A 113,442-nucleotide genomic window follows, 5' to 3' on the forward strand; every position below is an offset into this window, starting at 1 on the left:
AGTTCGTTGGCCGCCAGGCCGAGGAAGTAGCTGGGACGGCCGAGCGGGCGCGAGAACGGCACCGGCCGCAGCGCGAACAGCGTCCCCAGCGCGGTGAGCACCACAGGGAACAGATAACCGACGGGCACCGGACCTCCAGAACAGGGCAGGCTTCTGCACTGCCTTCGAGCGCGCCCACATCTGGGACGATATGCGCCCCAGCCTCCCCGACCCGCCCGCGTCGCATCAACGACGGATCCGGTAACGTCTCTTAACCCTGGGCTAAAGAATCCGGAGGCCCGCCCATCGAGATGCGAGAGATCGAGATCTTCCTGACGCTGGCCGAGGAGCTGCACTTCAGCCGGACGGCCGAGCTGCTGGGCATCAGCCCGGCGCGCGTCAGCCAATCGATCAAGAAGCAGGAGCGGCGCATCGGCGCGCCGCTGTTCGACCGCACCACCCGGGCCGTCCGCCTCTCCCCGCTCGGCGAGCAGCTGCACCAGTCGCTCAAGGGCGGCTACCGGCAGATCGTGCAGGGGATCTCGACGGCCCAGGCCACCGCCCGCGGCACCGCGGGAACACTGACCCTCGGCACCCTCGGCCCGTACTCCGTGCTGATCAAGGACGTTCTCGACCTGTTCCTGGCCCGCCACCCGAACGCCCGCCTCCAGCACCGCGAGATCCAGCCGGCGTCTCCGCTGGACCTGCTCGAGGCGGGCGATCTGGACGTGGCCTACCTGTGGCTGCCGATCCGCGATCCCGGACTGACCGTCAGCCCGACCCCGCACACGTCCCAGGTGCTGCTGATGGTCTCCGCCGACCACCCCTACGCGGAACAAGGCACCATCTGCCTTGAGGATCTCGGCGACTGCACCGTGGTCGAAGGCCAGTCGATCCCCTCCTACATGGAGGAGGTCTTCAACCCCGCGCACACCCCGTCCGGCCGTCCCGTCCGCCGCGGGCCCAAGGTCACCACGTGGCAGGAGACGCTCAGCGTGGTCTCCTCGGGCCAGGCCACCGCCGGCGTCACCACCGAGCTGGCCGACTTCTACTCGTGGCCCAGCCTGGCCTTCGTCCCGATCCGGGACGCCCCCCTCTGCCAGTGGTCCTTCGTGTGGCGCACTGCGAGCGAGACTCCGCTCATCCGCGCGTTCGCCAGAGCGGCCGCCGACACCCGGCAGCGGGGTTGAGCGCGCGGAGTCCGCGGACCCGCCGCCGGGCGTCCGGGCTCATCCGACGACGGAGTCGCAGCTCCCCGCGGCTTCGCTGAACCGGGCGTCGATGAGGTCCGCGGAGTCGAGCGGCTTGTCGTACTCCAGCTCGCCGCGCTTGAGCGCGAACGCCTGCAGGTCGTCCGCGAACTTCTCCGTCCCCTCCATGGAGAACGACGGGGTGAAGGCGAGGAGGGCCGACTTCTCGATCGTGGACTTGTCGACCTCCTCGGCGGACGCGAGCAGGCGCACCGTCTCGGCGTCCTTCCGGTAGTCGCCGTCGAGGTACTTCGTCGTGACCTTGCTGAGCACCTGGGTGAACTTGACGGCGACCTCGGGCCGGTCGAGGAGCGTCCGGCCGGCCATGATGGCGGTCCCGGTCACGCCCGGCGCGTAGCCGGCGATCGGGACGAGGTCGGGGTTCTTGGCGGCCTCGACCTCGAGGGGAGCGGAGATCCAGGCGGCCTTGACGGCGCCGTTCGCGAGTCCGTTCAGCGCGTCGGGGCCGACCAGCGGCGGGGAGAGCTTGACGTCCTTGAGGCCCAGCCCCACCTTGCCCAGGGCGTTGTCGAGGATCAGGCCGCTCACGCCGGAGCCGCCGGTGGGGGTGCTGACGTCGGCGCCCTTGAGCTTGGAGAGGTCGGGGGCGGTGGCGCTGCCGACGACGTCCTTGCGGGACCAGTAGCCGGGCACCGGGGTGCCGACCGGGATCTCCTGCTGCTTGTCCATCGGCAGGATCCAGCGGACGTCGACCCCGTCGTTCAGGGTGTTGAAGTGGGACGTGCTCAGCGAGGTCATCTGCGCGTCGAGCTTGCCGCGGGCGACCAGCGGCAGCGACTCGGCGCTCGGGATCTTCTCGATCTCGACGTCGATGCCGGCCTTGTCGAACGCCCCGGTCTCGATCCCGAGCAGGAGCGGCGCGAACACGGCGAGCGGCGAGCTCATGCCGATCTTGATCGTGCCCTTGGTGTCCGCGGTCGGGCAGATCGCCGTCCCCGTCTTCTTGTCCGCCGCGCTGTCGCCGCCCTGGGGGCCGGCGCAGGCGGCCAGGGCGCCCGACATCACCAGCAGCGCGGCAGTGGCGGCGGTCACCGAACGCGCAGGAACTCGACGCATCGTGGCCCATCTCCTTGCTCATCGATCATTTCTTTCAGTGGAATTTTATTCCACTGTGTGCAATCCTGTGACCGCGATCACTGGTCTGTCAAGGCCCGTTCCGACATTCGGCCGCATCCACCTGGGAGGAGACCCCCCGTGAGCGACGCCCACGACACCGCGCCCTCGGCCGCCGCCGCCGACGCACGCGAGGCACCCGAAGTGCTCGCCGAGGACCGGGGCGGCGTCCTCGTCATCACCCTCAACCGGCCGAAGGCGAAGAACGCCATGACGCTCACCATGGCGCGGCTCATCGCGGCCGCCCTCGACCGGCTCGACCGCGAACCGGCCCTGCGCCTCGCCGTGATCACCGGCAGCGGGGGCAGCTTCTGCGCGGGCATGGACCTCAAGGGCTTCCTCCGCGGCGAGCGGCCGAGCATCCCGGGACGCGGCTTCGGCGGAGTCACGGCGGCGCCGCCCCGCAAGCCGCTCATCGCCGCGGTGGAGGGCTGGGCGCTGGCCGGCGGCTTCGAACTCGTGCTCGCCTGCGACCTGGTCGTCGCGGCGACGACGGCGCGGTTCGGCATCCCCGAGGTGAAGCGCGGCCTGGTCGCCGCGGCCGGCGGCCTGCACCGCCTGCCGGACCGGCTGCCCGAGGTCGCCGCCATGGAGCTGGCGCTGACCGGCGACCCGGTGGGCGCCGAGCGGCTGCACGCCCTCGGCCTGGTCAACAGGCTGACGGACGAGGGAGGAGCGCTCGGCGCCGCCCTCGCCCTCGCCCGGACGATCGCCGCCAACGGACCGCTGGCGGTCGCCGCGAGCAAACGGATCATCGTCGAGTCCCGCGCCTGGCCCCGCGCCGAGCGGTTCGCCCGCCAGCAGCCGTACGTCGACGAGGTGTTCGCGTCCAGCGACGCGCGGGAAGGCGCGCGCGCCTTCACCGAGAAGCGGCCGGCCGACTGGACCGGCGGCTGACGCCCCGATCTAGGCTGCTGACGTGGAGCTCCACCAGCTGCGGGCCTTCCTGAGCGTCCGCGACACCGGCAGCGCGACGGCCGCCGCCGCGCGGCTCGGCGTCCGGCAGTCGACGGTGTCGGCCGCGGTCCGCGCCCTGGAGCAGGAGCTCGCGGCGCAGCTGTTCCACCGCGTCGGACGCGGCATGTCGCTGACGCCGGCGGGCCACGCCCTGGTCGGCCCGGCACGCCGGATCCTGCGCGGCTGCGAGCAGGCCGGGGAGGCCCTGGCCGCGGCCGGCCAGGGCGGCCGGCTGGAGCTCGCGGCCCTGTCGACCGTGGTCAGCGGCCCGTTCTCGGCGCTCGTCTCGGCCTGGCTCGGCGCCGCGCCGGGACGAGCGGTCCGGGTGCACGACCTCGACCGCGAGGATGCGATCGCCGAGGTCCTGACCGGAGGCACCGCGGAGATCGTCTGCACCCGGCTGCCCGTCCCCCCGCCGGTGGACGACGCGCTGGCGGTGCTGCCGATCGGCTCGTGGGGGTGGCAGGTCGCCTTCCCGCCGCGGTCCGGGGCCGTCCCGGAGGGAGCGGTGACGATGGACGAGCTGTCCGGCGTGCCGACCGTGCTCGTCGCGGCGGGCCGCAACTCGGCCCTGGAGCGCGCCACGGCGCGAACTCCCCTGTGGGCCGCCGTGGTCGCCGACCAGCGCGAGGCCCGCACCTCGCTGATGCTGGCCGGGGTGGGCGCCACCATCGTCGGCCCCCGGCTCGCCGTGGACGCGGCGGCGGCCGGCGCGCACGTCCGGCCGCTGGACCCGCCGTTCACCCAGTCGGTCGGGCTGGTCTTCGACCCGGCCCGCCTCTCACCGGTCGCCCGGGGGTTCGTCGCCGCCGCGGGCGAGCTCGACGAGGGCCGCGCCGGCGGGTGACAGCGCCTGCTCGCGCCAGACCAGGTGGGCGTCCCGCCACAGCGGCGGGTCGAGCGAGCGGAGCGAGGCCCAGGGCAGGACGGCCCTCGCCGTGTCCCGGCCGACGAACGCCGCGACCGTGCCGCCTCTGACCAGCTCCCACAGCATCGCGCGGTGGGCGCACTGGGCCCGGACCCGGCCCGCCATCGACGCCACGGCCGTCGCGGCGGCGCTCGCGGAGTCGAGGTCCGACGGAACGACCCCGAGGTCGAGGCCGGCGACCCGTGCCCGCGCGACCGGCTCCGCCAGCCCCGCGGCGAACTCCGGACTCGCCATCAGCACGATCTCCTCGGCGCCGAGGTCGCGGCTGCCCCACCCGGCGTCCGGGGGCATGGCGTCGACCACGCCCAGCTCGGCCTCGCCGGAGCGCACCAGGCCGAACGCCCCGACCGCTGTGCTCGCGTCCCGGATGTGGACCTCGAGCCCGGGATGCCGCCCGCGGAGCGCCGCGACGAGCGGGGTCAGCGGGTGCACCGCGAGCGTGGTCGACGTCGCGACGACCAGCCGTCCGACCTCGAGGCCGGCCACCTGCCGGACCCGTTCCCCGGCGGCGTCGGCCTCGGCGATCACCTGGCGCGCCAGGGCGGCCAGCCGCGCCCCGTCTGGCGTGGGCACGGCACGCCGCCCGGACCGGTCGAACAGCCGGACGCCGAGCTCGCCCTCCAGCCCGCGCATCGCCAGGGAGAGCGACGGCTGGCTCACGAACAACGCCCGCGCGGCCCGGGTCATGCCGCCCTCGTCGACGACCGCCACGAAGTAGCGCAACGTCCGGAGGTCCATGCCCGCACCCTAGCCGGACATAGGAATCGCCGATGGGACCTGCGAAAAAGAGGTCTTTGCGCAGATGCCTCCCGCGGCACGAGAGTGGGACGCGAGACACCCGTACGGCGCCACGCGCTCGCAGAACACCGGAGCACCCATGACCGAACGCCACGTCACCGTCGAGCGGCAGGGCCGCGTCGGCCTGGTCTTCCTGGACCGCCCGGACCGCCGCAACTCCTACACCCCGCTGATGGCCCTCCAGCTCCAGGAGGCGCTGGTCGCCTTCGACGCCGACCCCGAGGTGTCGGTGGTCGTGGTGAGCGGGCGCGGGAAGCACTTCGGCGTCGGCGCGGACCTCGACATGAACTGGCGCGACGAGAAGACCCACGGCGTCGAGACCCTGACCGAGCCGGAGAAGGCGCCCTGGAACCTGAGCACGCCGATCATCGCGGCCATCAACGGCGACGCCATCGGCGTGAGCCTCACCTGGGCGATGCAGGCCGACATCCGCGTCGTGGCCGACTCGGCCCGCCTGGCCTTCTCGTTCAACCGGGTCGGCATCATGCCCGACCGCGGCTCGACCTGGCTCCTCCCCCGGCTGGCGGGCTTCGGCGTCGCGATGGACCTGCTGCTGACCGGCCGCACGATCGACGGCGCCGAGTTCGAGCGCCGCGGCCTGGCGACCCGCCTCGCCGCACCCGAGGACGTGCTCAAGGTCGCCGTCGAGATCGCGACCGACATGGCCGAGCACTGCGCGCCGGTGTCGATGACCGCGACCAAGCGGCTCATGTACGAGTTCCTGGAGTCGACCGACCGGGTCGCGGCCTACAACCGCGAGCGCCGCGTCCTGACGTGGATCCGCACCTGCGGCGAGACCCTGCGCGGCATCGCGGCCTTCAAGGAGAGGCGCGCGCCCGAGTGGGGCACCACCAAGCACACCCGCGTCCCGGCCGAGCTCCGATGACGCCGGCCGTGACCGACCCGTCCGGTATGCGGGTCCCCGACCTGCGCCCCCTGCTCTCCCCCGCCACGGTCGCCGTCATCGGCGGCACGTCGCGGGAGACCGGCCTCGGCGCCCGCACCCTGCGGCACCTGCGCGAGGCGCGGTTCGGCGGCGAGGTGCTGACGCCCGACCCGCGGAACGGCCTCGACCGGGACGTGGACGTCGCGCTGCTGTGCGTGCCGGCCGCGGCCGTCCAGGAGGTCCTCGACCGGATCGACGGGCGTGCCGCGTTCGCGGTCGTGTTCGCCTCGGGCTTCGAGGAGACCGGCGGCGGCCCGCTGACCACGAACCGGGGCACCGTCGTCCTCGGCCCGAACACCGTCGGGCTCTACCACGCGCCCGACCGCGCGGTGCTGACCTTCGCCCAGGCCTTCGACAGCCTCGTCGACTGCCGGCACGGGAGCGGCGCCTTCCTCGTCTCCCAGAGCGGCGCCTTCGGCGCCCGCGTCGTCACGGCGGCCGCCCGGTACGGCTTCCACCTCGACGGCTTCATCGGCAGCGGCAACGAGGTCCACCTGGACGCCTGCACCCTGGCCCGCGGCGTCCTCGCCGCGGCCGGGCCCCGGGTCCTGATGCTCTACCTGGAGGGGATCCGCGACGCGGGCGCGCTGCACGCCCTGCTGGACGACGCGAGGCGCCGCGGCGTGCCCGTCGTGTGCCTGCTCGGCGGCCTCTCCGAGGCCGGCTCCACCGCGGCCGCCTCCCACACCGCGGCGGTGAGCGCGGACACCGCGGTGACCCGCGAGCTGTTCGAGGCGTACGGCGCCGCGCTCGTCGGCTCCGACCGCGAACTCGTGCTCGCCGGGCTGGGCCTCTCCCTGCTGGGCCGCGCGGCCGGGCGCCGCGCCGGCATCGTGACGGGCTCCGGCGGAGCCGGCGTCGTCGCCGCCGACCTGCTCAGCGGCGCCGGCCTGGACGTCCCCGTCCTCAGCGCCGGCCTCAGGGAGCGCCTGATGGCGCACCTGCCGGACATCGCGTCTCCGCGCAACCCCGTCGACGTGACGGCGCAGGCGATCGGCGACGACACGACGCTCGAGAAGGTCTGCACGACGCTGCGCGAGAGCGGCGAGGTCGATCTCGTCGTCGTGATCGGCCGGGAGAACCAGGCCGCCGCCGCGGGCGCGCACGCCGGCGCCGCGCCGCCCACGGTCGTCGCCACGCTCGACCGGGAACCGGCCGGCGTCAGACCGCGCATCGAGGCCGGCGAGGTCGTCCTCCCCGACCTCGACTCGGCGTGCCGGGTCCTCGCGGCCTGCGCGCCGCCGAGGTCGAGCGCCGGCGCCGCCTTCCGGACGGTCGCCGCCGGCCCCGGCTCCCTCGGCTCCGACCCGACCGCCTCCGACAGCCTCCGGCTCGTCGCCGGCGCCGGTGTGGAGACGGCCGGCTGGGGCGCCGCGACCACGGTCGCCGAGGTGCTGGCCCGGGGCGGGGAACTCGGCTGGCCGGTCGTCCTCAAGTCCGACGTGGCGGCCGGCGTCCACAAGGCGCGCGCCGGCGGGGTCCGGCTCGACGTCACCGCGGACACCGCCCGCGAGGCCGCCGCCGAACTCCTCGCGAGCGGCGTCCCGCTCATCGTGGCGCGGCAGCTCCGCGCGTCGATGGAGCTGTTCGCGGGCGTCCGGCGCGACCCCCAGTGGGGGCTGGTCGTCTCGGCGGGCCTCGGCGGCGCCCACGTCGAGCTGCTGGACCGCACGGTCGCCATGCCGGCGGCCCTCGGAGCCGAGCACTTCGCCCGGCGGCTCGCGGCGGAGCTGTTCGACCGCGTGCCGGGACGGTACGACGGCCTGGCGGCGGGCCTCGCCGCGGCGGCGTTCGCCCTCGCCGGCCTCGCCGGCCGCACCGGCGCCGCGCTCGTCGAGTGCAACCCGCTCGGGGTCGTCGGCGGCCGGATCGTCGCCCTCGACGCCAGGGTCGTGCGATGAGCGCCGCGCTGCGGCTCGATGAGCTGCTGCGGCGGGTGCTGCCCGCGCGCTGGACCGAGCTGGTCGACGGCGGCGACCGCGACGGCCTGGCCGACCACCTCGCCGGCCTCGACCCCGCCCTGACCGCCGGCCTCGTCCGCACCGTCGCGGCCGACGGCTGGCTCGTCCCGGAGTGGCCGACGCGCCTCGGCGGGCGGGCGCTGCCCCCCGACGAGGCGGTCGACGTCCGCCGCACCCTCGCCCGCTGGCGGGTCGGCACGGTGGAGAGCGCCATCGGCACCGGCTGGGTGGGGCCCGCGATCCTCGCCTTCGCGAGCGACGACGTCGCCGCCGAGCTGCTCCCCCCGATCGCCCGCAACGAGGTGCTCTGGTGCCAGCTCTTCAGCGAGCCTGAGGCCGGTTCCGACCTGGCCTCCGTCCGGACCCGCGCCCGCCGCGACGGCGACCGGTGGCGCCTCACGGGCCGCAAGATCTGGACCAGCCGCGCCGACCGGGCCGGCCGGGGCCTCGCGGTCGCGCGCACCGACGCCGACGTGCCCAAGCACGCCGGCCTGACCTGCTTCCTCGTGGACCTCTCGGCGCCCGGCGTCCAGGTCCGGCCGATCCTCCAGATGACCGGTGACGCGGAGTTCTTCGAGGTCGCCCTCGACAACGTCGCGGTGCCCGACCGGTACCGCCTCGGCGAGCCCGGCCAGGGCTGGGAGGTCGTGCGCACCGTGCTGCAGCTCGAACGCGTGGCCGGCTCGGGGGCGGGCGCCGCCACCCCCGGCTCCGTCGTCGGCCGCACCGTCGACGAACTCGTCGCCGAACGACTGCCGGGGGCCGGTCCCGTCGAGGCGGACGCGATCGTGCGGCTGTACGTCGAGTCCCAGGCGATCGCGCTGAACAACCGGCGCAACGCCCTCCACCGTTCGGCGGGACTGCCTCCGGTGGCGAACGGCACGCCGTACAACAAGGTCTTGCAGGCCGAGCACACCAAGCGCCTCCAGCGCGGCGTCCTCGGCGGCGGCGGCCTCGGCGCGGTCGCCCACACACCCGGCGACCGCGCCCGCTCGTACGACGCATGGGCCTTCCTGCGCGTGCAGCCGAAGACCATCGCCGGCGGCACCTCGGAAGTGCTCCGCGACCAGATCGCCGAGCGCGCCCTCGGCATGCCGCGCGGAGCGGACCCGAGCAAGAGCGTCACCTGGCGCGAGTTCACCGGCTCCCAGGGAGGGAACGCATGAGGCCGACGTCCACCGAGCAGACGGACTTCGCCGGGAGCGTCGGCGCGCTGCTGCGCAAGCGCGACCCGCTGGAGGGGATGCGCCGGGAGCCGGGGCCCCGGAGGTTCGACGCGGCGCTCTGGTCCGAGCTGGTGGCCAACGGCCTCCTGGAGCCGGGCGAAACGGGTGACGTGGTCACCGCGTGCCTGGTCGCCGAGGCCCTGGGCCGGGCCGCCGCCCCCCTGCCGTTCCTGAGCGCCTCGGTCGCGGGCGCCCTCGTCGCGGCGGGCGGCGGCGAGGTCGCCGGCCTGGCCACGTACGGGCTGCTGGCCGGGGACGGCACCTGGTCCGCCCCCGCGCTCGAGATGCGCGACGGCGTGGTCCACGGCATCCTTCCGTTCGTGCCGGACGCCGACATCGCCGACGTCGTCGTGGCGGCCGTGCGGACGCCGGAGGGGCGCCGGCTCGCGCTGGTCCGGACGAGCGACACCGCCGTCGAGCCGCTGGAGAACCTCGACGCCACCCAGCCGCTCGCCCGGGTGGTCTGCCGGGCCTCCCCCGCCTCCGTGCTGCCGGCCGGCGGCGACGCGCTGGCCGCCGCGATCGGCGAGGCGCGACTGCTCGCGCTGGCCCTGCACGGCGCGACGCTGCTGGGCCTGGCGGCCTGGCTGCTCGACGCCACCGTCGAGTACGCCGGCCGGCGCGTCCAGTTCGGGCTGCCGATCGCCGCCCGGCAGGCCGTCAAGCACCGGTGCGCGAACATGCTGATCCAGGTCGAGTCCATGCGCTCGATGGTGCTCGAACTGGCCGACGCCCTCGAGACCGGCGCGGCCGACCGGGCCCTCGTCGCCGCGACCGCGATGGCCTGGACGACGGAGGCGGCCGAGGAGGTCGCCGCCGGCGCCCTCCAGCTGCACGGCGGCATCGGCTTCACCTGGGAGCACGACCTCCACCACTACTTCAAGCGCTGCACCGTCGGGGCCCTGCTGCTGGGCGCGTCCGGCCACCACCGCGCGCAGGTCGCGGCCGCGCTCACCGCCTGACCTGCAATTCAATTCGACTGAGTAAAACCTTGGTAGGCTCCAGTGGAACTGTCCCGGAGATTCAGGAGGCCGAGCGGTGGCCGAGGGTTCGATCACACGGACGCTGCGGGTGCTGGAGGCGGTCTGCGACCACGGGCCGCAGACCCTCAAGGTGCTCAGCGAGCGCACCGAGCTGGCGCCGCCGACGCTGCTGCGGATCCTGCGCCTGATGGCGGACGAGGGCTACGTCGTGCAGCAGGCCGACCGCACCTGGCGCGGGACGATGCTCGTCTGGCGGCTCGGCTGCGCCGTCAACACCTCGGTCGGCCTCTTAGCCATCTCCCGTGAGCACACCGACCGGCTGACCGCCGATCTGGACGAGACCGCGGTCTACGCCGTCTACGAGCAGGGCGCGGTGACCTACGCGGCCCACTCGGAGCCGATCAAGCCGGTCCGGGCGCACGTGCGCCTCGGCCAGCGCTACCGGCTCCTCGCGGTCACCACCGGCCAGGCCGTGCTGGCGCAGCTCGACGGGCCGTCCGTCGAGCGGGCCCTCGCCGAGCAGGCCGCGAGCGGCGACCCCCGCGACCCCGGGCAGGTCGAGGCCATGCTGGCCGAGATCCGGCGGCGCGGCTACGCGGCCGGCCCCGGGGTGCGCTGGCCCGACCTGTGGGGGTGCGCCGCGCCCGTCTTCGACGCCACCGGGGACGTCGTCGGCGCCCTCGGCGTGTCCATCCCGACCGCGCGCGCCGAGGAGATCAGCGACCAGGTCGCCGAGGGCGTGCTGCGGGAGGCGGACGCCATGAGCACCCGCCTCGGCCGGCCGGCCGTCCTCCGGGAGGTCTGACCGGGCCGCGGGCGAAGCCCCTGCCGAGCCGTCCTCGGACCGCGCGGCAGGGGCCTTCCCATGGGGCCGTTCTTCGAGTCAGGTCAGCTGGAGCGTCCGGGCGATGATGCCCTTCATCACCTCGCTGGTCCCGCCGTAGATGCGGGCGACCCGCGCGTCGGCGTACATCCGGCAGATGTCCTGCTCCCAGACGTAGCCGTAGCCGCCGTGCATCTGGAGGCAGGCGTCGGCCACACGGCCGTGGAGCTCGGTGCAGAACAGCTTGACCTGCGCCGCCGCCGCCGGGGCGAGCTCGCGGCGCTCGTGCCGGGCCATGGCCTGGTCGAGCAGCGCCTGGCCCGCCGCGATCTGGGTCGCCTGCTCGGCGAGGACGAACTTCGTGTTCTGGAACCCGCCGAGCGGCCGGCCGAACACCTCCCGGTCGCGGACGTAGTCGCAGGTCAGGTCCAGCGCCGCCACGGCCTGGGCCTGCGAGTTGACCGCGATGGACAGCCGCTCCTGGGCCAGGTGGGACGACAGGTGGCCGAACGCCCGCCCCTCCTCGCCGAGCACGTTGGCCGCGGGCACCCGCACGTCGTCGAAGAAGAGCTCGGTCGTGTCCTGCGCCCTGAGGCCGAGCTTGTCGAGCCCGGCGCCGCGGGTGAAGCCCGGCTGCCCCGCCTCCACCACGACGATGGTCAGCCCGGCACGGCGGTCGTCCGCGGACGACGACGACCGGGCGACCACCAGGACCAGGTCCGACTGCGCGCCGCCGGTGATGAAGGTCTTCGCGCCGTTGAGGATCCAGTCGGACCCGTCGCGGCGCAGCGTCGTGCGCATGCCGGCCAGGTCGGAACCCGCGGCCGGCTCGGTCATGGCGATCGACGTCATCAGCTCGCCGCTCGCCATCCCCGGGAGCCAGCGGCGCTTCTGCTCCTCGGTCGCGAGGGACAGCACGTACGGCGTGACCACGTCGGTGTGGACGCGCAGGGAGCCGAGGGTCACCCGCTCGTAGGCGACCTGCTCGGTCACGACGCAGTTGAACAGGAAGCCGTCCTGGCCGCCGCCGCCGTACTCCTCCGGGATCTGCAGGCCGGCCAGGCCGAGCCTTCCGGCGGCCCGGTAGACGTCCCGGGCCACCATCCCCGCGGCCTCGAACTCGGCGACGCGGGGCGCCACGTCCGAACGCAGGAAGGCGGCGACCATGTCGCCGAAGTCGCGGTGCTCGGCGCCGTAGACCGCGCGGTCCAGCTGGGGTCGCAGGGGCACGTCACTTCCTCCGCTGGCTGCCGCTGACGCCGAGCACCTGGGCGCCGAGCACGTTGCGCATCACCTCGGGCGTCCCGCCGCCCATCGCGAGGCCGCGCCCGTCGCGGAAGTAGCGCTCCACCGGCCAGCGGCGCGAGTAGCCGCGTGCGCCGTGGACGCCGATGGCCGTGTTGGTGACCCGCTGCACCATCTCGCTGCTGTGGAGCTTGGCCATGAGGGTCTCCGTCTGGTCCGGGAACCCCCCGGACCCGCTGCGCGCGGCCCGCCACACCAGCATCCGCGAGACGTGCACGTCCAGCGCCATGTCGGCCGTCTTCCACTGGAGTCCCTGGAAGTCCGCGAGCGGGCGGCCGAACTGGCGGCGGGCGTTGAGGTGGCCGACGCTCGCGTCGAGGGCGGCCTGCCCGAGACCCGTGCACATGGCGGCGTTGCCGCAGCGCTCGGGGTTGAACTGGTTGACGAGGATGCCGGTGCCCCTCTTGGAGCGCTCCTCGGGCATGACGAGGACGTCCTCCGGGCCGATGCGCACGTTGTCGAAGTGCACCAGGCACTCGGCGACGCCCCGGATCCCCATCTTCGGGTCGACGTGGAACTCGCCCATCCCGTCGGGCCGCCCGGTGAGCACCACGGCGCCGATGCCGTAGGGGCCGGCGGTCCCGGCCAGGCGGGCGAACACGATGATGGTGTCGGCGACGTGGCCGCCGGTGATCCAGCACTTGGTGCCGCTCAGCAGGAACCCGTCGCCGTCCGGGGTCAGGGTGGCCCGGAGGTCGGTGCCGGCGCTGCCGGCGCCCGGCTCGCTCATGGCGATCGCGAAGTGGTTCGTGCCGTCCGCCACGCCGGGCAGCAGCCGGTTCTTCATCTCCTCGGTGCCGAGCACGTTGATGGCGCGCCACGGGCCGTTCAGGAACGGCTGGACCGACATCGCGGTGCTCAGGCAGGCGCGCGCCAGCTCCTCGACCACGATGCACCCCTCGAGGAGGGTCTCGCCCCGGCCGCCGTACTGCTCCGGGATCGTGAGCCCGACCAGCCCGGTCTCCAGGACGGCCTCGAACGTCTTGCGCGGGAACTCCTCGGTCTCGTCCCAGTGGCCGGCCATGGGGCGGAGCTCGCGGACGGCCACCTCGCGGGCCAGTTCCCGGATCTCGCGCTGACGCGGCGTGAGCTCCGCCCACATCCCGTCGTAGGTCGGCTCCGGGTCGAGCGTCGCCGGGTCCCAGACGTCGCGGGCGGCGTCGAACATCGGCTCCTGCGCTGACAGGCCGTCCCCTGTCGGGAGGTCGGCTGCGGGTGTCGTGGCGTCGACGCTCATGGAGGGTTGCCTTTCAGAGGGAGCGGGCGAGGACTCGGCCGGCGTCATCGGGGGGCCATCCGGATGGCCCCGTCGAGCCGGATCGTCTCGCCGTTGAGCATGGGGTTGGCGATGATGTGGGCGGCCAGGGAGGCGAACTCCGCGGCGTCGCCCAGGCGGGCCGGGTGCGGGATCGAGGCGGCCAGGCGGTCCCGGACCTCCTCCGGCACGCGGGAGAGGATCGGGGTGTCGAACAGGCCCGGTGCGATCGTGTTGACGCGGACGTGGTTGCGGGCCAGGTCGCGGGCGGCGACGAGGGTCATGCCGACCACGCCCGCTTTCGAGGCGGCGTACGGCAGCTGCCCGATCTGCCCCTCCCAGGCGGCGACCGAGGCGGTGAGCACGCACACGCCGCGCTCGCCGTCGGGCAGGTCGCCGAGGGCGACCATCGCCGCGGCAGCGTGGCGCAGCACGTTGAAGGTCCCGATCAGGTTGGTCTGGACCACTTCCTGGAACCGCTCCATGGAGCCCGGCGCGCCGTCCTTCTCGACGACCCGGACGGGCCCGCCCCGGCCCGCGCAGTGCACGAGCGCGCGGAGCTCACCGAGTTCGGTGGCCGCCCGCACCGCCGCGTCCACCTGGTCGGAGTCGGTCACGTCGGCCGCGGCGAACCGCACCCGCCCCTCGGCGTCCGCGCCGAGGTCCTTGGCGACGAGCTCGCCGTCACTGCCCTCCAGGTCGAGGAGGACGACGTGCGCTCCCGCGGTGACCAGCTGCTTCGCGGTCGCCCGGCCCAGGCCGGACGCCGCTCCGGTGACGAGTGCCGCCTTGCCCCGGATGTCCATTCGTTGTGCCCTTCGTGTCGTCGGTGGCGCGCACCGTCAGGCGATCCGCTCGAGGACGGTCGCGTTCGCGAGGCCGCCGGCCTCGCACATGGTCTGGAGGCCGCGGGCGCCGCGGGTCTGCTCCAGGTGGTTGAGAAGGGTGACGAAGATGCGGCATCCGCTCGCGCCGAGCGGATGGCCGAGCGCGATCGCACCGCCGCGCGGGTTCAGCCGGGCGGGGTCGGCTCCGAACTCCTTGGCCCAGGCGAGCGGGACGGAGGCGAACGCCTCGTTGACCTCGAAGGCGTCGAAGTCGTCCAGCCCGAGGCCGGTGCGCTCCAGGACCCGCCGGGTCGCCGGGATGGGGCCGGTCAGCATCATCTCGGGGTCGTCGCCGACGACGGACGAGCCGGTGATCCGCGCCCGCGGGGTGAGGCCGAGCCGCTCGGCCTTCTCCTCGCTCATCAGCAGCACGGCCGCCGACCCGTCGGTGAGCTGGGAGCTGTTCCCGGCGGTGACCGACCAGGTGCGGCCCGGCAGGAGGTCGGCGTAGTCGTCGGACTCGAAGACGGCCTTGAGCCCGGCGAGGGCCTCGACCGTGGTGGTCGGGCGGATGGTCTCGTCGGCGGTCACCTTCGCGCCGCCGGGAAGGGTGACCGGGACGATCTCGCCGTCGAAGCCGCCGGACTCGGCGGTGGCCCGCGCCCGCTGGTGGGAGGCCGCCGAGAGCCGGTCCTGCTCCTCGCGGGTGATGCCCCACGTCTCGGCGACCCGCTCGGCCGCGACGCCCTGCGGGACCAGGCGGAAGCGCTCGGCGACGCCGGGGCCCCAGGGGTCCTGCTCGATCCGGGCGGTCCCCATCGGGACGCGGCTCATCGACTCGACGCCCGCGGCGATGACGACGTCGTGCATGCCCGTCGCGATGCCCTGGGCGGCGAACTCGATCGCCTGCTGCCCGGAGCCGCACTTGCGCTCGACGGTCGTGGACGGGACGTGGACGGGGAACCCGGCGGAGAGCCAGGCCATCCGGCCGGGCGTCGCGGACTGCTCCCCGGCCTGGCTGACGCAGCCGACGATGACGTCACCGACGATGCCCGGGTCGATGGACGTCCGCGAGACGAGGTGGGTGAGGGTCTGGGCGAGGAGCTCGACGGGGTGGAGGCCGCTCAGCGCGCCCCCCGGCCTGCCCTTGCCCATCGGGGTGCGGCACCCGTCGACGATGACGACCCTGCGGAGTTCGGCCATGGTTCACGCCTCCCGCCGGCCGGCGGCGGCCCCGCGCGCCGGACGCTGGTCGAAGGAGCGCCCGAGCAGTTCGGAGGCGATGCGGGTGCGCTGGATGTTGGGGGTGCCGCCGGCGAGCGCCCAGCCGTGCGCGTCCCTGTGCATCCGCTCCAGGCCGTACTCCTCGGAATAGCCGTTCGCGCCGTGCAGCATCATCGCCATGTCGGTGACCCGCTTGGCCATCTCGTTGGCGGCGCACTTGGCGAGCGAGACGTGCAGGGTGCTCGGGGCGCCGGCGTCCAGCCCGGCCACCGCGCGGTCGCGGAGCAGGCGCACCGACTCGACCTCCAGGAGCATGTCCGCGAGGGTGACCTGGACCGCCTGGAACTCCGCGATGGGCCGGCCGAACTGCTCGCGCTCCCGGACGTAGGCGATGGTCTTGTCCAGGGCGGCCTGCCCCAGGGCGAGGCTCATCGTGGTGTTGCCCAGCCGTTCGATGGAGAACATCGAGAAGAGGTCGCGGAAGCCGTCGGGCGGCCGGGCGACGATGTTCTCGACCGGGACCTCCACGTCGTCGAGGATCACGTCCGCGGACGGCAGGCCCCGGAAGCCCATCAGGCGCTCACGGGCCCCGAACGAGACGCCCTCGCGGTCGGCCTCGACGATCACGGCCCCGATGCCCTTGGCGCCCGGGACGTCGTCCATCCGGCAGTAGACGAGGTAGCGGTCGGCGTCCCCGCCGTTGGAGATCCAGCGCTTCAGGCCGCGCACCACGACGGTGTCGCCCTTGATCTCCGCGCGGGTGACCATGTCGGTGGCGGCCGATCCGGCGTCCGGCTCGGAGATGCCGATGGCGATCGCGTTGTCGCCGCTGATCACCCCGGGCAGGAACCGCCGCCGCTGGTCCTCGGTGCCGAGCCGCACCAGGTGCTGCGCCGGCCCGACGTTGGCCTCGAAGACCTGGAAGGCCGCGGGCGGCCATACCTTCGCCAGCTCCTCGACCACGGCCAGGGCCTCGGCGAACGTGCCTCCGGCGCCTCCGTACTCCTCGGGGAGGGCGATGCCCAGCCATCCGAGGGACCCCAGGTAGCGCCGTTCGTCATGGGTGATGGCGGTCCGGTCGCGGTCCCACCGCTCGGCATGGGGCGCGTAGCGCTTCTCCGCGACCTGGCGGGCGATCTCGCGCAGTTCGGACACGTCGGTCGGCGGGGCGGCGGGGCCCGGATCGGTGGCCCGCGGCTCGAATGTTGTGGTCATGCGCTGTGCTGCTTTCCCGTCTGCGGGAGCGCAGGGCCGTCCCGGCGCTCGTCGCCGAGCGCCGGCCGGTCCCGCGTGGTGGATGGGTTGGGTGCCGCGCCGGTGGCGCGGGTCAGCGGCTCTGGGCGTATTCGCTGTCCGCCCAGCGCGTCATGCGGGAGCCGAGAGAGCCGACCAGTCCGCTGAACAGGACGCCGACGATCGAGATGGTCACGACGCCGACGTACATCCGGTCGGGGACGAAGACCTGCCAGGCGTGCCAGGTGTAGTAGCCGAGCCCCTCGTGGGCGTTGACGAACTCGACGGCGATGACCAGCAGCATGGAGATGCCGGAGGCGAGTTTGAGGCTGGAGACGATCTGCGGCGTGATCGCCGGGACGATCACCCAGCGGAACCGCCGGCCGGGCGACAGCCCGTAGGACCGCGCGACCTCGTGGAACGCGGTGGGGATCATCATCGCGGCCGACAGGGTCGTGAAGGCGACGATGTAGAAGGTGCCGAGGGAGATGAAGACGAGCTTCGGCATCTCGCCGAGCCCGAAGAGGAGCAGGAACAGCGGCAGCAGCGCGAGCTTCGGAATGACGTAGAGCGCGCGGATGACGGGTTCGAGCATCCAGCGCAGCACCTTCACCTGGCTCATCAGGAGGCCGATGAGCACTCCGGCCAGCGATCCGACGACGTAGCCGACCAGCAGCCGGACGATGGTGATCCTGAGCTCGGACCAGAGCAGCCCGCTCCGCAGGTCCTCCTGCGCCTTCGTCGCCACCGCGCTCGGCTGGCTGAAGAAGCGGGCGTCGATCCAGCCCGACCGGGCCGAGACCTCCCAGGCGACGAGCACGCCGATGGGGATCACGAGGCCGAGCACGAGGCGCAGGACGCCGTCGCGCCTCGCCTGGGACGCCGCCGACCGCTGCTTGGGGTCGGGGCGGCGCTCGACCCAGCCGCCCTCGTTCCGGGAGACGCCCCGGTCCACCTGCACGGTCATCGGACGGCCTCCTCCATCGTCTCGACGTCGCCCTTGAGGTCGGCCCAGAGGTCCTCCTCGAGCCGCCCGAACTCCGGGTCCTTCCTCAGCTCCGCCGACCGCGGGCGCGCGAACGGGACGTCGACGACGCGGCGTACGCGCCCCGGACGGGCCGACATCAGGGCGATCCGGTCGGAGAGGAGGATCGCCTCGTCGAGGTTGTGGGTGACGAAGAAGACCGTGTGGTTGTGCTCGCGGACGATGGCGAGGAGCTCCTCCTGGAGCACTTTGCGCAGCTGCGCGTCGAGCGCGGCGAAGGGCTCGTCCATCAGCAGGATCTCCGGCTCGACGACGAACGCGCGCGCCAGCGCGACGCGCTGCTTCATGCCGCCGGACAGGTTGCCCGGAAGGACCTTCTCGAACCCGGCGAGGCCGACCCGCTCGATCCACTCCTGCGAGCGGCGGCGCGCCTCGGCGCGGTCCACGCCGGCGGCGTCGAGCCCCAGCCGCACGTTCGCCTCGACCGTGCGCCAGGGGAAGATCGAGTACTCCTGGAACACCGGGGCGACGAGCGGCCTGTCCCGGCGCTCGTGGTGGATCCGGACGACTCCGTCCGTGGGCTTCTGCAGACCGGCCAGCACCCGCAGCAGCGTCGACTTCCCGCACCCCGACGGCCCGGCGACCGAGAGGAACTCGCCGCGCCCGACGGTCAGGTGGACGTCGTCCAGGGCGGCGACGTCCGCGCGGCCGCGACGCCGATACCGGTACGACACCCCTTCGACGCGGATCTTGTCAGCGATCGGCGCAACGTCGCCCGCCGGGGGCAACTCGGAGCGCACGGCCTCAGTCATCGGGCCCCTCTCAGCATCGTCACGACTCGACTGATTCTATTGAGTGAAATTGAATTTCCCTGGTATGAATCATCTGTCTGTTTCGGTGCCCTGTCAAGGGTCACACCCCCGACGGAGAGGAACGCCCATGCGCCTGTGCGCCAACTGGCTCCCGCTTTCCCCCGACCTGACCCGGGAGGTGGCCGCCCGGTGCGAGGCGGCCGGCCTGTGGGGCATCGGGATCGGCGACTCCCCCAACTACGGAGAGCTCTACTCCGCCTGCACCGACGCGCTCGGCGCGACGTCCTCGCTGGTCGTGAGCACCAGCGTGACCAACCCCGTGACCCGGCACTGGTCGGTGCACGCCGGCGCCGTGCGCGCCCTGGCCGCCGCCCACCCCGGCCGGTTCCGCCTGGGGTTCGGCCGAGGCGACTCGGCCGTGCGCACCTTCGGCCTCCGGCCCGCGTCCCTGGCCGACCTCGAGAGCTTCGGGCGCTCGGTGGCGGACGCCGCGCGGGCGGCGGGCGTCGACCCCTTCCTGCTGGTCGCGGCCAGCGGTCCCGCGACCGCGCGCGTCGCCGGGCGCGTGGCCGACGGCGTCATCGCCGGCGTCGGCGCGGACCCCGTCGCGCTCCGCACGATCCGCGGGCGCGCGCAGGCCGCCCGCGGCGCCGCCGCGCCCCTGGAGGTCTGGGCATCGGTGCGGATCGCCATCGGACGGGACGGCGCCGAGGTCCGCGACCTGCGGCGCCGCCTCGTCCCGCGCGCGGTGAGCGCGTCGCACTTCGCCTTCGCGTCGACCTTCGAGGGCAAGAACGTGCCCCCGGAGTACGCCGGCGTCCTGGCCGAGCGCTATGCGTCCTACGACTACGGCTCGCACGGCCGCTCCGGTGCGACCTCGAACGCGGCGATGTTCGCCGACCGGCCCGACATCGAGGACTACCTGCTCGACCGCTTCGCCGTCGTGGGACGCGCGGACGCCTGCCGGGCCCGGCTGGAGGAGCTCTCGGCGCACGTCGACGGCGTCTACCTGTCACTGCTCTTCGAGGACGCGCTGCCCCAGATCGACCGGATCGGAGCGATGCTCGCATAGGCGAAGCGGTGCTCGCATAGGCGCAGTGACACCCCTGGGTTCGGCGGCAGGTCTTGGTCGGCGGACGCCACGGCCCCCTTGAATGACCCTGTGAAGCAGGAGAGCAGTCCCGGCGACGAGGTCCGACTCGCCTTCGAGGGTTCCGTGGCCACCATCACGATCGACCGCCCGGCCGTCCGCAACGCGATGGACAGGGACGGCTGGGCCGTCCTCGCCGACCACCTGGGGGCGGTCGGCCGGTCCGAGGCGCGCGTGCTGGTCCTCACCGGAGCTGGCGGCCACTTCTGCGCGGGCGCCGACACCTCGGCGGGGCGGCGCACCGACCTCCATCCCCTGGACCGCCTCGGCCACGTCACCGCACCGCTGGTCGCGCTGCAGGAGCTGCCGCTCCCCGTCGTGGCGAAGGTCGACGGTCCCGCCGTGGGCGCCGGCCTGAGCCTGGCGCTGGCGGCCGACCTCGTCGTGGCCACGACCCGGTCCCGGTTCGGGACCGCGTTCGCGCGCCGCGGGCTCTCGCTCGACACCGGATCGTCGTGGCTGCTGCCCCGGGTCGTCGGCCTGCAGACGGCCAAGCGGCTCGCCTACCTGGCCGAGACGCTCGACGCCCGGGAGGCCCACCGGCTCGGCCTGGTGACCTGGCTCGTCCCGCCCGGCGAGGCCGACCCGTTCACCGCCGACCTGGCGCTGCGCCTCGCCGCGGCCCCGCCCGTCGCCGTACGGCTCGACAAGGAACTGCTCAACCACTCCCACGAGCGGTCGTTCCGGGAGGCCGTCGCGGCCGAGAACGTCGCCCAGGCGGTCAACATGGGGACCGACTCCCCCACCGCCCGGGAGGCGTTCGCCCGGGGCGAGCGTCCCGCCTTCACCGGCCGCTGGCGCGGCTGACCCCGGCCCCGAGCAACCAAGGAGACATGCGATGCAGGCGTCGATCTACCGCGAGGAGCACGAGGACTTCCGGCGGTCGGTGCGGGCCTTCCTCGAGAAGGAGGTCGTCCCCCACTTCCCCGGCTGGGAGTCGGACGGCTGCGTCCCGCACGAGGTCTACCAGAAGCTGGGGGACCTCGGCATGCTCGGCCTCCGCGTGCCCGAGGAGTACGGCGGAGGCGGCGAGGACGGCTTCCTCTACTCGTCGGTGTGGTCGGAGGAGTGCAGCAGGGCGGGCGTCTCGCTCGGCGGCGCGGCGACGCACATGAACCTCGTCATCCCCTACATCCTCCGCCAGGGGACCGAGGAGCAGAAGCGGCGCTGGCTGCCCGACATGGTCGCGGGACGGCGGATGGGCGCCATCGCGATGACCGAGCCGGGCACCGGCTCCGACCTCGCGGGCATCCGCACGGCGGCGCGGCTCGACGGCGGCCACTGGATGCTGTCCGGCGGCAAGACGTTCATCACCGGCGGCATCAACGCCGACCTGGTGGTCGTGGTGGCGCGCACCAGCGAGCACACCGACCGGAGGGTGGGCCTCTCCCTCCTCGTCGTCGACGCCAACAGCGAGGGCTTCGGCCGGGGGCGGAACCTGGAGAAGATCGGGCTCAAGGCCACCGACACGGCCGAGCTGTTCTTCGACGACGTCGCCGTCCCGGCGGGCGACCTCCTCGGCGAGGAGGGGCGGGCCTTCCGCTACCTCGCGCACAACCTCGTGCAGGAGCGGCTCGGCATCGCCCTCGGCTCCCAGGTCTCGGCCGAGAAGGCGCTGCGGATCACGGTCGCCTACGTCAAGGACCGCACGGCGTTCGGGCGGCCCGTGTCGTCCTTCCAGAACACGAAGTTCGAGCTCGCCTCCTGCCACGTGGAGGTGACCGCCGGGCGCGCCCTGCTCGACCAGGCCATGCGGGCGCACGAGGCCGGCGAGCTCACCGCCGCCGAGGCGTCCACGGTCAAGGTCTACTGCACCGAGACGCAGAACCGGGTGATCGACCGGTGCCTGCAGCTGCACGGCGGGTACGGGTTCATGCGGGAGTACGAGATCGCCCGGATGTACACCGACTCGCGCGTCTCCCGGATCTACGGTGGCACCAACGAGGTCCAGCGCGTCATCATCGGCAAAGCGCTGGGATTGTAAGAGCGGACGGGGGGTCGGCCATCGAGCTGCAGCAGCTCCGCTACTTCGTCGCGGTCGCCGAGGCGCGGAGCATCAGCGGCGCGGGGACGGCGCTCGACGTGACCCAGTCGACCGTCTCCCAGGCGGTGCACGCGCTGGAGAAGGAGCTCGGCGCCGTCCTGTTCCACCGGACCGGGCGCGGCATGACGCTGACCTCGGCCGGGCACGGCCTGCTCGGTCCGGCGCGCAGGATCCTGCGCGAGACCCGGCAGGCCGAGGCCGCGGTCTCGGCCGAGCCGCGCCGCTGCGCGCCGAGGCTCGACATCGCGGTCCTGCCGCCGGCGCTCAACGGCCCGCTGTCCGAGGTCCTCGCGGCGTTCCTCCGGTCGAACCCCGAGACGGCCGTGCGCGTCCACGAGCTCGGCTCGGAGCAGGAGGCCGTCGACGTGCTCGCCTCCGGGACGGCGGAGGTCGTCGCGACGCGCCTCCCGCTCGACGCCGGACGCGCCGGCGACCGGCTCGCGACGCTGCCGCTCGGCGCGTACGACGTCTACGTCGCCCACCCCCCGGATTCCGGGGAGGGACCGGCCGCCGGCCATGAGCCGCCGATCGGCGTCGGCGAGCTGCACGACGTGCCGCTCGTCCTGATGCCGCCGCGTCCCACCCTGTCCGTCAGCATGGAGGCGGTGATCGAGGAGAGCGGGCCGCACCTCGTCCGGCGGGCGGTCGTCGGGCAGGAGGAGACCCGCACCGCGTGGATGCTGGAGGGCATCGCGGCGACCTTGCTCGGTTCACGGCGGGCGGCGGAGGCGGCACGGCGCGGAGCACGCCTGACCCCGCTGCGCGGGGTCGCCGGCCTCACGGTCGGCCTGGCGTGGGATCCCCGGACGACGTCGCCGGTGGCGCGCCTTCTCGTGGCCGCCGCGTACGCGGCGGCAACGCGATCTCCAGCAGCGCCCGGGCCGCCGGGGTCGCCCGCTCCGGGCGGCGGACCAGCCCGACCCGGCGGAACACCGGCGGATCCAGGGACCTGAGCTCCGCGTCCGGGAGGAGCCGCTCGGCGACGGCGCGCGACACGAAGGTGACCAGGACGTCCTGGCCCACGAGCTCCCACAGCAGCCGGCGCTGCGCAACCGCGGCTCCCCGAGGATCTCGGCCATGGTCCGCTCGCTGGCCGTCCGGCCGCCGGGCGCCCGCGCGAGCGCGCCCGACGGCAGGCCCGCAACGTGCGCGCGCGGCAACGGGTCCGGAAGCCCCGCGGCCAGGCCGGGGCCCGCCGCGATGACCAGCTCCTCCCGCGCCAGCTCGACGGTCTCGAGGGCGGCCTTGTGGACCGGGAGCTCGACCAGCCCGATCTCGGCCGCGCCCTCCGCGACCTCGGCCAGCACGGCCGGGACCGGTCCGGGCTCGGAGACATGCACCCGCAGGCCTGGATGGGCGTCCAGCAGGCGCCCGACCCAGGGGCCGAGCGGATGGATCGCCAGGGTGGAGGCCGCCGCGACGGTGAGGCGTCCGGCGTCGAGCCGCGCCACCCGGCCGACCCGGTCCCGCGCCTCCTCGACCTCGGCGAGGACGGACCGGGCCCGGACCTCGAGTTCGCGGCCGGCGTCGGTGAGCCGGAGGCCCCGCCCGACGCGCTCGAACAGGGCGACCCCGAGACGCTGCTCGAGCGTGCGCAGCGCCTGCGAGACCGACGGCTGCGCGACGTACAGCGCCTCCGCGGCGCGGGTGACGCCGCCGTGGTCGATGATCGCCACGAAGAAACGGAGCAGCCGCAGGTCCACGGCCGCACGGTAGTACAGGCACCCGCTGGTACAGGCACCCGGTGGTACCGGCACCCGGCCGCGCCGCGAAGGACCCATAGGCCCCGGCGATCGCGGCGACCGGGATCAGGTCTTTGCCACCGGTCGCCGCGGGCCGACAGAGTGCGGCCATGAGCGTCCCGCCCGGCGGGACGGCCTCCCCGGCCCCCGCAGGCCGGTGACCGCCCACGACTCCGCAGGTGCCGCGTCCCGGCACGGCGGCGAGAGGACCGCGCCCCGATGACCACTCCGCTCTCCACCGACGGATCCTGCTCCGGCCGGGTCGCCGTCGTGACCGGCGCCGGCCGCGGCCTCGGCGCCGAGTACGCCCGCCGCCTCGCCCGCGCGGGCGCCGCCGTCGTCGTGAACGACCTGGGCGTCGGCCTCGACGGCGCGGCCGACGGCACGACGCCCGCCGACGAGGTGGTCGCCGGGATCCGCGCGGCCGGCGGACGGGCCGTCGCCAGCGGCCACGACGTCTCGTCCTGGGAGGGCGCCGGGCGGCTCGTCGGGCTGGCCGTCGACGCCTTCGGCGACCTCGACATCCTGGTCAACAACGCCGGGGTGCTGCGCGACCGGACGATCGCCCGCATGACGGAGGCCGAGTGGGACTCGGTGATCCAGGTGCACCTCAAGGGCGCCTTCGCCACCACCCACCACGCCGCGAACCACTGGCGCGCGCGCCACGGCGAGCACCCCGGGCGCGTCGGCCGCCTGATCAACACGACCTCCGTCTCCGGCCTCTTCGGCAACGCGGGCCAGGCCAACTACTCGGCCGCCAAGGCCGGCGTCGCCGCCATGACGATCGTCGCGTCCCTCGAACTGGGCCGCTACGGCGTCACCGCGAACTGCGTCTCGCCGGGGGCCGCGACCCGGATGACCGCCGCGCTCGGCGGCGACCCCGGCGACCCGGCCCGCTCCCCCGGCTTCCCCGCCGCGGTGGTCGAGTGGCTCGCGTCGCGCCGCTCCGACGGCGTGACCGGCCGGGTGTTCCTGACCTCCGGCAAGCGCCTGTCGGTGGCCGAGGGCTGGCAGCACGGCGCCCCCGCCGTGCCGAGCGAGGACCTCGACGAGCTGGACGCGACGCTGCGCGGCCTCCTGGCGGCGGCTCGGCCCAACGCCGGCATGCGGGGCTGAGCCGATGCTCGACCGCACTTCGGTGGGCGCCCGCTCGGCGCCGCACACCCGGGCGTGGACGCCGGACGACGCGCTCCTCTACTCGCTGGCGCTGGGCGCAGGCCCCGACCAGCTCGACCTCGTCACCGAGAACTCCGAGGGCGTGGCCCAGCGGATGCCGCCGACGTACGCCGCGCTGCTCGCCGGCGGCAGCAAGCCGCTTCGCGGCCGGCTCGGCGGCTGGCCCGCCCACGCCGCCGTCCACGGCGCGCAGCGGATCGACCTCCCCGGCCCGCTGCCCGTCGCCGGCGAGGCCGAGGTCGTCTCGACCGTGGCGCGCATCACCGACAAGGGCTCCGGGGCGCTGCTGGAGATCGAGGCCACCGGCACGGACCGCGCCACGGGGACCGAGATGTTCTCCGCCGTGACGTCGCTCTTCCTGCGCGGCCAGGGCTGGGGCGAGCCGGAGCGCGGCACGGAGGGCGACCCGGTGCCGGACCGCGGACCCGACCTCGTCGCCGAGACGCCGACGGACCCGGCCCAGGCCCTCCTCTACCGCCTGTGCGGCGACCGCAATCCCCTGCACAGCGACCCCGCGTTCGCGATGCGCGCCGGATTCGGGAAGCCGATCCTGCACGGGCTCTGCACCTGGGGCGTCACCGCCCGGGTCCTGCTCCGGGAGCTGGAGGCGGCCGGTCACGCCGACCCGCTCGGCCGGGTGGCGTCGTACTCCGGGCGGTTCCGCGCACCGGTCACCCCGGGCGACAGGCTCACGGTCCGCGCCTGGCAGACCGGGGAGGCCGCCTGGGCGCACACGACCTCGGTCGGCGGGCGCACCGTCGTCGACCGCGGCGAACTGGTGCTGCGCCCGCGGGCGGCCCGATGAGCGGCGAGCCCAAACCGGTCCCGCGGCCGACACCCGAGACGCGGCCCTACTGGGAGGCGACCCGGCGGCGCGAGCTGGTCCGCCACCGCTGCGACGGCTGCGGCGCCGGCACCCAGCACCCGCGGGCGGTCTGCGCCTGCGGTTCGACGGCCCTGACCTGGACCCCCTGCTCCGGGCGCGGCCGGCTGTCGTCCTACGTCGTGGTGCACCGGCCCGAGCCGGCCTTCGCCGACGAGGCCCCCTTCGTCCTGGCCATCGTGGAGCTTGAGGAAGGCGTCCGGATGACCACCCGCGTCGTGGACGTGCCCGCCGACCCGGCCGCCCTCCCCCTCGGCATGGACCTTGAGCTCCGCTGGCTCGAACGCGGGGACGTGAACCTGCCGGTGTTCGCACCGGCAGCACCGGCCCGACCGGCTCGACCGGCCCGACCGGCTCGACCGGCCCGACCGGAGGGAGCGTGATGGGCGCGATCATCATCGGCGCGGCGGAGACCGACGTGCTCGGCCGCAACCCGGGCCAGTCCGTGCTGGGGCTGAACGTCGAGGGCGGCCTGCGAGCGCTCGCCGACGCGGACCTGGAGCCGGGCCAGATCGACGGCGTCGCCGGCGCCTACTCCCCGCACGGCGTCGCCCACGCGCTCGGGATCTCGCCACGCTGGATCGACTCCACCAATGTCGGCGGCTGCTCCTTCCTGATGCACGTCCGCCACGCCGCGGCGGCGATCGCCGCGGGGCACGCCACCCGGGTGCTGGTCACCCACGGCGAGTCCGGCCGGTCGCGGACCGGCGCCGTGCCGCGGCCCCGGGACCCGCAGTCGTGGACCGGGCAGTTCGAGGAGCCCTACGGCGCCCGGCCGCCGTACACCCGTTTCACCCTCCCCGCCCTGCGCTACCTCCACGGCGTCGGTCTCGACGAGACGGCCCTCGCGCAGGTCGTCGTCGCACAGCGCCGCTGGTCCTCACGGGTACCGCGGGCCGGGCGGCGGGACCTGATGACCGTCGGCGACGTGCTGGCGGCGCCGGCCCTCGCGTGGCCGTTCACCGTCCCGATGATCTGCATGCTGACCGACGGCGGCGGCGGACTCGTCGTCACCGCGTCCGAGCACGCCACGGCCGGGCAGCTCCGGCGGGCCGTGAAGGTGCTCGGCACCGGGGAGGGTTCCGATCCCCTGCTGGTGGCCCAGGCGCCCGACCCCGCCGGCGACTCCGCGGCCCGGCGCGCCGCCCGCGACGCCTTCGCGGAGGCGCGGATCGGGCGGTCCGAGATCGGCCACGCCATGGTGTACGACGCGTTCGCGCACCTGCCGCTGATCGGGCTCGAGTGCCTCGGGCTGGCGCCGGCGGGCGGGGCGGCCGAGATGGTCGCCGCGGGCGAGACGTCTCCGGGCGGCTCCCTCCCGCTCAACACCAACGGAGGCGGCCTGGCCTACACCCACACCGGGATGTACGGCATGTTCGCCATCCAGGAGTCCGTCCGCCAGCTGCGCCACGAGGCCGCGGCCCAGGTGCCCGGCGTGAGCACGAGCGCCGTCCTCGGGTACGGCGGGATGTTCACGGCTTCGTCCGTCCTCGTCCTCGCGCGCGACTGAAGAACACTACGGGAGGCCCATGGTGCGCAGCTTCTACGAGTACGCGGGCAGCGACCCGACACGGGTCGCCGTCGTCGACACCGACGGCCGGCGGGTCGGCTACGGCGAGATGCGGGACGACGCCAACCGGATCGGCAACTTCCTCTGGGACCGCGGACTCGCCCCCGGGGACACCGTCGCCTGCCTGCTGCCGAACTCCTACCAGTTGATGGCGGTGGTCCGCGGCGCGGCGCAGCTCCCGCTCCACCTCACCCCCGTCAACTGGCACCTGACGGCGCCGGAGATCGCCTATGTACTGCGGGACTCCGGGGCGAAGGTCCTCTTCACCGCGGATCCGTTCGCCGGGCTCGCCGAGCGGGCCGCCGCGGAGGCCGGCCTGCCGGCCGAGGCGGTCGTCGTCCTCGCGGTCGCGCCGGAGGGCTGCGCGGCGCGCCTGACCGGCCCCGTCGCCGCGGCGGCCGCGACGCCCCCGCGCGACCAGGCGGCCGGGAACCGGATGCTCTACACCTCCGGCACGACCGGCCGCCCCAAGGGCGTGCGGCGTCCGCTGCGCGGGATCAGCCCGGCCGAGGCCGCCGGCGCCGCCCTGGCCCGGGCCCGCCGCTACGGCGCGGACCACGAGGACGGCGTGTTCCTCGGGCTGGCCCCGATGTACCACGCCTCGCCGCTCGCCTACGCCGACCAGGCGCTCGACGTCGGTCACCGGGTGGTGCTGCTGGATCGGTGGAACCGCGAGCGGGTGCTCGACGCGATCGCCGAGCACGGCGTGACGTGGCTCTACCTCGTCCCGCTGATGATGCAGGAGCTCGTCGCCCTGCCCGAGGACGAGCGCGCCGCGCTCCGGGTGGGGAGCATCCGGTCCATCGTGCACACCGCCGCGCCGTGCCCGCCGCACGTCAAGCAGGCCATGATCGACTGGCTCGGGCCCGTGCTGGTCGAACTCTACGGCGGCACCGAGGGGGCGGCCACGGTGATCACGTCGGAGGAGTGGCTCACCCATGTCGGCAGCGTCGGGCGCCCGCTGCCCCACGTGAGCCTGCGGATCCTGGACGAGGACCGCAACGAGGTGCCGGCCGGCCAGGTGGGTACCGTGTACTTCAAGAACGAGGAGCTCGCGTTCGTCTACCTCGGCGACCCCGAGAAGACGGCCGCGTCCCGCCTGGACGGGCACGTCACGCTCGGCGACCTCGGCCGGCTCGACGAGGACGGCTACCTCTACCTCTCGGACCGGTCGGCCGACCTGATCATCAGCGGGGGCGTGAACATCTATCCGGCGGAGATCGAGCACGCGCTGCTGGAGCTCCCGGGGGTGGCCGACGCGTGCGTCGTCGGACGGCCGGACGAGAAGTGGGGCGAGAGCGTGCACGCGGTCGTGGTCGTCGACCGCTCCGGCACCCGCGACGAGGTCGCCGCGTCGCTGGACGCCGAACTCCGCGCCCGCATCGCCGGCTACAAGATCCCCCGCAGTTGGGCGTTCACGGAGGCGCTTCCGCGGTCGGCGGCGGGGAAGCTGCTGCGCCGTGAGGTACGGGAGGGCGTCGCGCCGCCCGCGCGGTGAACGAGCGGCGCGAACTGGACCTTTGCTGGAAGCGGCGTCCCCGGGCCTCGTCTTGTGGCACCGGTCACGCGGCGATAGATTTCATTCAGTAAAGGCTGGTTCGACTGAATAGAACGATCACGAGGAAGGTGTCCGTGCGCGCACTGGTCTGGGACGGAACAGGTCTCCACGTCGACTCGACCATCGAGGTCCGCCCGCCGGGCCCGGGCGAGGTCGCCGTCGACATCGCCATGGCCGGCCTGTGCCACAGCGACGTCAGCCCGATGGAGGGCCGCATCCCCCAGCCCACGCCGGTCATCCTCGGCCACGAGGCCGTCGGCACGGTCGCCGCGGCGGGCCCCGGCGCCGACGTGCCCGTGGGGCGGCGGGTCGTGCTCACCGTCCTGCGCCGGTGCGGCGAGTGCCGGCGCTGCCGCGAGGGCCGGCCGGCCCTCTGCGCCGCGTCCACCCGGCCCGTCGCCAGCCCGTTCTCCCGCGACGGCGGCGTCGTGCACCAGTTCGTCAAGGTCGGCGCCTTCGCCGAGCGGATCGTGGTGGCCCGGGAGCAGGTCATCGCGATGCCCGCGGAGATCTCCGACCCGGTCGCCGCCATGCTCGGGTGCGCCACGGTCACCGCGTTCGGCGCCGTGGAGGACCGCGCCCGGCTCCGGGCCGGCGAGTCCGTGCTCGTCACCGGCGCAGGCGGGATCGGCCTGAACGCGGTCCTCGCCGCCGGGGCGGCCGGCGCGGAGCGCATCGTGGTCGTCGACCGCAACCCGGCGAAGGAGAAGATCGCCCGCACGTGCGGGGCGACCGACTTCCTCGTTCCAGGCGACCCGGCGGAGACCGCCCCGGCCGTGCGGGCGCTCGTGCCGGGCGGGGTGGACGCCGCGTTCGAGTGCACGGGCCATACCGGAGTCCTCAACGCCGCGGTCAAGTCCCTCGCGGGGGGCGGACGGGTCGTCGTGCTCGGGCTGCCGCCGACCGGCGGGACCCTCGGCCTCGAGGTGCGCGACCTCTTCCACGACAAGTCGCTGCTCGGCTGCCGCATGGGCTCGGTCGACCCGCACCGCAAGCTCCCCGACCTCGCCCAGCGCGTCCTCCGCGGCGAACTCGACCTGACCCCGCTCGTCTCGGCGGTCGTGCCCCTGGAGGGCGCGGCGCAGCTCGTCGACGACCTCCGCGACGGCCGCATCGACCGCGGCTTCCTCCGATTCGGGAGCACCTCGTGACCACGACCGTCCACCACCACTCGATCGCCGGTGACACGCTGAGCGGCTCCGCGGCGTACGACGTCACCGACCCCTACACCGAGCGGGTCATCGCCGCGGTCGCCGACGGCGGCCGCACCGCGGCCGACGCCGCCGTCGCCGCGGCCGCCGGCGCGCGCGACGCCTGGGCCGCGACCCCGGTCGAGACCCGCCGCCGCGTGCTCGGCCGCGCCGGCGAACTGCTCGAAGCCCGGCGCGGCGAACTCGTCGACCTGGCCATCTCCGACACGGGCGCCCGCCGCGCCGTCGCCGAGCAGACCCAGGTGGACGCGGCGCTGGCCCGGCTCCGGCACTGGTCCACCCTGCCGGCCGACCTGCTCACCGTCCCGGCGGAGCCCGTGGCGTCCGGCCTCGCGGGAACGGTGACGCGCACGCCCGTCGGCGTGGTCGGCTGCATCAGCCCCTACAACTTCCCGCTGCTCGCGATGGTCGCGAAGGTCGCGCCCGCCCTGTTCGCCGGCAACACCGTGGTGATGAAGCCCGCCCCGCAGGACCCGCTGCTCGTCATCGCGCTCACCGAGGCGCTCAACGAGGCGCTGCGGGCCGAGGGCGCGCCGGCGGGCGCGGTCAACCTGGTGACGGGCGCGGGCGCCGAGCCCGGCGCCGCGCTGGTCGACCACCCCGGGGTCGGTGCGATCAGCTTCACCGGCAGCACGGCGGTCGGCACCGAGATCTACCGGTCGGCGGCGCCCGGCATGAAGCGGCTCCTCCTCGAACTCGGCGGCAAGGGCGCGCTCGTCGTGCGGGCCGACGCCGACCTCGACGCCGTCGTCGCCGGCGCGACGCGGGCGTGGACGGTCCACTCCGGGCAGATCTGCGTGACGCCCGCCCGCGTCATCGTGGACGCCTCGCTGCACGACGAGGTCGTCGGGCGGCTGCGCACCGCGCTGGGCGGCCTCGTGCACGGCGACCCGCGCGACCCCGCGACGACGACCGTCCCGCTGATCAGCGAGGTCCAGCGCGACCGCGTCGCCGCGCTGGTGGCGGGCGCCCGCGCCGAGGGCGGGACGGTGCACACCGCGGCGGGCGTCCCGGACCGCGGCTACTTCCACCCCGCCACCCTCGTGACGGGCGTCGGCCCGGAGACGGCGGTCATGCAGGAGGAGGCGTTCGGCCCGGTCGTCTGCGTCACCCCGGTGTCCTCGGACGACGAAGCCGTCGCCGTCGCCAACTCGACGCGCTACGGGCTGACCGACCAGGTCTACTCGCGCGACCTCGACGCGGCGCACCGCGTGGCCGCCCGGCTGGCCGCCGCACAGGTCGGCATCAACACCTGCGCCCGGCGGGGGGACCTCCCCTTCGGCGGCACCAGGTCCAGCGGCCTCGGGCGCAGCGGCGGCGCCTACGCGCTCGACTCGTACACCGAACTCCGCGCGACGGTGCGTCCGGCCGGCTGACGGCTCGCTCGGCTGCCTCGGATGACGGCCGTCGCGGTCGGGACGTCCGCGGGCCCCCGACGCGGCGGAGCCGATGTCGGGCCGCACCGTGCTGTTCTAGACGGTCGAGCGTACGCCCTCGCCGTCGTCCACCAGGGCTCGTGATCCGCCGGCGCGTCGCGGGATCCGTCTACGGCGCCGCGCTCGCCGGGTCGCTGGGGTGACGCGTCAGCGGCACCGTCTCCATGGTGAGCCAGTCGGCCAGCGGAAGCGATCGCAGCATCTCCGCGATCCGCGCGGCTCCGGCGGCCTGGAAGAGGCCCAGGTTGCGCCCCCGGCCCGGCAGCGTCCACAGGCGGGCCAGGTGCCCTTCGGCGGCCAGTTCGCGGGCGCGGACGGCCTCACGGGCGAACGCCTCGTCGCGGGCCGCCGCGCTCGCGGTGTCCGGCACGCCGAGGACGAAGGTGACCAGGTACTCCCCGCCGTCGGCGGCGAGCGGCACCTCGCCGGGCCCGGGGTCGTTGGGGTGCGGGCCGAGCGCGGTGACCTCGTCGGTCCGCCAGACGCGCAGCGGCATGGCGGCGAGCGTCCGCTCGAGGTCGCCGGGGCCGGCGGCGGTGAACAGCCCGAGGGTGCGCCATTCGCCCGGCCCCAGCGGCGGACGCCACAGGCGCGCCACCCGCCCCTGCTCGGCCAGCCGCCGGGTGTTCGCGGCCTCCCGGGCCCGCATGCCGTCCACGTCGTGCGACGGCGTCCCGTCCGGCACCCGCGTGGTCATCGTCACCAGGTACTCGCGCCGCATGTCCCGCCCCCTCGTTCGCCGACGGGACCAGTGTCGGCCGGACGGGCGGCCGCTCGCACCCGTGGTCCTCCCTGGTCCTCGCGGACCAGTGGGGCTTCCCGGCTCGCCCGGGGCGCCCGCCGGGAAGGCATGGGGGTGTCGGGAACTCCGTACGAGCGCTGGGAGGCGCGGGTCATGGACATGAAACTCGAAGTGGTCGTCGTGCCGGTCTCGGACGTCGACCGCGCCAAGGACTTCTACACGGGGCTGGGCTGGCGGCTGGACGCCGACGTCGCCACCGGGAAGGACTTCCGGGTGGTGCAGGTGACTCCGCCCGGCTCGCCGGCGTCGGTCATCTTCGGAACGTCGGTCACCGCCCAGGCGCCGGGCACGGCTGAGGGACTGCACCTGATCGTGAACGACATCGACGCCGCGCGCAAGGAGCTGGAGCGGCTCGGCGCCGAGCCGGGCGAGGTGTTCCACGACGCCGGCGGCGTCTTCCACCACGCGGGCGCGGAAGCCCGGGTGCCGGGGCCGGCCCCGCAGCGCGGCAGCTACGGCTCGTTCCTGTCCTTCGGCGACCCGGACGGCAACGGCTGGGTCCTGCAAGAGATCACCACCCGGCTCCCCGGACGGCTGGACCCGGCGGTCACCGCGTTCTCGTCCACCGCCGACCTGGCGGCCGCGCTGCGCCGCGCCGCGGACGCGCACGGCGCGCACGAGGCGCGCACCGGCGCCGAGGACCCGGACTGGCCGGGCTGGTACGCCGACTACATGGTGCGCGAGCAGGCGGGCGCCGAACTGCCGACGTGACCGGGTCCGCCGGGACCCGCCGGGTCGACGGCCACAGGCCGGGCTACGGCGGCGGGCCGGGGTCGGCGTGGGCCAGGCCCGTCCGGTAGGCGATGACGACGAGTTGCGCCCGGTCGCGGGCCTCCAGTTTCATCATGGCGCGCTGCACGTGGGCGCGGACGGTGAAGGGGCTGAGGAACATCCGCTCGGCGATCTCCTGGTTGGACAGGCCGGTCGCGACCAGGGCCACCATCTCGCGTTCGCGCGGGGTGAGCGCGGCGAGCTCCTCGGGGCGGTGCGGCGGGGCGTCGTCGTCCGGTGTGGCCAGGAAACGGGCGACCAGGGAGCGGGTCGCGGCAGGGGACAGAAGGGTGTCGCCGTCGGCGACCGTGCGCACGGCGCCCAGCAGGTCCGCGGCCCCGATGCCCTTGCCGATGAAGCCGCTGGCCCCCGCGCGCAGCGCCTGGGCGACGTACTCGTCGGTCTCGTACGTGGTGAGGATCAGGATGCGGGTGGCGCGCAGCTCCGGGTCCGCGCAGATCTCCGACGTGGCGGTGAGGCCGTCCACCTCGGGCATCCGGATGTCCATGATCACCACGTCCGGGGACAGCTCCCGGGTGAGTTCCACGGCCTCCCTGCCGTCGGCGGCCTCGCCGACCACGGTGATGTCGTCGGCGGTGTCGAGCAGCATCCGGAAGGCGCCGCGCAGCAGGGCCTGGTCGTCGGCGAGCAGCACCCGGACCGTCACGGCGCGCCCCCGGCCTCTCCGCCGGGCGTCCGGCCCTCGGCGGCCACCGCTCCGCCGGTCTCCCGCGCCGCGTCCTTGGCGGGCGGGAAGGGCAGCTCGGCCGAGACGAGGAAGCCGCCCTCCGGCCGCCTGCCCGCGGAGAGGCGCCCCCCGACGGCGGCGGCGCGCTCCCGCATGCCGATCAGGCCGTAACCGGGCGGACGATCCTGCGCCTGGGACGCTGCGGCCGGGGACGGCGCGGCCGACGCGGTACGGGCGCCCCCTCCGTCGTCGGCGACGGTGATGGTCACGCGGTCGCGGTTCCAGGTGAGGCCCACCCGGGCGCTACCGGTGCCGGCATGCTTGGTCACGTTGGTCAGAGCCTCCTGGACGATGCGGTACGCGGTGAGGTCCACCCCCGGCGGCAGCGGCCTGGACGCGCCCTCCCGCTGCACCGAGACCTCCAGGCCCGCGCGGCGGAAGGACTCCAGGAGCGTGGGCAGCCGGGACAGCCCCGGCGCCGGTTCGGCGGGCGCGGCCGCGTCCCCGGACTGCCGCAGCAGACCGACCGTGGCCCGCAGTTCGTCGAGCGCGTCGCCGGTGGTCTCGACGAGCTCCCCCAGGCTCTTGCGGGTCTGCTCCGGGCGGGAGTCGAAGAGGTGGGCGGCGACCGTGGCCTGCGCGTTGGCCAGGGTGATCTGGTGGGCGACGAGGTCGTGGAGTTCCCGGGCGATGCGCAGCCGCTCCTCGGCCACTCTGCGGCGCGCCTCGAGGTCCCGGCTCTCCTCGGCCCGCTGGGCCCGCTCCTCCACCGCCGCGAGGTAGGCCCGCCGGTTCTGCGTCGAGTGGCCGAGCACGCCCGCGATCAGGGGGAACGCCGCCACCGCCGCCATCCTGCTCGCGTCCTTCCACGAGAAGTCCCCGAACAGGGGGGTGGACGCGACCAGCAGCGCCGCGGACGTGAGCGACACCGCGGTCACCGTGCGCCGCTCGGTCCGCACGGCGAGCGTGTAGGCGGTGATCACGGCGGGGGCCACGATGAGCGGGGTCATCAGCAGGCCCAGGGGCGCCACCAGCACGCCGCACGCGGTCGTGGCCGCCATGGCGGCCAGGGGCGCCCGGTGCCGCAGCGGCAGCACGGCGCAGGACGCCACGGCGATGAAGTAGGCGGCGGCGGGCGGCGGCGACAGCGTGTCGTCGACCCGCATCACGCCCCCGAGCAGGCAGAGCGCGAACGCGATCGCCGTGATCGCCGCCTCCCGCCACATGCCGCGCGGTCGCGGCCCGCCGCCGCCCGTGTTCGTCATGGCCGGATCAGCGCCCGCCGCCGTGGAGCAGCGGCACCGCCGCGTCCGGCTCGGTCGCGGAGGCCGGGACGGGCCCGCTCAGCCGCTCCCCCTCGATGTCCACATTCGGCAGCACACGGTTCAGGATACGAGGCAGCCACCAGGCCCGATGACCGAGCAGGGCCAGGACCGCGGGGACGATCGCCATCCGGACGACGAACGCGTCGAAGGCGACGGCGGCGGCCAGGCCGACCCCCATCGTCTGGATGGTCGGGCTGCTCATCCCGATGAATCCGGCGAACACGCTGATCATGATGATCGCCGCCGCGGCCACCACGCGTCCGCTGTGCCGGAAGCCCACGACGATCGCCTCGCCGGGGGACGCGCCGCGGACGTGGGCCTCGCGCATCCGGCTGAGGAGGAAGACCTCGTAGTCCATGGCGAGGCCGAACACGATCCCGATGATGAGGATCGGCATCAGCGACATGACCGGTCCGGTCTGCTCGATGCCGATCAGGTCCGCCGCCCAGCCCCACTGGAAGACGGCGACGAGGACGCCGAAGGCGGCGCCCACCGACAGCAGGAAGCCGAGCGCGGCCTTGACCGGGACCAGGATCGAGCGGAAGACCACCATCAGCAGGAGCACCGCCAGGCCGATGACCACGGTCAGATAGGGGACGAGGGCGTCGGACATGGCTTCGGAGATGTCGATGTTCATCGCGGTGGCGCCGGTCACGAGGACGGCTGCGCCCGTGCCGGCCTCGACGCCGGAGACCGCGCCCCGGAGCTCGTGCACCAGGTCCTTGGTCTCGCCGCTGTTCGGCGCGGTCCGCGGGACGGCGGTGAGGACGGCCGTGTCCCCGGCCTGGTTGAGAACCGGGTCACCGACCGACGCGATCCCGTCCACGCCCCGTACGGTCTCGACGACCCGGTCCGCGGCGGCCCGGGTGTCCGCGGACTCCGACATGTCCACCACCACGGTCAACGGGCCGTTGAAGCCGGGGCCGAAGCCTTCCGACAGCAGGTCGTAGGCACGGCGCTCGGTGGTCTCCACCGACTTGGACTCGTCTCCGGGCAGGCCGAGTTCGAGTTTCAGGGCCGGCAGGGCGACGGCGCCGAGACCGATTCCGGCGACCAGCAGCACGGCCAGCGGCCGGCGCAGCACGAACCGCGCCCAGCGGGCGCCGAGCCCGGCCCGGCCGGCGGCGGCCGGCGGTCGCTCGGCTCCCGGACGGGCGGCCCTGCGGACGGCGCGGGACAGGATCCGCCGTCCCGCGAAGCCGAGCAGCGCGGGGACCAGGGTCAGCGCGACGAGCACCGCGAGCGCCACGGCGCCCGCGCCGCCCATGCCCATCTTGGTGAGTTCGGGGATTCCGACGACCCCCAGCCCGACCAGGGCGATGAAGACGGTCGCGCCGGCGAAGACGACGGCGGATCCGGCGGTGCCCACCGCCCGGCCGGCGGCCTCCTGCGGAGCGCTGCCCCGGGCGAGCTCGTCGCGGAACCGGGAGGTGATGAAGAGCGCGTAGTCGATGCCGACCGCCAGCCCCAGCATCAGGGAGAGGATGGCGACGGTGGACGTCAGGCCCAGCGGTACGGCCAGCGCGGAGACGAGGCCGAAGGCGATGGCCACGCCCACGAAGGCGGTCAGCAGCGACAGTCCGGCCGCGACCAGCGATCCCAGGGCGACGACCAGCACCACCGCGGCCACCGCCACGCCGATGATCTCCGTGGTCCCGCCCGGCGCCTCCTCCGATTCCAGGGCCGAGCCGCCGATCTCCACGGTCAGCCCCGCGTCCCGGGCCTGGCCCGCGGCGTCCTGAAGGGCGGTCTTCGTGGCGTCGGTGAGGTCGACTGCGTCCGCGCTATAGCCGATCGTCGAGTAGGCGATGGTGCCGTCCTCGCTGACGGCGCCGGTCTCGTAGGGGTCGGTGGCCGACGCGACCTGGCCGCCGTCCAGCGAGCCGAGGGCGTCCTGGACGGCCGCCTTGTTCCCCGCGGCCGTCACCCGCTGCCCGTCCGGGGCCTGGAACACCAGGCGGGCCTCGGCCCCCTGGGAGTTGCTCTGCGGGAAGCGCTCGTCCAGCAGGTCGAACGCCTTCTGCGACTCGGTGCCGGGCATGGAGAGGTCCTCCTCCTGCCCGGCCGGCGCCATGGCGGCGGCGACCCCGGCCAGCACCAGGGCGCCCAGCCAGAGACCGAGCACGAGCCGGCGCCGCCGGAAGGCCCACCGTCCGATCCGGTAGAGAAATGTCGCCATCTTGTTGATCACTCCAGATGATGCCGGGAAAGGGGAAATGCGCGGAAACTCGCGCGTCTCCAACACTCCCCGCCGGCGCCCCGCCGGGCATCGTCCCCCGCCACCGTCTCCACCTGGTGCGCCCGGACGAGCCGCTCACGCGTCCTAGTGCGTACGCACCAGGCCGACGTCCCCGAGCATCTTCGGCGCGCGGGACCCTTTTTGCGGTTCGCGGCGGCTGAACGAGCGGGTCGGCGCGAGCCCCCAGCACGTCGTCCCGATTGTCGGACCGGTACGCGATGCTGTCTCCCGGCCGAAGAAACCGAGATACGGGGGACCGGATGGACGAGCGCGCGTGGTGGGAGCTGATCGAGGGGGCGCGGGCCCTGGCCGGCGACCGCGCCGACGACCGCGACTTCCCCGACGACCCGCTGGTCCCGATCCTGACCGACCGCCTGGCCGAGCTGGACGGCCCCCGGATCATCGACTTCGACGTCCGGCTGACGCGCGTGACCGACTCGGCCTACCGGCGTCCGCTCTGGAACGCCGCCTACCTCGTCGAGGGCGGCTGCGGCGACGACGGCTTCATGGACTTCCGCGCCGGGCTCGTCCTGCTGGGACGCGAGGTGTTCACCCGTGCCGTCGCCGACCCCGACTCGCTCGCGGCCCTGCCGACGGTGGCCCGGATGAGCCGCGAGGAAGGCGGCTGGATCGGCTGCGAGGCCCTGCACTACGCGCCCATGGACGCCTACCACCGCGTCATGGGCGAGACGGCGTCGTTCGACACGGCGATGGAGACCGCGGTGCGCTCGATGCGGCGCCCCGAGACACCCGCGGGCGCGGACTGGGACGTCGAGGACGACGACGAGACCAGGCGGCACCTCCCCCGCTTGGCGGCACTCTTCCTGTGAGCCGCGCCGCCACGAACCTTGAGAAAGGGGGCGTTCGGCGCCCTTCGGGCCCTATCCCTGCGAGTCCCCTTTCTGCGCTCCGCCGGGGCCGCCGGGGCGCGTGCCCGAGAGATGCTCTTGGACGACGGTACGGGCGCGTGACAGCAGGTCAGCGGCGCGCGGATAGTCGGTGAGCTGCTCCAGGAGCAGGTCCAGTACCGGCAGGAGGAACTGCGCGGGCACGTCGCGAGCGGTCAGGATGTCGGCGGTCCACGTCATGAACGCGGTGAACAGTTCGGGGTCGTCCAGGTACAGGGCCGTGCCGAAGAACTCGACGATGTGGGAGATGTCCTCGGCCGTCCGGTTCCGCTGTTCATCGGTGTAGCCCGCCATCGCCGGGATCCGCGACCGCAACCCGCTCAGCACGTGCCGGACCAGCTGGGGAGTCGTCCGTGTGACGTGGGCGTAGGTCCGGTCGGCCAGGTGCGGCAGGTCGTCGGCGACCCGGTGGGGACGCGGCTCGGGCAGCGGGCCGCGCGCCAGCCGGTCGGCGGCGGCGCGGGCGTCGGGCGCCCACGCGTCCGCGCCCAGCAGGGCGGCGTAGCGGCCGTCGGGACCGTAGGCGGCGCCGCCGACCATGACCGGGGTGCCGGTCGACTGGCAGGCGGTGATGGCCGCGTGCGCGGCCGGGAGCCGGGTGGCGATCGAGGACGACAGCGCCACCGCGGCGGGGCCGGTCTCGTGCAGATGGGAGATCAGATGCGGGGTCGGCACCTGGGCGCCGAGGTAGTCGACCCGCCAGCCGCGCAGCCGCAGCACCTCGGCCAGGAGCCGGGCCGGCAGGGCGTGCCACTCGCCGTCGATGCAGGCCACCGCGATGCGGCCGGGCCGCTCCGCGGCCCGCGCCCGCCGCCGGACGGCCGGGTGGTGCGCGACGGCGCCGATCACGCGCTCGTTGACGGCGGTGGCGCTGTGCTCCTGCGCGACGGTGATCCGGTTGGCCGCCCACTCGCGCCCCACCCGGGCCTGGAGGGGGGCGATGACGTCCAGCAGCAGGTCCTCGGGGTCCATGCCGTCGTCCAGGGCCGCCATCACGATGTCGGTGGCGGCGAACTCGTCCCCGGTGGTGACGGCCTCCCAGAGCCCGTCCGTCTGGACGCCCGTCCTCCCCTTCGCGGCGGACGGCCGAGCCGAGCGGGTCATGCGGCGCCCCCTTCCGGTTCCCGGGCCGCCCTGTCCGCGCCGGCCCGGACGCGTCCCGGCGCGGTGATCGCGATCACCGCCATGTCGTCGCGCCGGCCGGCCCCGACCCATTCGGCGGCGAGCATGTGCACCCGCTCCACCAGCGCCTCCGGGGGCATGCCGCCGCATCCGCCCAGCTCGGCGCGCAGCCGCTCGTCACCGAACATCTCGTCGCCGAGCGGCCCGCCGACGGCCTCGGTGATGCCGTCGGTGTACAGCAGGCAGGTGTCCCCGGCGTCGAGCGTCACCTCGGCGGTCGTCGAGTCGATGTCGTCGAGCACGCCGATCAGCGAGCCGCCGGTCCGGGCCGCCTCGACCGCCCCGCCGACCCGGACGACCAGAGGGGGAGCGTGACCGGCGCTGGTGAGCCGCATCCGCACCTGCGCGCCCCGGCGGCGCGCCGAGGCCAGCACCAGCGTGACGAACCTCGTCGAGTCGCCGTGCAGCAGCGCGCCGTTGAGCAGTTCCAGGAGGCGCCGGTGGTCGTCCGCCATCGGCAGCAGGGCCCGCAGCGTGGTGCGGATCTTCCCGGTCAGGACCGCGGCCTCCAGGCCCTTGCCGCACACGTCCCCCAGCACCACCAGGGACTCGGCCTCCGCATCGGCCGTGCCGGCGGGGAAGACGTCGTAGAAGTCGCCTCCGACCTGGTCCTCGGCGCGGGACGGCCGGTACCGCGCCGCCAGCTCCACCTCGTCCAGTTCGTGCGTGCTGGGCGGCAGCAGGTCGCGCATCAGGGTCGCGGTGATGGCCGCCTGCTCGGCGTAGAGGCGTGCGGCCGACAGCGTCGCGCCGGCCCGGCCGGCGAAGAGGCGGACGGTCAGCTCCTCCTCCCCCGCCGGGACCGCGTCCCGGCCCGCCCGGCTCAGCAGCACCAGTGCCCCGGCCGGGACGCCATGGCCGGGCAGCGCGACGACCACGATCGCGGCCGGCGTTCCCCGCGCCGGGCGCGTGAGCCAGGCGGGCGCGGTGCGCGGATCGATCCGGCGCGGGGGCACCGGAGGGAAGCCCCGCAGCGCGTCGGCCAGGCCCTCGACCTCGGCCGGGTCGATGAGCAGCACCCGGTGGTCGACCGTCCCGCCGGGCCCGCAGTAGGCGACGGGATGGCCCCGCGCGGAACGCGGGGCGATCACCACGGCCGCGTCGGCCAGGTGCCGGGCGGCCAGCCGCGCGGTCACCTCCATGCACCGCTCCAGGTTGAGCGACGCCGGCAGCTCCTCGGACGTCTCGATCAGGAACGCCATGCGCTCCCGCTCGGTGACATCGACCAGCCACCAGACCGTCTCCGGGTTCGCCGGGCCCCTGCTCCCGTTCTCCGGCACCGGATGCGCCTCGACCACGCGGTCGCCGATCCGCCCGCGGGCGAACGCACCCGCGGGCCGCCCTCCGGCGTCCGTCCCTCCCAGGCCGCCCCGATCGTCGATCGACCGCTGGGCGTCGGCCAGCCATTCCGGGACGGCGGCGGACGCCGATCCACCCGGCGGGACGCCCAGCAGCAGCCGCGCCGCGTCGTTGGCCCGGTCGATGCCCCCGGACGGGGCGACGGTCAGAACCGCACACGGAGCGAAGCGCAGCACCGGATCGAGCACGTCCCGCGCCCTGCCTTCGCCTTGAGTCGGTTCCGTCACGCCATGGCCTCCGAAGAGATAGTTCTTCCTGACTCCGAATGCCCCGCTGACCTCAACCGGAACACTCCGCGCACGACGGCCCTCCGGACGGGCCGCGGAACGCCCCACCGCTTCCTCGCCACAGAACCCGCAGGAATCGGTCAACGCTTATGGCGCGCGGCGCCGGGTAGGGCCCTGACCAGGGGTAATCATGATCAAGTCGCTGCACGGGCGGGGCGGGAGCGTCTGCCTGGTGACGGGCGCCAGCGGCTATATCGGCGGCCGGCTCGTGCCCGCGCTGCTGGACGCCGGCTACCGGGTGCGCTGCATGGCCCGCTCGGCCCGGCGGCTGCGCGACCATCCGTGGGCCGATCGTGTGGAGATCGCGGAGGCCGACGCCACCGACCCCGAATCCACGCGGCGCGCCCTGCACGGGGTGGACGTCGCCTACTACTTGATCCATGCGATCGGCGCCGCGGGCGGTTTCGCCGAGACCGACCGGCGGGCGGCCCGCACCTTCGGCGGCGCGGCGCGGGACTCCGGGGTCGGCCGGCTGGTCTATCTCGGCGGGATGGACCCCGAGGAAGACCTGTCGCCGCATCTGCGCTCGCGCGCCGAGGTCGGCGAGATCCTGCTCCGCAGCGGGGTGCCGACGGCGTGGCTGCGCGCCGCGGTGATCATCGGGTCGGGCTCGGCGTCGTTCGAGATGCTGCGCTACCTCACCGAGCGGCTGCCGGTGATGGTCACGCCGCGGTGGGTGCACTCGCGCATCCAGCCGATCGCGATCCAGGACGTGCTGCACTACCTGGTCGGCGCCGCCGCCCTGCCCGCCGAGGTGAACCGCGGGTTCGACATCGGCGGACCCGACGTGCTCACCTACGTCGGCATGATGCACCGCTACGCCGCCGTCGCCGGGCTCCGGCACCGGATCGTCGTGCCGGTTCCGGTGCTGAGCCCGCGGTTGTCGAGCTTGTGGGTGGGGGCCATCACGCCCGTCCCCGGCTCCCTCGCGCGCCCGCTCGTCGAGTCGCTGCGCAACGAGGTGGTCTGCGCCGAGCACGACATCGACGGGTACATCCCACCGCCGTCCGCCGGACCGGTCGGTTTCGACCGCGCGGTGGCGTTGGCGCTGCGCCGGGTGCGCGACGCCGACGTCGCCACGCGCTGGTCGTCGGCCGGCACCCCGGGCGCGCCCGGCGACCCGCTGCCCACCGACCCGGACTGGGCGGGCGGCAGCCTCTACACCGACGAGCGCGCCTGCCGGTCCGGCGCGCCGGCGGAGAAGGCGTGGGAGGTGATCGAGGGGATCGGCGGGGAGCACGGCTGGTACTCCTTCCCGGTCGCCTGGCGGATCCGCGGCGTCCTGGACCGGCTGGTGGGCGGCGTCGGGCTGCGGCGCGGCCGCCGCGACCCGGACCGCCTGCGCGTCGGGGAGGCCGTGGACTTCTGGCGGGTGGAGGAGATCGAGCCGGGCCGGCTGCTGCGGTTGCGGGCGGAGATGCGGCTTCCCGGGCTCGCCTGGCTGGAGTTCGGCGTGCGGCGGGACGGTTCCGGCGCGCTCGTCACGCAGCGGGCGCTGTTCCACCCGAGGGGCCTGGCCGGTCACGCGTACTGGTGGGCGTTCCGGCCGTTCCACGGACGGATCTTCGGGGGCATGTGCCGGGGCATCGCCCGCGCGGCCGAGCAGGAGGTTCCGTCTGGGGCGCGCGCGCCGGCCCGCCTGCCGTAGAACGGTCCGGGCGCGGGTCGCGTCCCGCCGCGCGGAGCGGGAAGGCCGGAGGTTTCCGGCGGGCGCCCGGGATGGGAAGCTCGTGCGGGACCCCCGCCCCTCGTCGAGGGACACGCGGCGCCGCGCGGAATGGAGATCGGCCAGTGAAGCTCGATGTGCAACTGGACGGACGGCCGGACGAGGCGGCAGAGCGCGCCCGCACGCTGATCGCCGCCGGAGTGGACGGCCTGTTCACGTTCGAGGGCCCGCACGACGTGTTCCTGCCGCTGAGCGTCGCGGCCGGCTCGTCGGACGTGCCGCCGACCGACCTGATGACCAACGTCGCGATCGCGCTCCCGCGCAGCCCGATGCACCTGGCCAACACGGCCTATGACCTGCAACTGCTGAGCAAGGGGCGGTTCCGGCTCGGGCTGGGCTCGCAGATCAGGCCGCACATCGAGAACCGCTACGGCTCGACCTGGAGCAGGCCGGCGGCCCGGATGCGCGAGACCGTGCTCGCGGTGAAGGCCATCCTGAACTCCTGGCAGGACGGCGCCCGGCTCGACTTCCGCGGCGAGTTCACCAAGCACACCCTGATGCCCGCGGCGTTCGTCCCCGGCCCCAACCCGTACGGCGTGCCGCCGGTCCTGCTCGGCGCGCTGGGCCCGGTGATGACCCGGACCGCGGCCGAGGTCGCCGACGGGCTGCTGGTGATGCCGTTCCACAGCCGCCGGCATTTCCGCGAGCGCACGCTCCCGGCCGTGGCCGAGGGCCTGAAGCTGGCGGACCGCGAGCGGATCGACCTGTACCCGCAGGCGATCGTCGCGACGGGCGGCTCCCCAGCCGAGATCGAGGCCGCCGCCTTCGGTGTGAAGGGGCTGCTGGCGTTCTACGGCTCGACTCCGGCGTACAGGCCCGTCCTGGACATCGAGGGCTGGGGCGACCTGCAACCCGAGTTGAACGCGCTGTCGAAGACCGGCGACATCATGCGGATGATCGGCCTGATCGACGACACGATGATGCGGACCCTGGCGGTCGTCGGGACACCGGCCGAGTGCGCCGCGGAGATCAAGAGCCGGTTCGGTGACGTGGCCGAGCGCATCTGCGCCTACTTCCCCGGCTCGACCCATCCGCCGGAGACGATCGCCGCCCTCGCCGCCGAACTGCGGGGAACGGCGGAGCCGGCCGCGTGACCCGCGCACCCGGTCCGGGCTCGGCCTTCGGGCGGGCCGGAGGCCGTCAGGGCGCCGCCCCGTAGTCCGCTGGCCGCACGCCGTCGAGGAGGATGCGGGCCGTCTTGTCGACCCAGTCCGGCGTGAGGCCGTCGGGGCCCCTGGTCAGCGTCGCGGCGAGCGCGGAGCCGATGACCATCTCCAGGATCACGAGGGCGTCGACCTCGGCGTCGAGTTCACCGCTCTCGACGGCCGCGGCGAGGGTGGCGTCGAGTCCGCGCCATCCCCCGGCGGAGAACCGCTCCAGAAGGCGCCGGTGGACGACCGGGTCGGTCGCGGCTTCGGCTATCAGCCCGGGCACGGCGAGCCGGGCCAGGGGGGTGGTCAGGAGTTCCGCGGTCCGCCGCACCAGTTCGCGCAGGTCTGCGGCGAACGAGCCCGTCCGGGGCGCGCCGGCGGTGACGCCGTCCCGGAAGACCGCCTCGTGGACGAGGTGGGCCTTGCCGGGCCAGCGCCGGTAGACCGCGGGCCGGGACGTGCCCGCGCGGTCGGCGATGGCGGCCACGGTCAGATCGGCGTAGCCGACCTCCGCCAGCAGCTCGGCGGCGGCGCTTAGGACGGCGTCGTCGATGCGGGCGTCACGGGGTCTTCCGGTGGGGTTGCTCATTTCCGAGCACAGTGTAACGTAACTGCCGTGCAGCAGCCCGGGAGCGAGCTCGTCGAGTTGTCGGACGTCATCGACGCGAGGTACGGCGGCAAGGCCCTCGGCCTCGCGCGGCTCGCCGCCGCCGGATTCCCGGTGCCGGCCGCGTTCGTCATCGCGAACGCCGACGCCGACGCCCTCCCCGCCGGGCTCGGAGCGCGCTACGCCCGGCTGGCCGGCCCGGACAGGGCGGTCGCGGTGCGCTCCTCCGCCTCGGGCGAGGACGGCGCCGAGAACTCCTTCGCCGGCCAGTACGAGTCGGTCCTGGGCGTGGACGGCTACGACGGGCTCCTCGCCGCGATCCGGCATTGCACCGCGTCCGCGTCCTCGGAGCGCGCGACCGCCTACCGGGCGGCCGCCGGGACCTCCGGCGCGATGCACCTCGTCGTCCAGGAGATGGTCGACGCGCGCGCCGCCGGCGTCGTGTTCACCGCGGATCCGGCGAGCGGCCGGCGCGACCTGTGCGTGGTCGACGCGGTTCCCGGCCTGGGCGAGTCGCTGGTCGGCGGCTCCGCGAGCTCCGACCACTACGAGGTCGACCGCGCCGGGCGGATCGCGGACCGCCGGGCCGCGCCGCGTCCGGCACTCGCCGACGACGAGGTAGCGGCGGTCGCGGCCGGCGCCCGGGCCGCGGAGGCGCGGTGGGGCGCACCCCTGGACCTCGAATGGGCGATCGACCGGACCGGCGGGATCCGCTGGCTCCAGGCGCGGCCGATCACCACCCTGCCCGGGGCCCTGGACGAGATGGACAGCGCGGTGGCCGGCGACGACCACGTCTACACCCGGTGCAACATCGGCGAGATGATGCCCGGCGCCTTCTGCCCCCTCACGGCGTCCGTCAGCGGGCAGGCGATCGAGTACGCGATGCAGACGGTCCAGGTCGTCGCCGGATTCCAGGACTCCTACCGGGAGGACCGCTGGCTGCAACTCGGCTACTTCTCCGGCCACCTGTTCCTCAACATGACCGAGGGCACGGCCCTGAGCTCGGGGATCCTGGGCAACTCGCTGGAGCAGTACTCGCTCTCGATCGCGGGCCGGGTCGTGGACGAGCTGGTCCCGAAGCCGCCGAAGCCGTTCGCCCGGCGCCTCGTCAACACCGTCCGGCTGACGGCGTTCGCGCTCTCGGCGGGACGGGCGATCCGCCGCCTGGACCGCGGCCTGGCGCGCTTCGAGGCGCCGTCCGCGGCGGAGCCGGCGGCGCTGCTCACCGAGCTCGACGCCGCGGTCGGGCTCTACAACGCGGCCGCGCTCGCCCACGTCCGCTCCTCCGCGCGCTCCGCCGTCGCCGCCAACGTGCTGGAGCAGGCGGTGGTGCGCGAAGCGGTCCGCGCCGGCCGGAGCGAGGACGAGGGCCGGTCCCGGGCCGCCGCGCTGATGGCCGGCGCCGCGAACGTCGAGAGCGCCGTCATGCTGGAGCAGCTGGACGACGTGGTCGGCCGGCTGGCCGCGGACGCGGCGGAGGCCGAGGCGTTCCTCGGCGCGGACGCCGCCGAGGCCGTGGCCCGGCTGACCGGAGCCGGCGGGCCCACCGGTGCGGCGTTCGACGCGTTCCTGCGGCGCCACGGCCACCGGGGCTACCGGGAGCTGTGCATGCGCGACCCGTCGTGGGGGGACGACCCCGGAGGTCTCGGCACGATCATGCAGGCCATGCTGCGGGCGCGCCTCCTCACCGGCGGCGCCGTCCGGGCGGACCCGTCGCCGCGGGAGGGCGCCTCCCGGGCGGTGCGGGCGATGGCGCGCCTCGCGCGGGCCGGGGCGCGCGGACGCGAGGCCACCAAGTCGCGGATGGTCCTGGTCGCGCACCGGCTCGGCCGCGGCTACCGCCTGCTGGGCGAGCGGCTGGCCGAAGCGGGGCGGCTGCCCGACGCCGACCTGGTGTTCTTCTTCGACCGGTCCGAGCTGCCGGCCCTCCTGGACGCCGGCCGCGCCGGGGACCTGGTCGGCCGCGCCGAGGCGCGCCGGGCGGCGCTCCCCTTCCAGGCCCGGCTCGAGTTCCCGGACGTCAGCGTCGGCAAGCCCGTCCCGATCCGGCCGGAGCCCCCGGAGGGGACCGGGGACGGCGTGATCGTCGGCCGTCCCGCGTGCGGCGGCGCCGTCGAGGGGACCGTCCGGGTCGCGGCCACGATCGCGGAGGCCCGGGAACTGCGGCCCGGTGAGGTCCTGGTCGCGCCCGTCACCGACGTCGGCTGGACCCCCTACTTCACCCTGATCGCGGCGCTCGTCACCGACATCGGCAGCTCGGTGTCCCATGGCGCCGTCGTCGCCCGCGAGTACGGCCTGCCCTGCGTGGTCAACACCCAGGGCGCCACCCGCGTGCTCCGCACCGGCGACCGGGTCCGGGTCGACGGCGACCGCGGAACCGTGACGCTGCTAGAGGGCGGCGGAGCAGAAGGGGGCGTCCCCGCGTAGGCGCGCCGCCTTCAGGAGGGCGGCGGGCATCAGGGTTCCGGCGGCCGTGCCCGCCCGCTCACGCGGGTCCAGGGCCACGTGATCAGGGCCCAGCCGAGCAGGATGATCACGGCTTCGACCAGGACGTACCACGGCCAGGGCCCCAGCAGATCCAGGATCGAGGGCGTGCCGGGCTTCTTGTTGAGGTACCCGTAGTTCGTCCCGGCGATCGCGTTGAAGAGGGACGTGGCGACGGCCCACGCCACGGTGGCGGCGACCGCGAAGCGGTAGTCGCGCCAGTCCGGGCGCATGCCGAGGCCCCAGGTCAGGTACACCGCCGCCCACACGATCATCAGGTGCATCCCGAAGAAGCCCAGGTAGTCGATGCCGGGGTAGTCCGCGCCGTTCAGCGCCGGCGTGACCAGGCCCTGCACCGACAGGGTGAGGCCCCAGTAGTACGTCAGCGCGAACCAGCGCCGGCCGAGGGTCCACAGCGCGCCGACCGCCGCGGGCCACGCCAGGTCGCACAGCTGCAGCGGCAGCGACCCGCCGACGCGCCACTGTCCGGGCAGCAGCGCGTTCACCTGGGTGCCGACCATCACGTACACGACGGCCAGCGCGTACGCCCTGCCGAAGCCCCTCGCCCGCTCGGTGAAGCCGGCGCCCGACCCGGGGCGCTGCGCGCGGCCGATGAGCACGAGCCCGGCGCAGCCGACGGCGAACATGCCGAGCGCCGCCCAGTGCGACGGCCCGAACGCGACGAACTCACCGGCCACGGTGCGCGACATCCGGTGATGCTAACCCGCCCGCCGTCCGTCGGGCGCGTCCCCGCCCCACCGGCGGCGCGGGCTCATCCCCAGGGCCGCGGACGAACCACGCCGGACGTCCCCCGGCCGTCCGCCCCGTGATCGCACTCCGCCTGTGGGTAGGCAGGCCGGAGGGCCAGGTCACCAGGGAGGCACGATGGACGACGCCCGAGAGGAGGAGTACCACGGGCTGGCGCGGGAGCTGTTCGACCCCGCGCCCGTCGGCGTGGCCGTGACCCAGGGGCGGGACCACCGCCTGACCTACGCCAACGCCGCCTTCCGCGCCTACTTCGGCGAGCGTCCGCTCGGGCGGCCGATCCGGGAGGTGTTCGACGACCTCCTGCAACGGGACTACTTCGAGCTGCTCGACCGCGTGGTGGCCAGCGGGGAGCCGGTCACCTTCGCCGACGTCCCGGTGCACCTGTCCTATCCGGGCGCCGGCCGCCGGGAGCGCTTCTTCTCCCTCAGCCTCTCCAAGATCTCCGCGGCCGAGCCGGGCCTTCTCCTGGTCACCGTGGACGTCACCGAGCAGGTCACCGCGGCCCTGCGGGCCGACCGCGCGGCCGAGGACCACCGCCGGGCCCTGCACAGGTTCCAGAGCCTGATCCGGGTGAGCGCGGAGATCGTATGGGTGACGGATCCGGCGGGCGCGCCCATCGAGCCGAGCCCGGGCTGGGAGCGGGTGACCGGGCAGCAGTGGGACGAGTTCCGCGGCGAGGGCTGGCTGCGGGCCCTGCACCCCGAGGACCGCGAGCCGACACGGCGGTCGTGGCGGCGGGCGCGGCTGCGGGCCGACCCGTGGCACGCGGTCTACCGGCTCCGCACGGTGCACGGCGGCTACCGGCACTTCGAGGTCCATTCCGCCCCGGTGTACGAGAACGGCGCCGTGATCGAATGGGTCGGGACCTGCACCGACATCGAGCGGCGCTGGCAGCGGGAACGCCGCCGCGAACTGCTGGGCCGCGCCGCCGCCGCGGCCGCCGAGCACACCGGGCTGCGGGAGATGCTCGGCGCACTGGCGGACGTGCTCGTCCCGGCGCTCGCCGACGGCTGCGGCGTGCACCTGCTGCCCGCCTTCACCGATCGCCAGGACGGCGCTCCGGTCGTCGCCGAGCGTGTCGCCACCGCCGCGAGGGAGGGCCTGCCGAGGCAGCCCCCCTTCGGCGAGGAGCGGTTCGGGGCCCGCAGCGGGTTCACCCGGACGGTCGAGCGGCGCCGCCCGCTGCATCTCACGTTCGCTCCCGGGGAGCCGCCGCGGGACGCGGTGCCCGAGGGCACCAGGGACTGGCTCGCCAGGGCCGGCGCGAACAGCGTCGTCCTGCTGCCGGTGACCGTGGACGGGACGGTGGCGGCGGTGGTGACCGCCGCGGCCTGCGCCGACCGCGAGCCGATCAGCCGCGACGACGTCGCCCTGATGGGGCAGATGTTCGAGCACACGCACGACGCGCTGAGCAGCGCCGTCCAGTACCACCGCACCCACCGGGTCGCCATCGCCCTCCAGCACAGCCTGCTCGCCGAGCCGCCCGAGGTGCCCGGCCACGAGATCGTCGCACGGTACCTGCCGAGCCCCGCCACCGCCGAGGTCGGCGGCGACTGGTACGACTCGTTCGTGCTCCCGGACGGGGCCCTCATGCTCGCCATCGGTGACGTGGCGGGCCACGACCTGGCGGCCGCGGTCGCGATGAGCCAGCTCAGGAACATCCTGCGGGGACTGATCGTCGACCGCCGGGAGCCGCCCGGGGAGATCCTGCGGCGGCTGAACCTGGCGATGGACATCCTGACGCCGGCCGGCACGGCCACCTGCGCCCTGGTCCGCGTCGACCGGTCCGGGCCCGGCGGGGCGCGGCTCACCTACGCCCTGGCCGGGCACCCGCCGCCGATCCTGATCGCCCCCGGCGGCGCGTGCCGCATGCTGGAGGACGCCGTCAACCCGATGCTGGGCCTCGGCCTGCTGGCCGACGAGCCCTACCGCAGCGCGACCCTGCCGCTGCCGCCCGGCCACACGCTGCTCCTGTACACCGACGGCCTGATCGAACGCCCCGGCGAGGACCTGGAGCGAGGCTTCGAGCGCCTCCGCGACCGTGCCCGCCTGCTCGTCCGCAGGCCGCTGCCGGACTTCTGCGAGACGCTGCTCGGCAGCCTCCCGACCACCGACACCGACGACATCGCCGTGATCGCGCTCCGCACGCGGGCGCCCTCGTAGACAGGTGCGCTTCCGCGTCCCGGCGTGCGGCCCTAGGAGGGGTTCTGCCGGCGCACCATCTCGGAGATCCAGACGGGCGCGTACGGGGACGTGCAGTTCGGCGGTGTCGGGTAGTCCTTGAGCACCTCCAGGCGCTCACCGATGCCGATCGCACGGTCGCGGTGCCCGGCGTGGTCGATCCCGATCTGGGCCAGGCAGTGGTTCATCGCCCACTGCAGGCGGTCGGGGGCGCCCTTCATCTCCGCCTCGATGACGTCGAGCAGACCCGTGAGGTCGAGCCCCTCGGGCCGCTTCGCCACGCGTTCGGTGGTCAGCGCCCATCCGGCGCTCGCGACCACCGGATCCGGGTCGGCGGACCATGCCCGGCGCAGCTCCTCGGAGTGCGGGTTCTTCTTCACCACGTAGTTCACGAGCCAGTCGTGCACCTTGGGCGTGCGCGCCTGGCGGAGCATGGCGTCCAGCTCGTCGCGCTCGAACGCCTTCGGGCGGCAGATCAGGAGTGCCAGGAGTCGCGCCGCCGTGTCGCCGGTCTCCCAGAGCCGGCACGCGAGTTCCTGCTGCGTCTTGAGCCGCTTCGCGACCGCGCGCAGCCTGCCGAGGTTCACCCCGTGGTCGTCACCGTGCCTCTCGTTCACCGCGCGGATCTTCGGGTCGTCGAGCGCGGCCAGCTCGGCCATCACCTCGGCCACCGTCGTCTCGGTAGGTGTCGTCCCGGCCACTCCAGCCTCCCGTCCGCCGCGTGCGCGATCCAGCCTACGACGCGGCCCTGCCCGCCGGGCCGGATGCGCGTGGAGGGACCTCGGGCCCCCCGGCGGCCGCCCGGCGCGCTCCTCAGCGGGTCACGGCCCGGTGATAGGCCCTGTCGCTCTTGAGGAGGTTGCGGTGGGTGTCGTCGGCGGTGACGGCGCCGCCGTCCAGGACGAGGACGCGGTCGGCGGCGTCCAGGAGGGCCGGGCTGCTGGTGAGCACGATGGTGGTGCGGCCGCGGCGCAGTCCGGCGATGCCCCGCGCGATGAGCTGCTCGGTGACGGCGTCGACGGCGGTCGTCGGGTCGTGCAGGACGAGGACGGGGGCGTCGGCGGCGAGCGCGCGGGCCAGGGACAGCCGCTGGCGCTGCCCGCCGGAGAGGTTCGCGCCGCGGTCGCGGACGCCGTAGTCGAGCCCTTCGCTGTGGAGGGCGACGACGTCGGTCAGCATGGACGCCTCGACGGCCTCGCCGACGAGCGGGCCCGTGCCCGCCGGGTCGATGTTGCTGCGGAGGGTGCCCGCGAAGATCTCCGCGTGGGACGGGTCCACCAGCATGTGCGCGCGGGCCGCCTCGATCGACAGGTCCGCGGTGTCCCGCCCGCCGACCCGGATCACGCCCTCGTACGCGGCGGGCGGGACGCCGCCGGCGAGGAGCGACATGAGGTCTCCGGCCGCGTGCGGCTGGTAGGCGGCGATCGCCGCGAACTCGCCGGCGGGCACCTGGAACTCCAGCCCGTCCAGTGATCCGTACCGGACGCCGCGGACCTCGACGCCGCCCGCGGCCGGCCGTTCCGTGCCCGGGGCCAGCACCGGCGGCGCGGCCAGCAGCAGCGCCATCCGCTCGGCCGACGCGCGCGCGATCATCACGTACTTCGGCATCTCCGAGAACAGCTTGAGCGGTTCCATGATGAACTGCGCCAGCCCCACGGCCATGACGAGCTCCCCCGTGGTGATCCGGCCCTGGAACGCGAGGTGCCCCGCCAGCAGGGTCACGGCGGTGGCGAGGATCGCGTTGAGGGCGAGCGCCGCGCCCGCGTAGGCGCCGTTCGCCTTGGCGACGGTGACGGCCTGGTCCCGCGCCTCCGTGCTGACCTCGCGGTAGGACCGGAACGCCGCGTGGTTGCCGCCGAAGCCGTGCAGGGGGCGCAGTCCCGCGATCAGGTCGGCGACCTTCGCGCCGGCCCGCGCCACCCGGGCCTGCTGCTCGCGGGTGCCGGAGCCGATCCGCCTGGACAGCACGCTCAGGACCGCCAGGACCACGACGGTGCCGACGATCACCAGCAGGCCGAGCCCGACGCTCGCCGTGCCGAGCGCGACCGCCGCGATCAGCACCGCGACCAGCGAGCTGATCAGCAGCGGCACCACCTCGATGATGTCGGCGGTCTGGTCGGCGTCCTCGGTGGCGATGGTCAGCACCTCGCCGGACTTGAGGTCGGCGTCGCGGGCGACCGGCTGGAGCGCGCAGGCCGCGACCCGCACCCGCCAGCGGTGCGCCTCGGTCGTGTTGGCCTTCTGCAGGATGCGCATCCCGAACCGCCACGAGAACGACACGGTGGTGATGATGACGGCGAGCGCGGCGATCGACAGGCCGAGCGCGCCGAGGCTCCGGTCCCGCATCGTGTGCTCGACGATCAGGCCGAGCGCGATGGGGAAGGCGGTCTCCCCCGCCTGGTACATGCCCATGAGGACGGTGCCGGACGCCATGGCGCCGGCGTTGCGGCGCAGCGCCGTCCGGAGGATCGCGGACCCCGTGCGGGGCCCGCGGCGATCAGAGGTCGTCATCGTCCGCTCAGCCGCCCGCCCGCCAGGCCCGCCACAGCCGCGCGTACCGGCCGCCCAGGTCCACCAGTTCCTCGTGCGTTCCCTGCTCCACCACGCGCCCCGCGTCCAGCACCGCGATCCGGTCGGCCGCCGTCGCCTGCGTCAGCCGGTGCGCCACGAACAGCGTGGTGCGGCCCCGGCAGGCGGCGAGGACGGCGCGTTCCAGTTCGGCGGCGCCCTGGCTGCCCGCCTCCGCGGTCGACTCGTCCAGCACCACGACCGGCGCCCGGCTCAGCACCAGCCGGGCCAGGGCGACCTGGGTGGCCTTGGTGACGTCCAGGCGCTCGCCGCCCTCGCCGACCGAGGTGGCGAGGCCGCCGGGCAGGGCGTCGACCCAGGTGGCCGCGCCCACCGTGCGCAGGGCGTCCGCGAGTTCGGCGTCGGACGCCTCCGGCGCGGCCAGCCGCAGGTCGTCGGCGAGCGTGCCGGAGAACACGTGCGTCTCCTGCGTCAGGATGCACACCAGGGCGCGCGCCCCGGCCTCGTCCAGGCCGGCGAGGTCGGTCGGCCCGATGCGGACCGATCCGGCCTCCGGCGTGCCGATGCCCGCGATCAGCGCGGCCAGGGTCGTCTTGCCCGCGCCGGTCGCCCCGACCAGCGCGAGGGAGCGGCCGGCCGGGATCGCCAGGTCGACGTCCCGGAGGACGGGCTCCTCGGCGCCGGGGTAGCGGAACGTCAGGCCCTCGACGGTCACCGGGTACGCCGCGGCGTCCGCCCGCGCGGCCGTGCCTCCGACCAGCCGGTCCTCGGCGTCCTCGCCGAGCACCCCGACGAGCCGGGTCAGGCTCGCGCCCGACTTCTGCGCCTCGTCGAAGGTGAACATGATGGAGCCCAGCGGGTTGAACAGGCGGTGGAACAGCAGCGGCGCCGCCGCCACCTCGCCCAGGCTGGCGGCGCCGGCCTCCAGCAGCGCGTACCCCACGACGATGATCAGGACGAGCCCGATGAACTCGGCGCGGTTCTCCCGGCCGACGAACCGGCCGAAGAGGCGGAACACCTCGATGCCGAGGTCGCGCACCCGCCACGACTCCCGGGTGACCTTCGCGCGGAAGGCGTCCTCCAGCCGGTACGCCCGGACCGTGCCGATCCCGTCCAGGCCGCTGATCAGCTCCTGCGCCCGGTCGGCCTGCGCCACCCGCTGCCGCCGGTAGAGCGGCGCGGACCGCGGCAGGTACCAGCGCAGGGCCAGCGCGTAGGCGGGCAGCGCGCCGGCGCCCGCGAGGCCGAGCCGCCAGTCGAGGCCGAACATGCCGGCGGTGGCGATGGCGACCAGCACGCCCGCCGAGAAGATCGTGGGGACGGCGGTCCGGACGCCCTTCGACAGGACGGCGACGTCGTCGCCGACCCGGGAGAGCACGTCGCCGCGGCCGGCCTGCTCGATCCGCGCGCTCGGCATCCCCAGCACCGCCCGGACGGCGCCCTCCCGCAGCCGGGCCAGCAGGTCCGCGCCGAGCCGCCCGACCAGGTACGTCGACGCCGCGGTGGCCGCGGCGCCGAGCGGCGCGGCGGCGACCATGAGGGCCCCGACCGTGAGCAGGACCGACTCCGGCCCGCCGCCGGCCACCCCGTCGACCACGCGGCCGAGCAGGAGGACCGGCAGCACCTGGAGCGCCGCTCCGGCCACCGTGGTGAGCACGGTGGCGAGGGTCAGCGCGGGCGTCTCGCGGCAGTGCGCCGCGACCCATCGGGCGGCCTCGCGCCCGGTCGCCGTGCGCAGGGCGGCCGGGGCGGGGCGCGTGGCGGTGGTGCTCACACCGCCTAGCCGACCGACTTGACGATCTCGTCGATCGCGTACGGCAGGGACAGCAGGGTGCCCTGGGACACGGCCGCGCCGATCGCCGGGCCCTCGCTGTCCAGCAGGTAGGACACCTTCCCGTTCTTGACGGCGGGGAGGTTGCCGAACAGCTCGAACTTCTTCAGCGCCTCCTGGTCGGCCTTGTCGTTGATGACGAAGATGCGGTCGACGTCGATGAGGTCGATGCGCTCGGGCGACAGCACGGTGAAGAACTTGCCGTCCGCGATCTTGTCGATCCCGGTGGCGCCCTTGAAGCCGATGCCCGACACGAGGCGTCCGCGGACGTCGGTGGTGGTGAACGGCGCGACCGAGTTCTTGTACCAGGACAGGACGACGGCGGTCTGGTCCGCGAACTCCGGGTGCGCCTTGCGGGCGGCGTCGAGCTTGCCCTGGATGTCCTGGACCATCTTCGCGCCCTCGGCCTCCTTGCCCAGGGCCTTGGCGATGTGGACGGCGTTGTCCTGCCACGGCGCGCTGAAGGGCTCCTTCTCGGCCTTGGTGCGGCCCACCGTCGGGGCGATCTTGGTGAGCTTGTCGTAGGCGGCCTGGTCGATCTCGGAGTAGACCGCGATGATCAGATCCGGCCGCAGCGCGGCGATCTTCTCGAAGTTCGGCCCGGAGTCGCCGTTGTTCATGACGACCTCGGGACGCGTGGCGCCCCACTCGTCCTTCGTCCAGGGCCACTGGGTGTTGATGTCGGGGGTCGTGCCCGGCGGGTTCGGGTACTGGTCGACCATGCCGACCGGCTTGGTGCCGAGCGCGAGGACGGTCTGGTCGTCGGTGTAGCCGACGGAGACGACCCGCTGCGGGGCCTTGGTGATCTCCGTGGACCCGAACGCGTGCTCGACGGTGACCGGGAACACGCCGCCCGCGGCGGCCGGGGCGCCGCCGTCCGCGTCGTCGCCGGAGTCGGAGCCGCAGCCCGTGAGGAGTCCCGCGCCGAGGATCGCGGCGGACAGGATCGCCGTCCACCGTCGCCGGGATCTCGTACGTGTCTTCGAAAGGAGGGGCATGCGAAATCCTCGTTTTTGTGCTGTCCGCTACGGCCGCCGATAAGGGCGGGGTTACCTTAGCACGCTAAATAAGGCAAGGCTAACCTAACTATCCGTCGCCGCCCGCGGACAGTCCGGGCCGGACGTGGGCGCGGCCGATCGGCACGATCAGCGGCCGGTCCCCCACCGGGTCGTCGATGACCTCGGCGCGCAGCCCGAACGCCTCGTCCAGCAGCTCGGCGGTGATCACCTCGCGGGGGTGCCCCTGCGCCAGGATCGACCCCGCCCGCATCACGATGAGGTTGTCGCTGTAGCGCGTGGCCAGGTTGAGGTCGTGCAGCACCATGACGACGGTGCGCCCCGACTCGTGCAGGTCGTCCACCAGGTCCAGGACGTCGATCGCGTACGCCAGGTCCAGGTAGGTGGTCGGCTCGTCCAGCAGGAGCAGGTCGGTGCCCTGGGCGAGGATCATCGAGATCCACACGCGCTGGCGCTGCCCGCCGGACAGCGCGTCGACCGGGCGGCCCGCCAGGTCCGAGACGCCGGTCATGGCGAGGGCGCGCTCCACGACGTCGGCGTCGTCCGACGACCACTGCCGCAGCCAGCCCTGGTGGGGGTGGCGGCCCCGGGCGACCAGGTCGGCCACCGTCAGCCCCTCCGGCGCGACCGGCGCCTGCGGGAGCAGGCCGAGCTTCCTCGCCACGTGCCTGGTCTTGAGCCCGGCGATGTCGGCGCCGTCCAGCACGACCGTGCCCCGGTCCGGCTTGAGCAGCCGGGACAGGGTCCGCAGCAGGGTCGACTTCCCGCAGCCGTTGGGGCCGATGATCGTGGTGATCACCCCCGGCGGGATCGCCACGTCGAGGCCGTCGATGACCGTCCGGCCCCCGTACCCGACCGCGATCCCCCGGGCGGCGAGCCGCGCGGCGCCGCCCGCGGTTTCGGTACCGGTCCCCTGCCGGACGGCCTCAAGATCCACTTTTCTCCGCCTCACTATGCCGCCGCCTGTCGGAGGTTCGCTCGCACCAGCAGATAGACGAGGAAGGGGCCGCCGATCGCGGCGGTGACCACGCCGACCGGGAGGGTGACCGGCAGCGCCGTGCGCGCCACCACGTCCGCGCCGATCAGCAGCAGCGCGCCCACCAGGCCGGAGGCCGCGAGCGGCGGCGTCGACCACCTCGCCAGGCGCATCGCCGCCTGCGGCGCCACCAGCGCGACGAACGGCACCGGGCCCGCCGCGCTCACCGCCGCCCCGGCCAGCAGCACCGCGCACAGCAGCATGACCGCGCGCACCGCCGAGTACCGGACGCCCAGTCCCGCGGCGACCTCGTCGCCGAAGTGCATGGGCCTGAACTGGAACGCGGCGCCCGCCGCCACGGCCAGCAGGACGAGCGTGCACCCGATCGCCGGCCCGACCTCGTCCCACGACCGGCCGTCCAGCGAGCCGACCAGCCACGCCTGGGCGCGGGCCACGTCCGTGATGTCGGCCGTGACCAGCACCCACGTCGTGATCGCCTGCATCACCGCGCTCACCGAGATGCCGATGAGGATGAGCCGGAAGCCGTCGATCCCCCGCCGCCACGCCAGCAGGTACACGAGCAGGCCCGTGCCGAGCCCGCCCGCGAGCGCCGCCGCGGGCACGCCCACGGAGCCGGCGATCGCCGCGGTGGCGCCGCCGGACACCGTCAGCAGGATCACCGCGACCGCGCCGGCGCCCTGGGTGATCCCGAGGACGTCCGGGCTGGCCAGCGGGTTGCGCGCGATGGACTGCGTGATCGCTCCCGACGTGCCGAGCGCGATGCCCACGACGAGCCCGGCGAGCGCGCGGGGCAGCCGCAGATCCATGATCACGAACTTGTCGACCCGCTCGCCGCGGCCGGCGAGGGTGGCGATCACCCGGGGCAGCGGGATGGGGAAGTCCCCGGCGCCGATGGACAGGCAGAAGACCAGGAAGGTCGCCGCCGCCAGCAGCAGCGTGACGAGGACGAGCCAGGGGCGCCACACGAACGACATCCGGCCGAGCCGCACGCCCTGCGGCACCGGCCGCTTGGTGTCCGTCGCGCTCATGCGCCCCTGAGCCTTCCGCGCCACACCAGGGCCGCGAAGAAGGGGGCGCCGACGAGGGCGACGACGATGCCGGCGTCCAGCTCGCCCGGCCGCACGACGACGCGGCCCACGATGTCGCAGACGAGGAGGACGAGGGCGCCGAGCAGCCCCGCGTACGGCACCAGCCAGCGGTAGTCGGGCCCGGTCAGGTGCCGGGCCACGTGGGCGACCATCAGCCCGAGGAACGCGATGGGCCCGCACGCGGCGGTCGCCGCGCCGGCCAGCAGGGTGATGGCGACGATCCCGGCGGTCCGGCTCAGCGCGATGTTCACCCCGAGGGCCCGCGCCACGTCGTCGCCCAGGTTGAGCAGGTTGACGGCGGGCAGCGTGATCACCGTCAGGACCAGCCCGGCCGCGATGAACGCCGTCACCGGCCAGATGACGCGGAACCCGACGCCCGCCACCGTGCCCGCGTTCCAGAACCGCAGCGCGTTCAGCGACTGCTGGTCCGACAGCGCGACCGCCGTGGTCATCGCCGCCAGGAACACGGTGACGCCCTGCCCGGCCAGGGCGAGCGTCAGCGGGTTGCCGGCCCCGCGCCCGATGCTCGCGAGGCCGAACACGACGGCGCCGGCGGCCGCCGCGCCGAGGAAGGCGAACCAGACGTACTGGAACGGGTTGGTGAACCCGAAGAGCGCGATCGCCGACACCACGGCGAAGGAGGCGCCGGAGTTGACCCCGAGCAGGCCGGTGTCGGCGATCGGGTTGCGCGTGCAGCCCTGGATCAGCGCCCCGCCGATCCCGAGCGCCGCACCCGCCACGATCGCGAGCACCGTCCGGGGCATCCGGACGGTCTGCACGATGAGCCGGATCTCGGTGAGCCGCTGGTCGGAGTCCGGCGCCGCGAACAGGCCGTCCCAGACCTCACCGGGGCTCAGCGCCCGCGCGCCGACGGCCAGCGACCCCGCCGCGGCGGCCGCGAGGACCGCGACGAGCGCGGCCAGCCCGGCGATCCGCCGCCCGCGCGCCGCCGCGACCCCGGATGCGACACCGGTCCCCGGACGCCGCTGCGTGACCGCGCTCATCCGCGTCGGTCGAGTCCGGCCAGCATCACTTGTCCTCCGAAATCGCCCTTGATAAGGCGAGCCTAACCTAAATCGGAAGCAAGTGATCACCCTCCCCGGTCTTCGGGGACGTGCCGGCTCGGGCGCCGCGGGCCTCGGCCGCCGAGACCCGGGCCCCGGTCTACGGCCGCACGGCGGTGCGGCGGGCGCGGGCCAGGGCCAGCCCGCCGAGGGCGGTGGCGACCAGGCCCGCCAGCAGGGCGACGAAGGCCCCGCCCAGCCCGTTGCCGGTGCCTAGACCGCCGTCGGCCGTGGCCGCGACCAGCCCGCCGAGGGCCATGCCGAGCACCCCGGCCGCCACGGCCGCGCCGCCGCCGAGCCGCCCGGACCCGGTGCCGAGGCGGCCGGCGGGACGGGCCAGGGCCAGCCCCGCCACGATCACGCCGGCCAGCCCGAGCAGGGCGGCCGCGATGGCCCCGAGGCGTCCGGCGCTCAGGTCGTAGACGTCGGCGGCGGTCGGCCGGCCCGCGTCGTGCGCGGCCGCCGGCGAGGCGAACGCGAGCACCCCGAGCAGAACGGCCGCGGACACGGCGGACATGCGGCGGACCGGCGCCGGGGCTCCTGAAAGGCTCATGGCCCTCTCCTCTTGCCTAAGTCTCGAGCAAAGCTCTGAACCCTTCCGATCATGTCGCCGGGCGGCGCGCCGGTCGTCCGGCGGACGCGGACACTTCGCGCTGCCGCCGATGGCGCATACGGCTGCCGCGGGCGCAGCAGCCGGCCCCTGAGTACTGCGTGCGCGGTAGCCGGCGGCCGTTTCACGCCGCGCCTTTCACGCCGGCGCCGGAGGAGTCGACGACGTCCGCGGCGAAGAGGTCCTCCAGGGGCCTCATGTTCCCTTCCTGGGCGGCGTCCAGAAAGGCGGACAGGAAGCGCCGGTGCTCGTCGGGGGCGACCGGCACGCGCCGGACGGCGTTCAGGTGCCTGCGGGCGCGGCTCACCGATTGGCGGACATTGGCCGGGCTGAGCTGGACGATCTCGGCGATCCGCTCGTAGGGGTAGACGAAGGCCTCGCGGAGGACGTAGGCGGCCCGCTGGGCCGGGGTGAGCCTCTCCAGGAGGAGCAGCAGGGCCTGTTCGAGCGCCTCGCCGCGCTCGGCGCCGGCGGCCGGGTCGGCGGCGGTGTCGACGGGCTCGGGCAGGCGGCGGCCGAGGCAGGTCTCGCGGCGGACCCGCGCGGACTGCGCCGCGTTGATGGACAGCCGCGTCGTGATCAGGGCCAGGAACGCCGCCGGGTTGGCGATGGACGAGCGTTCGCTGCCCTGCCAGCGCAGCCAGGTCTCCTGGACGATGTCCTCGGCCTCCGCCGGGCTGCGGAGCATCCGGTAGGCGATGCCGAAGAGCCGCGGGCGCACTCCCACGAAGGTGCAGGCGGCCTGCTCCAGGGAACTCGCCTGGTCCTGCACGTCAAGAACAATGCTCATTTCGACCTTCGATGCTGCTCACTGCCGACCGAACCTGTTTCCGGTCGGCGAACGTTATGCATTCACCTTCTCCCGGCAGCCGAGATATGACATGACACGAACACATGAGATCGGTGAGCAAGCAGGCAGGACGACTCTCTCGACCTTTATCGGAAGGCACGCCGAAAGGTCGGAGCCGTTCCGGGGAGAACGGTTCCGACCTTGCTGCCGGGGCTTGCTAGACGGCACCTCTGTCCAGGTACGCGCGCGCCAATTCGACACGCGAATTCACGCCGATCTTCCGGAAGATGTGCATGACGTGCGTGCCCACCGTGGCGGGTGACAGGAAGAGCTCCTCGGCGACCTGGCGGTTGGTCGCTCCCCCGGCGACGAGCGAGGCGACCCGCCGCTCGGCGGGGGTGAGCGCGTTCCGGGGAACCGGCTCCTCCGCGCGGCGGGCCCCGCCCGCGGCGGACGCCTCGATCACCGTCAGCGCGGCCTCGGCCTCCGTGCGCGCCTCCGCCGGCCGTCCGGCGGCCAGGAGCAGCCGGGCGCGGGCGGCCAGCCAGAGGCCCAGGCCCTGGACGCCGCCGGGCCGCCGCGCCGCCGCGGAGCCCTCCGCCGTCTCGCGGATGGCCTCGCGGACGGCGTCGTCCCGGAACGTGAGGGGGTCGGTGGGACGGACGAGGCCGGCGTCGACGGCCTCCTGGACGGCCGCCACCAGTTCGGCGATGGTGTGGCCGCTGAGGTCGGCGAGCCGGCCGGCGTCCAGGTCGCGGCCGAGCACCGCCGCGATCCCGAGCACCTCGCGGGTGAGCGGCGACAGGTGGTCCAGCAGGCGCTGCGCGCCGTCCGGCAGCCGGTCGAGGCGGACCACGCGGGCGCCCGCTTCGGCGAGGCCGGCGACGGTCGCCCGCACGTCGGGGTCGGCCGACCCGGCGCGGACGGTGACCAGCCAGAGGACCGGGTGCGAGGACAGCCGGGCGGGGAGGGTGCGCAACGCGAGGAGCGTCCCCGCGTCGCACCACTGGAGGTCGTCGATGACGATGAGCAGCGGCTCGTCCAGCGCCGCCCGGCGCAACTGGTCCACCAGCGCCTGGAACGGCCAGAAGAGCTGCTCCGCCGACTCCGCCAGCGTGCGCAGGAGGCCCGCGTCGACCACGGGCCGCGCGTCGGAGCCCAGCGTCCGCAGCAGCGCGCCGCACGGGACGCCCTGCTCGCCGCGCTCCCCCGCCCCGCTGAGGACGCGCACCGGGAGGTCCGCCGCGATGGCCAGGGCCCCCCGCGCGAGGCGGCTCCTGCCCGCCCCCGGGACCCCCTCGACGAGGACGACGCCCCCGTGTCCCTCGGACAACCGCGAGATCCGTCCGGCGATGCCGGCGACCTCGGCGTCGCGCCCGTGCGGCGCCGGGCCGCCGGCCGTGTCGAGCGGCGCCAGCGGCGCGCGCCCCGCGCCGGCGCGCCGCCTCCGCTTCGTCTCCTGCACTGCCATGCCCCCTCCGTCCGGCCCGCCGGCGGACGTCCATCGCCGGTACATCACACTCTGACCGGGCAGGGGCGGCGGTCGCATCAGGGAGACCCTGGCCCGGGTCCCTAGGGACGCGCCCGGGGTCCCCTGGGGACGGGCCCGGGGCCCCTGGGGACCGCGCGGCGCGCGCTATCGGGCTTCGTGCGCCAGGACGCGGCGGGCCAGGTCCACCCGGGAGCTGATGTCCCATTTGGTGAAGATGTGCCGCAGGTGGGTGTTGACCGTGTGCCGCGACAGGAACAGCTGCTCGGCGACCTGCCGGTTGGTGGCTCCCCGCGCCACCAGCAGCGCCACCTTGACCTCCGCCGCCGTCAGCCCCCACCGCCCCTCCTCCGCGCCGCCGCCGGAGCGGTGCGCCCGCACCCCGAGCCGGCGCAGCCGCCGCCGGACGCGGGCCGCGTCGCGCGCGGCGCCCGACTCCTCGTACAGGCCGAGCGCGGTTTCGAGGAGGCCCCGCGCGGCGGGGTCGCCGTACGCGCCGAGGGCGCGGCCCGCGTCCTCGGCCGCCGACGCGTGCACCAGCGGCCGCCCGGCGCCCTCCAGGAGCTTGGCGGCGTGCAGCAGGAGGTCGGGGTCGTCGTCGGCGATCCCGCGCGCCTGGGCCGCGACGCCCCGCAGGAGGGGGGATCCGGGGTCGGACGCCGCGGCGCGGCCGGCGGCGGCGGACGCGAGGCCGGGGAGTCCCGCGCGGAGCGCGAGGCGCGCGAGGACGGCGTGGTCGGCCGGGTCGGGCGGGACCACCGGCGGCAGGCCCGGGGCGTCCGCGCCCGCCCAGGCCCCCGGGATCAGCTCGGCGGCGCGGGCGGTGTCGCCCAGGGCGTCGGCCGCCAGCGCGGCCAGCCAGGCGCCGGCCCGGCGTACCTCGGGCGCGGCGGCGTCCATCATCCGCGCGCCGTCGGCGGCGCAGCGGCGGAGGCCCTCCGGGTCCTCCAGGTGCACCGCCGCGCGGCCGAGCGCGTAGCGGGCCACGGCGCCGGCGAGATCGCCCGAGGCCGGGTCGCCGGCCACGGCGAGGGCGGCGTCGGCCACCGCCGTCCCGCCCCGGGCCGGGCGGACGTCCACCGCCCGGCGCAGCAGGCCGCGCCGCACCGCCGCGGGGAGGTCCGCGCAGATCGCCTGCCGGACCAGGTCGTGCCGGAAGCTCAGGCGGGCGCCCGTCGCGCACAGGATCCCGGTCGCGACCGTCTCGTCCCGCACGGCGGCGATCTCGTCGGCCGGGGCCCCGGTCAGCTCGCCCAGCTCTTCGGCGCTGAAGGCCCGGTCGAGCACCGAGGCGACCTGGAGGCTCCGCCGGGCGGACGGCGACAGCCAGTCCAGCCTGCGGCGGACCAGGGCGCACAGCCGGCGCGGGACCGGCTCACCGGCGCCGTCCGCCGACGCGATGCCGTCCCGGACCGTGACGAGTCCCTCCTCCCGCATGCCCTGGAGCAGCTCGATGACGAGCCGCGGCGCGCCCTGCGCGCGGCGCGCAGCGCGCAGCACGGCGTCGTCGGGCTCGGCGTGGAGCACGTCGGCGGCCAGCGCGGCGACGGCGGGGTCCGCCATCGGGCCGAGGACGATCCGGTGCCCGGCGCGTACCGCCGCCGGCTCCCGCGGCCACGTCGCCAGCACCCACAGGAGCGGACGGCCGGCCAGGTCGTCCTGAAGCTCCGCCAGCGCCGCGAGCGTCACCGGATCGCACCACTGGACGTCGTCGACGCAGACCAGGAGCGGCCCCTGCCCGGCGCTCCGCGCCAGCCCGTCGCGGATCTCCTCCAGCGTCCGGCCGGCCGTGTCCGGGGCGGGCGGGGCCGCGGGTCCGGTGCCCAGCGCCTCCAGCAGCGGCCCGTAGGGGATCCCGCGGAACGCGGTGGACCCGAACCGGCAGGACAGCCCCATGGCGAGCGCCCGCGTGCGGGTCTCCGCGAGCAGCCGCGTCCGTCCCGAGCCCGGCGGTCCCTCGACCGCCAGGACCCCGCCCTCTCCCCCGGCCAGCGCGGCGAGCCGCTCCGCGAGCAGTGCCGTCTCGGGCTCGCGGCCGCGCAGCGGAAGGCCCCCGGCCGTGCCGCCGTGCGGCGCCGGGGCGCGCCCCGTGCCGCCGCATCGCCTCCGGACCATCTCCTCGACCGCCATGACCCCTCCGTTCGCCCTGCCGGCGGACGTCCACCGCCGCTACGGCAGACTCTGGCCGGACGGGCGGGCGGGTCGCATCAGGGAGTCCCTGGCCCGGGCCCCTAGGGACGGGCCCCTAGGCACGGGCCCCTAGGCACGGGCCCGGTCTCCCCGGGGATCGCGGGTCATCGCCCCGGACGGCGGCCGGTCCGGGCGGAGGGCGGTTCGATCAGGTCGTCCATCGCGCAGTCGAGGACGTCGAGCAGCGCCATCAGCGTGCGCAGGTTCAGCCGCTCCGGCTTGTCGACCACGAGCCGGTACACCTGGCTCGGCGACAGGTCGACGCCGCGGGCGGCCAGCAGCGGACGCAGCGCCGCGGTGGTGGACATGCCCCGGTCGGCCATGACCTCCCGCAGGCGCCACCGGTAGTCCAGATCGGCCATCGTCCGTCAGTCCCTTCCCTTTCCGGCCGTGCGGAGAGGTGCTCCGGACACGGCTGCGAGCGCATGCGGGACAGGTTCACCGGTCCGCGCCGCGCTCGCATCCGTGACGTCCCCAGCCTGACCGCCTCGCCCGGGACGCCGGGGACGGGCGGCGGCCCGGTCAGTGCCGCCGGTGGGCGGCGGCGCCCGCGATGGAGGCGGCCACGGCGGCGGGCTCGGACACGGCGACCGCGTGCGACGCGCCCGCGATCCCGCGGGTCTCCAGCGACGCCGCCCGCTCGGCCATGAACCGGACCGCCTCGGCCGGGATGTTGCGGTCGAGCTCGCCGTAGACGAACCAGGACGGCTTGGTGCGCCAGGGCACCTCGTCGACGTTCAGCCCGTCGGTGAGCGCCCGCTCGGTCACCGGCCGCTGGGTCGCGGCCATCAGGGCGGCCTCGCCGGCGTCCAGGTCGGCGCAGAACTGCTGGTGGTACTTGCCGCCGGCGATCCGGAACTCGTTGCCGCCGGAGGAGACCGGGTAGGCCTCCAGCGCGGCGCCCAGGGTGCTGCCCTCGAACTTGCCGGACAGCTGCAGCGCGCTCTCGCCGTCGTCGGGGGCGAAGCCGGCGACGTAGACCAGGGAGTGGACGGCCGGGTTGCCGGCCGCCGCCTGGGTGATGACCATGCCGCCGTAGGAGTGGCCGACGAGGACGACGGGCCCGCCGATGCCGCCGATCACGTCGCGCACGTAGGCGGCGTCCTCCGGCAGGCTGCGCAGCGGGTTGGCCGCGGCGACGGCGCGGAGCCCGCGGCCGTGCAGGAGGCCGATGACGCGGTTCCAGCTCGCCGACTCGGCGAAGGCGCCGTGGACCAGGACGACGACGGGCTGTTCGGCGGTGCTCATGAACTCAGCCTTCCGGTGTGCAGGACGTACTTGAGGACTCCGGCCGCCTGGGCGGTGGCGGCCCGCACCGCGCGGGTCTCGCTGAGCGGGTTGAGCATCATGAAGTCGTGGAGCGTGCCGTTGTAGCGGACGCTGGTGGTGGGGACGCCCGCCTCGGTGAGGCGGCGCGCGTACGCCTCGCCCTCGTCGCGCAGCACGTCGTTCTCGTCCACGATCACGAACGCGGGCGGCAGGCCGGCCAGCTCGTCGAGTGTGGCGCGCAGCGGCGAGGCGGTGATCTCGGCGCGCGCGGCGGGGTCGGTGGTGTAGGCGTCCCAGAACCAGGCCATCGCCTTCGCGGTCAGGTACGGGCCGTCGGCGAACTCGCGGTAGCTGGCGGTGTCCTGCCCGGCGTCGGTCACCGGGTAGTACAGCGACTGGTGGACGAACCGCACGTCGCCGCGCCGCTTGGCCATGATCGCCAGCGCGGCGGTCATGTTGCCGCCGACCGAGTCGCCCGCGACGGCGAGGCGGGACGCGTCCAGCCCCTCGTCCGCGCCGTGCTCGGTGATCCACCGGGCGGTCGCGTAACCCTGCTCGATCGCGACCGGGTAGCGGGCCTCGGGCGAGCGGTCGTACTCGACGAAGACGACGGCGGCGTCCGCCGCGGTGGCGAGTTCGCGGACGAGCCGGTCGTGGGTGCCCGCGTTGCCGAGGACCCACCCGCCGCCGTGCATGTAGAGGACGACCGGCAGCGGACCGGTCGTCCCGGCGGGCTTGACGATCCGCACCCGCACGTCGCCGGCCTCGGCCGGCACGGTGCGCCAGTCGTCCGCCACCTCGGGCATGGCGACCGGGGCGGCCTGGATGTCGTCCAGCACCTTGCGGGCGCCTTCGGTTCCCAGCTCGTACAGGAACGGGGGTTTCGCGGTGGCGTCGGCGAGCTCCTGCGCCGCCGGTTCCAGGACGGGTCCGCTCATGGCGTTCTCCTCTCATCGTGGGGTTTCGCGACCCGTGGGGTTTCGCGACCCCGTGGGGTTTCGCGACCCCGTGGGTTTCGTGACCCCGTGGGGTTCAGTGGTCGGCCGCGATGCCGGCGCGCCGGTCGCGGTCCGGTCGCCAGCTAAGACAGGGCGTCCCGCCGGTCTGTGACAGCTCCGGCGCGCGGATCTCGTCCCGGGCGAGCATGAGCAGGCCGGAGATCTGGCTCCACCCGACCAGGTCCATCAGCCTGGCCAGGTGGGGGGCGACCGAGCGCAGCACGAGCCGCCGGCCCTGGAGTTCCAGCCGGCAGGCGGCGGCGGCCAGGGCGCGGAGCCCGCCGACATCGATGAAGCCCAGCCTCTCCACGTCGACCCACACGTCCCCGGAGCTGCGGTCGAGCACGCTGGACAGCGCGGCGGCGAAGGTGTCGAGCGTGCTGAGGTCGACCTCGCCGTCCACGGCCAGGTGCGGCGGCTCGAAGGTGCCGTCCAGCCGCAGCAGCGCGCTGCGCACCCGCACGCCCGCGCGGGGTGGCGCGGGATCCGGATCGTCCTGGTGTGGGGACCGGCCCGTGCCGGCGATCACCGGACCGGACGTGTCCGCGACGGCCTGCTCGGTCATGTCGTCTCCTTGTGGGTACGCGGGAGTCGGTGGTTCCTGCGCCCCGCTAAGACCGGGCGGCCCGGCGGTCTGTGACAGCCCGGAGCCCCCCGGGCGCGGCCGTGACCTGGGCTCTCTTGACTAAGGCTCCATCGTTATGCAGAATTCTCCTCATGTTCGGTCAATCTTCCACAAACTCGGGCAGCGGCCGTGCTGGCGCCTGAGCGGCACCGCCTGATCCGCGAGGCGCTGCGGGACCGGTCCGTGGTCAGGACCGAGGAGCTCGCCGGCCTGCTCGGCGTGTCGGCCGAGACGGTCCGGCGCGACCTGGTCGCGCTGGAGCGGCGCGGGTCGCTGGTCCGGGTGCACGGCGGCGCGACCACCCTCATCGGCGGCTCGGGCGAGGAGGCGCCGTTCGCCGAGCGCGCCGGCGCCGACCGGGACGCCAAGGCCGCCATCGGCCGCGCGGCCGCCGGACTGGTGCGGCCCGGCCAGACCGTGATCATCGACGTCGGCACCACGGCGCTGGAGGCGGCCAGGGCGCTGCCCGAGGACCACCACGGCGTCGTCGCCACGTGCTCCCTGCTGGCGGCCGCGGAACTGGCCGGCCGGCCGCGGGTCGAGGTGCTGGTGGCGGGCGGCCGGCTGCGGCCCGGCGACCTGGCCTGCTCGGGCGCCGGCACCGCGCGGTTCTTCGCCGACCTGAACGCGGACGTGGCGTTCCTCGGCTCCGGCGGGGTGGACGTCGCCGCGGGCCTGACCGACTACCACCTGGACGAGGTCGCGACCCGCCGCGTGATGATCGCCAACACCGTGCGCTCGTACGTGCTCGCCGACGCGCGCAAGCTCGGCCGCGTCGCCGTCCACCGGGTGTGCGGGCTGGACGACTTCGACGGGCTGATCACCGACGAGACGCCGTCCCCGGCGCTGCGCGAGGCCCTGGAGGACTCCGGCGGCCTCATCGTGGCGCCCGGGTGAGTACAAGACGGCCGGGCGGCGCTGCCACGTCGCCCGGCCCGATCGCCAATCCCTCATGAAACGCGCAAGGAGACGATCAATGGCCGATTCTTCCACGCCGCCCCGCGGCGCGGCGCCGGGTCCGCCGGCCGGGAACGCGTCCGGTGACGGCCTCTCGGAGTTCGGCTACGCGCAGGAGGTCAAGCGCGAGCTGGGCTGGTACGCCTCCTTCGCGGTGGCGTTCGGGTTCGTGTCCATCGCGACCGGGATCTTCACCGCCTACGGGTCGGTGCTGCAGAGCTCCGGCCCGATGGGCATCTGGACGTGGCCGGTCGTCGTGGTCGGCCAGCTGTGCGTGGCGCTGATCTTCGGCGCGCTCGCCGCCCGGATCCCGGTCAGCGGCTACGCCTACCAGTGGGCGTCGCGGCTGGCCAACCCGGTGCTGGGCTGGATCATGGGCTGGATCTCGTTCACCTTCCTCGCGGTCGTGGTGTGCGCCGTCGACTACACCATCGCCGCGACGATCCTGCCGGTGCTGTTCCAGTACGAGGGCACCAGCCAGAACGCGTGGGTCATCACCGGCGTGGTGGTCCTCCTCCAGGCGATCCTGGTCGCCCTGTCGACCCGCGCGACGCAGCGGGTCAACACCGTCGCGGTCACCATCCAGCTGATCGGCATGGTCTCGCTGACCGTGCTGCTGTTCGCCGTGGGCGCCTTCACCGGCGAACTCGACTTCGGCACCCTGTTCAGCAAGGGGGACGTCCCGAGCGGCGGCTACTACTCCCTGGGCGGGGCGACCTCGGTCGGGCCGTGGGCGCTCGGCTTCCTGCTCGGCGCGTTCACCATCGTCGGCTTCGAGTCGGCGGCGAACCTCGCCGAGGAGACCAAGGACCCCGCCCGCGTGGTGCCCAAGGCGATGGCGCAGGCCGTGATCGGGCTCGGCGTCCTCGGCATGCTGTTCCTGGTGGCGGTGACCGCGCTGGCGGAGAACCCGTCCGCGCTGGCGGAGTCCGACACCCCGGTGGCGGACGTCATCACCCGCGTGCTCGGCTCCTACGTCGGCAAGGGCCTGCTGGTGCTCGTGGTCGTCTCGATCTTCTCCTGCGGGCTGGTGATCCTGCTGAGCGGGGCCCGGCTGGTGTGGGCGATGGCGCGGGACAGGCGCTTCCCCGGCTGGCAGGTGCTGCGCCGCATCAACCCCTCGACCGGCACCCCGATGAACGCCGCCGTGCTGATGTTCGTGGTCGCGCAGATCCTGCTCGCGCTGTTCGCCCGCTCCACCCAGGCGCTGTTCTCGCTGTTCTCCGCCGCGACCCTGCTGCCCGCGATCATCTACGCGGCGACGGTGGCGCTGTACCTCGCCAAGCGGCGGAACCTGCCGCCGTCCCGGGGCTTCGAGCTCGGCCGCTGGGAGATCCCGGTGCTGGTGGTGGCCGTCGGCTGGCTGGTCTACGAGCTGATGATCTTCCGGGACGCGTCCTTCGCCGAGCCCTGGCGCTACGTCGCGGCGATGTCGGCGATCGGCGCGGTCTACCTGGCCTACCTGCTGATCCGGCACGGGACCAAGGGGCTCGCCATGCCGGACATGCACGACATCGACAAGGTCCTGGACGAGAAGGTCCTGGACGAGAAGGTCCTGGGCGAGAAGGCCCCGGACGACGAGGCGCCCGGACGGCCGAACCGGGCCTCCGGAGGCCGGCCGTGAGCACCGTGCTGGCCGTGGACCAGGGCACCTCGGGGACCAAGGCGATGGTCGTGGACGGCTCCGACCGGGTGCTGAGCGTGGTCGAACTGCCGGTGCGGCCCCGCTACCTGTCCGGCGGCGGGGTCGAGCAGGACCCCGGAGAGCTCCTCGGCTCGGTGCTGGAGTCGGGGCGGCGCGCCGTGGCCGAGGCGGGCACGCCGGTCGACTGCGTGACGCTCGCCAACCAGGGCGAGACCGTCCTCGCCTGGGACCCCGCCACCGGCGAGCCGCTCACCCCCGCGATCGTGTGGCAGGACCGCAGGTCGGCGGGGATCTGCGCCGAGCGCGCGGAGTGGGCCGAGCTGGTGGGCCGCCGCACCGGCCTGGTGCTCGACCCGTACTTCTCCGCGCCGAAGATGCGCTGGATCCGGGACCGGCTCACCCGCGAGGGCGTCGTCACCACGTCCGACGCCTGGCTGCTGCACCGGCTCACCGGCGAGTTCGTCACCGACGCCGCGACGGCGTCCCGGTCGCTGATCACCGATCTGGACACCGCCGCCTGGAGCCCCGAGCTGCTGGAGGTGTTCGGGCTCGCGGACGAGCCGCTGCCGCGGATCGCGGCCTGCGACGAGATCGTCGGCGAGACCTCGGCGTTCGGCGGCCGGGCCGCGGTGGGCGGCCTGGTCGTGGACCAGCAGGCCGCGCTGCTGGCCCAGCGGTGCCTGGACCCGGGCGAGGCCAAGTGCACGTTCGGCACCGGCGCCTTCCTGCTGGCCAACATGGGCACGGCGCCGGTCCGGTCCGGGTCGGGACTGGCCGCGTCGGTGGCGTGGCGGGTCCGCGGCCAGACCTCGTACTGCCTGGACGGGCAGGTCCCCACCGCCGCGTCGGCGGTGCGCTGGCTCCAGGACCTCGGCCTGATCGCCGGCGCGCCGGAGCTCGACCGGGTGGCCGCGCCGGACGCCGACGGCGTCCTGTGCGTGCCCGCGCTGGCCGGGCTCTCGGCGCCGTGGTGGGCGCCGGGGGCCACCGCCTCGTTCACCGGCATGACGCTGTCCACCTCGGCCGGGCACCTGGTCAAGGCGGTGCTCGACGGCATCGCCGCGCAGGTCGCGGAGCTCGCGGACTGCGCGGCGCGCGACATCGGCGCCGCCCTGCCGCGGCTGCGCGTCGACGGCGGCCTCACCCGCAGCCGGGTCCTGATGCAGTCCGTCGCGGACCTGCTGCAGACCCGCGTCGAGGTGTTCCCGTCCGAGCACGCCACCGCGCTCGGCGCCGTCGCGTTCGCCCGCAGCGCCCTCGACCCGGCGCGTCCGCTGCCGGACGCGATCGTCGAGTGGTCGCCGGACACCGCGTACACGCCGCGGATCGGCGCCGGCGAGGCGGCCGCCTTCCGGGCGCGCTGGCGGGCGGCCGTCGAGAGTTCCGCGATCGGCAAGGAGGAGAAGTGACCGCACCGCAGACCGCGCCGCAGACCGCGCCGCCGTCCGGGCCGGTCGCCGACGTCGCGGTGATCGGAGCGGGCGTCGTCGGCTCGGCCATCGCCCGCGCACTGTCGGGGCACCGGCTGGACGTCGTGCTGCTGGACGCGCGCGACGACGTCGGGGACGGCACCAGCAAGGCCAACACGGCGATCCTGCACACCGGGTTCGACGCGACCCCCGGCACCCTGGAGGCGCGCCTCGTCGCCGAGGGGTACCGCCTGCTCAAGGACTATGCCGGCCGTACCGGCATCCCCTGGGAGCCGACCGGGGCGCTCCTCGTGGCCTGGGACGACGAGCAGCTCGCCGCGCTGCCGGGCCTCAAGGCCAAGGCGGAGCGGAACGGCTACGACGACGGCGAGATCGTCGGCCCGGACGAGGTGTACCGGCAGGTCCCGTCGCTCGGGCCCGGCGCCCTCGGCGGGCTCGCGGTGCCCGGCGAGTCCATCATCTGCACCTGGACGACGACCCTCGCGCTGGCCACCGACGCGGTCCGGCGCGGGACGCGGCTGCTGCGGTCGCACCGCGTCGAGTCCGTCACCGCGGAGCCCGGCGCGACCGTCCTGCACACCAGCGGCGGCGACGTCCGCGCCCGGTGGGTCGTCAACGCCGCCGGGCTGGGCGGCGACGTGCTGGACGCACAGTTCGGCCACGACCGGTTCCACCTCCACCCCCGGCGCGGCGAGCTGCTCGTCTACGACAAGCAGGCCCGGCCGCTGGTGGACAGGATCGTGCTGCCGGTGCCGTCCAAGCTCGGCAAGGGCGTGCTGATCAGCCCGACGATCTACGGCAACGTCATGCTCGGGCCGACCGCCGAGGACATGACCGACCGCGCCGACACCTCGACCACCGAGGACGGGTACGCGTTCCTGCTTGAGCGCGGCGAGCGCATCATGCCGCGGCTGACGCGCGAGGAGGTCACCGCGACCTACGCGGGGCTGCGCGCGGCCAGCGACGTCCCCGACTACACCGTCGAGGTCGACGCCGCGCGGCGCTACGCCGTCGCCGGGGGCATCCGCTCCACCGGCCTGACGTCGAGCATGGCGGTCGCCGAGCACCTGCTGGGCCTGCTGGGCGAGGCGGGGCTGGAGCTGCGCGAGCGCGCCGACCTGCCGGAGCCGCCGCGCATGCCCAACATCGGCGAGGCGTTCCTCCGGCCGTACGCCGACGCCGCCCGCATCGCCGCGGACCCGGAGTACGGCTCGATCGTGTGCTTCTGCGAGCGCGTCACCCGCGGGGAGATACGGGACGCGCTCGCCGGCACGATCCCGCCCCGCGACGTCGACGGGCTGCGCCGCCGCACCCGGGCCATGAACGGGCGGTGCCAGGGGTTCTACTGCGGCGCGAACATCACCGGGATGCTGGAGCAGGCGTCGCGGGCCCCGGGCGGGCAGACCGACGAGGAGGGCGAACGATGAGCACGACGCGCACCCGGCTGACACCCGCGGTGGCCATCGTCGGCGGGGGCCCGGCCGGGCTGCGGGCCGCCGCGGAACTCGCGCGGCACTTCCCCGGCCGGACCCTCGTCCTCGAACGGGAGCAGCGGGCGGGCGGCATCCCCCGGCACTGCGCCCACACCGGATTCGGCGTCCGCGACCTGCACCGGGTCCTGACCGGGCCGGAGTACGCGCGGCGCATGGTGCGCGGCGCGGAGCGGGCGGGCGCCGAGATCCGCACCGGCGCGATGGTGACCGGCTGGTCCCCCGGCGGCGGGCTGGAGGTCACCGCACCGGACGGCCTGTACGAGGTCGGCGCCGGCGCGGTGGTCCTGGCGACGGGCGCCCGGGAGCGCCCGCGCACGGCGCGGCTGGTGCCCGGGGACCGCCCGGACGGCGTCTACACCACCGGCCACCTGCAGAACCTCGTCCACCTGCACCACCGCGAACCGGGCCGCCGCGCGGTCGTCGTCGGCAGCGAGCTGGTCAGCTGGTCGGCCGTGCTGACGCTCCGCGAGGCCGGCTGCCGGACCGTCCTCATGACCACGGAGCGGCCGCGCGGCGAGGCGTACGCGGCGCTGCCCGTCGCGGGCAGGCTCGCGCTGCGGGTCCCGCTGCGCATCCGCACCCGCGTCACCCGGATCATCGGCAAGCGCCGCGTCGAGGCCGTGGAGATCGAGGACGCCGGCACCGGCCGGCGGCACGTCGTGCCCTGCGACACGGTCGTGTTCACCGGCGACTGGATCCCCGACAACGAGCTGGCCCGCGCCGCGGGCCTCGACCTCGACCCCGGCACGCTCGGCCCGGTCGTCGACGGCGGGCTCCGCACGAGCCGCCCGGAGGTCTTCGCCGCGGGGAACCTGCTGCATCCCGCGGACACCGCGGACGTCGCGGCCATCGACGGCGCGCACGTGGCCGGGAGCGTCCTCGACCATCTGGCCGGCGGGAAGGGCCCCGGCGGCGGCGTCCGGATCGTCGCGGCGGAGCCGCTGCGCTGGATCTCCCCGGCGACGCACCGGCCGGACGGCCGCGGCCCCGCGCGCGGGCGGCTGCTGGCCTGGGTGGACGAGTACGTGCCCTTCCCCCGCGTCGCCGTCGTCCAGGACGGCCGCACCGTCGCCGAACGGCGGCTGCCGTGGCCCGCGGCGCCCGGCCGGGTGTTCCGCATCCCCGGCGGAATGCTGGACGCGGTCCGGCCGGACGGCGGCGACGTGCGCGTCTCACTCCGCCGGTAGCGCCGCCTCCGGCGCGGGGGCGGCGGCGGTCAGCGGGGGAGCTGGCCGTCGTCGACCTTGATGACGGCGCCGGTGACGAACTCCGAGGCCGGCGACACGAGGTAGAGCAGGGTGCTGTCCAGCTGGGCCGGGTCCCCCATCCGCTTGCGCGGCAGCATGCCGGTGAAGTCGCCCACGCGCTCGATCATGCCGTCCATCATCTCCGAGGAGAAGTTGCCCGGGGCGATCGCGTTCACGTTGATGTGGTTGCGCGCCCACTCCACCGCGAGCGCCTCGGTCATCCGGTTCAGCGCGGCCTTGGTGGTCGAGTACAGCGCCGTGCCGCTGGTCGCCACGTAGAAGGCGGCCAGCGAGGAGATGTTCACGATCCGGCCCGGCCTGCCCTCCTCGATCAGCCGGCGGCCCACCGCGGTCGCCAGCAGCCACGGGCCGCGGATGTTCGTGTCCAGCACCGAGTCCAGCAGTTCCACGCTCATCTTGTGCACGAGCGCGGCGTCCGGGATCCCGGCGTTGTTGACCAGGATCGTGATCAGCCCGAGCGCCTCCTCCACGGCGGCGACGGCGGCGCCGATCGCCTCCGCGTCCCGGACGTCCAGGGGGACGGCGAACGCGCGGCCGCCGTCCTCCTCGATCTCCTTCACGAGGGTCTCCAGCAGCTCGGCGCGCCGTCCCGCGACCGCCACCGCGGCCCCGGCGGCCGCGAGCGTCCTGGCGAAACGGCGGCCCAGTCCCGACGTGGCCCCGGTCACCAGGGCGACCTGGCCGGTGAGGTCGTGGGAGACGTTGGGCAGTGGAAAGGACATCCGGGCCTCCTTGGACGCGTCGAAGCCGTCCAACCGTACTCAACACGGCCGGCCGCGGAACGAGCGGCCGCCGTCCCGGAGAGCGGTACGCGCCGAGGTCCAAAGGCCCGTGTGAAGAGGACCTAAGCCCTCACTCGGCCGGCCCGCCGCCGCGGCAGTCTCGGAGGGACCGTGGAACACCCTGAAGGAGAGGTACCGCAGATGCGCACGAGGCCCTGGCCCGGTTCGTCCCCGCTCGGCGCCGCCGGCGTCGCCATGCTCGTCGCCGGCCCGGCCATGATGGCGCGCGCCGCGTACGGCAGGAGAGAGATCCGCGCCGAGCTGGCCGCGCAGGAGATCGCCTTTCCGGCGGAGCGGCTGCCGGACGGCCTCGCGTCCTTCGCCGGGCGGCGGGTGGAGACGGGCCGGCAGGCGCGCGCCTACGCCGCGCTGATCAAGCACAATCTCACCGGCGCGACCGGCGGCCGCAGCTACGCCCGGCTCGGCGCCGAGATCGCCGCGGCGAAGGCGGACGGCGGCTCCGGCGAGCGGCTGGCCGAACTCCAGCGGACCGCCTTCACGGGCGAGATGCTGCGCGCCTCGCTGATGTCGGCCTACCAGGCGTGGCAGGTGACGCTCCTCGCGGGCTGCCTCGGCGGCATGGCCACCGCGCTCGGCGCGGGACTGCTGGCCGCCGGCGCCCCCGGAGGCGCCCGGCGGCGCTGACCCGCCCGGTCAGGCGGCCCGGACCGGGCTCTCCAGGGAGACGCCGACGCGCGGCGGGTCGAGCAGCGAGTTGTGCACCGTGCAGCGCTCCACCGCGGCCATCATCCCCGCGACCTGCGCATCCGACAGCCGGGCGGGCGGCCGCAGCCGCAGGTCGACGCGCGACACCCGGGCCGGGACGCTCGGGCCCATGGCGAAGCCCGCGGTGACCTCCAGCCCGGTCGCGGGCAGGCCGTGCCGGGTCAGGTAACGCCGCGCGTAGTGGGCCGCGCACGCGGCCAGCGACGCGACGAACAGCTCCACCGGGGTGGGCCCGGTGTCCGCTCCGCCCGCCGAGTACGGCTGGTCCACGTGGATCACGTGGTCCCGGACGAGCACGGCGAAGGCGTCGTCCTCGCGGTGGACGACCAGCATCTCCCTCATTGGACCGTCTCCTCTGCTCCAGGCTGCTTCTCCGTCCAGCGTCCGGCCGCGGGGCCCGCGCGGGTAAGAGGCGAAGGTCCCGCGCGGGAGGGACGCCCGGCACCGGCGCGGGTGGTGCCGTCAGGGCCCCGCGAGTGGCGCCGACGCCCGCGGGCCGTCAGGAGAGGCCGTCCCGGTGCGGGGGATCGATGGATCGGGCGCACCCGGCGTGACAGGATGGAAACGTTGTTTCCAAACTGAGGAGTGCCATGCGGTACGTGGTGATCGGATGCGGGAACGTCGGGATGGAGCTCGCCCGGCGCTGGACCGGGCGGGGGCACGAGGTCCTCGGGACCACCACGTCCGCCGAGCGGGTCGGCGAGCTGAAGGAGGTGTGCTCGGACGTCGCCGTGCTGCGCGGCGCGGACGAGGCGGCCGTGGCGGCGGCGGCCCGCGGCGCCGACGCGGTGGTGCTGACGGTGAGCCCGCGGCTCTCGCGGTCCTTCGACGCCGCCCAGCGGGTGGCCGAGTACGCCGGCACGCTCACGGCGAGCGCGCGGACCGCCGTCGCCGTCCATCCGCGGGTGGTGTTCACCAGCTCGACGTCGGTCTACGGCGCGGGCGGCGGGACGGTGCTCGACGAGAGCGGCCCGACCACCGACGCCGAGGACGCGTCGCCGCGCAACTTCATCGCGGCGGAGGACGCGGTGCTGGCCTCGCCGGGCGGCGCGGTGGTGCGCATCCCGGACGTGTACGGCCATCCCCGCGACATCGACTACCCCGCCCGGGTGCGGTTCGCCCACGAGGTGCTGGGCGGGAGCGTCCCGTTCTCGTCCGGCGCGCTGCTGTACCGGATCCACTACCGGGACGCGGCGGCGGCGCTCGACTTCGTGGTGAGCGAGGGGCTGACCGGCGTCTACAACGCGTGCCCGGACGCGGAGGTCCCGCCGACGAACGCGGCGGCCTTCGCGGAGATCTGCGCCGCCGAGGGGCTGCCGGAGCTGACCTACCGGGGCGAGATCAGGACGCCGGAGGTGCCGGTCACGTCCGCGAGGCTACGCGCGGCCGGGTTCGCCTTCGCGCACTGAGGCTTCGCGCACTGAGCCTTCGCGCTCAGCGGCCAGGCGCCGTCCGGCGAGGCGGCCGAAGGCGAGCGCGGGCGTGAGGCACATGCCCGAGCAGAACGCGTTGCCGTTGACGGCGGCGGAGCCGATGACCTCCCCCACCGCGTAGAGGCCGGGGACGGCCCCGCCGTCCTCGCGCCGCACCCGGAGCCGGGCGTCGACGTCGAGCCCCGCGAACGTGATGAGCGTGACGGGGTGGTTCTCGACGGCGTAGAACGGCGGCTCGGCGATCGGCGCGGGCAGGTGGCGGCGGCCGAACGCGGGGTCGGCGCCCGCGGCGACGGCGGCGTTGTACCGCGCGATCTCGGCGGTCAGGCCGTCCGGGTCGACGCCCGCGAGCCGCGCGAGCCCGGCGGGGTCGCCGGCCCGGTGCAGGCCGCGCCTGCGCCCGCAGCGGGCGTCCAGTTCCTCCGGGCTCCAGCCGTGGACCATGGGACGGGACTCGCGCAGCGCCCGGGAGTCGAAGACCATCCAGAACGTCATCCGGTCGATGCCGGTGAGCACCCGCTCCTTGCGGTCGATGCTCGGCTCGTCCTCCGCGATCCACCGCCGGCCGTGCCGGTCCACGTAGATCTCCCACGGCGGGCGCTCGGTCGCCACCAGCTGCGGCCGGTTCAGCCAGTCCACGCGCGGGTCGTCGCCCTGCGGGGGCAGGCCGCCGAACGTCGGGATGTACTGGCCGAGGCCCTGCAGCGCCGCCCCGATCCGGCGCGCCATGAGCAGGCCGTCGCCGGTGGAGGTCGGCGCGGCCGAGGTCGTGAGCGGCGCGCCCTCCAGCTCGGCGAACAGGGCGGGGGCGTGGCCGAAGCCGCCGGTCGCCAGCACGACCGCCGGCGCCCGCGTGCGCCGGCCGCCGGCCTCGGTCACGCCGGTGACGGCGCCGCCGGCGGTGAGCAGCCCGGTGACGCGGGCCCCGCACCGCACCTCGATCCGTCCGGCCGCGGTGTGGGGTTCGAGCAGCCGGCGCAGCGCCCGCAGGATCGCCGGGCCGCCCGGCGTCTCGGCCGCGTGGACGGTCCGCGGCGTCGTGTACGGCTCGTGCCCGTGGACGACGCGCGGGGTCGCCGGGTCGATCTCGTAGCCCGCCGCGAAGAGCCATTCGAGCACGGCGGGCTGCTCGCCGAGCGAGAGCCGGGTGAGGTCCTCCCGCCCGGTGCCCCGGCTGATCCGCAGGATGTCGGCGAAGTGGCGTTCGGGGTCGTCGGCGATGCCGCGCTCCCGCTGGGCGGAGAAGCCCCCGGCGGACAGGTGCCCGCCGGAGTAGGGCAGCGCGCCGCCGATGTCGGCCGCCTTCTCCAGGACGAGCACGCGCGCGCCCGCGTCGGCCGCCGCGATCGCGCAGGCCAGCCCGCCCGGCCCGGCGCCCACGATGATCGCGTCGAACGCCATGGCGCCTCCAGTGTTTCGCCCCGGGCCCGCTGGGCCGGCGGGGTGCGGCGGAGAGGGAGAGCGGAAAGGCCCCCGCAGGCCGGTCCCTCGGCACCTGCGGGGGCCTCCCTGCCGATCCGCGTCAGCGGACGTAGCGGACGGTCACGGACGGGTCGACGGCGTCCCCGACGCCCCACAGCCAGACGCCCGACCAGGCGTCGCCCAGGACGGTGCGGAGGAACATGGCGCTCCAGCGGGCGGACGCCTTGATGCTCGTCTCCTGGGAGACCGTCTGGGCGGACGGGTCCGGGGCGGCTCCCGCCGGGTTCTGCGCGTCCGTGATCCCGTAGTGGTTGGCGCCGGTCACGGACACGAGCATCTTCGGCGGCGCCTGGATCGCGGCATAGGTGCCCTCGGCCGCCGCCGGCGCGGCCATGCCGTCCGCGGTCCCCTGCACGAGGGCGACCGGGACGGTGTTGGCGACCGGCGGGTTGGCCGTTCCGCCCGGCGGGGTGTTGTTCGTGCCGAAGAGGGCGGCGCCCTTCAGCTCGGCCGGCTTGGCGGCGGGCTCGGCGCAGAACGGCGGCGCGCACGCGCCCGTGGTGAGGGTGAGCGCCGCCGCGCCGCCGAACGAGTGGCCGAGCAGCACCAGGGAGCCGGTGTCGATCCTGCCCTTGAGCGGTGAGGCGGCGCGGGCGTCCTCGCCCCGCGCCCAGGCGACGGTCCACGACGCCTGGGCCTCCTCGGCGAACAGGCCGCTCTGCCCGAAGATGACGCGGTGGTGGTCGGGCACGACGACGACGAAGCCGTACTCGGCGACCGCGCGGGCGTACCGCGCGTACGCGGACCTGCTCACGTTGGCGCCCTGGAGCAGCAGCGCCACCGGCAGGTCGGCCCGGATGTCGGACGGGGCGGGCGCGTACACGTCCGCCGGGTCGCCGTTGACGGTGGTGGCGAACGCGATGGGGGCGTCCTCCTCGGCCGCCGCGGGCACGGCCGGGAGGAGGGCCGCGGCGAGCGCCGTCGCGGCGGCCGTCGCGGCCAGGGTGCGGCCGAGGTTCACGAGTTGCCCTTCCTGCGGCGCGGGATGATGAGCAGTGCGGCGCCGCCGGCCATGACGAGGGCGGAGGCGACCAGCGCGTAGGTGGGGACGCCGTCGGGGCTGCCGGTGTTCGGCAGGTCCCCGCCGCCGCCGTTCCCGCCGTTGCCGCCCGTGCCGCCGCCGCCGTTCCCGCCGCCGCCGTTCCCGCCGCCACCGCCACCGCCGCCGCTGCCGGCGACGAAGCTGAGCGGGATCTCGGCCGAGTTGGGGCCCTGGTTCCCGGGCGCGGTGACCGCGAGGACGCAGGCCCCCGCCTTGGTCGTGCAGTCGACGCCGCCCGCCTTGGCGACGACCTTGATCTTGGCGTTCTTGGACTTGTCCTTGGTGACGAAGTTGCCGTCGGCGTCGGTGCCGCCGACCATCGCCCCGCCGGTGTCCTGCGCGGCGCAGTCGCTCGGGAGCTTGGGGCCCGGCTTGCACAGGCCGAGCGTCACGAAGGTCTCGTTCGGGCTCATGCCGGTCACCTGGACGGTGATCGTGTCGCCCGCCTTCAGGCCGGTGGTCTTGCTCGCGCTGATCTTGGGCGCGGCCAGCGCGGGCGGCGCGAGCGCCAGCACGCCGGCCGCCGCGATCGCGGCGACGGTGCCGGCACGTCTTCTGATTCCGGTCACGGTGGTGCTCCTTCTGTTATCGGCTGCGGCGTTGGACGACGGTGACGACGGCCCCGGCGAGGACGATCAGGCCGGTGGTGACGGCCCAGAGCGGAGTGGACGGGCCGCCCGTGCCGGGCCCGGCGCTCGCGGCGGGCGCCGCGGACGTCCGGACGGCGGCGCCCCCCTTGAAGGACGACCCCTTGAAGCCGACGCGGACGACCGCGGTGTTGGCGTCGACGACGGGTTTCGGCACGGCGCCCGGCAGCGGGGCCGCGCCGATGACGCACTGCCGCGTCATGCAGTCGATCCCGCTGAACTTCGAGCGCGTCTTGAGCTCGACCTCGGGGAGCGTCCCCTTGGCGTCGATGTTGACGAAGGTGGCGCCGCCGCCGAGGTCGCAGTCCTTGAGCCCGTTGGTGTAGCCCTCCCGGCACAGCCCCACGGCGACCGACTTCAGCCCCGGCCGGAACCCTGTCCCGGTGACGGTGATGGTCTCGCCCTCGGCGAGGTCGGCGCTGCGGCTCACCTGGAGAGCGGGCGCGGGCGCCGCTCCGGCGGCGAGGGGCAGGGCGGGAGTGCTCAGCACCGCTGCGGCGAGGGCGATCGCGATCACTGGGCGGAACCTCCGGTACTGCGGGCCACCGCGGGGCGGCGGGCCTCTTCGGGCGCGGGGACGGGGATCTCGGTGACGCGGTCGCGTCCGACGGCGTAGCAGCGGCGGGCGAGCGGGTGGGCCTCCGCGGCGGCCGGCACGGCGACCAGCACGGTGCTGCCGCCGGCGGCGAGCCGGCGCACCACGGCGTGGACGGCTCCCGCGCACGGCCCGGCGGCGATGCCGTCGACCAGCAGCAGCCGGGGCCGGGTGAGCAGCGCCTCGGCCAGCGAGAGCAGGGTCCGCTGGGGGTCCGTCAGCGCCTGCGCGTGCCGGCCGCCGAGGCCGTGCAGCGCCGGGAAGACCTCCAGGACGGCGCGGGCGGCGCCGTCCGGGTCGGCGTGCCCGAGGGCGCGGGCGTGGGCGGCCAGGCCCTCGGCGACCGGCCGGCCGTCCGGGACGCGCGGGTCGGGGCCGGCGAGGTGGCACAGCCCGAGGCGCATCCGCTGCCCGGCGTCGAGCGCGGTCAGGTCGGCGCCGCCCAGCAGCGCCCTGCCGCGGCAGGGCGCACGGCCCGCCAGGGCGGCGAGCAGCGTGCTCGCGCCGGGGCCGGACAGCGCGATGGTCTCCCCCGCCGCCGCGGCCAGCCCGGCGCGCCGCAGCGGAACCGTCCCGCGCGGGACCGACAGGCCGCGGACGTGCAGGAACGGCGGCGGAGCGGGCTCGGGGCCGCGGACGCGCAGCGCCAGGAGCGCGCCGAGGACCGGCGGCAGGGCCGTCAGCGCGAGCGCGGTCCCCTCGTCGAGCGTCCCGCGCAGGGCGGCGGCGCACCCGAAGCCGGCCATGCCGCCGACCACGGCCGCGGCTCCGGTGAGGCCGGCCGCCGCCAGAAGGCGCGATTCTGGCAGCGGCCGGAGTACGGCGGTGTCGAGGGCGGCGGTGGCCAGGCACGCGGCGGCCAGGGCGACCGCGAACCCGGCGGCGAGCAGTTCCGGGCCCGGCGCGCTCGCCATCAGCAGCGGCGCCGCCGCGCCCGCGAGCAGCAGCCACGGGACGGTCTGCGCGGCGCCCGCGGCCCGGCGCCCGACGACGACGAGCACGAGCGCCGGCAGCAGCGCCCAGGCCAGGTAGCGGGCGGGGTCGGCGCCGAGCAGGTCCCACCGGAACGTCAGCAGATGCAGCCCGCCCGTGAGGGAGGCGCCCACGATCCATCCGGTGAGCAGGTGGACGGGCAGGGCCGCCCGGACGTCCCGGAGGGCGCCCCGCGCCACGGGGCGGACGGGCGGGCCGGCGCCGTCCCCGTCCCCGTCCCCGGCTCCGGCTCCGGCGGCGAAGACCGCGGCCAGGGCGGCGGCCAGGACTCCGGCGACCAGCAGCGCCGTGCCCGGGTCGGCGGAGCGGGCGGTCGCGATCCACGCGGCGGCGGCCGTCCCGGCGAGCGCGGCGGCCTGGCCCCAGGCCGCGCCGCCGGGCGTCCGGGCGGCGTACGCGCGGGGCACGGCGAGCAGCGGGCTCGCGAGGAGGCCGGCCGCCATCAGGCCGGTGGCGAACACCGGCACCGCGGGCACCGCGCCCGCCAGCGCGATGGCGAGCCCGGCGAGCGCGCCGCCGGCCGCGGCCAGCCGGTGCGGACGCGTCCGCCGGGCCAGCACCAGCACACCGGCCAGTCCGGCGCAGGCGAGCAGGAGCCCCGTCAGCGCCATGTAGCCGACCACGTCGCCGGGGATCTTCACCACGCCGCCGAGCGCGTCGGAGAGCAGCAGCACCGTCCCGCCCGCGAGCGGCGCGGCGGCCGCTCCCGCGGCCCCGGCGGCACGGCGGATCGCCGCGGTCATCGGGCCTCCTCCTTCGGCAGGGCGAGGAACCGCTCCAGCGCCTCGGCGTCGACGGCGTCCGCCGCCCCGCCGGTCCGGCGCTCCAGGTAGCCGATCAGCTCGTCGCGGTCGAGCACGTACGCGCCGGACGGCGAGGGCGCCACCGAGTCCAGGTAGCCGAGCACGTCGGTGAGCTCCACCGTCCCGGCCGGGCGGGCGGCGGGCGGCGGGGGCGCCGGGGAGGCCGCCGGGCGGAGCCGGCGGCGGCGCCTGGCCCGCGCCAGCCGGCCCAGCGTCAGCCGGATGCCGAACAGCAGGAGCAGCGCGGCGAGCGCGTTCACCCCGAGCAGGCCCCAGGGGTAGGTGGTGAAGGTCGTCTCGAACGGGACGGAGCCCGCGTACCGGCCGCCGACCACGAACTGCCCGAAGGCGGCCGGGGGCAGCACCACCGGGATCCGGTAGGTCGCGGTCTGCCCCGGACGCAGCGTGCCGGTCTTCGGGGCGTCCAGCGGGCTGTCCGGGGTGTCGCCGGAGCCCCAGCCGACCACCAGCGGCGCGTTCTCGATGGGCTCGGCGCCCGCGTTGCGGACGCGCAGCACCAGGGTGCGCTCCGGCCTGCCGCCGAACAGCTCGCCGCGCTCCCCGCCGCCGACGACCTCCAGGCCGACGACGTCCGCGCGGACGGGCGCGACGTCGGGCCGGACGCGCTCGACGGGGTGCCCTTCGACGGTGAACGGCGCGGTGACGGCGGCCGGCGTGCCGGGCGCGCCGGGCAGCGTGCCGACGCGGACGACGCAGGGGCACGCGGCGGGCGGCGCGCCCACGGTCAGCCCGGCCTCGAACGTCCCGGCGGGGGCGACCATCGCGGTGACGCCGCGCTCGGTGTCGCAGTCGGCCGAGCCGTGCACCGCCTCGGCGCCGCACACCTGGACCTGCACGGTGGCGCCGGGCGTCCAGGAGCTGCCGCGGATCCGGGCGGTCGTGCCGGCGGCGGCCGAGCCGGGCTCGACGGTGACGCCGGGGGCCGCCGCCCGCGAGGGCGGGGCCGCCGTGGGCAGGGCCCGCGCGGGCACGGGCTGGACGGCGAGGACCGCCAGCACGGTGAGCAGGACGGCGGCGGGGCGCAGAGTCACAGGAAGACCCCCTTCTCGCCCGGGGCGAGCCCGGCCCGCTCCCGCCAGCGGCGGATCAGCCGGGGCAGCACGGACCACAGCAGGAACACGCCCCCGGCGAAGCTCAGCAGCGCCACCCAGGGCACCACGACGAACCCGGTCTGCGCGCGGACGTCGATGCCGCCCGCGGCGACCAGTTCCACCCGGACGGTGACCGCCTCGAGGCCGGGGGTGTCGTCCCACGGCAGGGTGATCTCGGTCCGCTCGCCGGGCAGGATCTCCGGCAGCCGCCGGTCGGGCCACCGCTTGATCTCGCGGCCGAACGCGCCGGTCGCTCGGACGCGGGCGGTGGGCGAGATCCGCTGGTTGCCGGTGTTGACGACGCTGTAGCGGATCGTCCCCCGCCCGTGCTGGACGAACGGGACCGCCGGGTCGCTGCGCCGCACGCCGAGGCCGGCGGCGCGCAGGCCGGGGGTGAGCGGCCCGGCGACGCGCAGGTAGACGCGGGCGCCGACGGCCCGCCGCACCCCGACGCGGGCGCCGCCGTCCTCCTGGACGCTCTCGATGGCGGTGTTCAGCGCGACGACGCCGCCGATGTGCTCGCCGGGGGTGGCGTTGGCGGGGATCTTCAACGTGAAGGGGATCTCCTTCGCGGTCCGCGCCGGGATCTTCGCCGACGGGGACTTCAGGGAGATCCAGGCGCCGACGTCCCGGGGCGCCTCCTCGGCGGTGCGGAGCGCGAACCCGGCGTCGCGGGGCGTGTTGTAGGCGTCCGCCCCGTACAGCCGGAACGCGATGGGGCGGTCCGTGAGGTTGGTGATCCGGACGACGTCCCGGACGGTCTTGCCGGGCGGCGCCTCGAACGCGAAGAAGGGCCGCGCGGCGAGGGCCCCGCTGCGGTTGGCGGGCCCCACCGACCAGGCCCCGTTCCCGGTCGCGGGGACGGGGACCGGCGCGGCGGCCGCCGCCGCGCCGCCGGGCACGGCGGCGCCGGCGGCGAACACGGCCGCGAGCACGGCCGCGGCGGCGGCGATCCGGTGTCCGGTGGTCATCGATCACCTCGGGGCGGCCGGGCGGAGCGCTCCGCCCGGCCGCGGGGGTTCGGAACGGTCAGGACAGCGTCAGGGTGAGGACGGCGGTGTAGCGGCCCGCGCCGGTCGCCGGCGGGACGGTCAGCTTCAGCCCGGCGCCGGCGGTGAACGTGCCGCCGACGATCTGCCCGGAGCCGTCCGGTGCACTGCACAGCGTGGCCGCCGTGGTGGTGCTGAGCGGACCGGCGCTGCCGGGCGTGACGGCGCTGGCGCCCGGCGCGCCCGCGCACGACGGGGTCCAGGCCAGGTTGCCGGCCGGGATCTTCGTGCCGGCCGGGGCGGAGAAGTCGGTCATCGTGCCGGTGAGCGACCATCCGGTGCTGCCGCCGCGCGCGTCGATGACCTCGACCTGCTTGAGCGACCCGGTCGCGCTCTGCTCGGTGCCGTCCAGCGTCACCGGGGTCAGGTCGACCTCGCCCGCCGCGCGGGACATCGTGAGCGGCCCGCCGTCGACGGTCAGGTTGATCTTCTGCTCGCCGCACTGCTCGGCGGGCTCGTCGGCGCACGCGCCGGTCGGCGGCGGCGTCTTCTCGGTGACGGTCAGCGCGACGCTCCGGGTGACCGCGCCCTGGGTGAGGACGAGGGTGCGGGCGCCCGGCGCGGCGGACTCGGCGACGGTCGCCGACGCGGTGAGCTTTCCGGCGGCGTCGGCGGAGGCCGCCGCCCCGGTCAGGTCGCCGGCCGCGCAGGCGGCGCCGCCCGCGTCGCACAGCGCCAGTTCGACCGCGCCCGGCTCCCAGCCCGCGCCGGTGACGCTGATGGCGCCGCCCTGGACGACGGTGGACGGGCTGACCGACGCTCCGGGCCCGCCCTCCCCCACGTCGATGGTCGCGAGGGGACCGGGGGCGGCCTTCGGCGTGCAGGTGATGGTGGCCTGGGCCCCGGCGTCGGCGACGATCGTCAGCCCGGCGGGCGCGATCTTCACCGCGCCGGCGGCGCCGAGCGTCAGCTTGCCGGTGACCTTGCCGATGGGCAGCTCACCGTGCGCGGGGATCGTCTCGGTACGCTTCGGTGCCTGGATCGGCACCGAGCCGGTCTGCGCGCCGGAGACGTTCAGGGTTCCGGTGGTGGTCCAGGAGTTGACGGGCAGCGGCGCCACGCCGGGCAGGTTCGAGAAGTCGGCCTCGACGGTGACCTCGTCGCCGACGCCGGCCGAGGCCGGCGCGGAGACCGTGACGGTCGCGTCGTAGTCGAAGACGGTGCTGAAGATCTGGCACTGGTACGGGACCTGGCCCGTACCGGCGTGCGCGGCTCCGGCCGCGGCCACCGGCACCGTGACGGCTCCCGCCGCGGTGACGACCGCGGCGGCTCCGCGCAGTGCGGTGCGTGTGCGTCTCATTTTCGTCGTCGCTCCTCTCCGACTCTGTTTCGGAGAGAGAAACAGAGTTTCGCAACGTGCGCACAGCGAAACCGCTGTGCCCCGGCGATGTCAAGGGGCGGACGCCACTGGAGACCCAATCGTTTCACTCTGGGGATCGCCGTTTCCCTTCGAAACGGTTACGGTTCCCGACCATGCGGACGGTGCTGCGAACCACGGCCGAGCTGGCGATGACCGCCGGCCTCGTCCTCGCCCTGTTCGTCGGCTACCTCTCCTGGGGGACCGGCGAATACGCCCACCGGCAGCAGGGCGACCTGCACGACGACCTCGAACAGCAGTGGAACGCGGCGCGGACCAGGAAGCTCGCGGCCGCCGGAGCGCGGCAGCGGGCGGCGGCCGCCCCCGCCCCGTCCGAGGGCCGGGCCTACGTGCGGCTGCGCGTGCCGAAGTTCGGCTCGTCCTACCGGTACACGGTCGTGGAGGGCGTGGGGGTCGCCGACCTGCGCAAGGGCCCCGGCCACTACCCGGGGACGGCCGCGCCCGGCGAGATCGGGAACATGGCGATCGCCGGCCACCGCACCACCTACGGCGGGCCGTTCGAGCGCAACGGCGAACTGGTGCGCGGCGACGAGATCCTCATCGACACGGCCACCACGACCTACGCCTACACGGTGACGCACAAGACCGTCGTGCGGCCGAACCGCACCGACGTGACCTCGCCGGTGCCGGGCAAGCCCGGCCGCAGGCCGCGCGCGGCGATGCTCACGCTCACCACCTGCCATCCGAAGTTCTCCGCCGCCTACCGGCTCGTCGTCTTCGCCGAGCTGGCCGGGCGGCGGACGCGCACCGCCGCCGCCTGAGGCCGCCGCCCGAAATGCCGTGTTACGGTTCGCACAGCGAAACGCGGTTTCCAATTGAGGAGGACGCTCGTGGGAGCGCACGCGCACGGCTGGTGGATCCTGCTGCACCTGGTGCTCTTCGTCTTCTGGCTGGGCGGCGACCTCGGGGTCTTCTACTCCAGCCGGTACGTCCTCAAACCGGACCTGACCCCGGCCGCGCGGGCCACGGCGCTGAGCGTGATGAGCGGGCTCGACCTCGGCCCGAAGATCTGCCTGGTGCTGTTCCTGCCGAGCGGGGTGACGCTCATGGCGCTGGACGCGCACGGCGCCGAGGTGTTCGGCGCGCCCGCCTTCGGCTGGTGGCAGGTCCTGCTCGTGTGGCTGTTCGCCGCGGCCTGGCTCGCCGCCACGATCGCCGACCACCGCACGCACGGGCGCTTCCCCTGGGTGCGCCGGGCCGACTGGGCGGTCCGGATCGGGCTCATCGCCGCGCTCGCCTGCACGGCCGCCTACACGCTCTTCGCCGACCGCCCGTTCGGCGTCACCACCGACCCGCGCTGGCTCGGCGGCAAGGTCGCCCTCTACACCGCCGCCATCGCCTGCGGGCTCGGCATCCGGATCACGCTGCGGCCCTTCGGGCCGGCGTTCGGCGCCCTCATGAGCGGCGGCTCCACCCCGGAGGTCGAGCGCAGGCTCCGGCGCGCGGTGGACGGCTGCCTGCCGTACGTGTTCGGAATCTGGGCGGCCGTCCTCGGCGCCGCCGCGCTCGGCGTCTTCAAACCCGGCGCCGACCTGTGACCGGCGGACCCGGTGCCCTCCGCCGCGGGCCGTCCCGCGGCCCCGTCAGCCGCCGTGGCCGAGCTGTCCGGAGACGCGCGCCGCGGACTCCACCAGCGGCGGGGCGCACTCGGCCATCCGCGATTTGAACCGGACCAGCGGGCCCGCCACGCTGAGCGCCGCGATGACCCGGCCGTCGTGGTCGAAGACCGGCGCGGCGATCGAGGCCGTCCCCTCCTGGCGCTCGCCCTGGGACGAGGCGTACCCGCGCTTGCGGATCGCCGCCAGGTCCCTGCGCAGCCGCTCGTCGTCGACGATGGTCCGCTCGGTGAGCGCCTCCAGCGGGTGCCGGGCGAGCAGCCCGTCGACCTCGGCCTCGTCCAGGTAGGCGAGGATCACCTTCGACGAGCTGCCCGCGTGCAGCGGGTAGGGGATGCCGAGGCTGACCTCCACCCGCAGCTCGTGCGGCGGGACGGCCTGGTCGACGTACAGCCGGGTGTCGCCGCGGCGGATCGACAGGGTCGCGGTCTCCCCGAGCTGCTGGGCGAGCCGGCGCAGCTCGGGGGCGGCCAGGGCGCGCAGGTCCATGCGGGAGAGGTAGGCGCGGCCGAGCGCGATGGCGGCGTGCCCGAGGGCGTACCGGCGGGTCACCGCGTCGACGGCGATGAGTTCGCGGCTGCGCAGCGCGGTCAGGATGCGGTGCACGGCGGCCTTGGTCAGGCCGAGCTCGGTGGCGATCTCGGTCACCCCGAGGTCGGGCCTGCCGCTGCGGCCGAACAGCAGCAGGACGTCCATCGCGCGCTCGACGGCGGCGATCGACCGGCTCTGCCCCTCGCCCTCCTCGGCGGGGGGCGCGGGGGACGCGGGGGCGCTCGAAGAGGTCGCACTGCGCGACACGGCGGTTCCTTCCGACGGGGCGGGCTCAGCCGCAGTCTAGGGCATTCCGTTTCCCGTGCGGAAACGCTTGTCACCGCTCGGGGCGTTGACACCCGCTCCGCACGGTCGTTACCGTGAGCGTTACAGTGTTTCGTGGAGCGAAACGAAAGGGCACGATGCCGTGACGGTCGACGCACAGACCTTCCGTGCGGTGCTGGGCCAGTGGCCGACCGGCGTCGCGGTGGTGACCACCGTCTCCGGCACCGGCTGGCACGGCATGACGGCCGGCTCGTTCGGCAGCGTCAGCCTCGACCCGCCGCTGGTCATGGTCTGCCTCGCGCGGCACATCCACACGCACGAGCTGGTCGAGCGCAGCGGCGTGTTCGCCGTCAGCGTCCTCGGCAAGGACCAGGCCGCCATCGGGCACCGGTTCGCGGGCCGCGAACCGGGCGACCGGTTCGCCCGCGGCTCCTGGAGCGCCGCGCCGACCGGCGCGCCCGTGCTCGGCGAGGCGGTCGCCTGGCTCGACTGCCGGGTCGTGCACGCCTACCCCGGCGGCGACCACACGATCTTCGTCGGCGAGGTGCTGACCGCCCGGACGCCCCGCCGCACCGCGCCGCTGCTGTTCCACTCCCGCGCCTGGGGCCAGCTCGCCGACCCGCTGCCGGACGAGGTGACCATCGCCGACACCGGGCTCGCCGCCGCGCTGCACCGCCGGCTCAGCGCGTCCGGCACCGCGCCCGCCCGCGTGACCCGGACCGGCGTCGCGCGGCTGCTGGACTCGGTCCGCGCCGCGGGCGTCCGCGTCCGGACGCCCTTCCCGCCCGCCCGCACGCCGGACGGGGCGCCGCAGCCCGAGTGGTCGATGCTGGTCGAGGACGCGGCGTGCCTGGCGGAGGTGCCGCGCGGGTCCGGCGTCACCGCGGAGATCGCGGACGGCCCGGACGCCGGGCGCCTGATCGAGCAGGCCCGGGACCGGGACCTGTCCGTCATCGGCCGCGTGGGCGACGTCTTCGCCCCCGCCCGGGAGCGGGACGTGCTCACCGCCGTCGACCGGATGGTCGCCGCCGGGTGCGCCGAGATCGCGCTCGACGAGGGCCCGGAGGCCGCGTCCCCGCTGCTCGTCCGCAACCTGCTCCAGGAGGCGGTGGCCCGCGCGCGGCCGGTGCCGCTCCGGGTGCGGCTGCGCGAGGCGTACGGGCTCGGCCTCGCGAACGCGCTGACCGCGATGAAGAGCGGCGTCCGGAGCTTCGACGTGACGCTCGGCGGCGTCGACGGCGGCCTGTGCGCCGAGGACGTCCTGTTCCTGGCCGCCCGCCTCGACGTCGCCACCCCGATCGACCGGGCCGCCCTGGTGGCCGCCGCCGCAGACCTGGAGGCCGTCTGGGGGTCGGCCCTCCCCGGCCGCACCTACCGGGCCGCCTCCTGACCAGCTGAAGGGATCCACCGATGACCCAGACGACGACCCAGCCGATGGCGCTGACCGGCGCACGGCTCGTCGAGTCCATGACCGCCGCCGAACGCGCGCGGGCCGAACGCGTGGAGGCGGTGCTGCCGCGGCTGCGCGAGGCCGCCGCGGCCGCCGACGCCGCGGCCGAGTTCCCGGCCGGGCACGTGGCGCTGCTGCGCGACGCCGGCCTGCTCGGCCTGGTGGTGCCGACCGAGTACGGCGGCCTCGGCGGCGGGCTGCGCGACCTGGCCGCCGCCACCTACGCGATGGGCGCCGCCTGCCCGTCCACCGCGCTGTCGTTCTTCTTCCACAACACCAGCGCCTCGCGCGGCCTGCTGCCGCTGGAGGCGATCGAGGCCGGCCTGTTCAGCGGGGACGACGAGTGCAAGCCCGTGCGCGCGTTCGCCGAGAAGGTGCTGAGCCGGATGGCCGCCGGGACCTGGATGGCCAACTTCGCCAGCGAGGAGGTGAAGTCGTCCAGCGCCAACATCGCGATCGCCACGACCGCGGCCCCCGCCGAGGGCGGCTGGCTCCTCAACGGGGTGAAGTCGTTCGGCTGCGCCACCGGCGTCGCCGACACCTACCTGGTGACGGCCCGGCTGGACGGCACGTCGGACGCCGACGGGCTGGCCCTGTTCCTGGTGCCGCGCGAGGCGCCCGGCGTCGTGTCCCGCGCCCCCTGGAACGGGCTCGGCATGCGGGCGTCCAACAACCACGGGGTGACGCTCACCGACGTGTTCATCCCGGCGGAGGAGGCCCTCACCGTCCCCGGCGCGTTCGTGCGGATGCTCCAGGTGAGCCGGGGCAGCTTCGTCGGCAACCAGCTCGCCATCGCGGCCTGCTACCTGGGCGCGACGCAGAACGTCTACGACTTCGCCCTCGACCGGCTGACCCGCAAGACCTTCGCCGACTCCGGCCGGCCGGTCGCGTCCTCGCCGATGCACCAGGTGCTCATCGGCGACATGACCGAGCGGCTGGAGACGGCCTACCTGTGGATCCGCCGGCAGCTGGAGCTGGAGACCTCCGAGCCGCCGCTGCGGCCGAAGCCCGAGGTGTACCGGCAGTGGCGGATCGCCAAGGGCGACATCGCCGAGTCGTGCTTCCAGGTCGCGCTCGGCGCGTTCAAGGCGTGCGGCACGTCCGCCGCCACGATGGACGGCGTCATCGGGCGGACGCTGCGCGACCTCGCGATGGGGCTGGTGATGACGTTCCCGGCGGAGCGCGGCAGGCTGGAGGCCGCCCAGGTCCTCACCGAGAGCAAGGAGAACGAGTTGTTCGCGAGCGTCCCGAAGTGACCCCGCCCCACCGCGACCTGGTGGACGGGGAGTGGGCGGAGGCGCCCGGCGGCGGCCCCGTCCTGGAGGACCCGGCCACCGGCGCGGAGATCGGCCCCGCCGGGATCACCGGCGAGGAGCGGGTGGAGCGCGCGCTCGCCGGGGCCGAGGCGGCCGCGGACGGCTGGGCGGCGCGCCCGGCCGCCGAGCGCGCCGCCCTGCTCGACGAGATCGCCGGCGCGCTCGAACCGGTGACCGCGGAGATCGCGGCCCTGGAGGCGGCGGCCACCGGCGTCCCGATCCGGCAGTCGGTCCCGCTCGGCGTGATCGTGGCGGGCTCGTTCCGGCTGGCCGCCGAGCAGTTGCGCGGCGGCCCGGACACCGCGTTCACCCGCGACGACGGCCGCGCGGTCGAGGTGCGGCGGCTGCCGTGGGGCCCGGCGCTGTGCCTGGTCCCGTGGAACGCGCCCGCCCCGATGGCCGCGCACAAGGTCGCCAACGCGCTCGCCGCCGGCTGCCCCGCGATCCTCAAGCCCAGCGAGTACGCGCCGCGGGGGAGCCAGCGGTTCGCCGAGGTCGTCGCGGAGGTGCTGGCCGGACGCGGCGTCCCCGGCGGGGTGTTCCAGCTCGTCCACGGCGACGGCGGCACCGGCGCGCGGCTGACCGGCGACCCCCGGATCCGCGCGGTGTCGTTCACCGGCGGCGCCGCGGGCGGCCGGTCGGTCGCCGCCGCCTGCGCGGCCGGCCTCAAGCCCGTCCAGCTGGAGCTGGGCGGCAACAACCCCCTGATCGTGATGCCGGACGCCGATCCCGGCCGCGCCGCGCGCGCCGCCGTCGACCTGCTCACCACGCTCAACGGGCAGTGGTGCCGCGCGCTGGGCCGGCTCATCGTGCCGGAGGCCCGCCAGGACGCGCTGCTGGAGGCGATCGGCGAACGGCTCGCGGCCCTGCGCGCCGGCCCGCCGCTGGACGAGGACACCGACTTCGGGCCGCTGGTCCACTCGCGCCACCGCGACCTCGTCGCCGCGCAGCGGGACGCGCTCGGCGGACGGCTCGTCTCCACCACCGAGGTGCCCGAGCACGGCAACTACCTCGCCCCCGCGCTCGTCACGGGCGCGGACCCCCGCGACGCCACCGGGGAGATCTTCGGGCCCGTCGCCACCGTCCACACCTACCGGACGCTGGACGAGGCCGTGGCGCTGGCGAACGGCACCGCCTACGGGCTCGAAGGGTACGTCGCCGGCACCGACGAGGACGCGGCGCTGGCCGTGGCCCGGCGCGTCCGGGCCGGCGAGGTCAAGGTCAACGGGTCGAGCGTGCTGAGCCTGCACCTGTTCGCGCCCCGTCCCGCGTGGGGGGCGTCCGGGCTGGGCGAGGAGGGCACGGCGGAGACGCTGCGGTTCTTCACCAACCCGCGCGTCGTCGGCGTGGAGGACGGGTTCGCCCTGCACTCCCGGGAGGGCTGATGGAACGCGTGCTGGTCGCCGGGGCGGGCCCGGTGGGGCTCACCGCGGCGCTGACGCTGGCGCGCCGCGGCGTGCCGGTCACCGTCCTGGAGGCGGAGGACGGGCTGGCCGCCGAGTCGCGCGCCTCCACGTTCCATCCGCCGTCCTTGGAGATGCTGGACGAGCTGGGCGTGCTGGACGCGCTGCTGGAGCGCGGGCTCGTGTCCCGGACGTTCCAGTACCGGGAGCGGCGCGGCGGCGTCATCGCCGAGCTGGACCTGTCCGTCCTGTCCGGCGACACGCCGTACCCGTTCCGCGTGCAGTGCGAGCAGAGCAAGCTCACCCCGATCCTGCGCGAGCACCTGCTCGCCGCGGGCGGCGAGGTGCGGTTCGGCGCCGCCGTGCGGGCCGTCCTGCCGCACGCGGGCGGCGTGGAGGCGGCGACCTCCGCCGGTGACCGCTTCCGCGGCGGCTGGCTGATCGGCGCGGACGGCGCGGGGTCGGCGGTCCGGCACTCGCTGGGCGTCGCGTTCGAGGGCATGACCTACCCGGAGCGCTTCCTGGTCGCCTCGACCCGGACCGACGTCGGGGCCCTGCTCCCCGGCATCGCGGCGGTGAACTACGTCTTCGACCCCGCCGAGTGGCTGGTGCTGCTGCGCACCCCGGACCACTGGCGGGTGCTGTTCCCGACCGCCGACGGCACGCCCGACGAGAGCGAGCTGGCGCGGCTGCCCGAGCGGCTGCGCGGCGTCGCCGACACGGCCTGGGACGTCGCGCACGCCAGCCTGTACCGCGTGCACCAGCGCGTCGCCGCGACGTTCCGGACCGGCCGCGTGCTGCTGGCCGGGGACGCCGCGCACGTCAACAACCCGCTCGGCGGCATGGGCATGAACAGCGGCATCCACGACGCCGTGCGGCTGGCGGGCGCGCTCGCCGACGTGCTGGACGGCGGCCCGGAGGCCGCGCTCGACGCCGCCGCGGCGGCGCGCCGGGAGACGGCGCGGTCGTTCGTGCAGCGGGCGACGCACGCCAACTGGGAGCGGATGCGGTCCGCCGACCCGGGCGGGTACCACGACGAGCTGCGGCGGCTCGCCGCCGATCCGGTGGAGGCGCGGCGGTACCTGCTGCGGACGTCGATGATCGCCTCGCTGCGGGACGTCGCCTGATGCCGGGCGGCCCGCCGCGGAGCGACATCGTCCGGGAGAACCCGGCCCGGCTCGGCGAGATCGTCGGCCGGGTCCAGGTCGCGGACGAGGCGGACGTGGACCGGGCCGTCCGGGACGCGGAGGCGGAGCAGCGCGCGTGGCGGCGGCAGCCCGCCGGCGAGCGGGCGGACGTCCTGCGCGCGGCCGCCGACGCCGTCGACGCGCTGCCCGGCGCGGCCGTGCTGCTGGCGCGCGAGTCCGGCAAGCCGCTCGCCGACTGCGCCGGGGAGCTGCGGTTCGCCGCCGCCTACCTGCGCTGGGTCGCCGAGCGGGCGCCGGCGGCGCTCGCCGACCGGGAGACCGACGACGCGGCGGGGCGGCTCGTCCTGCGGCACCGCCCGTACGGGGTGGTCGCGGCCGTCACGCCGTGGAACGCCCCGGTCATCCTCGCGCTGCTCAAGGTGGGGCCGGCGCTGGCGGCGGGGAACACGGTGGTGGTCAAGCCGTCGCCGCTCGCGCCGCTGACGGTCACCCGGGTGCTGGCGGCGTTCCCGCCGGGCCTCGTCCAGGTGGTGCACGGCGGCGCCGCGGCGGGCCGGGCGCTGGTCGGCCACCCCCGCGTGCACCGGGTCGCGTTCACCGGCGGGAGCGAGGCGGGCCGCGCGATCGGCGCGGCCGCCGCCGAGGCGATCACCCCCGTCCTGCTGGAGCTGGGCGGCAACGACCCGGTCGTCCTGCTGGACGACGCGGACCTCACCGACGAGGCGATGGACCGCCTGGTCATGGCGTCGTTCGCCACCGCGGGCCAGGTGTGCATGGCCGCCAAGCGGGTGTACGCGCCGAGGTCCCGGCTCGCCGAGATCCGCGACGCCTACCTGGCGGCGGCCGGGCGCGTCCTCGTGCTCGGCGACCCCCTGGACGAGGGGACCACGGTCGGCCCGGTCATCTCCGCGGACGCCGCGGAGCGGATCCGCGGCCTGGTCGCCGGCTCGGCTGAGCGCGGCGGCACCGTCGTCGAGCTGGGCGAGGTCCGGGCCGAGATGGAGCGCGGCCACTTCGTCCGCCCGGCCCTGGTCATGGACGTCGCCGACGACGCGCCGATCGTGGCCGCGGAGCAGTTCGGCCCGGTGGCGCCGCTGCTGGCCTACGACGACGAGGACGAGGCGGCGGCCCGCGCCAACGCCGGAGACCTCGGCCTCGGCGCCTCCGTCTGGTCCGCCGACGAGGACCGCGCGTTCGCGTTCGCCCGCCGGTTCGACGCCGGTTTCACGTTCGTGAACACCCACAACCGCACCGGGATGGCCCTGCGGGCGCCGTTCGGCGGGGTGAAGCGCAGCGGGCACGGCCGCGAGTACGGCGTCGAGGGCCTGCTGGAGTACGCGCAGGTCTGCGCGATCCACGCGCCCGCCGCGTTCCGCGCGGGCGGCGGCGGCATGGGCGCGAACGCCTATCCGGGCTGACGGCCGCGCCCTCGCGCGAGCTCCGCTCCGTTACCCAATCGCCGCGCCCCGCCCATTGCCCTCTCCTCCGCCAGAGTGCTTAATGGGGGAGCCATATTGGAAACTCTGTTTCTCACAGGGAAACAGGGTGGTCCCCTTCGGAGGCAGCATGCGCACCGTCCGTGCCGTCCGTTCCCTGACCGGAGCCACCGGCGCCGCACTCGCCCTCACGCTCATCGGCCCCCTCTCCCCAGCCAACGCCGCCGTCACCCGCATCCAGACCACCGTCGAGATCCGCTGCGCGTTCACCACCCTGAACCAGAGCGCCGACTGGTACTTCCCGTCGGGCACGCCCCAGGGCCTGGTGTGGCTGCAGCACGGCTTCGCCCGCGCCAACGACCACGTCGCGGACCTCGCGTCCAAGTACGCGGCCGCCGGCTACCTCGTGTTCGCCCCGACCCTGCCCACCGCGAACATCTTCGGCTGCACGCTGCAGAACATCGGCAACAACACCGACTTCCTCGGCAACGTCGCCGACCTCTTCGCCAAGATGGGCGACCCGTCCGACAAGCTCGGCCGCAGCTTCACCAAGGCCAAGGCCGAAGCGGGACGGACCGGGCTCACCCTGCCCGGCTCCGTGGTCTTCTCCGGGCACTCGGCGGGCGGCGAGGCCGTCAGCTACGTCGCCGGGCGGCTCCGCACCGACAGCGCGGCGGGCTGGGCCAGGGTCCGCGGCCTGGTGCTGCTCGACCCGGTGAAGTCGTTCATCGGCAACAACCTCAACACCGGGCTGAACGCGGTGGACGGGACGGGCCGCATGATCCGCACGATCTCCGGACCGGACGGCACCTGCAACAACAGCGGCAGCGGGACCGACGCCGTCCAGGCCGGCGTGCACGCGCCGTTCGTCGGCGTCCGGCTGACCGGCGGCGCGCACACCGACGCCGAGGGCGCCAGCACCGACGGCGTCGGAACCCTCGCCTGCGGCACCCCGAAGGCCGAGAACATCGCGACCCTCCAGACGTTCGCGGTCGCCTGGGCCAAGGACGCCTTCAACGGCACGCAGACCGCCACATACCTGCCCGGCGGCTCCTACTACCAGTCCCAGTTGTCCACCGGCCGGATCGAGACCCTGTCCGGCGCGTCCTGACCGTCGCCCCGCCCGCCGGACCGGCGGGCGGGGTCCGGCCGACGTGAAGATTCTTCGCGACGGCTCTGGCGGCCGGACGCCCGCGCTTGTAAGGTTTTGGAAACAGCGTTTCGCTACGGGAACCGGGAGGCCCGATGGGTCAGGTCCGGGTGGCCGCCGTCCAGTTCGCGGCGGACCTCGATGTACCCGGCAACCTCGCCACCTGCCTGCGCATGGTGGATCGGGCGTCCGCCCAGGGTGCGAGCATCATCGTTCTGCCGGAATTCTGCAACCGCCTGTCCTGGTACGAGGACCGGGCGTCCGCCGAGCGGCACGCCTGCGCCCTGGACGGGCCGTTCCTCACCGCGGTCGCCGCGCGGGCCGCCGCGCACCGCGTGCACCTCAAGATCAACGTCACGCTGGCCGACGGCGGCCGGATCACCGTGAGCAGCCTGCTCTACGGCCCGGACGGCACGCTGCTCGGCCGGTCCGACAAGCTGACGCTGATGGGCGCCGAAGGCGACCACCTCGACGCCGGCGCCGCCGCCGGACCCGTCGTCGCCACCCCGCACGGCCGCCTCGGCATGTACGCCTGCATGGAGGGCGTCACCAGCGACGTCCCCCGCGACCTGGCGGTGCGCGGCGCGCAGGTGCTGCTCAACAGCCTCAACTCGTTCGCCGTCGACGAGGCGAGCCTGCACGTCCCCGTCCGCGCGGCCGAGAACAAGGCGTGGGTGGTGGCGGCCAACAAGGTCGGCCCGCTGCTGCCCGCCGCGCTGCTGCCCGCGATCGCCGAGCGGCTCGGCGTCCCGCCGGAGCTCCTCGACGGCGCGGGCGAGAGCCAGATCGTCGCGCCGGACGGGACGGTCGTGGCAAAGGGCCCGCGCACCGGCGAGGCCGTCGTCGTCGCCGACATCGACCCCTCGCTCGCCGACGACAAGACCCGCCCGGACGGGACCGACCTCTTCGCCTCCCGCAGGCCGCGGCTCTACACGCCGATCGTCCGGCCGCCCCGCCCCCGCGAGGCGCCGGCGGGCGCGGAGAAGCTGGACGTCGCCGTCGTCCGCTCCCCCGGTCTCGTGCGGCGGGCCGCGGACGCGGGCGCCGAGCTGATCGTCCTGCCCGAGCTGGCGTTCGGCGCCGAGGCCGACGCCGGCGCGGTCGCCGCGGAACTGGCCGCCGCCCTCCAGGGCACGACGGCGCACGCGGTGACCACCGCCCGCGCGGGCTCCGCGCACGCCGCCTGCCTGGTGAACGCCGGCGGCCTGGCCGGGACCCAGCGCCAGCTGCACGCCTCCGCGCGGCACTCGGGCTGGGCCACCGAGTACGGCGAGCGGCTCGAGGTCTTCACCCTCCCCTGGGGCCGGCTCGTGCTCGTCACCGGCGACGACGCCCTCTACCCCGAGGTCTTCCGGCTGGCCGCCGTCGCCGACGCCGACGCCGTCGCGGTGCCCTTCACCCCGGCGGAGGACTGGGAGACCGCGCTCGGCCTTCCCGAGCGGGCCGCCGAGAACCGGCTGAACGTCGTCGCCTCCGGGCCGGACGGCGGGCTGGTCCTCGCCCTCCCCGCCGACTTCACCCTGTGGACGGCCTGGCAGGGCCCGTTCGAGGGCCGCATCAGCCATCCCCTCGTCACCCGCGCCACCGAGCCGGTCACCGTGGCGGCCGTCCACCCCGCCCAGGCCGTCAACCGGCTCGTCTCCAAGAACACCGACCTGGTCGGCGGGCGACCCGCGCACGCGGTCACCGCGCTGGCCGACGACGCACCGAGCGGAGCACCCCGTTGAAGGAGACCCCGCAGTTGAAGGAAACCCCGCGGTCGAAGGAGACGCTGCAGCACGTCGAGCAGATGGTGGACGAGTCCCCCGTCACCGACGTGACCGAGACCTTCGAGCGGTTCGGGACGATCCTGACCGGACTGAAGGCGAAGATCGACGCCCGGTTCGAGCTGACGCGCGACCCGTCCAGCGAAGCCCTGGAGTCCTACGGGAACCCGCCGGAGAGCCCCGGCGGGCGGCTGGCCGCCTACAGCGGGCCGGAGATCGACTGGATGGTCCACTCGTGGCTCGGCAACCCGACCGCGGGCTTCGCCAACCTGCACCTGACGGTGTGGCTCGGCCCGCAGGTCCGCGTCCCGCACCTGGGCATCGCGCTCCTGGTCTGGCCGGAGGGCTGGTTCTACGTCGACTCCGTCCCCCGCGTGAACCTCCTCGCCGACGGCGCGTACTACGACGCCTACTACGAGCCCCTCAACGAGGACTGGCTGGCGGTCCGGGAGGAGAACCCGCAGCTGGAGTGGTTCACCAGCCGCGCCGGGTTCATCCGGGCGAGCCTGTCGCCCACCGCGCACTGCCACTCCTTCCCCCGCGAGGACGGGAACGTCGACCTCGTCGAGCGGCTGCTGAACGAGCACGTGGACCGCTGGCTCGGCTGGGTCGACGAGGCCCCGCCCGTGCCCGCCGAGGAGCGGGCGGCGCTCGCCGCCGCCGACCTCGCGACGCGGCGCAACATCGCCGAACGCGACCCCGCGAACGTGATGGGCGTCCGGTACTTCGGGCAGGAGACCACCGACCGGCTCGTCCGGGCGCTGTGGGGCGGGGACCGAGAGCTGCCCCGCCCATGAGCGCCCCCATGGACGTGCGGTCCCTGTGGTGGTCGGCGGACACCGGCGGCCCCGCCCCGTTCGGCACCGCGCACCTGAAGGTCTACTACCCGGCGCGCGCCGAGGGCACCGACGCCGAGCGGCTGTCCGGGGTGATCCCGCCCGACCCGCGGGACGCCCCCTACCCGGTGGTCGTGTTCTGCTCCGGCGTGAACGTCGAGCAGGCGGTCTACCGGGGCCTGGCCTCCGCGATCGCCGCCGCCGGGTTCGTCGTCGTGACGTTCGACCGGGTGGCGGAGCTGTTCGGCGGCCAGTACGGGCTGACGCCGGGCGTCGACCTGGACGCGGCGCGCCCGGACGCCTACGGCACCCGCCCGACCTGCCCCGCCATCCCCGCCGTGCTGGACGCGCTGACCGGCATCGACCTGCTCAAGGACGTGCTCGACCTCGACCGGATCGCGCTCGGCGGGCATTCGGCGGGCGGCACGGTCGTGCTCCAGTCGGCCCGGTTCGTCCCCGGCGTCCGGGCCTGCTTCGCCTACGGGACGCACACCATGGTCGCGACCATGCTGGGCTGGCCCGCCGGCACCGTCCTGCCCGCCCAGGTCGACTGCCCGGTCCTGCTGGGCGTCGGCACCGAGGACGGCGTGATCATGGGGAGTTCCGACCGGTACGAGCATGACGGGCCCTCCGGCGCGGTTGCCGGGGGGCGTGCGGGGTCGTCCCCCCACAAGGTGCCCGATCCGGTGGCCCGCACCTTCGACGAGGCGCTGCGCGATCCGCGCGACCTGCTCGCCGTCGTGCGGGGCGCCAACCACTTCGCCGTCGCGGACCCGGTCGACCCGACCGCCGCCCGCGCCTTCCTCGACCGGCGGCCCGGGACCGACCCGGCCGAGTCCCGCCGCGCGTTCACGGACCTCGTCACCGCCTTCCTGCGCGCCCACGTGCGCGGGGAGGAGACGACCCCGTCCGCGGACCCGGCGCTCATCGACCTCCGGCGCCGTTAGGAGCCACCATGCTCAAGAACTTCTGGTACGCGGTCGAGTTCGCGCACGCGGTCACCCGCGCCCCGAAGCGGGTGACCTGCCTGGGCCAGGACTTCGTCCTCTACCGCAAGCGCGACGGCCAGGTGGTGTGCCTGTCCGACCTGTGCGTCCACCGGGGCGCCGCGCTGTCGGAGGGCAAGCTGATCGACGACAGGATCGCCTGCCCGTACCACGGCTGGCAGTACGAGCCGGACGGCGCGTGCAGCAAGATCCCGGCGAACCCGGAGGGGCGCGGCATCCCGAAGAAGGCCCGCGTCGACGCCTACCCGATCCGGGAGGAGTACGGGCTGATCTGGGCGTTCCTCGGCGACCTGCCGGAGGACGAGCGCCCGCCCATCCCGCACTTCCCCGAGCACGACGACCCGTCGTTCGCCACCGTGTACGTCGAGATGGTCATCGAGGCCAACTACGAGCGGACGTTCGAGAACGTCGTCGACGCCTCGCACACGCCGTTCGTGCACGGCACCCGGTTCGGCAACCCGGACAAGCCGGAGATCCCGGACTACGAGATCGTCCAGGACGACTGGTCGGCGGTCGCCGACATCAGCCTCAGCCCGCCGCCCGCGAGGGGCCTGTGGAAGCGGCTGTACAAGGAGGCGCCGGAGGAGGTGCTGACCACGAACGGCTGGTACCTGCCCAACATCGTGAAGCTGCACGTCCGGCTGCCGTTCGGGGACATGGTGCTCTACGACCACAACATCCCCCTCGACCGGAACCGCACCCTCGTCAAGATCGTCGGCTACCGGAACTTCTTCACCGGCCGGTGGGCGGACCGCGACGCGCGCAAGCGGATCCGCAGCATCCTGCTGCAGGACAAGCCCGTGGTGGAGAGCCAGCGCCCCGAGCTGCTGCCCTACGACCTCCCCGACGAGCTGCACCTGCGCAGCGACTCCCTCCAGGTCGCCTACCGGCGGCGGCGGCAGCAGCTGATGGCGGACGGCTGGTGGGTCGGCGACGACGACGAGATGACCGTCAACGGCAAGCGCGGCAGCGCCACCGTCATCCCGTCCCCGGCCCGCAGGGAGAACCCGGAGCTGGCCCGCGCGTGGCAGCACCGCGCCCGCGGCGGCGCCCCGGCCCCCGTCCCGGAGACCACCACCGAAGACCCCACGGAAGGAGCGGGCGAGTGAGCGTGTCGCAGCCCAAGGCGCTGAGCGATCGGACGCTGGCCGCGCTGGCGGACGTCGAGGAGCTGACGACGGTCCGCGAGAAGGACCTGGTCAGCCCCATGTCCCCGGACCCGGTCGGCACGCTGCGCGTCCTGCGCGGCGAGCGGATCGCCAAGGTCGTCTGCATCGGGCTGACCGTCGACCAGATCGGCATGGACAGCCACATGATCTTCGCGTTCACCGCGGCGGACTCGGCCGTCCCGCACTTCACGCTCGACTCGGTCAAGGCGGGCGGCTACCTCGCCTACCACATCGACCTCGTGCCGCGCGCCGACCTGGGCGCGCACCTGGACTACGTGAACGCGGTCTTCCAGCCGCTGACGCCGGCGTTCGAGGAGGTGCGGGAGCGGTTCGGGCCGTCCACGGCGGCGATCGGGCCGCGCCAGTACGCGATGATGTCGCCCTGGATGCTCGTCAACAGGGCGACCGAGGAGCAGTTCACGCAGGTCGGCGCCTACCTCGACCGCTACTTCGAGCACTGGCGCGACCTGCTGGCGAAGGGCGTCCCCGACGACGTGCGGGCCACGCTCGCCGACACCGACCTCGCCGCCCGCGACGCCCGCAACCGCGCCGCCCTCTTCAGCCCGGAGGTCGACCCCGTGTGGGCGAACGTGGCCCGGCTGGTCGGCGACGAGCAGGCCGAGGAGCTGCGCGGCGAGCTGCTGAGCAACGACCTGCGGGACGGAGGGAAGGCCGATGGCTGAGCCGAGCGAGTGGCAGACCCGCATCGCGGGCGAGTGGCACGGCCGCCCGTCGCTGTTCGACGCGGCCGGCACCTGGCAGGGGTTCGAGGACATCCGCCGGTCGTCGGTCTTCGAGGACGGCACCACCACCTACTACATGGACGGCGGCCTGGAGGGCGGCGGCCCCATGGCCGGGCGCTTCCGGCTGGGCGCGCCGTTCGCGTTCGGGGTCGTCGACTCCGACAGCGACCGCGTCTACACCGGGCCCGACTTCCACGGCACCGGCCAGCCCTACGGCGGGTTCGTCGACGCGCACTACTACGGGCCGGGCTGGCAGGTCGACCTCAACACCTGGAACCACGTCCTGCCCGACGGCGAGACGCAGGTGTACTCGTCCACCCTCTACCAGGGCTGGACGGTCGTCGGCTGCTTCAACGGCGTCTACAAGCGCAGCACCGACTACGACGACAACCCCGGGACCCGGGAGGCGATCGACCGGTTCCTGGAGGACGAGACCCGGCACGGCCCCGTCCCGTACATCCTGCCGACCAAGCGGCGCGGCGCCTACAGCGGGACGTGCGAGCTGTGGGGCGCCGACCAGAAACCGGCCGGCGAGGTCACCGTGTCGATGGAGCTGGAGCCCGTCGACCTGCTGCGCACCCGCCGGCACGTCACCTGGACCGGCGCGCTCGACCGCGCCTACACGGTCGTGGCCAGGCGGGACGGGACCCGCTCCTTCTTCGAGGGCCCCGACGCCTGGGGCAACTCGCAGGCGTTCGGGCGGGCCGACTACCCCAGCGTCCACTTCACCGACGTGTGGAAGCTGAAGGGCCGCGAGTTCATGATCGACGCCACGCCGGGGATGTCGGCCGGCGAGACGCTCGCCGTGGTGTACGAGCTGTTCAAGGGCGGCGTCCTGAACAGCGTCCTGCACGGCGTGCTGACCTGGGAGGACGCATGACGGAACGGGCGGCGGGGCCGGCGGTCGTCGTCACCGGCGGGACGCGCGGGATCGGGCTCGGGCTCGCCCGCGAGTTCCTGGCCAGGGACGTCCGGGTCGCGATCTGCGGCCGGTCGCGGGAGTCGGTCGACAAGGCGCTCGCCGAACTCGGCGACGGCGCCGTCGGCGCCGTCTGCGACATGGCCGACCGCGAGCAGGTGCAGGCGCTGTGGGACACGGCCGCCGAGGCGTTCGGGCGGATCGACCACTGGATCAACAACGCCGGCGTGTCCACCGCCCGCCGCCCCCTCACCGAGCTGCCGCCCGAGCAGCTCGAGACGGTGGTGGCGGCGAACCTGCTCGGCGTGATGCACGGCAGCGCCGTCGCGGTGCGGGGCATGACCGCGCAGGGCGGCGGCACCGTGTGGAACATGGCCGGGCTCGGCAGCGACGGCCGCACCGTCCCCGGGCTGATCGCCTACGGGGCGACCAAGCGCGGCACCGACTACCTCACCGGCGGCCTGGCCAAGGAGGTCAAGGGCGGCCCGGTCAAGGTCGCGCACCTGTCCCCCGGCATGGTCGTCACCGACCTGCTCCTCCAGGACTACTCCCCCGACGAGCTGGCCAAGGCGAAGAAGGTCTTCAACATCCTCGCCGACCAGGTGGAGACGGTGACGCCCTGGCTGGCCGGCAAGGTCCTGGCCGGGACGAAGAACGGCGGCACGGTCGCCTGGCTCACCACCCCCAAGATCATGGGACGGTTCCTGCTCGGCACCGTCCGCAAGCGCGACCTGTTCGGCGACCGGGCCGGCGGCGGGACGGGAGGCGGGGCATGACCGACTACCCGATCGCACTGGCCGTCGAGGACTTCGTCCCGGTGGCGCTCACCGCGGCCGGCGTGGCCCTGCTCCGGCACAAGCACCCGCTGGTCCCCGTCGCGGCCGTCCTCGTCGTCGCGGGCGGGTTCGCCAAGGCGACCTGGAAGCTGATCGTCGCCCTCGACGGCCCGGACGTCCGCTGGCTGCACGAGGCGCTGTTCCCGCTGCTGGCGATCGGCTTCACGCTGCTGGTGTTCGCGCTGGCGCGGGAGCTGCGCCGGCCGGGCCACCCGGCCGTGCTCGCCGCCCCGCTCGTCGCGGCGCTGGCGGCCTCGGCCGTCCTGCGCGACTCCTGGCCCGCGATGGTGTGGACGATCATCGCGGTGACCGGCGCCGGCGCCATGCTGCTGCGGTCGGCCGTGCGGGCGGACGACCGGCTCGGCGCGTCGCTCTTCGGCCTCTGGCTGGCCGGGCAGTACCTGCTCGGCCCGATGGCGGCGCGGGCCGAGCAGTCCATCCCCCTGCAGTGGGTGGAGCAGTCCTGCAACACCCTCGCCCAGGCGGCGTTCGCCTACGCCGCCTGGCGGCTCACCATGGCGACCCGGGCACCAGAGGCGGAAAGGGCGGCGGCATGACGGACGCACTCGGCTGGCGGCGCAAGTTCGGCGTGATCGCGCCGTCCACCAACACCATCGTCGAACCCGACTTCTACCGGATGGGCGTCCCCGGCGTGACGTCCCATTTCTCCCGCATCCACATCCGCGACCAGAACATGGACGGGGACGCGGGCATGGAGCGGCTCCTGGAGCAGATCCGCGACGAGATCGGCGCGGCCTGCGAGCGGGTGCTGACCTGCGAGCCCGACTACATGGTGATGGGCATGTCCGCCGAGACGTTCTGGGGCGGCGTGGAGGGCAACAAGCAGTTCGTCAAGCAGATCGGCGACATCACCGGGCTGCGGGTGGCGACGGGCGCCGAGGCGTGCGAGCGCGCCCTGAAGCTGTTCGGGGCGCGGCGCATCGGCGTCGTCACCCCGTACCAGCCGGTCGGCGACGCGAACGTCCGGCGGTTCTTCACCGAGATCGGTTTCGAGGTCGACCGGATCATCGGGCTGAAATGCCCGACCGCCGTGTCGATCGCGCACGTCACCGAGGCGGAGCTGCGCGACGCGCTGCGCGAGCTGGCCACCGGCGAGGTCGACGCGCTCGTGCAGTGCGGCACCAACCTGTCGATGGTCGCGGCGGCCGACGAGGCCGAGCGCTGGCTCGGCCTGCCGGTGATCGCCATCAACGCGGCCACCTGGTGGATGGCGCTGCGCGACAACGGCATCGACGACAAGGTCCACGGCGCGGGAACCCTCCTGCGCGAGCACTGACGGGCCGCCGCGGCCGGCTAGGTGTCCGGCGCGGCCGCGGACGCGGCCGGCGCCGGGTCCTCGTCGTCGGAGGCGGCGGACAGGACGGACGCGACGCGGTACCCGACCGCGACGACGGGCACGGCGATGACGGCGCCCGCGACGCCCGCGAGCAGCGATCCGGCCGCGACCGAGACGACGACCACGACCGGGTGCAGGTTCAGCGACCGGCCCATGATCAGCGGCTGCAGGAGGTGGCTCTCCGCCTGCTGGACGGCGATCACGGCGCCGAGCACGAGCAGCGCGTCGGTCAGCCCGCCGCTGACGAACGCGATGAGCACGGCGGCGGCCCCGGCGATGACCGCCCCCGCGAACGGGATGAACGCGGCGATGAACGTCAGCAGGGTCAGCGGCAGCGCGAACGGCACCCCGATCAGCACCAGCGCCAGGCCGATGCCCAGCGCGTCCGCCGCCGCGATCAGCACGATGCCGTGCACGTAGGAGACCAGCGCCCGCCACCCGGCCCGGCCCGCCGCGTCGATCTTCGGGCGGTGCCGCGCGGGCACCAGCCGCATGATCCACCCCCACATGCGCACGCCGTCCTTCAGCATGAAGAACAGCAGGAACATGGTGATCAGCGCGGCGGCGGCCGCCTCCGCGGCCACGCTGGCGCTGGTCATCGGGTCGGGCGAGGCCCGCCGGGCGGCCTTGATCAGCCCGTCGACGGTGTTGTCCAGCTGCCGCTCGCTGATCGGCAGGGGGCCCTCGACGAGCTGCTCGCGGGCCCGCCGCAGCCCGTCGGTCAGCCCGTGGCTCATCTTCCGCCACTGGCCGGCGACCTGGTCGCCCGCCAGCGCGACCGATCCGGCGACCGCGAGCAGCAGCGTCAGCAGCCCGGACAGCGCGGCCGCCCACGCGGGCGCCCGCAGCCGCCGCATCAGCCGGGCCACCGGCGCCACCAGCGCGGTCAGCAGCAGCGCCGCGATGACCGCCATCGTCAGCGCCATCACCTTGAACAGGATGTAGACCACCAGCCACACGGCCCCCGCGACGAGCAGCAGGCACGCCGCGACCGCCGCCGCGCTGCGCAGCGCGGACGGGACGGCGTCGAATCCCCTGCGGATGGTCATCGCGCGGCTCGTACCCGGACGTCCGCGCCGCAATCGCCCCGCCGGTTTCGGTAGCGTCGGGCGGCATGCGGGTTCATGTGGGGTGCGCGATGTGGGCCCACGCGCGATGGCAGGGCCGCTTCCTTCCGCCGGGGCTGCCTCCGGCCGAGCGGCTGCGGGCCTACGCGAGCTGGTGCGACGCGGTGGAGGGCAACACGACCTTCTACGCGACGCCGGCGCGGAGCGCGGTCGAGTCGTGGGCGGAGCAGACGCCGCGCGACTTCCGGTTCGTCATGAAGCTGCCGAAGACGGTCACGCACGAGGGGCGGCTCGCGGGCTCCGGCGACGAGCTCCGCGCGTTCCTGTGCGCGATGGAGCCGCTGGAGTCGCGGGCGCACGCGCTCTGGGTGCAGCTTCCGGGCTCGTTCGGCCCGGGGGACCTCGGGACGCTGGCCGGGTTCCTGCGCGGGCTGCCCGCGGCGCACCGGTACGCCGTCGAGGTGCGTCACCGGGCGTTCTTCGAGGACGCGGGCTGCGCGCGCGACCTGGAGCGGGTGCTCGGCCGGGCCGGCGCGGAGTGGGTCCCGTTCGACACCACCGCCTTCTTCCGGAGCCGCCCGGCCAGCGACGCCGAGCGGGACGCGTGGACGAAGAAGCCGCGCGTGCCGCGCCGGTCGGCGGCGCTCACCGACCGTCCGATCGTCCGCTACCTCGGGCGGGACGACACCGAGCGGACCGTCGAGGGCTGGCGGTTCTGGGTGGAGAAGGCCGCCGAATGGGTGCGGGAGGGACGGTCGCCCACGGTGTTCGTCCACACGCCGGACAACGCGGACGCCCTCGCGCTGGCGCGCCGCTTCCACGGCGAGGTGCGGGCGCTCGCGCCGGAGGTGGAGGCGCTGCCGGAGCCGGTCCCGGCCGAGCCGCCCACCCTCTTCTAGCCTCCGCCGCCCCGGTTCTTCCCGGCGCCCGGCGGTGTGCGGTGACCAGCCGCGTCTCTTGCAGGGGGCCCGGTAGCAACGACGAAATTTCCAACGGATATAGCCGCGACCTGCGGTGACGTCGAGCGCAACACGGGTCTCGCCGACGGGCGAGGAGTGATGTGGTCCTGTTATGCCGACGTTGGCGCCTGGGCGGAGTCGTCGTCTTGGGCGAGAGCGCGGTAGAGGGTGGACCGGCCGATCTTCAGGTGCCGGGCGATCGCGGTGACCGATTCGCCGCGCTGTCGGCGGGCGCGGGCGATGGCGAGGGTGTCGTTGTCGACCTTGGCGGGCCGGCCACCGTACCGGCCTTGGGCGTTGGCGGCGGCGAGGCCGTCCATGGTGCGCTCGTGGATGAGTTCGCGTTCCATCTCGGCGGCCATCGCCGCGACCATGAACAGCATCTTGTCCGCGATGGTCTGCCCGTTCGGCTTGTGCAGGCCGGCGCAGATTCCGGTGCGGATCTCCAGGTTGACGTTCCGGGCGTGGAACTCGTCCTCCAGCAGGAAGAGCAGTTCTTTCATCGACCGGGCGATCCGGTCCGGCTTGTAGATCACCAAGGTGTCGCCCGGCTTCAACATGTCCAGGGCGGTGCGCAGCTTGGGTCGGGCGCCGCGGGTGCTGGCGGTCTCCATGATCACCTCTCGGCAGTCCGCGGCCGCGAGCGCGTCCAGCTGCATCTGGTGATCTTGGGCTCGCCCGGAGACGCGTGCGTAGCCGATCCGGACGGTGTTGGTGTGGGCGGCGGGTGCTTGCGAGGTGGGCTGCACGCCGCAATCGTCCCGTAAACCGTCCCGGAACCCAATCCGAAGACCCCGATTCCGGGACGGGTTTCGGGACACCTTGACCTGGGACTTCCTTTCAAGATCGGCACCGTCCCGTATTCGCCCGTTCGCGGGACGGCTGGCTGGGCATTCCCCCACCCATGGCGGTGCTGTGAAGGCACGCTGAGGCCCTGGCCGCCGCCGCCCGTTACCGGACCGCCTCGACGGTGTCGCCCGATGTTGCACGCCGTGACCGACCCCGCGACTGACCGGGCCCGGGCGAGGTCGCCAACTACGCGGGCTGGACCCCTGAGCAGACCCCGGCCAAAGGCCTTGCCGATTCCGGCGATGGCGGCTGCCGCTTCGGGGGTGTGGTGGCCGAGGACCGTCTGTGTGCCGCGGACGGTCATGACGGCGACGGTGATAACGAGGCCGGCGTTGTAGGTCCAGAAGAACGCATTGAAGAGTCTGCCGGTCGTCAGGGTGAACAGCCCCTGAGCCGTCTCACCCAGGTAGGCCAGATCCAGCGTCACCATCGGCGGCGCGCCGGGTGGCTGGAGCCGGTTGATCCAGACACTGAGTTCACGCGGCGCCTCGGCGGTGATCTCCAGGAACGCTTCGTACACCTCCCTGGTCCGGTGCTCCGGCCAGAACACGCGCCCGCCGTACAGGACTGGCGCGGGATACAGCTCGAGTTCGAGGGCGGTCACCACCTGACGGTCAGATTCCACGCGGTGGCCGCCTGTTCAAAGCCGTCGTCATCGGGCAGGAGCACGCGCCCCTTGAGGACACCGCGCAGATCGCTGATCGTCATTGTCGTCTCCCCTTTTCGAGTTCTCAGAAAATGCGAAGGAACACCGTGAACCCCTTCGGGGCGTGCAGACGTCAGGCGGGCTGCGCGGCGGGCGCCGGGGCGGTGGCCTCCTGGGCCTTGCGGGCCTTGCTGGTCTCGCGGAGGATCAGCAGGCCGCTGACCGCGATCAGCGCCGAGGTCAGGCCGTGGATGCCGAACGCGGCGGCCACGGAGCCGTGGTGGGCCAGCACGGTGATCATGTCGCCGAACGGGGCGACGGCCACCATCAGCAGGACCCAGCCCAGGGCGCGGCGTTGGCCTGTCACCAGCAGGACGCCCATGGCCAGGCCCATCGCGAGTTCGCGGTTGCCCTTCACGTTGAGGAAGCCGCCGCCGTCGCCAGAGGGCCAGGTCGGCAGGCCGAAGCCCGGGGCGGACGTCTCGGGGGTCAGGATGAAGGACATCCCCAGGTAGAGGCTGAACAGGACGCTGGCGGTGGCCAGGACGGTGTTGACGTTCTTCAGCGACATGGTTCTTCTCCTTTGACGTTCAGACGGGTCGGGGCGGGGTTCAGCCGCGGACGCGGCGGATGTGGCGGGCGTAGCGGGGGCGGCCGATGACGTGCCAGATGGCGCGGACCGGGCCGGGGAGGCCGCTGAGGACGATGGCGCGCTCGGCCGGGTTCGCGTCTTCCAGGACGGCGCCGAAGAGCGTGAGCAGGGTGAGCTTGGGAGTGTTGTTCACCAGGTGGTCGCCCAGGGAGGCCCACTCCTGTTCGGTGATGTGCTTGGCCGCGAGCGGGAGGAGGGTGGCCTCCTCGTCGTCGAGGTGTTCCAGCAGGACCGCGCGGTGCTCGGTGAGGGCGGCCACGAGGGTGTCGCGTTCGTCGGCGCCGGCGGTGGCCTCCCAGGCGGGGAACGCGGCGTCCAGCCGGGTCAGGGTGGCCGCGATGCGTTCGTGCTGGGCCTGCATGCGCAGGACGATGTCGGCCTCCAGGTCCACCCGGGAAAGCAGCGGCGGCCACAGCAGCTCGTCCTCGCCCTCGTGATGGTTGTGCAGGCCCAGCCGGTAGACGCGGAAATGGTCGGCGATCACCTTGGCGCGAGCGGTGTCACCCGGGGTGACGGCCGCGACGAGCTCCACCAGCAGCCGTGACTCACGGCGGAGCACGCGGTGGACGATCTCCATCTCCCGGGTGTTGACGCTCATCTGTTCCCGCCCTTCATCGGTTGCGACATGTTCAGGCTGCTCCCGGGTGTTTGGAGGGGACTTGGAGCCGACTTGGAACCGTCCACGTACGATGTGCGGATCATGGTCTTCATCCGGGTGCTGGGCGCGTTCGCGACCGAGGTGAACGGTGCGTCCGTGCACCTGGGCGGGCCGCGGCAGCGGGCCGTGCTGGCGTTGCTGGTGGCGGCGCGTGGGCAGGTCGTGCCGGTCGAGCGGATGATCGAGGACCTGTGGCGCGGGGAGCCGCCCGCGCGGGCGCTGACGTCCCTGCAGGCGTACGTGTCCAACCTGCGCCGGCTGGTGGAGCCCGGGCGTCCGCCGCGCACGCCGGCCCGGCTGCTGGTGAGCGCGTCGCCCGGTTATGCGCTGCGGCTGCCGCCGGAGTCGGTGGACGCGTGGCGGTTCGAGGACCTGCTCGACCAGGCCCGTACGGACACCGACCCGCGCGCCGCCCAGGCTCGGCTCGCCGAGGCGCTCGGACTGTGGCAGGGACCGGCGTTCGCCGAGGTCGCCGACGAGCCGTGGGCCGCCGCCGAGACGGCCCGGCTGAACGAGCTGCGCCTGGTCGCCACCGAACTGCACGTCGCGGCGGGTCTGCGAATCGGCGACTCCGCCGCGGTGGTGCCCGATGCCGAGCGGCTCACCCGCGACGAGCCGCTGCGCGAGGAGGGCTGGCGGCTGCACGCCCTGGCACTGTGGAGCAGCGGCCGCCAAGCCGACGCGCTGGCGACGCTCCGCCGCGCCCGCGGCATCCTCGCCGAGGAGCTCGGGCTCGACCCTGGCCCGGACCTGACGGCGTTGGAGGAGGCGATCCTCACCCAGCGCACGGACGTCATGCGCGAGACCGTGCCCCCGCCACCGCCGACCGCACCGCTGCCGCGGCCGGCTCCGATCATCGAGGCGCCGTTCGTCGGACGCGAGGCACAGCTGTCGGCACTGGTCACGGCCGCCGCCCGGGCCACTGCCGACGGCGCCCGCATCGCCCTTGTCACCGGCGAGGCCGGGCTCGGCAAGTCGACGCTGCTGGAACACCTCGGCAGGCGGCTCGAACGTGACGGATGGCTGGTCGCCGCCGGGCACTGCCCCGAGGTCGACAGCGCGCCGCCCGCGTGGGCCTGGACCGAGGCGCTCAGAGCCGTCGCCGCGACCATGTCCCCGGGCGAGTTCGCGGACGACCTCGCGCCGCTGCTCACCGACACCGGACCGGTGAACGACGACGCCACCGCGGGACGGTTCAGGCTTCGCCAAGCCGTGTGGAAGTGGCTCGCGGCGGTCGCCGCGGAACGCCCGGTCGCCCTCGTGCTGGACGACCTGCACTGGGCGGACGCCGCCACGCTGGAACTGCTCGGCGGCGGCCTCGGCACGCGGGCCCCGATCCTGGTCGTCGCCGCGTACCGCGCGGACGAGAGCGGGCACCTCACCCGAACGCTGGCCTCCCTCGCGCGCGCCACGCCCCTCCGCCTGGCGCTGCGGGGGCTGAACGACGAGGCCGTCGCGGAGCTCGTACGGACCGAATGCGAGGCCGACGAGGAGACCATCGCCGGGATCGCCGAGCGCACCGGCGGCAACCCGTTCTACGTGCGCGAAAGCGCCCGGCTGCTGAACGGCGAAGGCGCGCTGGTCGCCCTCTCCGAGGTCCCCGAGGGCGTACGGGACGTCCTCCGCCGCCGGCTCGCACGGCTGCCCGAAGGCGGCGTGTCCATCCTCCGGCTCGCCGCGGTCGCAGGCCGGGAAAGCTCAGTTGACGTCCTGGTCAAGGCCGCCGACACCGACGAGGACGGCGTGCTGGACGCGCTGGACGCGGGCGTCATCGCCGGGCTCCTCGACGAGCCCGGCCCAGGCCACATCCGCTTCGTCCACGCCCTCGTCAGGGACACGCTCGTCGCCGACGTCAGCAGGTTGCGTGCCACCCGGATGCACGCCCGGATCGCCGCCGCTCTTGAAGGCACCGACGACATCGCGGCGCTGGCCCACCACTACGCGCGCGCCGGCTCACCGAAGGCCGTCGGCTACTGCGTCCAGGCCGCCGAGCTTGCTGAGGCCCGCTACGCCCACGACGTGGCGGCCGACCTCCTCACCGACGCCGTCACCAACTCGACCGGACCGGACGAACGCGTCGAACTGCTCGGCAGGCTGTTGCGCGCACAGATCCGGGCTGGAGCCGTCGGAGCCGCCCGCGAGACCCGCCGTGAAGCCGTGGAGTACGCGGAGTCACTGGGCCGCGACGACCTGATGATCGCAGCTTTCACCGCGTGGACAGAGCCGACCGTCTGGCAGGTCCGTACGTACGGCACGGTGGACCGGCCCATCGTCGACCGCCTGAGCCGCCTGCTGGAGCGCGACCTGACCCCTTCGGTGCGGTCCCGGCTCCTGACGGTGTACGCGAACGAACTGGTCGGCGAGGACGACCCGACCGTCCTGGAGGCAGCGCGGGAGGCACTCGACCTCGCCACCGGACCCCGGCTGCGGGCCGCGGCACTCGAGATCCTGGTCGGAGTCCACGGCGACGCCGAGCTCTGCCGGGAGCTCGTGGAGATCGGCACCGAGCACGATCTGCCGGTCTACCGCATCACCGGGCTGCTCAACCATGCCTGTGCCGCCGCCGAAGCCAACGACCCGGTGACCATGCACCAGGTGATCACCGAGGCCCTGGAACTCGCGCGCGCCTACCGAGTTCCCGAGGCGATCGCCGTCGCCGAGATCACGCTGGCGACCCTGGCGCTCATCGAAGGCCGGCTCGCCGACGCCGAACTCCTCTACCTCAAGGTCGACGAGGGCATGCGGCGCATCGGGTCGGTGCACGCCATGGGCTTTCTGCAACTCGCCCTGGCCACGATCTGGCTGAACGACGGCACGCTCGGCGCGCACCTGGACGACGTGCGCGCACTCCACGCCGCGCTCGGCCCCATGACCTCCGACCTGCTCGCGCTCGCCCTCCACGCCAACGGCCTGGACGCCGAAGCCCGCGCGGTCCGCGCGTCACCCAGCCCGGTCCGCCCCGACTTCTTCTTCACCTTCTTCACAACGTTGCGCGCGATGGCCATCGTCGCCTTGAAAGACTGCGACGCCGCCGAGGAGATCTACGCGACGCTGCTTCCGTACCGCGACGGCCCCCCGGCGGGCGCGACGAGCCTGTCGGTGGCGCTGCGCCCGGTCGCTCACACCCTCGGCGAGCTGGCCGTCTTCCTCGGCCGCGACCACCAGGCCGCCGCCCACTTCGCTCAGGCCGCCGCCATCGCCGACCGGTGGAACGCCCCCCACTGGGCCGCCGAGGTCCGGTCGCGAACGACCACCTAGCCTCTGCCTACGGCGCCGCACATCTGCAGCGTCCGGCGTCCAGATCAGGGTGTGAGGCCGATGTTCGGCCGGCTGCTGGCCGACTCCGGCGGCGCCGACCAGATCGTCGACACCATCGTCGGGCGGTCCGGGCGCGCGTTCCTGCCCTGGGCGATGGCGCTCGTCGGCGCGCTGATCGGCCTGCCGATGTTCTTCGAGATCGGCCTCGTCCTGGTGATGCCGGTCGTCTTCCTCGTGGCGCGCCGCTCCGGCCTGTCGCTCATCGCGGTCGGCATCCCGGCGCTGGCCGGGCTGTCGGCGATGCACGGGCTCGTCCCGCCGCACCCCGGGCCGCTCGTCGCCATCGACGCGCTCGACGCCGACCTCGGCCTCACGCTGGGCTTCGGCGTGCTGGTCGCCGTCCTCATCCGGCTCGCCACCGGGTCCGCGACCGTCGCCACCGTCACCGCCGCCGCCATCCTCGCCCCGCTGACCGGCACGCTCGACAGCGGCGAGACCTCGCTGCTCGTGCCGGCGATCGGCGCCGGGTCGCTGTTCTTCTCGCACGTCAACGACGCGGGGTTCTGGCTGGTCAAGGAGTACTTCGGGCTCGGCGTCGGGCAGACCGTCAAGACATGGTCGCTGATGGAGACCGTCACCTCGGTGTGCGGCCTGGTCTTCGTCCTGCTGCTGAGCCCGGTCGTCCAGCGCGACGGCGCCGCGGGACGGGACGTTCGGCCCTGGGCCGCCGCCCTGCACTGGGCGATCATGGACGGGCAGGGGTCGGGAAGTCCTGCTCGGGTAGGTGAACGGCGTCCTCGCCGGAAGGAGACAGGCAATGCTGGTCCGGGAGGCGATGACCTCGCCCGTCGTCACGATCCCGCGGACCGCCACGGTCCGCCAGGCGATCCGCGTCCTGCACGAGCACGACATCACCGCGCTGCCCGTGGTGGACGGGGCGGGGCGGCTGGCCGGCATCGTCAGCGAGATGGACCTGCTGCGCGGCGTGTTCGAGCGGGACCCGCGCGCCTTCGCCAGGCCGGTCGCGACGCCGGCGAACCCGCCGCCGCGCCTGGTCGAGGAGGTCATGACCCGCGAGGTGGAGACCGCGCGGCCCAACACCGACGTGGCGGACCTCGCCGACACGATGATGCGGACGCGGATCAAGAGCGTCCCGGTGGTGGCGGAGCCCGGCGTCGTC

At 74.8% G+C, this 113,442-nt stretch carries 101 protein-coding genes and 2 pseudogenes (2 of these 103 only partly in view); 53 read left to right on the forward strand and 50 right to left on the reverse strand.

Annotated elements, in window-relative coordinates; translation table 11 throughout:
• A protein-coding gene (locus ACA511_RS14655) for an alpha/beta hydrolase (protein WP_375024837.1) crosses the window boundary here: on the reverse strand, positions 1–128 show its 5' end (the start). The gene continues 1,039 nt to the left of window position 1, outside the view; 128 of the gene's 1,167 nt are visible here — the first part of the coding sequence; it begins with the start codon at positions 126–128; its stop codon lies beyond the left edge, outside the window.
• A 162-nt stretch (positions 129–290) separates the two neighbouring features.
• On the opposite strand from ACA511_RS14655, the gene ACA511_RS14660 reads away from it, so the two are divergent.
• Positions 291–1,169 carry a LysR family transcriptional regulator gene (locus ACA511_RS14660; RefSeq protein WP_375024838.1) on the forward strand — a complete coding sequence of 293 codons (879 nt, stop codon included), beginning with the start codon at positions 291–293 and terminating at the stop codon, positions 1,167–1,169.
• A 39-nt stretch (positions 1,170–1,208) separates the two neighbouring features.
• Here the strand turns inward: ACA511_RS14660 and ACA511_RS14665 are convergent, their stop codons facing one another.
• Entirely contained in the window at positions 1,209–2,306 is a 1,098-nt protein-coding gene (locus ACA511_RS14665; RefSeq protein ID WP_375024839.1) for an ABC transporter substrate-binding protein, read from the reverse strand.
• Positions 2,307–2,444: 138 nt separating this feature from the next.
• Here ACA511_RS14665 and ACA511_RS14670 point away from each other — a divergent pair, with 138 nt between their 5' ends.
• Entirely contained in the window at positions 2,445–3,260 is an 816-nt protein-coding gene (locus ACA511_RS14670) for a crotonase/enoyl-CoA hydratase family protein (protein WP_375024841.1), read from the forward strand.
• A gap of 22 nt (positions 3,261–3,282) precedes the next feature.
• A complete protein-coding gene (locus ACA511_RS14675) occupies positions 3,283–4,167 on the forward strand; it encodes a LysR family transcriptional regulator (RefSeq protein ID WP_375024842.1) in 885 nt (294 codons plus the stop codon).
• On the opposite strand, the gene ACA511_RS14680 is transcribed toward ACA511_RS14675, so the two are convergent.
• Positions 4,102–4,986, reverse strand: a complete 885-nt coding sequence (locus ACA511_RS14680) for a LysR family transcriptional regulator (protein ID WP_375024843.1) — start codon at positions 4,984–4,986, stop codon at positions 4,102–4,104. The two genes, ACA511_RS14675 and ACA511_RS14680, sit on opposite strands and share 66 nt — an antisense overlap.
• Before the next feature lie 139 nt (positions 4,987–5,125).
• Between ACA511_RS14680 and ACA511_RS14685 the strand changes: the two genes are divergently transcribed.
• The 5 genes from ACA511_RS14685 to ACA511_RS14705 all read left to right on the forward strand — a co-directional run bounded on the left by ACA511_RS14685 (position 5,126) and on the right by ACA511_RS14705 (position 10,967).
• Positions 5,126–5,932: an enoyl-CoA hydratase/isomerase family protein gene (locus ACA511_RS14685; protein WP_375024844.1), complete on the forward strand. Its 807-nt coding sequence runs from the start codon at positions 5,126–5,128 to the stop codon at positions 5,930–5,932.
• Positions 5,929–7,893 carry an acetate--CoA ligase family protein gene (locus ACA511_RS14690; RefSeq protein WP_375024845.1) on the forward strand — a complete coding sequence of 655 codons (1,965 nt, stop codon included), beginning with the start codon at positions 5,929–5,931 and terminating at the stop codon, positions 7,891–7,893. Before ACA511_RS14685 ends, ACA511_RS14690 begins: the two co-directional genes overlap by 4 nt.
• Positions 7,890–9,119 carry an acyl-CoA dehydrogenase family protein gene (locus ACA511_RS14695; protein WP_375024846.1) on the forward strand — a complete coding sequence of 410 codons (1,230 nt, stop codon included), beginning with the start codon at positions 7,890–7,892 and terminating at the stop codon, positions 9,117–9,119. The genes ACA511_RS14690 and ACA511_RS14695 overlap by 4 nt, the downstream gene beginning before the upstream one ends.
• Positions 9,116–10,141, forward strand: a complete 1,026-nt coding sequence (locus ACA511_RS14700; protein WP_375024847.1) for an acyl-CoA dehydrogenase family protein — start codon at positions 9,116–9,118, stop codon at positions 10,139–10,141. Before ACA511_RS14695 ends, ACA511_RS14700 begins: the two co-directional genes overlap by 4 nt.
• Positions 10,142–10,217: 76 nt before the next feature.
• Entirely contained in the window at positions 10,218–10,967 is a 750-nt protein-coding gene (locus ACA511_RS14705) for an IclR family transcriptional regulator (RefSeq protein WP_375024848.1), read from the forward strand.
• 78 nt (positions 10,968–11,045) lie between these two features.
• Here ACA511_RS14705 and ACA511_RS14710 read toward each other — a convergent pair whose 3' ends face one another.
• The 7 genes from ACA511_RS14710 to ACA511_RS14740 form a co-directional block, all read right to left on the reverse strand.
• Positions 11,046–12,215, reverse strand: coding sequence for an acyl-CoA dehydrogenase family protein (locus tag ACA511_RS14710; RefSeq protein WP_375024849.1), 1,170 nt, complete (start codon positions 12,213–12,215; stop codon positions 11,046–11,048).
• A gap of 1 nt (position 12,216) precedes the next feature.
• On the reverse strand, positions 12,217–13,527 hold the full coding sequence (locus ACA511_RS14715; protein WP_375024850.1) for an acyl-CoA dehydrogenase family protein: 1,311 nt from the start codon (positions 13,525–13,527) through the stop codon (positions 12,217–12,219).
• Between the two features lie 44 nt (positions 13,528–13,571).
• Positions 13,572–14,351, reverse strand: coding sequence for an SDR family NAD(P)-dependent oxidoreductase (locus ACA511_RS14720; protein ID WP_375024851.1), 780 nt, complete (start codon positions 14,349–14,351; stop codon positions 13,572–13,574).
• Positions 14,352–14,387: 36 nt separating this feature from the next.
• Complete coding sequence (locus ACA511_RS14725; protein WP_375024852.1) at positions 14,388–15,575, reverse strand: thiolase family protein; 1,188 nt, start codon at positions 15,573–15,575, stop codon at positions 14,388–14,390.
• Positions 15,576–15,578: 3 nt separating this feature from the next.
• Positions 15,579–16,811 carry an acyl-CoA dehydrogenase family protein gene (locus ACA511_RS14730; RefSeq protein WP_375024853.1) on the reverse strand — a complete coding sequence of 411 codons (1,233 nt, stop codon included), beginning with the start codon at positions 16,809–16,811 and terminating at the stop codon, positions 15,579–15,581.
• Positions 16,812–16,923: 112 nt separating this feature from the next.
• The gene (locus ACA511_RS14735; RefSeq protein WP_375024854.1) at positions 16,924–17,796 is read right to left on the reverse strand and encodes an ABC transporter permease; all 873 of its coding nucleotides are present in this window, start codon (positions 17,794–17,796) and stop codon (positions 16,924–16,926) included.
• Positions 17,793–18,626, reverse strand: coding sequence for an ABC transporter ATP-binding protein (locus tag ACA511_RS14740; RefSeq protein ID WP_375024855.1), 834 nt, complete (start codon positions 18,624–18,626; stop codon positions 17,793–17,795). Before ACA511_RS14740 ends, ACA511_RS14735 begins: the two co-directional genes overlap by 4 nt.
• 127 nt (positions 18,627–18,753) lie before the next feature.
• On the opposite strand from ACA511_RS14740, the gene ACA511_RS14745 reads away from it, so the two are divergent.
• The 4 genes from ACA511_RS14745 to ACA511_RS14760 all read left to right on the forward strand — a co-directional run bounded on the left by ACA511_RS14745 (position 18,754) and on the right by ACA511_RS14760 (position 22,773).
• Positions 18,754–19,698 (forward strand): LLM class flavin-dependent oxidoreductase, encoded by a 945-nt coding sequence (locus ACA511_RS14745; RefSeq protein WP_375024856.1) that lies wholly within the window; start codon positions 18,754–18,756, stop codon positions 19,696–19,698.
• 90 nt (positions 19,699–19,788) lie between these two features.
• Positions 19,789–20,583: an enoyl-CoA hydratase/isomerase family protein gene (locus ACA511_RS14750; RefSeq protein ID WP_375024857.1), complete on the forward strand. Its 795-nt coding sequence runs from the start codon at positions 19,789–19,791 to the stop codon at positions 20,581–20,583.
• A 31-nt stretch (positions 20,584–20,614) separates the two neighbouring features.
• Complete coding sequence (locus tag ACA511_RS14755) at positions 20,615–21,760, forward strand: acyl-CoA dehydrogenase family protein (RefSeq protein ID WP_375024858.1); 1,146 nt, start codon at positions 20,615–20,617, stop codon at positions 21,758–21,760.
• Positions 21,761–21,786: 26 nt separating this feature from the next.
• Positions 21,787–22,773: a LysR family transcriptional regulator gene (locus ACA511_RS14760; RefSeq protein WP_375025588.1), complete on the forward strand. Its 987-nt coding sequence runs from the start codon at positions 21,787–21,789 to the stop codon at positions 22,771–22,773.
• A 162-nt stretch (positions 22,774–22,935) separates the two neighbouring features.
• Here ACA511_RS14760 and ACA511_RS14765 read toward each other — a convergent pair.
• Positions 22,936–23,601, reverse strand: a pseudogene (locus ACA511_RS14765) (LysR family transcriptional regulator); the annotation flags it as partial.
• A 180-nt stretch (positions 23,602–23,781) separates the two neighbouring features.
• On the opposite strand from ACA511_RS14765, the gene ACA511_RS14770 reads away from it, so the two are divergent.
• The 7 genes from ACA511_RS14770 to ACA511_RS14800 all read left to right on the forward strand — a co-directional run bounded on the left by ACA511_RS14770 (position 23,782) and on the right by ACA511_RS14800 (position 31,336).
• Positions 23,782–24,678: an SDR family NAD(P)-dependent oxidoreductase gene (locus ACA511_RS14770; RefSeq protein WP_375024859.1), complete on the forward strand. Its 897-nt coding sequence runs from the start codon at positions 23,782–23,784 to the stop codon at positions 24,676–24,678.
• 4 nt (positions 24,679–24,682) lie between these two features.
• Positions 24,683–25,543, forward strand: a complete 861-nt coding sequence (locus tag ACA511_RS14775) for a MaoC/PaaZ C-terminal domain-containing protein (protein ID WP_375024860.1) — start codon at positions 24,683–24,685, stop codon at positions 25,541–25,543.
• Entirely contained in the window at positions 25,540–26,004 is a 465-nt protein-coding gene (locus ACA511_RS14780) for a Zn-ribbon domain-containing OB-fold protein (RefSeq protein WP_375024861.1), read from the forward strand. The genes ACA511_RS14775 and ACA511_RS14780 overlap by 4 nt, the downstream gene beginning before the upstream one ends.
• Complete coding sequence (locus ACA511_RS14785; RefSeq protein ID WP_375024862.1) at positions 26,004–27,131, forward strand: thiolase; 1,128 nt, start codon at positions 26,004–26,006, stop codon at positions 27,129–27,131. Before ACA511_RS14780 ends, ACA511_RS14785 begins: the two co-directional genes overlap by 1 nt.
• Positions 27,132–27,150: 19 nt before the next feature.
• Positions 27,151–28,689 (forward strand): AMP-binding protein, encoded by a 1,539-nt coding sequence (locus tag ACA511_RS14790; RefSeq protein ID WP_375024863.1) that lies wholly within the window; start codon positions 27,151–27,153, stop codon positions 28,687–28,689.
• A gap of 134 nt (positions 28,690–28,823) precedes the next feature.
• Positions 28,824–29,900 (forward strand): zinc-binding dehydrogenase, encoded by a 1,077-nt coding sequence (locus ACA511_RS14795; protein ID WP_375024865.1) that lies wholly within the window; start codon positions 28,824–28,826, stop codon positions 29,898–29,900.
• A complete protein-coding gene (locus ACA511_RS14800; RefSeq protein ID WP_375024866.1) occupies positions 29,897–31,336 on the forward strand; it encodes an aldehyde dehydrogenase family protein in 1,440 nt (479 codons plus the stop codon). Before ACA511_RS14795 ends, ACA511_RS14800 begins: the two co-directional genes overlap by 4 nt.
• 169 nt (positions 31,337–31,505) lie before the next feature.
• Here the strand turns inward: ACA511_RS14800 and ACA511_RS14805 are convergent, their stop codons facing one another.
• Positions 31,506–32,117 carry a muconolactone Delta-isomerase family protein gene (locus tag ACA511_RS14805; protein ID WP_375024867.1) on the reverse strand — a complete coding sequence of 204 codons (612 nt, stop codon included), beginning with the start codon at positions 32,115–32,117 and terminating at the stop codon, positions 31,506–31,508.
• Positions 32,118–32,252: 135 nt separating this feature from the next.
• Here ACA511_RS14805 and ACA511_RS14810 point away from each other — a divergent pair, with 135 nt between their 5' ends.
• The gene (locus ACA511_RS14810) at positions 32,253–32,909 is read left to right on the forward strand and encodes a VOC family protein (RefSeq protein WP_375024868.1); all 657 of its coding nucleotides are present in this window, start codon (positions 32,253–32,255) and stop codon (positions 32,907–32,909) included.
• Positions 32,910–32,952: 43 nt separating this feature from the next.
• On the opposite strand, the gene ACA511_RS14815 is transcribed toward ACA511_RS14810, so the two are convergent.
• The 3 genes from ACA511_RS14815 to ACA511_RS14825 are packed head-to-tail and all read right to left on the reverse strand — an operon-like array spanning position 32,953 to position 37,161.
• Positions 32,953–33,636 (reverse strand): response regulator, encoded by a 684-nt coding sequence (locus tag ACA511_RS14815; RefSeq protein WP_375024870.1) that lies wholly within the window; start codon positions 33,634–33,636, stop codon positions 32,953–32,955.
• Positions 33,633–34,922, reverse strand: a complete 1,290-nt coding sequence (locus ACA511_RS14820) for a sensor histidine kinase (RefSeq protein WP_375024871.1) — start codon at positions 34,920–34,922, stop codon at positions 33,633–33,635. Before ACA511_RS14820 ends, ACA511_RS14815 begins: the two co-directional genes overlap by 4 nt.
• A 7-nt stretch (positions 34,923–34,929) precedes the next feature.
• Positions 34,930–37,161 (reverse strand): MMPL family transporter, encoded by a 2,232-nt coding sequence (locus ACA511_RS14825; protein WP_375024872.1) that lies wholly within the window; start codon positions 37,159–37,161, stop codon positions 34,930–34,932.
• A gap of 320 nt (positions 37,162–37,481) precedes the next feature.
• Here ACA511_RS14825 and ACA511_RS14830 point away from each other — a divergent pair, with 320 nt between their 5' ends.
• Positions 37,482–38,051: a DUF4240 domain-containing protein gene (locus ACA511_RS14830; protein WP_375024873.1), complete on the forward strand. Its 570-nt coding sequence runs from the start codon at positions 37,482–37,484 to the stop codon at positions 38,049–38,051.
• Positions 38,052–38,102: 51 nt separating this feature from the next.
• Here the strand turns inward: ACA511_RS14830 and ACA511_RS14835 are convergent, their stop codons facing one another.
• On the reverse strand, positions 38,103–39,233 hold the full coding sequence (locus ACA511_RS14835) for a B12-binding domain-containing protein (protein WP_375024874.1): 1,131 nt from the start codon (positions 39,231–39,233) through the stop codon (positions 38,103–38,105).
• On the reverse strand, positions 39,230–40,897 hold the full coding sequence (locus ACA511_RS14840; protein ID WP_375024875.1) for a PP2C family protein-serine/threonine phosphatase: 1,668 nt from the start codon (positions 40,895–40,897) through the stop codon (positions 39,230–39,232). The genes ACA511_RS14835 and ACA511_RS14840 overlap by 4 nt, the downstream gene beginning before the upstream one ends.
• A gap of 190 nt (positions 40,898–41,087) precedes the next feature.
• Between ACA511_RS14840 and ACA511_RS14845 the strand changes: the two genes are divergently transcribed.
• Positions 41,088–42,605 carry an SDR family oxidoreductase gene (locus ACA511_RS14845; protein ID WP_375024876.1) on the forward strand — a complete coding sequence of 506 codons (1,518 nt, stop codon included), beginning with the start codon at positions 41,088–41,090 and terminating at the stop codon, positions 42,603–42,605.
• Between the two features lie 143 nt (positions 42,606–42,748).
• Entirely contained in the window at positions 42,749–43,777 is a 1,029-nt protein-coding gene (locus tag ACA511_RS14850; RefSeq protein WP_375024877.1) for a TIGR03617 family F420-dependent LLM class oxidoreductase, read from the forward strand.
• Positions 43,778–43,823: 46 nt separating this feature from the next.
• On the opposite strand, the gene ACA511_RS14855 is transcribed toward ACA511_RS14850, so the two are convergent.
• Positions 43,824–44,423 (reverse strand): TetR/AcrR family transcriptional regulator, encoded by a 600-nt coding sequence (locus tag ACA511_RS14855; protein WP_375024878.1) that lies wholly within the window; start codon positions 44,421–44,423, stop codon positions 43,824–43,826.
• A 27-nt stretch (positions 44,424–44,450) separates the two neighbouring features.
• Between ACA511_RS14855 and ACA511_RS14860 the strand changes: the two genes are divergently transcribed.
• Complete coding sequence (locus ACA511_RS14860; RefSeq protein WP_375024879.1) at positions 44,451–46,868, forward strand: PEP/pyruvate-binding domain-containing protein; 2,418 nt, start codon at positions 44,451–44,453, stop codon at positions 46,866–46,868.
• A 29-nt stretch (positions 46,869–46,897) separates the two neighbouring features.
• Here ACA511_RS14860 and ACA511_RS14865 read toward each other — a convergent pair whose 3' ends face one another.
• Positions 46,898–47,635 (reverse strand): TIGR02206 family membrane protein, encoded by a 738-nt coding sequence (locus ACA511_RS14865; protein WP_375024880.1) that lies wholly within the window; start codon positions 47,633–47,635, stop codon positions 46,898–46,900.
• A 175-nt stretch (positions 47,636–47,810) separates the two neighbouring features.
• Between ACA511_RS14865 and ACA511_RS14870 the strand changes: the two genes are divergently transcribed.
• Entirely contained in the window at positions 47,811–49,856 is a 2,046-nt protein-coding gene (locus ACA511_RS14870; protein ID WP_375024881.1) for a SpoIIE family protein phosphatase, read from the forward strand.
• Positions 49,857–49,888: 32 nt separating this feature from the next.
• On the opposite strand, the gene ACA511_RS14875 is transcribed toward ACA511_RS14870, so the two are convergent.
• The 15 genes from ACA511_RS14875 to ACA511_RS14945 all read right to left on the reverse strand — a co-directional run bounded on the left by ACA511_RS14875 (position 49,889) and on the right by ACA511_RS14945 (position 66,310).
• Positions 49,889–50,533 carry a DNA alkylation repair protein gene (locus ACA511_RS14875; RefSeq protein ID WP_375025589.1) on the reverse strand — a complete coding sequence of 215 codons (645 nt, stop codon included), beginning with the start codon at positions 50,531–50,533 and terminating at the stop codon, positions 49,889–49,891.
• Positions 50,534–50,687: 154 nt separating this feature from the next.
• A complete protein-coding gene (locus tag ACA511_RS14880; RefSeq protein ID WP_375024882.1) occupies positions 50,688–52,385 on the reverse strand; it encodes an ABC transporter ATP-binding protein in 1,698 nt (565 codons plus the stop codon).
• A gap of 7 nt (positions 52,386–52,392) precedes the next feature.
• The gene (locus ACA511_RS14885) at positions 52,393–54,177 is read right to left on the reverse strand and encodes an ABC transporter ATP-binding protein (protein ID WP_375024883.1); all 1,785 of its coding nucleotides are present in this window, start codon (positions 54,175–54,177) and stop codon (positions 52,393–52,395) included.
• Between the two features lie 5 nt (positions 54,178–54,182).
• Entirely contained in the window at positions 54,183–55,232 is a 1,050-nt protein-coding gene (locus ACA511_RS14890; RefSeq protein WP_375024884.1) for an iron-siderophore ABC transporter substrate-binding protein, read from the reverse strand.
• Positions 55,233–55,320: 88 nt separating this feature from the next.
• The gene (locus tag ACA511_RS14895; RefSeq protein ID WP_375024885.1) at positions 55,321–56,187 is read right to left on the reverse strand and encodes an ABC transporter ATP-binding protein; all 867 of its coding nucleotides are present in this window, start codon (positions 56,185–56,187) and stop codon (positions 55,321–55,323) included.
• Between the two features lie 14 nt (positions 56,188–56,201).
• Positions 56,202–57,275, reverse strand: a complete 1,074-nt coding sequence (locus tag ACA511_RS14900; protein WP_375024886.1) for a FecCD family ABC transporter permease — start codon at positions 57,273–57,275, stop codon at positions 56,202–56,204.
• Positions 57,272–58,339, reverse strand: a complete 1,068-nt coding sequence (locus tag ACA511_RS14905; protein ID WP_375024887.1) for a FecCD family ABC transporter permease — start codon at positions 58,337–58,339, stop codon at positions 57,272–57,274. Before ACA511_RS14905 ends, ACA511_RS14900 begins: the two co-directional genes overlap by 4 nt.
• Before the next feature lie 160 nt (positions 58,340–58,499).
• Positions 58,500–58,952, reverse strand: coding sequence for a DUF6223 family protein (locus ACA511_RS14910; protein WP_375024888.1), 453 nt, complete (start codon positions 58,950–58,952; stop codon positions 58,500–58,502).
• 181 nt (positions 58,953–59,133) lie between these two features.
• A complete protein-coding gene (locus tag ACA511_RS14915; RefSeq protein ID WP_375024890.1) occupies positions 59,134–59,799 on the reverse strand; it encodes a sigma-70 family RNA polymerase sigma factor in 666 nt (221 codons plus the stop codon).
• A gap of 217 nt (positions 59,800–60,016) precedes the next feature.
• Positions 60,017–61,270, reverse strand: a complete 1,254-nt coding sequence (locus ACA511_RS14920; RefSeq protein WP_375024891.1) for an AAA family ATPase — start codon at positions 61,268–61,270, stop codon at positions 60,017–60,019.
• Between the two features lie 165 nt (positions 61,271–61,435).
• Entirely contained in the window at positions 61,436–63,418 is a 1,983-nt protein-coding gene (locus ACA511_RS14925; protein ID WP_375024892.1) for an AAA family ATPase, read from the reverse strand.
• A 164-nt stretch (positions 63,419–63,582) separates the two neighbouring features.
• The gene (locus ACA511_RS14930; RefSeq protein WP_375024893.1) at positions 63,583–63,840 is read right to left on the reverse strand and encodes a helix-turn-helix domain-containing protein; all 258 of its coding nucleotides are present in this window, start codon (positions 63,838–63,840) and stop codon (positions 63,583–63,585) included.
• Positions 63,841–64,000: 160 nt separating this feature from the next.
• Entirely contained in the window at positions 64,001–64,726 is a 726-nt protein-coding gene (locus tag ACA511_RS14935; protein WP_375024894.1) for an alpha/beta fold hydrolase, read from the reverse strand.
• Positions 64,723–65,685, reverse strand: a complete 963-nt coding sequence (locus ACA511_RS14940) for an alpha/beta hydrolase (RefSeq protein WP_375024895.1) — start codon at positions 65,683–65,685, stop codon at positions 64,723–64,725. Before ACA511_RS14940 ends, ACA511_RS14935 begins: the two co-directional genes overlap by 4 nt.
• 94 nt (positions 65,686–65,779) lie before the next feature.
• Positions 65,780–66,310, reverse strand: a complete 531-nt coding sequence (locus ACA511_RS14945) for an STAS domain-containing protein (RefSeq protein ID WP_375024896.1) — start codon at positions 66,308–66,310, stop codon at positions 65,780–65,782.
• A gap of 189 nt (positions 66,311–66,499) precedes the next feature.
• On the opposite strand from ACA511_RS14945, the gene ACA511_RS14950 reads away from it, so the two are divergent.
• The 5 genes from ACA511_RS14950 to ACA511_RS14970 all read left to right on the forward strand — a co-directional run bounded on the left by ACA511_RS14950 (position 66,500) and on the right by ACA511_RS14970 (position 73,082).
• Complete coding sequence (locus ACA511_RS14950; RefSeq protein ID WP_375024897.1) at positions 66,500–67,267, forward strand: DeoR/GlpR family DNA-binding transcription regulator; 768 nt, start codon at positions 66,500–66,502, stop codon at positions 67,265–67,267.
• A 79-nt stretch (positions 67,268–67,346) separates the two neighbouring features.
• Positions 67,347–68,951, forward strand: coding sequence for an amino acid permease (locus tag ACA511_RS14955; RefSeq protein WP_375024898.1), 1,605 nt, complete (start codon positions 67,347–67,349; stop codon positions 68,949–68,951).
• Positions 68,948–70,381: an FGGY family carbohydrate kinase gene (locus ACA511_RS14960; RefSeq protein WP_375024899.1), complete on the forward strand. Its 1,434-nt coding sequence runs from the start codon at positions 68,948–68,950 to the stop codon at positions 70,379–70,381. Before ACA511_RS14955 ends, ACA511_RS14960 begins: the two co-directional genes overlap by 4 nt.
• The gene (locus ACA511_RS14965) at positions 70,378–71,829 is read left to right on the forward strand and encodes an NAD(P)/FAD-dependent oxidoreductase (RefSeq protein ID WP_375024900.1); all 1,452 of its coding nucleotides are present in this window, start codon (positions 70,378–70,380) and stop codon (positions 71,827–71,829) included. The genes ACA511_RS14960 and ACA511_RS14965 overlap by 4 nt, the downstream gene beginning before the upstream one ends.
• Positions 71,826–73,082, forward strand: coding sequence for an NAD(P)/FAD-dependent oxidoreductase (locus ACA511_RS14970; RefSeq protein ID WP_375024901.1), 1,257 nt, complete (start codon positions 71,826–71,828; stop codon positions 73,080–73,082). The genes ACA511_RS14965 and ACA511_RS14970 overlap by 4 nt, the downstream gene beginning before the upstream one ends.
• Positions 73,083–73,111: 29 nt before the next feature.
• Here the strand turns inward: ACA511_RS14970 and ACA511_RS14975 are convergent, their stop codons facing one another.
• Positions 73,112–73,885, reverse strand: coding sequence for an SDR family NAD(P)-dependent oxidoreductase (locus tag ACA511_RS14975; RefSeq protein WP_375024902.1), 774 nt, complete (start codon positions 73,883–73,885; stop codon positions 73,112–73,114).
• A 201-nt stretch (positions 73,886–74,086) separates the two neighbouring features.
• On the opposite strand from ACA511_RS14975, the gene ACA511_RS14980 reads away from it, so the two are divergent.
• Complete coding sequence (locus tag ACA511_RS14980) at positions 74,087–74,590, forward strand: hypothetical protein (protein WP_375024903.1); 504 nt, start codon at positions 74,087–74,089, stop codon at positions 74,588–74,590.
• Between the two features lie 9 nt (positions 74,591–74,599).
• On the opposite strand, the gene ACA511_RS14985 is transcribed toward ACA511_RS14980, so the two are convergent.
• Entirely contained in the window at positions 74,600–75,013 is a 414-nt protein-coding gene (locus ACA511_RS14985) for an OsmC family protein (RefSeq protein ID WP_375024904.1), read from the reverse strand.
• A gap of 248 nt (positions 75,014–75,261) precedes the next feature.
• On the opposite strand from ACA511_RS14985, the gene ACA511_RS14990 reads away from it, so the two are divergent.
• Entirely contained in the window at positions 75,262–76,080 is an 819-nt protein-coding gene (locus tag ACA511_RS14990; RefSeq protein ID WP_375024905.1) for an NAD(P)-binding domain-containing protein, read from the forward strand.
• Here ACA511_RS14990 and ACA511_RS14995 read toward each other — a convergent pair.
• The 8 genes from ACA511_RS14995 to ACA511_RS15030 all read right to left on the reverse strand — a co-directional run bounded on the left by ACA511_RS14995 (position 76,048) and on the right by ACA511_RS15030 (position 85,127).
• A complete protein-coding gene (locus tag ACA511_RS14995; RefSeq protein ID WP_375024906.1) occupies positions 76,048–77,505 on the reverse strand; it encodes an FAD-dependent oxidoreductase in 1,458 nt (485 codons plus the stop codon). The genes ACA511_RS14990 and ACA511_RS14995 overlap by 33 nt on opposite strands.
• A 121-nt stretch (positions 77,506–77,626) precedes the next feature.
• Positions 77,627–78,547, reverse strand: a complete 921-nt coding sequence (locus tag ACA511_RS15000; protein WP_375024907.1) for a hypothetical protein — start codon at positions 78,545–78,547, stop codon at positions 77,627–77,629.
• Positions 78,544–79,197, reverse strand: a complete 654-nt coding sequence (locus ACA511_RS15005; protein WP_375024908.1) for a neocarzinostatin apoprotein domain-containing protein — start codon at positions 79,195–79,197, stop codon at positions 78,544–78,546. Before ACA511_RS15005 ends, ACA511_RS15000 begins: the two co-directional genes overlap by 4 nt.
• 16 nt (positions 79,198–79,213) lie before the next feature.
• Positions 79,214–79,792 (reverse strand): neocarzinostatin apoprotein domain-containing protein, encoded by a 579-nt coding sequence (locus ACA511_RS15010; protein WP_375024909.1) that lies wholly within the window; start codon positions 79,790–79,792, stop codon positions 79,214–79,216.
• A complete protein-coding gene (locus tag ACA511_RS15015) occupies positions 79,789–81,606 on the reverse strand; it encodes a hypothetical protein (RefSeq protein ID WP_375024910.1) in 1,818 nt (605 codons plus the stop codon). The genes ACA511_RS15010 and ACA511_RS15015 overlap by 4 nt, the downstream gene beginning before the upstream one ends.
• Complete coding sequence (locus tag ACA511_RS15020) at positions 81,603–82,718, reverse strand: hypothetical protein (protein ID WP_375024912.1); 1,116 nt, start codon at positions 82,716–82,718, stop codon at positions 81,603–81,605. Before ACA511_RS15020 ends, ACA511_RS15015 begins: the two co-directional genes overlap by 4 nt.
• A complete protein-coding gene (locus ACA511_RS15025; RefSeq protein WP_375024913.1) occupies positions 82,715–83,749 on the reverse strand; it encodes a WxL protein peptidoglycan domain-containing protein in 1,035 nt (344 codons plus the stop codon). The genes ACA511_RS15020 and ACA511_RS15025 overlap by 4 nt, the downstream gene beginning before the upstream one ends.
• 58 nt (positions 83,750–83,807) lie before the next feature.
• A complete protein-coding gene (locus ACA511_RS15030; RefSeq protein ID WP_375024914.1) occupies positions 83,808–85,127 on the reverse strand; it encodes a hypothetical protein in 1,320 nt (439 codons plus the stop codon).
• Between the two features lie 173 nt (positions 85,128–85,300).
• Here ACA511_RS15030 and ACA511_RS15035 point away from each other — a divergent pair, with 173 nt between their 5' ends.
• Together ACA511_RS15035 and ACA511_RS15040 are read left to right on the forward strand one after the other, a co-directional pair.
• Positions 85,301–85,966, forward strand: a complete 666-nt coding sequence (locus ACA511_RS15035) for a class E sortase (protein WP_375024915.1) — start codon at positions 85,301–85,303, stop codon at positions 85,964–85,966.
• A gap of 69 nt (positions 85,967–86,035) precedes the next feature.
• Positions 86,036–86,743: a hypothetical protein gene (locus ACA511_RS15040; RefSeq protein WP_375024916.1), complete on the forward strand. Its 708-nt coding sequence runs from the start codon at positions 86,036–86,038 to the stop codon at positions 86,741–86,743.
• A gap of 45 nt (positions 86,744–86,788) precedes the next feature.
• Here the strand turns inward: ACA511_RS15040 and ACA511_RS15045 are convergent, their stop codons facing one another.
• Entirely contained in the window at positions 86,789–87,619 is an 831-nt protein-coding gene (locus ACA511_RS15045) for an IclR family transcriptional regulator (protein ID WP_375024917.1), read from the reverse strand.
• A gap of 160 nt (positions 87,620–87,779) precedes the next feature.
• Here ACA511_RS15045 and ACA511_RS15050 point away from each other — a divergent pair, with 160 nt between their 5' ends.
• The 15 genes from ACA511_RS15050 (at position 87,780) to ACA511_RS15120 (ending at position 104,113) form a co-directional block, all read left to right on the forward strand.
• Positions 87,780–89,027: a flavin reductase gene (locus ACA511_RS15050; RefSeq protein WP_375024918.1), complete on the forward strand. Its 1,248-nt coding sequence runs from the start codon at positions 87,780–87,782 to the stop codon at positions 89,025–89,027.
• Positions 89,028–89,047: 20 nt separating this feature from the next.
• A complete protein-coding gene (locus ACA511_RS15055; protein WP_375024919.1) occupies positions 89,048–90,343 on the forward strand; it encodes an acyl-CoA dehydrogenase family protein in 1,296 nt (431 codons plus the stop codon).
• Complete coding sequence (locus ACA511_RS15060) at positions 90,340–91,788, forward strand: aldehyde dehydrogenase family protein (protein ID WP_375024920.1); 1,449 nt, start codon at positions 90,340–90,342, stop codon at positions 91,786–91,788. The genes ACA511_RS15055 and ACA511_RS15060 overlap by 4 nt, the downstream gene beginning before the upstream one ends.
• Complete coding sequence (locus ACA511_RS15065) at positions 91,788–92,933, forward strand: FAD-dependent oxidoreductase (protein ID WP_375024921.1); 1,146 nt, start codon at positions 91,788–91,790, stop codon at positions 92,931–92,933. Before ACA511_RS15060 ends, ACA511_RS15065 begins: the two co-directional genes overlap by 1 nt.
• Positions 92,933–94,372 carry an aldehyde dehydrogenase family protein gene (locus tag ACA511_RS15070; protein ID WP_375024922.1) on the forward strand — a complete coding sequence of 480 codons (1,440 nt, stop codon included), beginning with the start codon at positions 92,933–92,935 and terminating at the stop codon, positions 94,370–94,372. Before ACA511_RS15065 ends, ACA511_RS15070 begins: the two co-directional genes overlap by 1 nt.
• A gap of 148 nt (positions 94,373–94,520) precedes the next feature.
• Positions 94,521–95,501 (forward strand): hypothetical protein, encoded by a 981-nt coding sequence (locus ACA511_RS15075; protein ID WP_375024923.1) that lies wholly within the window; start codon positions 94,521–94,523, stop codon positions 95,499–95,501.
• A 134-nt stretch (positions 95,502–95,635) separates the two neighbouring features.
• Positions 95,636–97,267 (forward strand): nitrilase-related carbon-nitrogen hydrolase, encoded by a 1,632-nt coding sequence (locus ACA511_RS15080; protein WP_375024924.1) that lies wholly within the window; start codon positions 95,636–95,638, stop codon positions 97,265–97,267.
• A gap of 14 nt (positions 97,268–97,281) precedes the next feature.
• Positions 97,282–98,103, forward strand: coding sequence for an oxidoreductase (locus tag ACA511_RS15085; protein ID WP_375024925.1), 822 nt, complete (start codon positions 97,282–97,284; stop codon positions 98,101–98,103).
• Between the two features lie 8 nt (positions 98,104–98,111).
• Positions 98,112–99,089, forward strand: coding sequence for an alpha/beta hydrolase family protein (locus ACA511_RS15090; protein WP_375024926.1), 978 nt, complete (start codon positions 98,112–98,114; stop codon positions 99,087–99,089).
• A gap of 8 nt (positions 99,090–99,097) precedes the next feature.
• A complete protein-coding gene (locus ACA511_RS15095) occupies positions 99,098–100,258 on the forward strand; it encodes a Rieske 2Fe-2S domain-containing protein (RefSeq protein WP_375024927.1) in 1,161 nt (386 codons plus the stop codon).
• A complete protein-coding gene (locus ACA511_RS15100) occupies positions 100,255–101,001 on the forward strand; it encodes a hypothetical protein (protein ID WP_375024928.1) in 747 nt (248 codons plus the stop codon). The genes ACA511_RS15095 and ACA511_RS15100 overlap by 4 nt, the downstream gene beginning before the upstream one ends.
• On the forward strand, positions 100,994–101,941 hold the full coding sequence (locus ACA511_RS15105; RefSeq protein WP_375024929.1) for a hypothetical protein: 948 nt from the start codon (positions 100,994–100,996) through the stop codon (positions 101,939–101,941). Before ACA511_RS15100 ends, ACA511_RS15105 begins: the two co-directional genes overlap by 8 nt.
• The gene (locus ACA511_RS15110; RefSeq protein WP_375024930.1) at positions 101,938–102,756 is read left to right on the forward strand and encodes an SDR family oxidoreductase; all 819 of its coding nucleotides are present in this window, start codon (positions 101,938–101,940) and stop codon (positions 102,754–102,756) included. The genes ACA511_RS15105 and ACA511_RS15110 overlap by 4 nt, the downstream gene beginning before the upstream one ends.
• Positions 102,753–103,373, forward strand: a complete 621-nt coding sequence (locus tag ACA511_RS15115) for a hypothetical protein (RefSeq protein WP_375024931.1) — start codon at positions 102,753–102,755, stop codon at positions 103,371–103,373. The genes ACA511_RS15110 and ACA511_RS15115 overlap by 4 nt, the downstream gene beginning before the upstream one ends.
• Complete coding sequence (locus tag ACA511_RS15120; protein WP_375024932.1) at positions 103,370–104,113, forward strand: arylmalonate decarboxylase; 744 nt, start codon at positions 103,370–103,372, stop codon at positions 104,111–104,113. Before ACA511_RS15115 ends, ACA511_RS15120 begins: the two co-directional genes overlap by 4 nt.
• 17 nt (positions 104,114–104,130) lie before the next feature.
• On the opposite strand, the gene ACA511_RS15125 is transcribed toward ACA511_RS15120, so the two are convergent.
• Positions 104,131–105,222, reverse strand: a complete 1,092-nt coding sequence (locus ACA511_RS15125; RefSeq protein ID WP_375024933.1) for an AI-2E family transporter — start codon at positions 105,220–105,222, stop codon at positions 104,131–104,133.
• Between the two features lie 65 nt (positions 105,223–105,287).
• Here ACA511_RS15125 and ACA511_RS15130 point away from each other — a divergent pair, with 65 nt between their 5' ends.
• The gene (locus ACA511_RS15130; RefSeq protein WP_375024934.1) at positions 105,288–106,139 is read left to right on the forward strand and encodes a DUF72 domain-containing protein; all 852 of its coding nucleotides are present in this window, start codon (positions 105,288–105,290) and stop codon (positions 106,137–106,139) included.
• Between the two features lie 170 nt (positions 106,140–106,309).
• On the opposite strand, the gene ACA511_RS15135 is transcribed toward ACA511_RS15130, so the two are convergent.
• From ACA511_RS15135 to ACA511_RS15150, 4 genes are all read right to left on the reverse strand, one after another.
• The gene (locus ACA511_RS15135; RefSeq protein WP_375024935.1) at positions 106,310–106,858 is read right to left on the reverse strand and encodes a recombinase family protein; all 549 of its coding nucleotides are present in this window, start codon (positions 106,856–106,858) and stop codon (positions 106,310–106,312) included.
• The gene (locus tag ACA511_RS15140) at positions 106,816–107,652 is read right to left on the reverse strand and encodes a DUF2871 family protein (RefSeq protein ID WP_375024936.1); all 837 of its coding nucleotides are present in this window, start codon (positions 107,650–107,652) and stop codon (positions 106,816–106,818) included. Before ACA511_RS15140 ends, ACA511_RS15135 begins: the two co-directional genes overlap by 43 nt.
• Before the next feature lie 175 nt (positions 107,653–107,827).
• Positions 107,828–108,265, reverse strand: a complete 438-nt coding sequence (locus ACA511_RS15145; protein WP_375024937.1) for a DUF4267 domain-containing protein — start codon at positions 108,263–108,265, stop codon at positions 107,828–107,830.
• 40 nt (positions 108,266–108,305) lie between these two features.
• Positions 108,306–108,944 (reverse strand): hemerythrin domain-containing protein, encoded by a 639-nt coding sequence (locus ACA511_RS15150; protein WP_375024938.1) that lies wholly within the window; start codon positions 108,942–108,944, stop codon positions 108,306–108,308.
• Between the two features lie 72 nt (positions 108,945–109,016).
• Here ACA511_RS15150 and ACA511_RS15155 point away from each other — a divergent pair, with 72 nt between their 5' ends.
• From ACA511_RS15155 to ACA511_RS15165, 3 genes and pseudogenes are all read left to right on the forward strand, one after another.
• A complete protein-coding gene (locus ACA511_RS15155; protein WP_375024939.1) occupies positions 109,017–112,262 on the forward strand; it encodes a BTAD domain-containing putative transcriptional regulator in 3,246 nt (1,081 codons plus the stop codon).
• Positions 112,263–112,322: 60 nt separating this feature from the next.
• A pseudogene (locus tag ACA511_RS15160) lies at positions 112,323–112,877 on the forward strand (SLC13 family permease); the annotation flags it as partial.
• 202 nt (positions 112,878–113,079) lie between these two features.
• A protein-coding gene (locus ACA511_RS15165) for a CBS domain-containing protein (RefSeq protein WP_375025590.1) crosses the window boundary here: on the forward strand, positions 113,080–113,442 show its 5' portion. 252 nt of this gene lie beyond the right edge of the window; only the first 363 of its 615 coding nucleotides appear in the window; the start codon lies at positions 113,080–113,082; its stop codon lies off the right edge, out of view.

It is taken from the genome of Actinomadura sp. GTD37, from assembly GCF_041951365.1.
Taxonomy (GTDB): domain Bacteria; phylum Actinomycetota; class Actinomycetes; order Streptosporangiales; family Streptosporangiaceae; genus Spirillospora.

Bases quoted from the DNA above. Each gene is read 5' to 3' on its own strand.
- ACA511_RS14660 (WP_375024838.1), top strand. From the start codon at position 291: ATGCGAGAGATCGAGATCTTCCTGACGCTGGCCGAGGAGCTGCACTTC.
- ACA511_RS14665 (WP_375024839.1), bottom strand. From the start codon at position 2,306: ATGCGTCGAGTTCCTGCGCGTTCGGTGACCGCCGCCACTGCCGCGCTG.
- ACA511_RS14680 (WP_375024843.1), bottom strand. From the start codon at position 4,986: ATGGACCTCCGGACGTTGCGCTACTTCGTGGCGGTCGTCGACGAGGGC.
- ACA511_RS14685 (WP_375024844.1), top strand. From the start codon at position 5,126: ATGACCGAACGCCACGTCACCGTCGAGCGGCAGGGCCGCGTCGGCCTG.
- ACA511_RS14690 (WP_375024845.1), top strand. From the start codon at position 5,929: ATGACGCCGGCCGTGACCGACCCGTCCGGTATGCGGGTCCCCGACCTG.
- ACA511_RS14695 (WP_375024846.1), top strand. From the start codon at position 7,890: ATGAGCGCCGCGCTGCGGCTCGATGAGCTGCTGCGGCGGGTGCTGCCC.
- ACA511_RS14700 (WP_375024847.1), top strand. From the start codon at position 9,116: ATGAGGCCGACGTCCACCGAGCAGACGGACTTCGCCGGGAGCGTCGGC.
- ACA511_RS14715 (WP_375024850.1), bottom strand. From the start codon at position 13,527: ATGAGCGTCGACGCCACGACACCCGCAGCCGACCTCCCGACAGGGGAC.
- ACA511_RS14720 (WP_375024851.1), bottom strand. From the start codon at position 14,351: ATGGACATCCGGGGCAAGGCGGCACTCGTCACCGGAGCGGCGTCCGGC.
- ACA511_RS14725 (WP_375024852.1), bottom strand. From the start codon at position 15,575: ATGGCCGAACTCCGCAGGGTCGTCATCGTCGACGGGTGCCGCACCCCG.
- ACA511_RS14730 (WP_375024853.1), bottom strand. From the start codon at position 16,811: ATGACCACAACATTCGAGCCGCGGGCCACCGATCCGGGCCCCGCCGCC.
- ACA511_RS14735 (WP_375024854.1), bottom strand. From the start codon at position 17,796: ATGACCGTGCAGGTGGACCGGGGCGTCTCCCGGAACGAGGGCGGCTGG.
- ACA511_RS14740 (WP_375024855.1), bottom strand. From the start codon at position 18,626: ATGACTGAGGCCGTGCGCTCCGAGTTGCCCCCGGCGGGCGACGTTGCG.
- ACA511_RS14745 (WP_375024856.1), top strand. From the start codon at position 18,754: ATGCGCCTGTGCGCCAACTGGCTCCCGCTTTCCCCCGACCTGACCCGG.
- ACA511_RS14755 (WP_375024858.1), top strand. From the start codon at position 20,615: ATGCAGGCGTCGATCTACCGCGAGGAGCACGAGGACTTCCGGCGGTCG.
- ACA511_RS14770 (WP_375024859.1), top strand. From the start codon at position 23,782: ATGACCACTCCGCTCTCCACCGACGGATCCTGCTCCGGCCGGGTCGCC.
- ACA511_RS14775 (WP_375024860.1), top strand. From the start codon at position 24,683: ATGCTCGACCGCACTTCGGTGGGCGCCCGCTCGGCGCCGCACACCCGG.
- ACA511_RS14780 (WP_375024861.1), top strand. From the start codon at position 25,540: ATGAGCGGCGAGCCCAAACCGGTCCCGCGGCCGACACCCGAGACGCGG.
- ACA511_RS14785 (WP_375024862.1), top strand. From the start codon at position 26,004: ATGGGCGCGATCATCATCGGCGCGGCGGAGACCGACGTGCTCGGCCGC.
- ACA511_RS14790 (WP_375024863.1), top strand. From the start codon at position 27,151: ATGGTGCGCAGCTTCTACGAGTACGCGGGCAGCGACCCGACACGGGTC.
- ACA511_RS14805 (WP_375024867.1), bottom strand. From the start codon at position 32,117: ATGCGGCGCGAGTACCTGGTGACGATGACCACGCGGGTGCCGGACGGG.
- ACA511_RS14820 (WP_375024871.1), bottom strand. From the start codon at position 34,922: ATGACGAACACGGGCGGCGGCGGGCCGCGACCGCGCGGCATGTGGCGG.
- ACA511_RS14825 (WP_375024872.1), bottom strand. From the start codon at position 37,161: ATGGCGACATTTCTCTACCGGATCGGACGGTGGGCCTTCCGGCGGCGC.
- ACA511_RS14830 (WP_375024873.1), top strand. From the start codon at position 37,482: ATGGACGAGCGCGCGTGGTGGGAGCTGATCGAGGGGGCGCGGGCCCTG.
- ACA511_RS14835 (WP_375024874.1), bottom strand. From the start codon at position 39,233: ATGACCCGCTCGGCTCGGCCGTCCGCCGCGAAGGGGAGGACGGGCGTC.
- ACA511_RS14845 (WP_375024876.1), top strand. From the start codon at position 41,088: ATGATCAAGTCGCTGCACGGGCGGGGCGGGAGCGTCTGCCTGGTGACG.
- ACA511_RS14855 (WP_375024878.1), bottom strand. From the start codon at position 44,423: ATGAGCAACCCCACCGGAAGACCCCGTGACGCCCGCATCGACGACGCC.
- ACA511_RS14865 (WP_375024880.1), bottom strand. From the start codon at position 47,635: ATGTCGCGCACCGTGGCCGGTGAGTTCGTCGCGTTCGGGCCGTCGCAC.
- ACA511_RS14870 (WP_375024881.1), top strand. From the start codon at position 47,811: ATGGACGACGCCCGAGAGGAGGAGTACCACGGGCTGGCGCGGGAGCTG.
- ACA511_RS14875 (WP_375025589.1), bottom strand. From the start codon at position 50,533: ATGGCCGAGCTGGCCGCGCTCGACGACCCGAAGATCCGCGCGGTGAAC.
- ACA511_RS14880 (WP_375024882.1), bottom strand. From the start codon at position 52,385: ATGACGACCTCTGATCGCCGCGGGCCCCGCACGGGGTCCGCGATCCTC.
- ACA511_RS14890 (WP_375024884.1), bottom strand. From the start codon at position 55,232: ATGCCCCTCCTTTCGAAGACACGTACGAGATCCCGGCGACGGTGGACG.
- ACA511_RS14900 (WP_375024886.1), bottom strand. From the start codon at position 57,275: ATGAGCGCGACGGACACCAAGCGGCCGGTGCCGCAGGGCGTGCGGCTC.
- ACA511_RS14905 (WP_375024887.1), bottom strand. From the start codon at position 58,339: ATGAGCGCGGTCACGCAGCGGCGTCCGGGGACCGGTGTCGCATCCGGG.
- ACA511_RS14910 (WP_375024888.1), bottom strand. From the start codon at position 58,952: ATGAGCCTTTCAGGAGCCCCGGCGCCGGTCCGCCGCATGTCCGCCGTG.
- ACA511_RS14915 (WP_375024890.1), bottom strand. From the start codon at position 59,799: ATGAGCATTGTTCTTGACGTGCAGGACCAGGCGAGTTCCCTGGAGCAG.
- ACA511_RS14920 (WP_375024891.1), bottom strand. From the start codon at position 61,270: ATGGCAGTGCAGGAGACGAAGCGGAGGCGGCGCGCCGGCGCGGGGCGC.
- ACA511_RS14925 (WP_375024892.1), bottom strand. From the start codon at position 63,418: ATGGCGGTCGAGGAGATGGTCCGGAGGCGATGCGGCGGCACGGGGCGC.
- ACA511_RS14930 (WP_375024893.1), bottom strand. From the start codon at position 63,840: ATGGCCGATCTGGACTACCGGTGGCGCCTGCGGGAGGTCATGGCCGAC.
- ACA511_RS14935 (WP_375024894.1), bottom strand. From the start codon at position 64,726: ATGAGCACCGCCGAACAGCCCGTCGTCGTCCTGGTCCACGGCGCCTTC.
- ACA511_RS14940 (WP_375024895.1), bottom strand. From the start codon at position 65,685: ATGAGCGGACCCGTCCTGGAACCGGCGGCGCAGGAGCTCGCCGACGCC.
- ACA511_RS14945 (WP_375024896.1), bottom strand. From the start codon at position 66,310: ATGACCGAGCAGGCCGTCGCGGACACGTCCGGTCCGGTGATCGCCGGC.
- ACA511_RS14955 (WP_375024898.1), top strand. From the start codon at position 67,347: ATGGCCGATTCTTCCACGCCGCCCCGCGGCGCGGCGCCGGGTCCGCCG.
- ACA511_RS14970 (WP_375024901.1), top strand. From the start codon at position 71,826: ATGAGCACGACGCGCACCCGGCTGACACCCGCGGTGGCCATCGTCGGC.
- ACA511_RS14975 (WP_375024902.1), bottom strand. From the start codon at position 73,885: ATGTCCTTTCCACTGCCCAACGTCTCCCACGACCTCACCGGCCAGGTC.
- ACA511_RS14980 (WP_375024903.1), top strand. From the start codon at position 74,087: ATGCGCACGAGGCCCTGGCCCGGTTCGTCCCCGCTCGGCGCCGCCGGC.
- ACA511_RS14985 (WP_375024904.1), bottom strand. From the start codon at position 75,013: ATGAGGGAGATGCTGGTCGTCCACCGCGAGGACGACGCCTTCGCCGTG.
- ACA511_RS14990 (WP_375024905.1), top strand. From the start codon at position 75,262: ATGCGGTACGTGGTGATCGGATGCGGGAACGTCGGGATGGAGCTCGCC.
- ACA511_RS14995 (WP_375024906.1), bottom strand. From the start codon at position 77,505: ATGGCGTTCGACGCGATCATCGTGGGCGCCGGGCCGGGCGGGCTGGCC.
- ACA511_RS15015 (WP_375024910.1), bottom strand. From the start codon at position 81,606: ATGACCGCGGCGATCCGCCGTGCCGCCGGGGCCGCGGGAGCGGCCGCC.
- ACA511_RS15025 (WP_375024913.1), bottom strand. From the start codon at position 83,749: ATGACCACCGGACACCGGATCGCCGCCGCCGCGGCCGTGCTCGCGGCC.
- ACA511_RS15030 (WP_375024914.1), bottom strand. From the start codon at position 85,127: ATGAGACGCACACGCACCGCACTGCGCGGAGCCGCCGCGGTCGTCACC.
- ACA511_RS15035 (WP_375024915.1), top strand. From the start codon at position 85,301: ATGCGGACGGTGCTGCGAACCACGGCCGAGCTGGCGATGACCGCCGGC.
- ACA511_RS15055 (WP_375024919.1), top strand. From the start codon at position 89,048: ATGACCCAGACGACGACCCAGCCGATGGCGCTGACCGGCGCACGGCTC.
- ACA511_RS15065 (WP_375024921.1), top strand. From the start codon at position 91,788: ATGGAACGCGTGCTGGTCGCCGGGGCGGGCCCGGTGGGGCTCACCGCG.
- ACA511_RS15070 (WP_375024922.1), top strand. From the start codon at position 92,933: ATGCCGGGCGGCCCGCCGCGGAGCGACATCGTCCGGGAGAACCCGGCC.
- ACA511_RS15075 (WP_375024923.1), top strand. From the start codon at position 94,521: ATGCGCACCGTCCGTGCCGTCCGTTCCCTGACCGGAGCCACCGGCGCC.
- ACA511_RS15080 (WP_375024924.1), top strand. From the start codon at position 95,636: ATGGGTCAGGTCCGGGTGGCCGCCGTCCAGTTCGCGGCGGACCTCGAT.
- ACA511_RS15090 (WP_375024926.1), top strand. From the start codon at position 98,112: ATGGACGTGCGGTCCCTGTGGTGGTCGGCGGACACCGGCGGCCCCGCC.
- ACA511_RS15095 (WP_375024927.1), top strand. From the start codon at position 99,098: ATGCTCAAGAACTTCTGGTACGCGGTCGAGTTCGCGCACGCGGTCACC.
- ACA511_RS15105 (WP_375024929.1), top strand. From the start codon at position 100,994: ATGGCTGAGCCGAGCGAGTGGCAGACCCGCATCGCGGGCGAGTGGCAC.
- ACA511_RS15110 (WP_375024930.1), top strand. From the start codon at position 101,938: ATGACGGAACGGGCGGCGGGGCCGGCGGTCGTCGTCACCGGCGGGACG.
- ACA511_RS15115 (WP_375024931.1), top strand. From the start codon at position 102,753: ATGACCGACTACCCGATCGCACTGGCCGTCGAGGACTTCGTCCCGGTG.
- ACA511_RS15120 (WP_375024932.1), top strand. From the start codon at position 103,370: ATGACGGACGCACTCGGCTGGCGGCGCAAGTTCGGCGTGATCGCGCCG.
- ACA511_RS15125 (WP_375024933.1), bottom strand. From the start codon at position 105,222: ATGACCATCCGCAGGGGATTCGACGCCGTCCCGTCCGCGCTGCGCAGC.
- ACA511_RS15130 (WP_375024934.1), top strand. From the start codon at position 105,288: ATGCGGGTTCATGTGGGGTGCGCGATGTGGGCCCACGCGCGATGGCAG.
- ACA511_RS15135 (WP_375024935.1), bottom strand. From the start codon at position 106,858: ATGCAGCTGGACGCGCTCGCGGCCGCGGACTGCCGAGAGGTGATCATG.
- ACA511_RS15145 (WP_375024937.1), bottom strand. From the start codon at position 108,265: ATGTCGCTGAAGAACGTCAACACCGTCCTGGCCACCGCCAGCGTCCTG.
- ACA511_RS15150 (WP_375024938.1), bottom strand. From the start codon at position 108,944: ATGAGCGTCAACACCCGGGAGATGGAGATCGTCCACCGCGTGCTCCGC.